The organism is Microbispora bryophytorum, assembly GCF_006874465.1.
GTDB lineage: Bacteria > Actinomycetota > Actinomycetes > Streptosporangiales > Streptosporangiaceae > Microbispora > Microbispora bryophytorum.
Genome location: NZ_VIRL01000012.1, coordinates 1 through 114,982 on the forward strand (window position 1 = coordinate 1; position 114,982 = coordinate 114,982).

The window sequence follows — 114,982 nt, forward strand, 5'->3', positions numbered from 1 at the left end:
GAGGGCCTCCGGGCGATGTGAATCTTGGTCGACTCACACCACGCCAGAAGGCCCTCACCCTTTTCAAGGTCATCGACAGCGTGTCGCCGATCCTCCACCGCTGTCACCAACGTCCATGGTCAGAACATCTAGGGGGGTCTACGGGGTCTACGGGCGCTACGGGAGGCGCGGAGGCCCGGGCCGGCGGGGCCCGGTCGTGAGGGCCGGCAAGTAGGGATTGTCGCGGCGGCGGGACTCCGCGTCGTGGAAGTGCCCGGTCGTGAGCTCCCCGGGCGCCAGGGGCCATCCGTGGCCGGAGGAGCGGCCGTGGGGGTGCGCCCCGCTCGGCTTGGGCGCGGTGCGGCTGGGCAACTCGCCGGCGGCCGTACGGCCCGGTGCCGCCGCCGGGATGCCCTGCCGCCGCAACACGTCCACGAGCACGGGCATCGCCTGCTCGACGGTGAGCCGTTCGTCCGGGTCGTGGCGCAGCAGGCCCTCGATCAGGGGTCGCAGGATCCCCGCCCGGCGCGGCGGCTCGGGCTCGCGGCCCAGCAGCGCCGCGTCCGGCAGCGACTCCGTCGCCGGATACGGAGACCGCCCCTCGACACCGCAGTACAGCGTGGCGCCGAACGACCACAGGTCGGCGGCGGGGGCCAGGCCCTTCCCACGCAGCCGCTCGGGGGCGAGGTAGGCGCCGGACCGCCCCACGGGCACGGTCGCCGACCCCCCGGAATCCCGGTCGAAGGCGGCGATGCCGAAGTCGGTCAGGACCACCCGGTCCTCGGTCAGCATGACGTTGGCGGGCCGGATGTCCCCGTGGACGACGCCCATCGCGTGCGCGTGCCGTACGCCCGACAGGAGCTGGAAGCCCACCCAGGCGGTCCAGTGGACCGGCAGCCGGCCGAGGTGGCGGACGGTGGCGCCCAGCGTGAGGCCCCGCAGGAGCTCTGTCACGATCCAGAGCCGGCCCTTGTCCTCCAGCAGGTCGTGCACGGTGATGACGGCCGGGTGACTGAGCCGGGCCGCGGAGCGGGCCTCTCCCAGCGCCTGCCTGCGGGCGGCCGGCAGGTCGGCCACGTCCACGCGGTACGGCGGCTGCACTTCCTTGATCGCGACGTCGCGCTTGAGGCGCAGATCGTGTGCCTGCCACATGATCCCGCCGCCGTCGCGACGGAAGGGCGTCAGCAGCTTGTACCGATCCGCCAGCAGTTGCCGTGCGTGCGATGCCATCGACCACCCGTGCGCTAGGTCGTGCCGTGATCCATCAATTGTCGTCCCGGACGCGGTCGCTCTGCGCCGAAAGGCGGCCACGGGGAGTGTGAGGTCGATAACGATCCGGTCTAACGACGACGGTTCCTGCGGGCCGGCATGCCCGCCGCAGGGCTGCGATCCCCGCGCGTTTGCCTTCCCGGCGCCCACCGGGTTGTGTGGCCACAGGGGTCCGGCTGAAGATCGCACGCTCTTTCGCGCGCATTGTCGGTCGGTTCGGGGAAGATATGGGGAGAGGCGTCCCCCCGAGCAGCGGAGGTGTCAGGGATGGCGACCAAGGAGACCGGCGGCCAGAAGCAGACAGGGCGCCAGGAGCACGAAGTCGAAGAGACCGAGGCGCAGGCGTCCCCGGACGTTCAGGAGCGTCAGGAGAAGCTCACCGACGACGTGGACGCAATCCTGGACGAGATCGACGAGGTCCTCGAGGAGAACGCGGAGGAGTTCGTCCGTTCCTACGTGCAGAAGGGCGGGCAGTAGCCCGGGCGGAAGGCGTCCGGGCCGATGGCGGCCACGCCGGGGGGAACTTCCCCCGGCAGGGCCGTCGTCGGGCGCGGGAACGCCGTTGAGCGCACTCGCCGCCGCACCGCGATGGCGGGCGCACAAAGCCGCCCTCGGCGACGATGCGACCGACGAGTGACAGACGAGCGGTAGACGATGACGCGCTGGGCCACGCCGGCGGGCCGTACCGGCTGCACCGGCCGGTGAAGTGGGGCTCCTTAACTGGCTCGTGAAGTGGGGCCAGTCAAGCGGGCGCGTGAAGTGGTGCCGTGAAGTGGCCTTATGACTGGCCTCGTGACCGCCTGGTCGAGGTGGGGCCGGGCGTCAGGCTCTGCCGAGATGAACGGTCGCGATCTCGAAGGGAGTCAGCGGGACGCGCACCGTCCGCCACGGCCTTGGGGACCCCGGGCAGCTCGCAGCGCTTGGGGAGTCCGGAGCGCCGGGGGAGTTCGGAGCGTTCGGGGAGTCCGGAGCGCCCGGGGAGCCTGGCGGCCCCGTGGATTCCGCGGGCCCCCGCCCGTCCGCCCCGTCGCCGGGGAACGGCGCGTCGCCGAACAGCTTGTCGCCGAACAGCTCGTCGCGGGACACCTCCAGAGGGCTCAGGGGAGAGCCCGGCACGCCGGCCGTCCAGGCTGCGGTGAAATCTCCCCGGATGACCGCCTCGGTGGCCGTGGGATGCTCGGCCACCAGGCGGATCTCCAGCCGTCCGTCCCGCTCGCGCAGAGCGGCCATCATGACGCCGTCCCCGCTGATCGAGAGGCGACCGCCTCCGTCCGGGCCGTCCCCGTTCACGTCCATGTCCCCGTCCATGTCCCCGTTCACGTCCCCCGCCGTGGCGGCACCGGTGCCCGGTATGCCCGGCAGGTCGTGGCGGAACTCCTCGGCGAGCCTCGGCAGCCCGGCCTCGTGCCACTCGCCCGCGTACGGCAGGACGGCGAAGCGCACGGTCAGCGGCCCCTGGCACTGGGCCGCCGGAGTGGGCACCTCGGGCCCGGCGGGCTCGTCCCGGTAGGGGTTGCGGTTCCTGGACAGGTAACCGACGGACCGCACGAGCGTGAGCGCCATCTCGGTCCCGTCCCCGCTGATCTCGTCCCCGCTGACTTCGTCCCTGACGATCTCGTATTCGGTGACGTGGTCGAGCAGCGCGGCCAGGCCGCCGGCGGCGGCGAAGGACTCGGCGGGGAAGGTCGGGATCGGGCGTTCGCCGCCCCCGTTCTCACCCCCGCCCCCGCCCCCGTTCTCGCTCCCGCCCTCGGCCGTCAGGCCGCGCCGCACCACGGCGAACTGCCCTTCGGAGTACGACTCGGCCGCCGCGCGTGGCAGCGGCGCGTGCCAGCGGACGCGGTGGTCGCGGCAGCGCACGTCCATGGTGATCTCACACCGCGCGAACGGCTCGCCCGCCCTGAGCTCCACCAGGGTCGTGACCGCCGTCGGCACGGTCTCGTCGCCGTCGCCGTCGCCGTCGCCTCCGAGGCCGGTCGGCCAGTCGTACACCCGTGTGATCTCGTACGCCCCGGTCAGCGGGCCCGCGCAGATCTCCTCGACGACGACCCGGGAGGGCCGGTCGAGGAGCCGGTCGTCCGGCGGGGGCGCGTGGTTGTAGGTGTCCCCGATGTCCCCGCCGTGGACGATCCGCCCGACGCCGTGGACCTCCACCCCGTCCGCGCCGCGCAGCGAGAGCGTCCCGTCGTCGGCCACGCGCACCCGCAGCAGCCCGTTGTCCAGCACCGGCTCGAATCCGTACGGGTCGGTCCGCAGGGCGTTCGCGACGGGAGCCGGCCGGGCGGGCGTCGGCGGACGGGGCGTGAGGACGGCACGGCCGAGCGGCGGCACGGTGACCAGCGCCGCCACGGTGACCACGGGCTCGGCCACCGTGCGGACGACCCACGGCCCGGGACCGGCGTCGAGGACCGCCCGGCGCAGGTCCTCGTAGGAGTACGCGCCGGAGGCGTGCCTGCTCACGGTGACGGTGAACACGCCGTCCCCGGCGTGCCAGGACACGATCTCCTGGCCGTACAGTTCCCGCTCGTGGACGCGCACGAGAAGCCGGGAGAGGTCGTCCATGACGGTCTCGTCGAGCAGGGTCGGAGCGTGTTCGAGCCGCTGCACGGGGACGGCCCGCCCGGAGGCGTCCACGAGGGACGCGCGGTCCTCCGGCAGGTCGGCGAGCACCAGGCCGGTCCGCTCGAACGGGGACGGGTTGACGACCACCAGCGCGCCCTTCGGCGCGGCCTCGGCGAGGGACGCCGCGACCAGGTCCACCACCGCCTGGGCCGTCTGCCCGGCCTCGGCGATCCTCGCGGCCACCTGCTGGGCCGTCTCGTCCGAACCGCACCCCGTGACCGAGTCGTGCCCGCTGCAGGCGATGACCGACCGCCAGGCCATGTCGATGAGGCGTTCACCGGCGGACCGGTCGGAGAGCCACAGCGCGGACAGCGGTTCGGCGTAGCGGATGAGGGTCCGCTCGGCGCGGGCCATCGCCTGCTTCAGCGGCACCCGGGCCGAGACCACGCCGGGCAGGATGCAGGCCCGCGCGTGTGAGCGCAGCTCGCCCGCCACCCGCGGCACCTCTCCCTCCGCCGGATCGGCGGTCAGGGCCTCGGCGAGGGTGGCGACGCGGAGCCCCGACGCGGTGATCTCGCGGGCCGGCGCCGATTGGTCCGCGCCGTACATCGCCAGCAGGGTGTCACCGGACGCCCAGCCCTCCGCCGTGGAGACGAAGGCCGCCACGCGGCCGGGCATGCCCTCGGCCGGGCCGGTGAACAGGCCGAAGGCGTTGCCGTAGCCGCCGGGCAGATACCGGGTCCTGATCGTGGTGCCGTCGGCGCCGGTCCAGTCGAAGGCGTCCCGGTCCACGTGCGCGGGCACGCCGCGCCACAGGCACGCCAGGCGCAGCCCCGCCAGCGCCAGCATCTGCGGCATCTGGGCGCAGTGGCCGAACTGGTCGGGCAGATAGCCGACGGGCATCGCGCCGCCCAGCGCGGCGGCGCCCCGCATGCCGTACTCCAGGTTGCGCAGCAGGGTCTCGCCCGAGCACAGGAACTCGTCGGCGAGGATCAGCCAGGGCCCGACGGCCAGCCGTCCCTCGGCGACGAAGCGGGCGACGTCGCCGCGCCGCGCGGGCCGGATCTCCAGGTAGTCCTCGATCGCCGCGAGCTGGCCGTCCATCGTGAAGCGGTAGGCGGGGTCGGCGGCCATGGCGTCCAGGACCTCGTCGAGCACCCGCACCAGCCCGACCCGGAACCGCTGGAAGGGCAGATACCACTCCCGGTCCCAGTGCGTGTGCGGGACCACCACGATCCTGTCGCTATCTGCTGAGGCTCTCCTCGGCGTGACCGCTGGCTCCACTCCCGTCCTCCTCGGCGTAGCCGCTGCCGGTCCCAGTGGCCGGCTCCCGCAGGGCGCCGTCGACCTCCTGGGCGCACTCGCCGCCGATGGGGATGCCCGCCCACCGCGCGTACCGGTGCACGATTCGCTGCGCCGTGACGATATCCTCCAGGGCCCCGCCGAGTCCGGTGAGCGGCGGTTCTTCCTGGGTGACGAAGCGGTGGAAGGCGCGCAGCTGGCGCTCGAACGCCTCGGCGACGTCCTCGTTGACGACCGTCCGCTCGGTCGTGCCGATCCGGGAGGTGACCGTCAGCCGGGTGGGCGCGTTCAGCAGATAGGGGGAGGGGAAGCGCAGCTCCAGCGAGCCGTGCTCATGGTGCAGCGTCATGACCTCGTGGTAGGCCGGGTAGCTCGGCAGGTAGTGCCAGCGGATGCCGTACCTGCCGGAGCACTCGCCTCCGAGCGTCCCGCTCACCTCCAGAGACGGCGGGAACGCCTCCACCGGCCACACCGCCACGTGGTCCACCGTGTCGGGAGACCCCGTGAACAGCCGTATCAGCGACAGTTCGTGGCACAGGCTGCTTAGCAGCACCTCGGCGTACAGCCGCCGCAGCCGCTCCGACGAGGTGCCGAGCGCGGCGGTGAGGGCCCGCTCGTCGGCCTCCGCGTAGGGGGCCACCCGCTCGGGTGCGGGATGTCCGGCCCGCGCACGGGCGAACAGCAACTGCGACTCCTCCGACGGGTGCAGCACGGTGGCGTCCAGATGGCGGACGACCTCCGGCCCGCCGGCCTCGTGCAGCGCCTCCAGCAGCCGCTGGGAGGCCGGGTCGTACTGCTTCATGTAGCCGGTCATCAGCCGTTCGCCGGAAAAGCCGCTCAGCTCGGCCCGGCTGTAGGCGAGGGGCTTTTCGCACAGCACCCACAGGCCGCGTTCGAGTGCGGCCCGCACCAGCGGCCCGTGCGACCCCGGTGTGAGCACGATCAGCGCGTCGAACCCGCCCTTGTCGAGCATCGCCGACGGGTCGTCGTACGCCGGGACGCCCGCCTCCCGGCCGACCGTCTCCGCGTGGCCGCGGTCGAGGTCGCACACGGCCGCGATCCGGAACAGGTCGCGCCGCCGCGCCAGCAGGGGCAGGTAGACGACCTGTGCGACCACGCCGAGCCCGGCGATCCCCACCTTCACCGTCTCCACGTCCTCACCCTCCTCCGCTCGGCGACCTGCCCTGCACCTCCCCATCGGTGGTGGAGCGCAACCCCCGCCACGTGCGGCCGGCTACATGGCTCTCAGCTACACGGTTTCAGCTGCACGCTTTCAACTACACAGGGCGACCACCTCGTTGGCGTGCGTCTCCAGCCGGTGCACCCCGGGATGGGCGGGCAGGAGGGCGAGGTCCCCCCTGACCATCCGCCGGGTCTGCGGGCCCCACAGCACCAGCCCGTCGGCGTCCACGGCGAGGAACTCGTCCTCCAGCCGCAGCAGCAGCGGGGCGCCGGGGGAGGCCGACACCGCCGTCCGCCCCTCCGCCACCGCCCGTACGACCGCCCCGGCCGCCTCGGGACCGCGGCCGTCGCCCTCGGCGAGCACCCACGTGGTCGGCGCGCCGGGTAGATGACCCTCCTCGGGCCGGTGGTAGTCGCCGCCTCCCACCACCACCAGATCGCCGTCCGGGTCGCCGGCGAGACCGTGCGTCCAGGCCTGCGCCCAGGCCAGCGGCGCGCCCCGGCTGCGGTCCCACCAGCTCCAGTGCCACAGCTCGACGACCCGCGGCCGGTCGGCCATCGGGTGCCGCCAGGCGCAGTCGGCCGCCACCGGATGGTTGACCGACAGCACCCCGCCCCGGTCGCGCACGGCCTTCGCCCACTCGTCGGGGGGCCGCCGGAAGTCGATCCAGCCGACGTCCCCGAGCGCGCCGGCGTGCCCGAGGTCGGTGGTCACCTCCTGCCCCGGCACGAGCACGAGACCGGCCAGAGCCGAGGCCGCCGCCAGCTCCAGGTGGTGGCTGACGGTGTTGTGGTCGGTCACCGCGAGGAAGTCCAGCCCGGCCGCGGCCGCCACACCGGCCAGTTCGTAGACGCTCAGCGTCCCGTCCGAGTGGTCGGTGTGCGCGTGCAGGTCCCCGGCGAGCCAGCGGTATCCCGGCGGCGACGGCAGCCGGCGCCGCACGGCGGCGGGCTCCGGCGGGACGGGCCCCGGCACGCGGGAGAAGCGGGCGCGGCGCCGGCGCGGCCGGGCGGGCGGCCGCACATGCCTGATCACCCGGATCTCGTACGGCAGGCCGCCGAGGGGCACCCGGTGCAGCCCGACCAGCACCCGCCACACTCCGGGCTCGATCTCGCCGGGCAGGTAGCCGGGGGTGGCCCAGGACGGGGTGATGGTGTATTCGGAGCGCGCCCCACCCGACCAGCCGCGAAACCCGGCAGGCCCGGCGCAGCCGAGGTCGAGCACGCCGGCCGACCGGTCGTAGGACAGACGCACCGTGAGGGCGGCCGTGCCGGGCCGCACCTCCACCGGCACCTCCGCCACCGGCCCGGCCAGCCGGTCGTCCAGCGTCCACGTCCCGCTGATCGCGGCCCCGGTCGTCACGCGCCACCCACCGGGGCGCCGTCGCGGTGGAGCAGTGCCCGGCCCGGGCGGGGCGCCGCCCGCAGCAGGCGGTCCGTGCACTCCAGCGTGACGAGATGGGCCGTGCCGAGGTTCTCCACCACCGCCACCTTCCCCCGGAAGGCCCCTTCTCTCCGGGCTCCGGGGGTCCGTCACCTCCGGCTCGCACCGCGGGCGCGGCCGTCCGGACCCGACGTACGGACGAACCGACCCTCGCACACGATCATCGACACGTAAAGAAGCGGTTCCGGCGAACGGGCAAGGGACGCGCGCCCGGCCTCTTGCGGGATGTCTGGTTCGCGCTGAGCTGATCGGGAAGAGTGCAAGCAGCGCTGAGACCTGAGTATGGTCGGGCGTAGTGACAACGCATGCTTGGAGGGAGTCGCGTGGCATCTCAGCCAGCCTGGGTGAACAGCCTCTTCACATATACGGGATCGTCGTCGTTCTCGGAGTTCCTAGGCGTGCACGCGCCGAACCTGCATCCCGCCCGCAACGAGTCGCTGGCGGCGCCGGTGGGTGACGAGATCCCGCACGCGACCACCATCGTCGCGGCGACCTGCGCCGGTGGCGTGGTGATGGCGGGCGACAGGCGTGCGACCTCCGGGAACATCATCTCGCAGCGGGACATCGAGAAGGTGTTCCGCACCGACGACTACTCCTGCATGGGCATCGCGGGCACCGCGAGCACCGGCCTGGAGCTGGCCCGGCTCTACCGGGTCGAGCTGGAGCACTACGAGAAGACCGAGGGTCGCTCGCTGTCGACCGAGGGCAAGGCGCACCGCCTGGCCACCATGATCCGCGGAAACCTGCCCATGGCCATGCAGGGCCTCGTCGTCGTGCCGCTCTTCGCGGCCTACGACCCGTCCCACGGCACCGGGCGGATCTTCAGCTACGACGTGGGCGGCGGGCCGTACGAGCAGAGGGAGTTCCACTCGATCGGCTCGGGTTCGATCTTCGCCCGGGGCTCGCTCAAGAAGCTCTACCGGGAGAACTCCAGCCCGCAGGACACCGTCCTGGCCTGCCTGCACGCCCTTTACGACGCCGCCGACGACGACTCGGCGACCGGCGGCCCCGACGTGATGCGGAAGATCTGGCCGGTCGTGTCCGTCATCACCGACGACGGCTTCCGTCGCCTCCCGGACGACGAGGTCGCCGAATTCGTGGAGTCCATGCTGGAGAGGCGGATGACCGCCCCCGAAGGCCCGACCGCGCCGCTGCGCTAACCCAAGAGAGGATCACCCCCGGTGTCCATCCCCTTCGGAGGATATGCCTCGCCCGAGCAGATCATGCGGGACAGGGCGGAGTATGCCCGCAAGGGCATCGCGCGCGGTCGCAGCGTGGTCGTGATGCAGTACGCCGACGGCATCCTGTTCGTGGCGCCCAACCCGTCCAAGGCGCTGCACAAGATCAGTGAGATCTACGACCGCATCGGCTTCGCCGCGGTGGGGCGCTACAACGAGTTCGAGTCGCTCCGCCTGGCCGGCATCCGCTACGCGGACATCAACGGCTACACGTTCAACCGCACCGACGTCACCGGCCGCGGCCTGGCGAACCTGTACGCCCAGCACCTCGGCATGATCTTCACCGAGTCGATCAAGTCGTTCGAGGTCGAGATCGTCGTCGCGGAGGTCGGCGAGGCGGCCGAGGACGACCAGATCTACCGGATCACTTTCGACGGCTCCGTCTTCGACGAGCAGGGCATGGCCGTGATCGGCGGCCAGGCCGAGGCCGTCGGAGGGCGCCTGAAGGAGCGTTACAGCGAGGGACTGCCGCTGCCGCAGGCCCTCGACGCCGCGCTGGCGGCTCTGACCGAGCCGGGCGGCGAGCGTCCCCCGGTGACCCAGATCGAGGTCGCCGTCCTCGACAGGGGCAGGGAGCACCGCAAGTTCCTGCGCCTGACCGGGCCCCGCCTGGAAAAGCTCCTGGAGGCCGCCAAGGAGAGCCAGGGGGGCGCGCGGCAGCCCGCCGCCGAGGAGGTCCAGGCAGAGCAGGCACAGCAGGCACAGGCGGAGCAGGCCCCCGACACCGCCCCGCCGATCGCCCCAGACGGAGACATCGACACGGGCTCCGGCGAGTAGCCCGGCCCCCCGTCCGTACGCACGGCGGCGCCGCGCCCCCGGCAGGGGCGCGGCGCCGCCGTGTCATGGGGCCGGCTCGGGCGTTTCGGTCCAGCCAATCCCCGATTTCGCTACCCTCATCCCGTTATGACGACTTCTGATCTCTTCCGGCGAGCGGGCCTTCCGGCCGCCGCCGTCGCCCTCCTGTCGCTGACCGCATGCTCCGGAGCCTCCGGCACCTCGGCCGCGCCCACGGTGACCGCCACCGTGACGGTGACGGCCCCGGCGTCGCCCGCTGAGCCGTCCGCCGACCCGGCGGCCTCCGGCACCCCGGCGGCGGACACGCCCACCGACTCGGGCACCACCGCGCCGACGCGGAAGCCGGTCAAGGCCGGGCCGCCGATCACCGACAAGACGCCGGCGCCGTTCGGCGGGACCCTCCAGTCGGACCCCGGGCACGACTTCACCAAGGGGCTCAGCCCCAGCAGCAACGGGGTCGTACGCGGCCAGTTGGTCGCCATGCACGACGAGAACGTGGCGGAGTACCGGCCCGTCAAGTTCGTCAAGGAGTACGGCGGCAGCACCAGCGGCCACTTCGAGGGGCCGCCGGAGGGCGACGTAACGGCCTTCGCCGCACCGATCGCGAAGAACGTCGTGTTCCTCAGCGCGGTCGGCTGCGACGGCAAGGACCAGACCATCGACAGCGAGTACCTCGGCACCCAGCGCTGCTCACGGGACAAGCTGGTCCTGCGGGCCGACGCGGGCGACCTTCGGGCGCTCATCACCGTTCAGGGCGGGCAGATCGTCAAGGTCGCGGAGATTTACGCGGCCTGACCTCTCCTTCTCGGCATTCCCACCGCCTGATCACTGTTCGCCCGCCGGTTTATGGGAATAGTGTGAGGTGATGGATCGACGCATATTCGGGCTGGAGAACGAGTACGGCGTCACCTGCACGTTCCGCGGGCAGCGGAGGCTGTCGCCGGACGAGGTGGCGCGGTACCTGTTCCGGCGAGTGGTGTCCTGGGGCCGATCGAGCAACGTCTTCCTGCGCAACGGCGCACGTCTCTACCTGGACGTGGGCAGCCATCCCGAGTACGCCACCCCTGAGTGCGACAACGTCGTGGAGCTGGTCACCCACGACAAGGCGGGGGAGCGAATCCTGGAGGGCCTCCTCGTGGACGCCGAAAAGCGGCTCCGCGAGGAGGGCATCGCGGGAGACATCTACCTGTTCAAGAACAACACTGATTCGGCCGGCAACTCCTACGGCTGCCACGAGAACTACCTCGTGGGCCGGCACGGGGAGTTCGGGCGGCTGGCCGACGTCCTGATCCCCTATCTGGTGACCCGCCAGATCATCTGTGGTGCGGGCAAGGTGCTGCAGACCCCGCGCGGAGCCGTCTACTGCGTCTCCCAGCGGGCCGAGCACATCTGGGAGGGCGTCTCCTCGGCGACCACGCGGTCCCGGCCGATCATCAACACCCGCGACGAGCCGCACGCGGACGCCGAGCGGTTCCGCAGGCTGCACGTCATCGTGGGCGACTCGAACATGAGCGAGACCACCATGCTGCTCAAGGTCGGCGCCACCGACCTGGTGCTGCGCATGATCGAGGCAGGTGTGGTGATGCGCGACCTGTCTCTGGAGAACCCCATCAGGGCGATCCGGGAGGTGTCCCACGACATGACGGGCAGGCGCAGGGTGCGCCTGGCCAACGGCCGCGAGGCCTCGTCGCTGGAGATCCAGCAGGAGTACCTGACCAAGGCGCAGGACTTCGTCGAGCGGCGCGGCGGGGACGCCATCGCCAAGCGGGTGCTGGAGCTGTGGGAGCGCACGCTCCGGGCGGTCGACACGGGCGACCTCGACCTCGTCTCGCGGGAGATCGACTGGGTGACCAAATACCAGATGATTGAACGTTACAGACAGAAGTACGACCTGCCGCTGTCGTCGCCGCGCGTCGCGCAGCTCGATCTGGCCTACCACGACGTCCACCGCAAGCGCGGGCTGTTCTACCTCCTGCAGAAGCGGGGGGCCGTCGAGAGGGTGGCCGACGACGTGCGCATCTTCGAGGCCAAGTCGGTTCCGCCGCAGACCACACGGGCCAAGCTGCGCGGAGAGTTCATCCGCAAGGCCCAGGAGAAGCGGCGCGACTTCACCGTCGACTGGGTCCACCTGAAGCTCAACGACCAGGCCCAGCGGACGGTCCTGTGCAAGGATCCGTTCCGCAGCGTCGACGAGAGAGTCGAGAAGCTCATCGCGGGTATGTGATCTCTTACGCCGCTCTGACAGCGGGTTCGGGTAGCCTAGCCCGGACCCGCTGTCTGTTTGAGGATTCCCATATGCGCCGTCGTACGGCACTCGTCGCCGCCCTGCCCTTGTTGCTCGCCGCCGCGTGCGGAACCGCGCAGAAGACCGCGTCCAGCGCGAGCCCCACCTCGAGTGGCCAGGCCGCCGCCTCGGCCATCAAGGTGACGGGAGAGGCCGGCAAGAAGCCCACCCTGACCTTCCCGGCGGGCAAGCCCTCGCTCACGTCCGCCTCCATCAAGGTCATCGAGGGCCAGGGCACCCCGGCCAAGGACGGCGACGTCCTCACCGCCAACGTCACCGTCTACAACTGGGACGGCAAGGAGAACAAGGCGGCAGGCTCCGACTACGACCAGGGCAAGTCGGAGTTCGTCTCGGTCAGCCCGCAGCTGCCCAAGGCGCTGCACGAGGCGCTGGTGGGCGCCAAGCCGGGCGGCCGGGTGATGGCCGTGGTCGCCAAGGACAACCTGAGCGCGGAGCAGGCCGAGCAGGCCAAGCAGCAGGGCCAGGACTTCGACGCCTCGTCCCAGGTGCTGGTCATCGACGTGGTGTCGGCCGCGATGAAGGCCGTCCAGGGCACCGCCGTCGACCCCGCCGTGAACGGTGTGAAGGTCGGGAGCGCCGGCGGAGACAAGGCCCCGGAGCTGACCACCAAGACCAGTGAGAAGGCGCCCAAGAAGCTGGTCGTCAAGACCATGATCAAGGGCGGCGGCCCGGAGGTGAAGGCCGGGCAGACGGTCCTCGCCCACTACATCGGCAAGATCTGGGGCACCGACAAGAAGTTCGACTCCAGCTGGGACCGCGGCCAGCCCGCGACGTTCGCCCTCGACCAGGTCGTCAAGGGCTGGGCGCAGGGCCTCACCGGCGTCCCGGTCGGCAGCCGCGTCCTGATCACGATCCCGCCGGACCTCGGCTACGGCAAGGAGGGCAACGCGCAGGGCGGCATCAAGGGCACCGACACGCTTGTCTTCGTCGTGGACGTCCTCGGCGCGGCCTGACGGCGACGCACGCCAAGAGCCCCTCTCACCCGGGTGGTGGGAGGGGCTCTTGCCGTAGGGGCGTTCGCGTGCGGGCGTCAGCCGAGGATCTGGTAGCTGTCGCCGTAGACCTTCCAGCGCAGCGGCGGGTCGAGGTCGAGGTCGCCGTTCTTGAGGAACACCCGCTGGGCGGTGTCGACCCGGCTGGTGTCGCCGTGCGCCTCCTCGGTCTTCATCGCGGCCTTGCGGGCGTCGAGGAACGCGTTGAGGTAGGCGACCTCGTCGCCGCCCTGCGCCGGGGTCCTCGCCTTCTTCATGGCCGCCTTCCGGATGCCGCCGAAGCTGACCGGGTCGCTGCCGGGGCCGTGCATCACCATGGCGTCGTAGTAGACGAACTGCCCGAGCGCGCGCAGGCCGTCGGCCCTGGCCTGGGCCACGGCGGGATCGAAGTACACGCGGTCGCGCTCGTCGTTCTGCGCCTGCCGGAACACGGGGTCCGCGGTGGCGGCGCGCCAGTCCTTGGGGAAGTGCGGGTCCAGCCCCCGGTGCGAGTCGGTGCCGTTCACCTTCCGCAGCGCGGGCAGGTACGTCGCCAGCACGTTGCCGGGCCTGCGCGCGGTGTAGAGCTCGACCAGGTCGAGCATGTCGCCGGTGCCCGAGCAGAAGCCGATGATCCCGGCGGTGTAGCCGCGCCCGTCGTCGATGTCCTCGATGTATTTGTACTGGGCCTTCCAGTCGAGTGAGGAGTTCTCCGCGCTGGAGACCAGCTCCATCGCGATCTCCTTCTTCTCCCGGTACGTGAGGTCGGCGGGCACCGCCTCGACCGCCACCTTCACGGTCTCCCCGGCGGCGGCCGGGCCGCCGGTGCCGGCTACCGCCGCGTTCGCGGGGAGTACGGCCGCGGCGGCCACGAGCAGCAGAGCCGCGCGCCCGGGAGTGCGCCTGGTCAGCGGGTCTTTCACGTGCGTCGCTCCGTTCTCCTCCCGGCGTCCGTGCGTCGTGGCGGGAAGGGGGCGCGGGCGGGGGTGAGCCCTCGTGAGGGGACTTAATCAGGAAGGTTTCCTGAGAAAAGCAGTGCCGCACGGCGGTGTCAACGGTCCCGGCGACGGCACGACCTAGACTCCGGCTGTGACGAGCGACGACCTGGAGTCGATGACCGTGCTCGGCGATCCCGTACGGCGGGCGCTGTATCGGTTCGTGGCCGAGCAGGGGCGGGACGTGAGCCGCAACGAGGCGGCGGAGGCGACCGGCGTCCAGCGCACGCTGGCGGCTCATCACCTGGACAAACTGGTCGAGGCGGGCCTGCTGGAGTCGAGGTTCAAGCGGCTGAGCGGCAAGGCCGGCCCCGGCGGCGGTCGCCCGGCGAAGGTCTACCGGCGGGTGCGCGAGGAGCGGACCGTGAGCCTGCCGCCCCGCGACTACCGCACGCTCGCGCTCGTGCTGGCCGAGACCGTCGACCTGCTTGGCGGAGAGGAGAAGGCCGAGCAGGCCGCCCGGCGGACCGGAGAGCGTCTGGCCGCCTCCGATGCCGCGGATCTCCCCGAGGTGTTGCGTGCGCGCGGCTACGAGCCGTACGAGGAGGACGGACGGGTGCGGTTGCGCAACTGCCCCTTCCATGTGCTGGCCGAAAGCCACCCGCTGCTCGTGTGCTCGATGAACCTCGCGCTCTGCGAGGGGATGCTGGCCGGTCTGGGCGAGACCGGGGTCGTCGCGACGCTCGATCCGAGACCGGGAGAGTGCTGTGTGGCCTTCACGTCTTCTAAAAACAACGTAGATTGACATAGAATCGCGGCATGCATCTCGCCCAGCTCAACGTCGCCCATCTCAGGGAACCCCTCGACTCGCCCGCGCTGACCGACTTCCTCGACGCCCTGGCGCCGATCTACCAGGTGTCGGACGCCGCGCCCGGCTTCGTCTGGCGCATGAAGGAGGGCGATGAGCCCACGGACCTGATCCAGCACGACTACGGACCGATGCTGGTCGTGAACCTCTCGGTCTGGGAGTCCCGCGAGACGTTGTGGAACTTCGTCTACCGCAGCGCCCACCTGGAGGTGATGCGGCGCCGCCGGGAGTGGTTCCATCGGATCGCCGAGCCGTACACGGTGATGTGGTGGGTGCCCGAGGGCCACCTGCCGCCGCTCGACGAGGCCGTGGCGCGCCTGGACCTGCTCCGGGCGCAGGGGCCGGGGCCGGAGGCGTTCACGTTCAAGGACTTCTACGACAGCAGCGACGCCGCGTGCCTCCCGGCGGCGGCGGAGGTCAGGAAGTAGGCCAGGTCCCCCTCCAGCCCGCGGCCCATCGTGGACAGCCGCACGGGTGACGCCTTCAGCGCCTCATGCAGGCCCTCCACCGGCACGGTCACGATCTCGTGGCGCGTGGCCAGGGGCGCGGCCTGCTCGCGCACCGCCGCCCCGAACGCGCCGGGCAGGTCCGGCACCACGACCCGGGCCGGGGCCAGCGCGACCCGGCCGTACGCGGTGAGCGAGTGGTGCGACACCCCGACGTGCCGCTCGCGGAGGTCGCCCTCGCTGACCCGCAGCGCGGCCACGGGCCGCCCGCCCAGCACGGCGGCGGCGTTGACCGCCTCGCCCGCGGCGACGCCGGAGAACCCCCAGCGGGTGCCGGTGCCGAGGTTGCCCGGCCCCTGCGCGACCACGGCGACGTCGGCGCCGAGCACGTGCCGGGCGGCCAGCAGGCCGGTGTGGAGCGTGACGACCTCGACGTCCCCGCCGAAGGACTGCCCGGTCGTCACCACCCCGCACAGCCAGTCGCGCTCCCGCAGCGTCGCGCACGACATCGAGAACCAGGCCGGCAGCGCCCCGCCGTCCTGCATCACGTACGCCACCCTGATCCCCGGGGAGTCCGCGTAGAGGCCGCACAGGATCGCGGGCAGGGCGGAGTGCAGGTCGGCGACCACCACGGGCATCCCGTCGACGGAGTCGGCCTCCCGCAGCGCCTCGTGGTGCGGGGACCCCTGCTCGTCCGCGCCGAGCACGGTGGCCTGCAACGGGGTGTAGCGTGCTTTCACCAAGTGGCCGGGGCCGGAAGGATCTTGCGGTAAACGGTCCGGGACGGCCACCACCATGGCGTACCCTCCCGTACCGAGACCCATGGCGAGGGCGGTCGTGTTGAGCAGCACGGTGTCGCCCACCTCAGGGCGTCCCACCAGCGGGGGATAGGCGAGCGCCCGGCACTCGCCCTCGGCGACGGCGACGTCGAGTTCCACCGCCCCCGGCCACTCGCGCCGGACCCGCACCACTTCGCCCTTGCGCCATCTGATCACGCCGAAAAGGGTAGCGTTCTCGACTGGAAGGGAGGCCCGATGTCGCGGCGGAAGACCGAGCGGCTGCTCAACCTGGTTATCTGCCTGCTCGCGACGCGGCGGCCGTTGAGCGCGGAGCAGATCCGGCAGGCCGTCCCCGGGTACGACCCGGACAACGACGAGGCCTTCCAGCGCATGTTCGAGCGCGACAAGAACGAGCTTCGCGAGATCGGCATCCCCATCGAGGTCCACAAGGACCCCTGGGAGGACGACCCCGGCTACCGGATCGTACGCGAGGCGTACGAGCTGCCCGAGATCACCCTGGAGCCCGACGAGGCCGCCGTCATCGGCCTGGCCGCGCAGGTGTGGCAGCGGGCGAGCCTCGCCGAGGCGGCCGGCGGGGCGCTGCTGAAGCTGACCGCGGGCGGCGTGCACGCCGACCTCGCCGAAAGCCCGCTGGAGCTGCGGGTGGACACCCGCGACCCCGCGTTCCCCGCGCTGTGGGAGGCCGTGCGGGACCGGCGCGCGGTCGCCTTCGACTACCGCTCGGCCGGCAGTGAGTCGGTGCTGCGGCGCACCGTCGAGCCGTGGGGGGTCGTCAGCAGGCGCGGCCGGTGGTATCTGGCCGGGCACGACCGCGACCGCGGCGCCGCCCGGGTCTTCCGGCTGAGCCGGATCACCGGGGCCGTGTCCACGCTGGGACGGCCGGGGGCGTTCACCGTGCCGGAGGGGCTGGACCTGCGGGCCATGGTGGGCTACCAGGAACTGCCGAACGAGCGGGTCGCCCTGGTGCGCGTGCGCAAGGGCAGCTGCCTCGGCCTGCGGCACGCCGCCCAGGCCGTGCGCACCGGGCCCGGCGAGTGGGACGAGGCCGAGGTGACCTTCGCCGACCCCGAACGGCTGGCGGGGTGGCTGGCCAGTCTTGGCTCCGACGCCGTCGTGGTGGACCCGCCGGACGCGCGCGAGGCCGTGATCCGCCGTCTGAAGGGGGCGTTGCAGTGAGCTCGGACCGGCTGCCGCGGCTGCTCGCGCTCGTGCCCTATCTCATGTCGCATCCGGGCGCGCAGGTGCCCGAGGTGGCACGGCTGTTCGGCCTGTCGGAAAAGCAGCTCGTCGACGACCTTCAGCTCGTGTGGATGTGCGGCCTGCCCGGGCACACGCCCGGCGACCTGATCGACGTCTCGTGGGACGGCGGCGAGATCCTCATCGACAACGCCGAGGCGATCGCCCGGCCGCTCAAGCTCGGCGTGGACGAGGCGAGCGCGCTGCTCGTCGCGTTGCGCATGCTCGACGAACTACCCGAGTTCCAGGGCCGGGACGTGCTCGGCCGGGTCATCGCCAAGCTGGAGCAGGCGGCGGGCGAGGGCGCGGCCACGGTCAGCAGCCAGGTCCAGGTGGAGATCGGCGCGGCCCCGGACGCCCACGCCGTCATCACCGACGCCGCCCGCAGGAGCCGCAGGCTGTCGCTGCGCTACTACGTGCCGGGGCGCGACGAGATCACCCCCAGGGAGGTCGACCCGCTGCGGGTCGTGCTCGTGGACGGGCGGCACTACCTGGAGGGCTGGTGCTACCGCGCCGAGGCGATGCGGATGTTCCGCGTCGACCGGATCCTGGACGTCGAGATCCTCGACGTGCCCGCGGACCCGCCGGCCGGGGCCGAGCCGATGGACGTCACCCGCGGCGTGTTCCGGCCGTCGGACAGCGACGAGCTGGTGGAGCTGGAACTGACCCCGGCGGGCCGCTGGGTGGCGGAGTACTACCCCTGCGAGGAGGTCGCCGAGCTCGGTGAGGGCCGCCTGCGCGTCTCGCTGCGGGCCCGCGACCAGTCCTGGCTGGTGCGGCTCGCGCTCCGGCTGGGCGACAGCGGCCGGGTGCTGTCGCCGGCGTCCCTCGCCGAGCGGGTCACGGCCACCGCCAAGCAGGCGCTGGCCAACTACGAGACCGCCTGACACACGGAGGAGGCCGCGATGACATGGATCTTCGCCCTGTCGGCGGTGGCGGTGGCGGGGCTCGCCGTCCTCGTGTGGCCGGCCGTCCGGGTGCTCACCGCGGCGCGGGAACTGCACGCCGAAGTCAAGCGGGCCAGGGGGCGGCTCCGCGTGCCGGAATAAGGGGCTTTGCCCACGATTGATGTGGTTTTGAAGCCCGAGGACAGGTGAACTTTGGCGTGCGGTGCGCGTACGATCGGGGGTAGTACCCACGGCCCTCGCGGTAAGGACACGACATGCCCAACCTCGGACCCATGGAATGGATTCTGATCCTCCTGGTTCTGATCCTTCTTTTCGGAGCCAAGAAGCTCCCGGACACCGCGAGGGCCCTTGGGCAGTCGCTGCGCATGTTCAAGAAGGAGACCAGCAAGATGAGCGAGGAGGACGAGGAGCGGCAGACGGTCAAGGCGCAGGCCGAGCCCGTCGCTCCGCCGGCGGCGCAGATCCCGCCGGCCACCCCGTCCGTCGAGGACCGGCTGCGTGTCCTGGAGGAGGAGAACCGGAGGCTGCGGGAAAGCCAGCAGCCGGTGAGCTCGCAGAACGAGCAGCGCTCCAACTAGGCGCCGCACCCCCACTGACCCCAGGACGAACCAGATGGCCCTGTTGAAACGGTCGACTCCCGCCGTCACGGCGGACGACGGGCGGATGACGCTCATGGAGCACATCCGCGAGCTGCGCAACCGGCTGATCAAGGCCATCCTGGCGGTGGTCGTCGGAACCGCCGTCGGGTTCATCTATTTCGAACCCATCTGGAACTTCCTGAAGCAGCCGTACTGCCGGCTGCCGCAGGCCCACCAGTTGAACGGCGACAAGTGCACGCTGGTGGTGAACGGGGTCTTCGACTCGTTCTTCGTCAACCTCAAGGTCGCCGTGATCTTCGGCGTGGTGGTCTCGGCGGTGTTCTGGATCTACCAGCTCTGGGCGTTCGTGACCCCGGGCCTGTACCGGAACGAGCGCCGCTACACCATGGCGTTCCTCGGGCTCTCGGTCCCGCTGTTCACCGCGGGCTCGGCCCTCGCCTACGTCACGATGGACAAGGGCCTGTCCCTGCTGCTCGGCTTCGCCCCCGAGGGCACGCTGACGCTGGTGAGCATCAACGAGTACCTCAGCTTCGCGCTCGCGATGCTGATCATCTTCGGCGTCTCCTTCCTGATGCCGTTGTTGCTGGTGTTCCTCAACGTCATCGGGGTGCTCCGGTTCAACACGGTGTCCAAGCACACCCGCATGGTCGTGTTCCTGATGTTCGTCTTCGCCGCCGTCGCGACGCCGAGCCAGGACCCCATCACCATGCTGGCCCTGGCGGTCCCGATGGTCGCGCTGTTCTTCGTTGCGGAGGCGTTCATGTACTTCCACGACAAGAAGCGCGACGCCGCCGACGCGGCGCACGCACGGGCGATCGAGGAGGAGCTCGACGGGTCGTCCGCCACCGCGGGTACGGCGGACTCGGTCGACGCGAGGGACTGACCGAATCTTCCTCTGGTGTCGCCCGGTGGGCGGCGGTAGGTTCCGCGTATGGCCGATGAGATCGTCGTCCTGGTGAACCCCACCGCCCGCGGCGGCCGTACGCTGCGCCTGCTCGACCCGGTGCTGCGGCGGCTGCGGACGGGCGGCCGCCCGGTCTCGGTGGTCGTCGGGACCTCGGCGGCGGACGCCCTGGGCCGGGCCCGCGACGCCGTCGCCGCCGGCCCGGCCGCGCTCGTCGCCTTCGGCGGCGACGGTCTGGTCCACCTGGCCGTGCAGGCCGTGGCCGGGACGGCCGTGCCGCTCGGGATCCTGCCGGCAGGGACCGGCAACGACATCGCCGCCGCCCTCGGCATCCCGCGCGGGGATCCGCTCGCCGCCGCGGACATCGTGACCGCGGGCGACTGCCGGGTGATCGACGCGGCCAGGCTGGGGACGGGCGAGTGGTTCGCGGGAGTGCTCGCCTGCGGGTTCGACTCCCGCGTCAACGAACGGGCCAACGCCATGACCTGGCCGCCCGGAATGGCGAAGTACCTGGTCGCGCTCGCACGGGAACTGCGGTCGTTCACCCCGATCCCGTTCCGGATCACCCTCGACGGGGAGGCCGTCGAGCGCGAGGCGATGCTGGTGGCGGTGGCCAACACCCGGTCGTACGGCGCCGGGATGCGGGTGTGCCCGCAGGCCCGGCCCGACGACGGTCTGCTCGACGTGCTCGTGGTCGGGGCGTTGTCCACGGGCGGGTTCCTGCGCATCTTCCCCCGCGTCTACCGGGGCAGCCACACCGGGCACCCCGCCGTGACCCTGCGGCGGGCCCGCCGCGTGGAGATCGAGGCCCTGGACGGGGACGTCGTCGCGTACGCCGACGGCGAGCGGGCCGGCCCCACCCCGCTGACCTGCGCCGTCGAGCCGGGAGCGGTGCGCGTCCTGGCGCCCTGACCCCCAGCGCTGCGCTACGCCATCAAGGCGGCGCGTAGAAGGATCACCGATGACGGACGCCCGGAATCCCGTTATCGGTAGGGTTGACGGTATGAGTACGCCAGCGGAACGCTACGCCGCCTTCCGTGAGGGGCAGGCCGGCGCCGGACCCGCTCTCGCCTCGTTCCGCGAGCTTTACGACTTCGAGCTCGACGAGTTCCAGATCGACGCCTGCCAGGCGCTGGAGGCCGGTGACGGTGTGCTGGTGGCCGCGCCCACCGGGTCGGGCAAGACGGTGGTGGGGGAGTTCGCCGTCCACCTGGCCCTGGAGCAGGGCCGCAAGTGCTTCTACACGACGCCGATCAAGGCGTTGTCCAACCAGAAGTACAACGACCTGGTCAGGCGGTACGGCGCGGGCAAGGTCGGCCTGCTGACCGGCGACAACAGCGTCAACGGCGAGGCCCCGATCGTGGTCATGACCACCGAGGTCCTGCGCAACATGCTGTACGCGGGCTCGAACACGCTGACCGGCCTCGCGTACGTGGTGATGGACGAGGTCCACTACCTGGCCGACCGGTTCCGCGGCGCGGTCTGGGAAGAGGTCATCATCCACCTGCCGGAGTCGGTGCGGGTGGCGGCCCTGTCGGCCACGGTCAGCAACGCCGAGGAGTTCGGCGAGTGGCTGGGCGAGGTGCGCGGCGACACCACGGTCATCGTGGACGAGCACCGGCCGGTCCCGCTGTGGCAGCACATGCTCGTCGGCAACAAGATGTTCGACCTGTTCGTCGACGAGGGCGACGGCACCCTGCGGGTCAACCCGTCCCTTATGCGGATCTCCCGCGACGAGATGCGGCTGGCCCAGGCCAGGGGCAGGCGGGGCTACTCGCGGCCCGGCCGGGGCACGACGTCGAGCCGGTCGGACGTGATCGAGAGGCTCGACGCCGAGGGCCTGCTGCCGGCGATCACCTTCATCTTCTCCAGGAACGGCTGCGACGCCGCCGTCATGCAGTGCCTCTACTCGGGGCTGCGCCTCACCACGGAGGCCGAGAGCCACGAGATCCGCCAGATCGTGGACGAGCGCACCGCGCACCTGCCCGACGAGGACCTCGCGGTGCTCGGCTACCTCGAATGGCGCGACTGCCTGGAGCGCGGCCTGGCCGCCCACCACGCGGGCATGCTCCCGGCGTTCAAGGAGGTCGTGGAGGAGCTGTTCACCAAGGGGCTGGTGAAGGCGGTCTTCGCGACCGAGACGCTGGCGCTCGGCATCAACATGCCGGCCAGGTCCGTGGTGATCGAGAAGCTCGACAAGTGGAACGGCGAGACCCACGCCGACCTGACCCCGGGGGAGTACACCCAGCTCACCGGGCGGGCCGGGCGGCGCGGCATCGACATCGAGGGCCACGCGGTGGTGGTCTGGCAGCCGGGGATGGACCCCCTCTCCGTCGCCGGTCTCGCCGGCACCCGCACCTATCCGCTGCGCTCCAGCTTCAAGCCGTCGTACAACATGGCGGTCAACCTCGTCGGGCAGGTCGGCCGGGAGCGGGCGCGGACCCTGCTTGAGGACTCCTTCGCCCAGTTCCAGGCCGACCGGGCCGTGGTCGGGCTGGCCCGCCAGCTCCGCAAGGCGGAGCAGGCCCTGGAGGGCTACGCCGAGGCCATGACCTGCCACCTCGGCGACTTCGAGGAGTACGCCGCGATGCGCAGGCGGCTGTCGGACCGCGAGGCCGAGCTGTCGCGCCAGCGGGGGGCGGCCCGCCGCGCGCAGGCCGTGCAGTCCCTGGAGGTGCTCAAGCCCGGCGACGTCATCCGGGTGCCGGGCGGCCGGCGCGCGGGCATCGCGGTCGTGCTCGACCCGGGCGTCAACGGCCGGGGGCACGAGGGCCCCTCGCCGCTGGTGCTGACGATCGGCAAGCAGGTCAAGCGCCTGTCGGCGGCCGACTTCCCGGTGCCGGTCGAACCGGTCGACAAGATCAGGATCCCGAAGGGCTTCAACCCGCGCTCACCGAAGGAGCGGGCCAACCTCGTCTCGACCGTGCACGCGAAGCTGGGCGACCGCGACCTCGGCAAGCCGCCGCGGGCGCGCGACCACGCCCAGGAGGACGAGGAGGTCACGCGCCTGCGGCGGGAGCTGCGCCAGCACCCCTGCCACGGCTGCGACGAGCGTGAGGACCACGCCCGCTGGGCCGAGCGCTACCACAAGCTGCTCAGGGAGACGGAGGGGCTGCGCCGCCGGGTCGAGGGGCGCTCCCACGTCATCGCCCGCACCTTCGACCGGGTCTGCGGCGTGCTGGACCAGCTCGGCTACCTGGAGGGCGAGTCCGTCACGGAGCAGGGCCGCAGGCTCGCCTCGCTCTACACGGAGCTCGACCTGCTCACGGCCGAGTGCCTGCGGGCGGGCGTGTGGAACCGCCTCGACCCCGCCGAGCTGGCCGCGTGCGTGTCGTCGCTGGTGTACGAGTCGCGGCAGGCCGACGACGTCCGCAGCCCCAAGATCCCGGCCGGTGCCACGCGCGACGCGCTCGGCGAGATGGTGCGGCTGTGGGGCGAGCTGGAGGGCATCGAGGAGGACCACGGGCTGTCGTTCGTGCGCGAGCCCGACGTGGGCTTCGCCTGGGCGGCCTTCCGCTGGGCCAAGGGCCACAGTCTCGACGCCGTGCTGACCGACTGCGACCTCGCCGCGGGCGACTTCGTCCGCTGGATCAAGCAGCTGCTCGACCTGCTCGGCCAGCTCAGGGACGCCGCGCCCAAGGGGAGCAAGGTCGCCGAGAACGCCCTCAAGGCCATCGACGCCATGCGCCGCGGCGTCGTCGCCTACTCGTCGGTGAGCTGAGCCTGCTCAGGCGGCGGTGAAGCGAACCTCGCGGGTGGCGGGGTCGGCGCGCGTGAGCCGTACGGGGACGCGCTCGCCGAGCGGCAGGCGGTCGCCGTCGCAGCGGGCGATGACGGCGGGCTCGGTGACCTGCACCTGCCCGCCCGGCTTTCCGTCGGTGACGTCGACGACGACCGCCTCGAAGACCTCGCCGATCCTGGGGTGCAGCACGGCCGCCTCGACCAGGTCCACGCAGGCCCGCTCCACCGCGCCGGCCCGCCTGCCGCCCGTGGCCATCTCCTCCGGCAGGCCGGGCAGCGCCGCCGCGACCTGTTCGGGGACCGGGCGGCCCGCCGCCACGGCCAGGCAGACCTCGGTGCCGAACCGGTCGACCAGCCGCCGCAGCGGCGCGGTCACGTGCGCGTACGGCGCCCCCAGGGCGGCGTGCAGCACCTGCGCGGGTGCCGCCGAACCGTCGAAGGCGAGGTAGGCCGCGCCGCGCAGCAGCACCGTCGACTCGTGCAGGAAGGCGGCATGGCCGGGGATCTTCGGGTCGAGCCCATGCACGACCTCGGCGTACGACGTGCCGTCGGGCCAGGGCACGCCGAGCGCGGCGGCGACCCTGCGGACCTTGCCGACGTCCTTCGGGCCCGCCTCGGGCAGGACCCGCAGCACGCCCACGCCCGCGTCCAGCATCATCCGGGCCGCCGCCATGCCGGTGAGCAGCGAGATCTGGGCGTTCCACGCCTCACTGGGGAGGTTGGTGCGGAACTCCACCCGGTAGCCGCCGTCTCCGTCGGGGACCACCTGCTGCTCGGGGGTCGGCAGCGACAGCCCGCCCCTGGCCCGCTCCCGTTCCAGGCGCAGCGGCCCCACCTCGGCGAGCAGCGCGATCGTCCCCTCGGCCCGGCCGGTGTCCACGGCGGTCTGGACCGTCTCGTAGTCGAGCCGTTCCCGGCTGCGCACCAGCGCGCGGCGCAGGTCCACCGCCTCGATCTCCCCGTCGGACCCGAGGTCGAGCCGCCACAGGGCCGCGGGGCGGGCCTGTCCGGGCAGCAGGCTGGCCGCACCCTCCGACAGGACCGGCGGGTGCAGCGGCACGCGTCCATCGGCCATGTAGACGGTCTCGGCGCGGACCCGCGCCTCGGCGTCGATCGCCCCGCCGGGCCGGACGAACGCCGCGACGTCGGCGATCGCGTACCAGACGCGGTAGCCCGTCCCGCGCCGCTCGATGCACAGCGCCTGGTCGAGGTCCATCGAGCCGGGCGGGTCGATGGTCACCAGCGGGAGGCCGGTCTGATCCTCGTCAGGCGCGGTGGGAGAGGCGGCGGCCCGCTCGGCCTCCTCCTGCGCGATGGCGGGGAACCGGTCCGGCAGGTCGAACTCGCTGCGGATGCGAGCGAACCCTGCTTCTACTGCAGGGCGGAGCCCGTCCGCGGTGTCGTGGAGGTGGATCGTCGTGCGCGGCACGCGATCAACCTACCCGAGTGCGGACATACCGGGCCGTATACGGCCCTACTGGGTAAGCGCGGCGAGCAGGCGGTTGAGCGGGCTGTCCAGGCCGTGCTTCTCCGACAGCGCGATCAGTCGCTCGGGGTCGCGCGGCGCGGCGGGCAGGGTGATGTCGGCATCCGGGACCGGGGCGTCGCGGGCCACCCGGACCACGGCGGGGGCGACCTCCAGGTAGTCGCGGGCGGCGGCGAGCTTGTTGCGCGCGCCCGCGGGGAAGCCGTCGGCGCCGCCGTCGTCCAGCGCGGCGACCAGCGCGGACAGCGATCCGAAGCGCGTGATGAGGGCCGCCGCCGTCTTGTCGCCGATGCCGGCGACGCCGGGCAGGCCGTCGCTCGGGTCGCCGCGCAGCGTCGCGAAGTCGGCGTACGCCCGGCCCGGGATGCCGTACTTCTCCCGGACGAACGCCTCATCGACGATCTGGAGGTTACGGATTCCCCTTACTGTGTAAAGGGCGCGGCAGGGCTTCTCGTCGTCGACGAGCTGGAACAGGTCGCGGTCGCCCGTGACGATGTCCACGGCGCCGGTCGCGGCGGTCGCGTAGGTGCCGATCACGTCGTCGGCCTCGTAGCCGGCGACGCCGACGCGGGCGATGCCGAGCGCGTCCAGGACCTCCTCGATGACCGGGACCTGCGGGGCCAGCGTGTCCGGCACCTCCTCCTCGTCGCCGGTCGCCACCCGGTGCGCCTTGTACGACGGGATCGCGGCCACCCGGAACGCCGGCCGCCAGTCGGCGTCCATGCACGCCACGATCTGGGTGGGGGAGTGCTGCCGGACCAGGGTGGCGATCATGTCGAGGAGCCCGCGCACCGCGTTGACCGGCATGCCGTCCGGGGAGGTCACCGACTCCGGGACTCCGTAAAACGCGCGGAAGTACAGCGACGGGGTGTCGAGAAGCATCAGCACCCTGCCATTGTCACGCCTGTCAGGGGCGCCGCGGACCCTTTCCGGTCACCGCCACGGCCAGCAGGCAGGTGTCGTCCTCGGGGTTGGGGCCGCCGATCGCCTCCAGCAGGCGGTCGAGGCCCGCGTCGAGGTCCGCTCCGGCTGTGCCGAGCCCGGTCGCCACGGCCGCCTCCATGATGAGGGACACCCCGGCGCCGATGTCGCGCGAGCGCCGCTCCACCAGGCCGTCGGTGAACATCAGCAGCAGGTCGCCGGGCTCGAGGCGCACGTCGGCCACCCCGTACGGCAGGCTCGACGTCGCCCCGAGCACGACTCCCCTGGGCGCCCCGAGCTGGCGCGCGCCCCCGCGACGCACCAGGATCGGGGCGAGGTGGCCCGCCTGTGCCCACGTGAAAAGGCGGGTCGCCGGGTCGAAGTGGCCGCACACGGCGGTCGCGGTGGTGTCGTCCAGCCGGGTGAGGACCATCGCGTTCAGCCACGTCAGCAGCCTGCCGGGGCAGGCCCCCGTCATGCTCAGGCCGAGCAGCGCGTGACGCAGCTGAGCCATCTCGGCGATCGCGGGCAGGCCGTGTCCGGACACGTCGCCCACCGCGAGGAACATGCGTCCGTCGGGCAGCGGCGCGGCGTCGTACCAGTCGCCGCCGAGGCTCGACGCCCGGCCCGCGGGGATGTACCGGACCGCGATCCGGGCGTAGGGCAGGTCGATCGACGCGCCGGGCTCGGGCAGGATCGCCTCCCGCAGGGCCAGGGTGACGCGGCGCTCCTCGGCGGCGCGTTCCCGGCGCTCCGCCCACCGTCCGGCGAGGTCCTGGACCGTGCCGATGTCCTGGACCATGAGGGGGACGGCGACGGGAGTCGTGTCCGGGTCGCGGTCGTCCGCGGGGGGAAGGGCGGGCCTTGTGCCGCCCACTACGCCGACCATTTGTCTCGCTCTCGATGCCGCTCTTGCAGTGCCATGCGGACGTTCTGTGCTCGTCCTGACGCGGAGCGTAGCAGCCCTGCATTCCACAGGGGTTGGTTTTCTTCTATGGCGTGGAATAAGCCAGAGCCTCTCGAAGCTCGCCCGCGTGGCGGCTGTGGTATGCGCACCTGAGTACGTCGTCAGGGCCCGCGCTCGTTAGATTAGGTCGCGTGACGACGATGTCCCCGGAGCCCTCCGGCCTGTATCCCACGACCCGTCCGGCCGCAGTCAGCGAGGCCGTCGACCGCGCCGGCCTCGACGCGCTGCTGCTGACCCCAGGACCCGACCTGCGCTACGTGACCGGCTACGACGCGCTGCCGCTGGAACGCCTGACCTGCCTGGTCGTGCCGGCGTCCGGAGAGCCGTTCCTGATGGTGCCGCGCCTGGAGCTGCCGGCCGCCGAGCATTCGCCCGCCTCCCGGCTCGGCATCGAGTTCGTCGCGTGGGACGAGACCGACGACCCGTTCGCCGAAGTGGCCAACCGCCTGGGCCCGGTCGCCCGGGTCGGGCTCGCCGACCGCATGTGGGCGATGCAGTCGCTGCGCTTCCGCGCGGCCATGCCCGGAGCCGAGCAGGTGCTGGCCGGGAGCGTCCTGCGCGAGCTGCGCATGCGCAAGTCGCCCGAGGAGAAGGCGGCGCTCGCGGAGGCGGGGGCGGCCATCGACGCCGTGCACGCCCTGGTGCCCCGGTTGCTGAAGGCCGGTCGCACCGAGCGCGAGGTCGGCAAGGACATCGCGGAGGCGATCGTCGACGCGGGTCACGCCCGGGTCGACTTCGTGATCGTGGGCTCGGGCCCGAACGGCGCCAGCCCGCACGCCGAGCTGAGCGACCGGGTGATCCGGCCCGGCGAGCCCGTCGTGGTCGACATCGGCGGCGTCATGCCGAGCGGCTACTGCTCGGACTCCACCCGGACGTACTGCGTCGGCGAGCCGCCGGCCGACTTCACGGCGTACTACGAGGTGCTCAAGCGCGCCCAGGAGGCCGCCTGCGCCCACGTCAGGCCCGGCGTGAGCTGCGAGTCGGTGGACGCCGCCGCCCGCGAGGTGATCGCGGAGGCGGGGTACGGCGAGTACTTCATCCATCGCACCGGGCACGGCATCGGCCTGGAGACGCACGAGGAGCCGTACATCGTCGCGGGCAACACCGAGGAGATGCGGCCGGGATTCGCCTTCTCCGTCGAGCCGGGCATCTACCTGCCCGGTCGGCACGGCGCCCGGATCGAGGACATCGTCGTCTGCGGCGAGACGGCCGGAGAGCGGATGAACGTCACGACCAGGGATTTGGTCGTGGTCGACTGATCCCCGAGGCCGTGCTCTCCGCCGCTCTGGCAGAGTGATGATCACGACTGCCGGATCGGAGGACGAATGACGCACGAGGGCATCGACGAGGGCATGGACGATCCCCGCGCCCAGGCCGAGGGCGAGGTCAGCATGGCGCGGCTGGCCCTGGCCGACGGGGAGACCGGGCTCGCCGCCGCGCACGTCGCGGCGGCGCTGGCCCACGATCCCGCCCTGCCCGAGGCCCACGAGATGCTGGCGCGGCTGCTGGCCGGGCCGGGCGGCGGGCCGGACCTGTTTCCCCTGGACGAGCCGGTCTTCCTCGGCACCGCGCTGGCCCGCGCCCACGCCTTGGCCGCGCGAGGCGAGCACGTGCCCGCGCTGCGCCTGCTGATCTCGGTGCAGCGGCACGAGCCGGCGGGACGCTGGGCGCACGTCCCGTGGGTGCTCGACCCCGAGCTACCCGGGCGGATCCCGCCCGACGAGCTGGGCTCGCTCGTCTCGCTGCTGGCCTCCGGGCTGCCCGGCACGGTTCCGGAGGACGGCCGCGAGGCGCTGCTGCCGTACGTCGCCCTGGTGCGGGGCGCGCTGCGCGCCCACCCGGACGACGCGGCGCTGCTGTGGCTGGCCTCGCTCCTCCTGCGCCGGGTGGGGGAGGCCGAGGAGGCGGTGGAGCTGGCCGCCCGCTCCTACGCGCTGGCGCCCTCCTTCCAGGCCGCCCTGGCCGAGGGATACGCGTGCCGCGAACTGCGGCGGTGGCCCGAGGCCGAGCGGGCGATGGTGCGGGCGCTCGAGCACGACCCAGCCAACCTCGCGTTGTACACCGACATCGGCGAGATGCTGTACAGCAGCGGCCGCCCGGAGGAGGGCCTGGAGTGGGTGGAGCGCGCGCTGCGGCGCGAGCCCCGGCACCCGAACGCCTACCCGACGGCCTGCGGGATGCGGTTCGAGCGGGACGGGGACGTCCGGCACCTGGTCGAGCTGGCCGACCACCTGCGCGACGACCCCGGCAACGAGCACGGCGACGCGGTCCTCGGCGAGCACTGCGCGCTGCGCCTCTGGCTGGGACGCGTCCCGGGCCCGACGGAGTCGGTGATCGACGTGCTCTACCAGATGGCGGAGCAGGAGGAGGTCCCGGCGAGCGTCGAGCTCGCGGTCTCCGCCCCCGAGCCGCCCAGCGCGCTGCTCGCCTTCTCCCAGGTCGTGCCCGGCTTCGCACTGACCATCGCCGGCGCGCCGGAACCCGACGCGCGGCTGACCGTCCCGGAGGTGTACGCCCACGGCCCGGTGCGGACCGTGGCACGCCGGGTGTGGCGTTACGAGGGCCTGACGGCCGTGCCCGCCGTGCCCCCGCCGTCGCGCGAGGCGCTGGAGGCCGTCGCCGCCGTCGCGACTCTGCGCTGGCCGCACCTGCCGGCCGCCTACGACCACGCCGTACGCCTGTCGGGCCTGTCCCTCGGCGACCTGCTCGGCGTGCTCGCCCACCCGCCGCTGTCGCCGTACGGCGAGCCCGCGGCCGTGCCGTTGTGGATCAGGCAGGTCCAGGCGTGGGCCTGCCTCGGCATCGCCCACCACCGGGCCGGTCAGGCGTGGGCGGAGTCCGAGCGCAGGAGCGTGCTGGCCGACCTGGCGTACGGGCCGGAGGACTGGGTGACCGAGGCCGCCCTGCTGGCGATGGTCGCCACGGCCTGGGTGGACCCGGACGCCCGCGACGACGTGGCCGAACTGGTGGCCTGGCGCTACCTGGCCGCCGTGGAGGCGTCGAAGACGAGGCCCGTGACGATCCTCGGCTCGCTGGCCGCCCTCGTGTCGGCGACCCCCGGCATGCACCCCGACGTACGGGCGCTGGCCGCGGATGCGTGATCGCGGAATTGTCGCCCGGGTCTGGTAGGACGGACCCGCCGACACCCCCCGACGAGAAAGTCCGCCCATGATTCCCTACGACCCCTACTTCGGTTACCAGCATCGCTATGAGGAGAGCTACGCCGGGCTGCCGGTGATCGAGATCGTCCCCGAGGATGAGGAAATCCCCGACCCGGCTTCGGTGGCGGTGCGGATCAGCTCGGGCTGGGGCCGGGACTACCCCATCGCCGACGCGTTCGACGTGTTGCTGAGGCGTGTCGACACGGCCAGGGTCCCGGCACTGGTGATCGGCGGGTGGGAGGACTGCTACGGCACGTCGTCGGAGCAGATCGTCGGCCTGCTCGCGGACAACGCCGCCCGGTTCCCCGGGCTACGCTCGCTCTTCGTCGGCGCGATCAGCAGCGACGAGGCGGAGATCTCCTGGATCCAGCAGTCGGACGTCACGCCGCTGCTGGAGGCGTTCCCGCGGCTGGAGCGGCTGGAGGTGCGCGGCGGCACGGGGCTGCGACTCCGGCCCGTCAGGCACGAGTCGCTGCGCATGCTGCGGTTCGAGACCGGCGGGCTGCCCGCCGTGGTGGTGCGTGCGGTCGGGGCCTGCGACCTGCCCGCCCTGGAGCACCTGGACCTGTGGTTCGGTGAGGAGAGTTACGGCGGCGACGCCGCCGTGGCCGACCTGGCGCCGATCCTGTCCGGCGAGCGGCTGCCGGCGCTGCGCCACCTCGGTCTGCAGGACAGCGAGATCCAGGACGAGCTCGCGGCGGCCGTTGCCTCCGCGCCGGTCGTCGCCCGGCTGGAGTCCCTCGCCCTGTCGATGGGCGTGCTCACCGACGCCGGGGCCGAGGCCCTGCTCGGCGGGCAGCCGCTGACTCATCTGCACACGCTCGACCTGCACCACCACTTCCTCACTGACGCGATGGTCGCCCGGGTGACCGAGGCGCTGCCGGGCGTCGAGGTCGACCTGTCGGAACAGGAGGAGGCCGAGGAGGACGAGGGCGAGATCTGGCGCTACGTGGCGGTGAGCGAGTGACGGCCGCGCCCGACCCCGGCGAGACCTTCGTCCACGAGGACCTCTACCTGTACGGCCTGGAGTGGGAGAGCGGACAGTTCTTCGCCGGCAGGCCGGTGGTGGAGCCGGGAGAGACGGTCGCCGATCCCTCGGCGGTCGCGTGGGCTCTCACCAACGGGCTGTCCGGCAACGGGGGAGAGCCGGGACTCGAGCAGGAACTCCGGCGCCTGCTCGACTCGGTGGACGGCGACTCGATCGAGTCGATCGTCCTGGTTCACTACGGGCACGACGTGGGCGAGTTCCTGGCCGCCAACGCGGCACGGCTGCCCCGTCTCCGGTCGGTCTTCCTGGGGTTCGTCAGCGTGGAGCTGTCCGAGATCTCCTGGATCGAGCAGGGGGACGTCACCCCGCTGCTGGAGGCGTTCCCGCACCTGGAGCGGCTGGATGTGCGCGGCTCGGACGGGCTGACCCTGCGGCCCGTGCGGCACGAGCGGCTGCGGGTGCTGCGGTTCGAGTGCGGCGGGCTGCCCGCCGCGGTGGTGCGTGCGGTCGGGGCCTGCGACCTGCCCGCATTGGAGCACCTGGAGATGTGGCTCGGGGTCGAGAACTACGGCGGGGACGCCACCGTGGCCGACCTGGCGCCGATCCTGTCCGGCGAGCGGCTGCCCGCGCTGCGGCGGCTCGGCCTGTGCGACAGCCCGGCGCAGGACGAGATCGCGGCGGCCGTCGCCGCCGCTCCCGTGGTGGCTCGGCTGGAGGAGCTCAGCCTGTCGATGGGCGAGCTCACCGACGCCGGGGCGGAGGCGCTGCTGGGCGGGCAGCCGCTGACCCATCTGCGCCGGCTCGACCTGCACCACCACTACATCAGCGGGGCGATGGCGGCCCGGATCGCCGCGTCACTGCCGGGCGTCGACGTGGACCTGTCCGAGCGGCAGCCGGACGACGAGCGCTACGTGGCGGTGAGCGAGTGACACCGGGCCTCGCAGTCGTCGGCGTGCCGGGTGACCGGCGGGTGACGATGTTCCGCGACGCCGCCGTGGCCAGGGGGCTGCCGGAACCGCGGGTGGTGCCCTGGCGTGACGTGCTGACCGGACGCGAGATCGGCCTGCCGCCGGGGACGCTCGTGCGGATCGACTCGCCGGGCGAGGACGCGGAGACCGACGCGCTGCTGCGCGGACCGGGGGATCCCACCCGGGTCGGCGGGGGCGCGGCCTGGTATGCCGCCTTCACGGCGGGGCTGCGGAGGATCGCCGCGCTCCCCGGCGTCCGCCTGCTGGGAGACGTCGAGGAGATCGCGGTGATGTTCGACAAACGCCGCTGCCACGCCCGGCTGTCCGCGGCCGGGGTGCCGGTGCCGCCCGCCTTTGAAGCCGGTTCGTACGGCGAGCTGCGCGAGCGGATGGCCGAGCGGGGCTGGGCCCGCGTCTTCGTCAAGCCCGCCCACGGCTCGTCGGCCTCCGGCGTGGTCGCCTTCCAGGCCCACGCGGGCCGGGTCAAGGCCGTGACGTCGGCGACCTGGATCGGCGGCACGCTGTGCAACTCGCTGCGGGTCCGCTCGTACGAGGACGAGGCCGACGTGAAGGCGCTGGTCGAGACGCTCGCACCCGACGGGCTGCACGTGGAGCGGTGGTTCCCGAAGGCGTCGGCAAGCGGCAGGACGTTCGACCTGCGTGTCGTGACCGTGGCCGGGATCCCGACCCACGCGGTGATGCGCACGAGCAGGACGCCGATCACCAACCTGCACCTCGGCGGCCTGCGGGGCGACCTCGGCGTGGTCCGGGCGCGGCCCGGCCTGTGGGAGCGGGTGCTCGACGTGGCCGCCCGGACCGCCGCGTGCTTCCCGGGGAGCCTGACCGCCGGGGTCGACCTCATGGTCGGGGCCGACCGGCGGTCCGTGGCCGTGGCGGAGGTCAACGCGTTCGGCGACCTCCTGCCGGGACTGGGCGACCTGGCGGGCACGGGCAGGGACACCTACGCCGAGCAGGCCGAGGCGATCTCGGGCCGGCGATGGACATGAACGAGGTCGTGGGGACCCACGACATCCTCCTGGTCACGCTCGACACGCTCCGCTACGACGTCGCGGCCGAGCTGGCCGACGCCGGGCGGCTGCCCGGCCTGCTGCCCGGCGGCCGCAGGTGGGAGCGGCGGCACAGCCCCGGCAGCTTCACCTACGCCACGCACGCCGCGATCTTCGCGGGGTTCCTGCCCACGCCGGTCACGCCGGGGCCGCACCCGCGCCTGTTCGCCGCCACCTTCCCCGGCAGCGAGACGACCGGGTCGGGCACCTGGGTGTTCGGCGCGCCCGACCTGCCCACCGGGCTCGCCCGCGCCGGCTACCACACGGTCTGCATCGGCGGTGTCGGGTTCTTCAACAAGCTGACCCCGCTGGGCTCGGCCCTGCCCGGGCTGTTCGCGGAGAGCCATTGGGAGCCGGAGTTCGGGGTGACCGGCCCCCACTCGCTGGAACGGCAGATCGACCGCGCCGAGGAGGTGCTGGCCCGGCGGGACCGGCCGGTCTTCCTGTTCGTCAACGTGTCGGCGCTGCACCAGCCCAACCACTTCCATCTGCCCGGCGCCACCCGGGACGGTCGGGACACCCACGCCGCGGCGCTCGAATACGTCGACCGGCACATCGCCAGGCTGTACGCGCTGATGCGCCGGCCCTGCCTCGTCATCGTCTGCTCCGACCACGGGACGGCGTACGGCGAGGACGGGCACGTCGGGCATCGCGTGGGCCACGAGGTCGTCTGGACGGTGCCCTACGCCGAGTTCATTTTGGATCAGCCGATGGAGAGCACGATTGACGCCTTATGAGGGATACGTCTACGCCTACCCGCACAAGACCGCCTACCGGCCGCTCGACCCGCGCCCGGCCCTGAGCGAGGTCTGGGCGGGGGAACGGGCGGGCGCGCTGTACGTCCACATCCCGTTCTGCGAGATGCGGTGTGGGTTCTGCAACCTGTTCACCCGCACGGGCGCTCCCGAGGGTCTCATCGGGGCCTACCTGGACGCCCTGGAACGGCAGGCGCGAGCCGTACGGGCCGCCCTTGACGGGCCGCGCTTCACGACGGCGGCCTTGGGTGGCGGCACGCCCACCTACCTCGACGCCCGGGAGCTGACCCGCCTGTTCGACCTCACCGAGCAGGCGATGGGCGTCGGCCTGCGGGAGATCCCGCTGTCGGTGGAGACCTCCCCGGCCACGGCGACGCCCGACCGCCTCGCCGTGCTGGCCGATCGGGGCGCGAGCCGGATCTCGATCGGCGTGCAGAGCTTCGTGGACGCCGAGGCGCGCGCGGCCGTACGGCCGCAGAAGCGCGCGGAGGTGGAGGCCGCGCTCGACGCGATCCGGGCGTCCGGCATCGCGACCCTCAACATCGACCTGATCTACGGCATCGACGGGCAGACGCCGGACTCGTGGCGCCACTCGCTGGAGGCCGCGCTGACGTGGCGGCCGGAGGAGCTGTACCTCTACCCGCTGTACGTCCGGCCTCTGACGGGGCTGGGCAGGCAGGACCGCGCCTGGGACGACCAGCGCATGGAGCTGTACCGCCTGGGCCGCGACCACCTGATCGACGCGGGCTACGAACAGGTGTCCATGCGGATGTTCCGGCTGCCCGGGCCGCCCGGGCTGTCCGGGCCGCCCGGCACGACGGAGTCCGCGGACTACTGCTGCCAGACCGACGGCATGGTCGGCCTCGGCTGCGGGGCCCGGTCGTACACGAGCGCCCTGCACCACTCCTTCGAGTACGCGGTCGGGGCCCGCCACGTGCGGACGATCATCGACGACTACGTGCGGCGCGACGACTTCGGCGTGGCCAACGTGGGGTTCGCCCTGGACGAGGAGGAGCGCAGGAGGCGGCACCTCATCCAGTCGCTGCTGCGGACCGAGGGGCTGTCGCGGGACCTCTACCGGTCCAGGTTCGGCACCGACGTGCTCGACGACTTCCCCCTGCTGGAGCGCTTCCCGGGCTGGCTGACGGCGGACGCGTCCGCGGTGCGCCCGACCCCCGACGGGCTCGCCCACTCCGACGCCATCGGCCCCGCGCTGTTCTCACCGCGCGTGCGGGCCCTCATGGAGGGATACGCCGCATGCTGAGCATCCTGTATCGAGGGCCGCTGGCGAGCTGCGACTACGACTGCGGCTACTGCCCGTTCGCCAAGCGCAGGGACACCCCGGAACAACTGCGCGCCGACCGGGCCGCTCTGGAGCGGTTCACGGCCTGGGTGGCGGCCCAGGACGCCGAGATCTCGGTGCTGTTCACCCCGTGGGGCGAGGGGCTGGTGCGGTCCTGGTATCGCGAGGCGCTGGTGCGGCTGTCCTGGCTCGGCAACGTGCGCCGGGTGGCCATCCAGACGAACCTGAGCTGCCGCACCGGCTGGCTCGCGCAGGCATCGGACCGGGCGGCGCTGTGGGTGACCTACCACCCCACCCAGGTGCCCTACGAGCGGTTCCTGCCCAAGGTCCGCTCGCTGCCCGTACGGCACAGCGTCGGCATCGTCGGCGACCCGGCGCATCTGGCGGACGCCCGCAGGCTCCGGGCTGACCTGCCGCCCGAGACCTACCTGTGGGTCAACGCGCAGGAGGGCCGGGTCTACAGCGACGCCGAGGCCGCGGACTGGACGGCTGTCGACCCGCTGTTCGGTCACAGCCGGCACGCCCACCGCAGCCTGGGCCTGCCGTGCCGTACGGGGGACAGCGTGATCTCGGTGGACGGCGACGGGACGGTCAGGCGCTGCCACTTCGTGCCGGAGATCCTGGGCAACCTCTACGACGGCTCCTTCCGCCCCGCCCTGCGGCCCCGCGCCTGCCCGCTGCCCGTCTGCGACTGCCACATCGGGTACGTCCACCTGGAGCCCCTCGGCCTCTACGACGTCTTCGCGGGAGGCGTGCTGGAACGCGTCCCCGCCTCCTGGAACACTGGCTGGAACACTGGCTGGAGTGCCGCCGGGGATCAGGTCTCCCGCTCGGGGCGGTAGTCCTTCTCGGGCACGCCGAAGGTCCACGCCACCCCCTCGCGGGCCCTGGTCACCCACGGCGGGACCCGCAGGAAGTAGGTGCGCCGGGCGCCGTCCGGCTCCGGCGTCGAGTTGACCACCTCGACCATCACCACCGGCTCGTCGCCCGGCAGGTCGATCCGCCACAGCACGCCGGTCTCGTCGGAGTGCCGCGGCCGGGCGCCCGACTCGGCGAGGTAGCGGTCGAGGCCGAAGTGCTCCAGCATGACCCGGCGCAGCTCCGCGTTGTCCTCCGCGCGGATGCGCTCGGGGGTGAGCGCGGCCATGGCCGCGCCGAACCCCGCGGGGACCGGCATCCCGTGCCAGGCGTGCAGCGCGAAGCCGTCGGCGTACGCCAGGGCCGGGGCCTCGGAGCCGGAGCCGGAGCCGGAGCCGGAGCCGGAGCCGGAGCCGAAAGTAGAGTGCAGCCGTCCCGCGTCGTCCAGGTGCAGCTCCACCGGCCGGTCGGTGACGATCGCGATCCGCTCGTACGGCCACCACCAGCCCGCGTGCCGCGCGGCCCGCTTGAGCCCCTCCAGCCCATCGAAGGCCGACAGCCAGGGCGCGTCGTGCTGGCCGAGCACCGCGTCGAGTGTCGCCTGGCGCAGCACGTCGCCGCCGAAGTCGCCGATCGCCCTACGGATCTCGGTGACCAGCCGGTCGACGCGGGGCCACAGCCGGCCGCCCGTGTCCTCCCACAACCGGGCCCAGCCGGCCGGCCCGGCGGCGGCGCTCGCCTCCGCCCTGGCGCTCTCCCAGGGCACGGTGCGGACCTCGTAGCGCACCGAGACCCCGGGGTCGATGCCGTCGAAGGCCCGCAGCCGCCCGAAGCCGATCTCCTCCATCGCCGCGCGGACCTCGTCGGTGCCGAGCAGCCACACCGCCGTGATCGCCCCGGCGGCGGGGGAGGCCAGCCGTACGATCACCTCGGGCTCGCGCAGGCCCGCCTCGCGGTAGGCCAGCCGCACACCCGCCGACGCCTCGTCGTGGTCCCCTTCGCCGGTGGCGAAGGCCACCTGGTCCCAGACCGCCGTCTCCACCGTCTCTGTCGTCTCCATCAGTCGGCCCATCAGTCGGCCACCGTCCGGAACGAGCCGGGCACGTACTCCCGCTGGCGGATCACCCGGAACCAGCCCTTCGGCAGCGGGATCGGGTCGTGCTCCTCGTGGACGAGGCGTCCGCCTGCGGGCAGGTGCAGGAAACCGGGGTACAGCGTTCCCGGGCCCGGGATCGCGTGACAGTGCCCGGTCGCCTCGCCCTCCGCCAGCACCAGCCGCCCGCGCGGGTCGCGCGGCACCGGGCGAAGCCCGCGCGGCACCGACTCCTCCGTCACGGGCACGATCAGGACGTCTCCCTGTCGATACATCAGTCGACCTCCGGTCTCGGCGATGATCGCAAGCTAGCCAGCCCGACCGACAGTTCCGGCAAAGCGGCAATTCGGTGGCTTCGGGACGAGACAGTCTCGGGCGGCGCTACCGTTGCTGAGATGGAGGAGATCGATCGCCGAATCGTCACCCTGCTGGCGACTGACGGCCGGATGAGCTTCACCGATCTGGCCAAGGAGACCGGGCTGTCGGTCTCCGCCGTGCACCAGCGGGTACGCAGGCTGGAAAAGCGTGGTGTCATCCGTGCGTACGCCGCTCTCGTGGACTACGACGAGATCGGTCTTCCGCTGACCGCGTTCGTCTCGATCAAGCCGATCGACCCCTCCGCGCCCGACGACGCGCCGGAACGGCTGAGGTATCTGACCGCCATCGAGGCGTGCCACAGCGTCGCGGGCGATGAAAGTTACATCCTCAAGGTCCGCGTCGCCTCTCCTCTGGCGCTGGAGGAGCTCCTCCAGCAGATCCGCGCCTCGGCCAACGTGAGCACGCGCACGACCGTCGTCCTCAGCACGCCGTACGACTACCGATCCCCGGTGATCGAGAAGGAGCCGGAGCCGGACGCCGCCGAGGGCTGAGCGCCGTCCTCCTCCCGGAGGAAGTGCGCACGCACCCGGGCGTACGCCTCGGGGGGCGCGCCGAGGCGGTCGAGGCCGAGCAGGGCGGCGCCCACGATCGGCGGAACGCCGGCGACGACGAGCCGGGCGAGCGGCGCGCGTACGGCGTAGCGCCGCTCGACCAGCGACGTCAGCAGGGGATGCCGGGCGGTCAGCACGCCGCCGCCGAGCACGACGTCGCAGGGCGCGGCGAGCAGGCCGAGCCGCCGCATGGCGACGACGCCGAGCAGCGCGATCTCCTCGGCCTGCCGCTCCACCAGCGACCCGGCGACCGCGTCCCCGTCCGCGGCGGCGGCCAGCAGGGGCGGCACCAGGGCGTGCAGCCGGTCGGCCGGCAGGTCGCCGAAGTGCAGCCCGACCACGGCCTCCTCGACCGTGGCGGCGCCGAAGCAGGCGCGCACGACGTCGGTCAGCGCGGTCGCGGGGCCGCGGCCGTCCTCGGCGCGCGCGGCGTGCCAGAGGGCCTCCTCGCCCAGATGGTGCCCGCCGCCCCAGTCGCCGCTGAGGCGGCCGAGCGCGGGGAAGCGGGCGACCCGCCCGGTAGGGGAGACGCCCACCGCGTTGATCCCGGCGCCGCAGACGACGGCCACACCCCATCCGGTGGACGACCCGGCGCGCAGCAGGGCGAAGGTGTCGTTGCCGACGACCACGCTCGCGCCGTAGCCGCGGGCCAGCAGTTCGGTTCGTAGCCGCTCCTCCTCGACCGGCAGGTCCGCCCCCGCGACGTACGCCGCGACGTGGTCGGCGTACGGCGGCGCGGCGGTCTCGTCGGCGAGGGCCCGCCGCACGGTCCGGCCGATCACGTCGACGGCGGCTTCGGCTCCGGCGCTCTGCGGCAGGAACGCGGGCCCCCGCGCGGCGGCGAGCACGGTGCCGTCCTCGCGGACGAGGGCGACGTCGGTCTTGCTGTTGCCGCCGTCCACCGCCAGGACCCTCCGGGAGGGGGTCACCGGGTCACCGCCCACGGCAGGAAGGCGCGGTTGGCCTCCACGAGGCGCGCGGCGAGGTCGTCGGCGAGGGATGCCTGACCGACCAGCGGATGGGCCAGCAGGGCGTCCCTGACGCGGTCCTCGCCACCGTGCAGGGCCGCCTCCAGGGCGAGCGACTCGTACGCCGACACGTGGGCGACCAGGCCCCGATACAGCGGCTCCAGGGGGTCGACGGGCAGCGGCACGGCCCCGGCGGCCCCGACGGTGGCGGGCACCTCGATCACCGCGTCGTCGTCCAGGAACGGCAGCGTGCCGTCGTTGCGGGTGTTGACGACCTGCACGTCCCCGCGGTCGCCCATGAGCGAGGCGACCAGGGCGACGGCGGCCTCCGAGTAGAAGGCGCCGCCGCGCCTGTTCAGCAGGTCGGGCTTGGTGTCCACGGCCGGGTCCGCGTACATCTCCAGCAGCGCCGACTCCATCGCCGCCACCTCGGCCGCCCGCGACGGCGAGGTCCGCTGCTCGGCCACCACGCGGTCGTGCTCGTAGAAGTACCGCAGGTAGTACGACGGCACGGCGCGCAGGTGGCGGACCAGCTCCACCGGCAGGCCGACGGACTCGGCGATGCCCTCGCCGTGCTCGTCCAGCAGGCGGGGCAGCACGTCCACGCCGTCGAGCAGCACGGACCGCTCCCAGGTGAGGTGGTTGAGCCCGGCGTGGCCGAGCGCGATCCGCTCGGGGGTCACGCCGAGGAGGGCGGCGAAGCGACGCTGGAACCCGATGGCCACGTTGCACAGCCCGATGGCCGGGTGCCCGGCGTCGAGCAGCGCCCGGGTGACGATGCCGACGGGGTTGGTGAAGTCGACGATCCACGCGCCGGGCGCGTGCGCGCGCACCTTCTCCGCGATGTCGAGCACCACCGGCACGGTCCGCAGGGCCTTGGCGAGGCCCCCGGCGCCCGTGGTCTCCTGCCCGACGCAGCCGCACTCCAGCGGCAGGGTCTCGTCGACGTTCCTGGCGGCCTGGCCGCCGACGCGCAACTGCAGCAGCACCGCCGCGGCCCCGGCCACGCCGTCCTCCACGCGGGTGGCGGTGGTCAGCGCGGCCGGGTGCCCGGCGCGGGCGAGCATCCGCCGGGCCATCCCGGCGACCGTCGCGAGCCGTCCCTCGTCGGGGTCGACGAGCGCGATCTCCGACAGCGGCAGTTCGCCGCGCAGGCGGGCGAAACCGTCGATCAGCTCCGGCGTGTACGTGGAACCGCCCCCGACAACGGCCAGCTTCATTTGACTCCCGTCAGCTTGACGCCCTCGATGAAGACCTTCTGGGCGAAGAAGAACACGATGATCACCGGGGCCATGGCCAGCAGCGTGGCGGCCATCGTCAGGTTCCACTGCACGCGGTGCACCGACCGGAACGCCGCCAGGCCCAGCGACAGCGTCCAGTTGTCCAGGTCGGTCCCCGCGTACAGCAGGGGCCCGTAGTAGTCGTTCCAGCAGTAGAAGAACTGGAAGAGCGCGACGGCGGCGATGGCCGGGCGGGCCATCGGCAGGATCACCCGCACGAGCGTGCGGAACTCGCCGCACCCGTCGACCTTCGCCGCGTCGGAGTACTCACGCGGGATCGTGACGAGGAACTGGCGCAGCAGGAAGATCGAGAACGCGTCGCCGAGCAGCATCGGCAGGATCAGCGGCCACAGCGTGCCGGTCAGGTGGAAGCGGGCCCAGATCAGGTAGATCGGCACCGCCACGACCTGCGGCGGCAGCATCATCGTGGTGATCACCAGCAGGAACGCCAGCCGGCGTCCGCGGAAGCGGAACCGCGCCAGCGCGTACGCCACGGGGATCGACGACACCAGCATGAACGCGGTGGCGAGCACCGAGTAGAGCAGCGTGTTGCGGATCCAGGTCAGCAGCGGCGCCTTTTCGAAGATCTCGGCGAAGTTGCCCCAGTTCCAGGTGTGCGGCCACAGGTCGGAGGTGAGCGCCTGCCGGTCGCTCATCAGGGCCGTGAGCGCGATGAACACCAGCGGGCCGAGGAACATCAGCGCGAGCGCGATGGACAGCGCGTGCCGGGCCACCCACAGCAGCGCGGTCCGGGTCGCGGTCCGTCTCGCTGTCGGGGTCACGACTCCTCCTCGGCGAAACGGAACTGCCGCAGCAGGACGAGCGTGAACGCCATCGCGACCGCGAACAGCACCAGCGCGAGCACGCAGGCGTAGCCCATCGCGTAGTCGCGGAAGCCCTGCTGGAACAGCCACTGCGGGAACGTCAGCGTCGACTGGTCGGGGTAGCCCGGGGTGAAGACCGACCCGGCCGAGTCGGTCGCCCCGGACGCGACCCGCGCGGCCACCTCGGCCTGGGTGAAGTACTGCAGCGTCTGGATCACCCCGGTGACGAGGGCGAACATCAGCACCGGCCGGATCACCGGCAGCGTGATCGAGGTGAACTGCCGCCAGCCGTCCGCGCCGTCGATGGCGGCGGCCTCGTAGAGCTGTTTCGGCACGTCGAGCAGGGCCGCCATGAAGATGACCATCACATCGCCGATCGACCACAGGCCCAGCAGCGTCAGCCCCCACTTCGACCACGCCGGGTCGCCGAACCAGTCGGGGGCGGGCAGCCCGACCGCCGACAGGATCGCGTCCACCGGCCCGGTGCCGGGGTTGAGCAGGAACACGAACCCCAGCGTCCCGGCCACCAGCGGCACCAGGGCCGGCAGGTAGAAGATCGTGCGGTAGACCCCGGCGCCGGCCTTCAGCCGGGTCACCAACTGGGCGACGCCGAGGCCGAACAGCACCCGCAGGGGGACCATCACCACGACGAGCCACAGCGTGTTGCGGATCGCCGTCCAGGCCGCCTGGTCCTTGAAGAAGTACTCCCAGTTGAGCAGCCCGACGGGCTCCAGGGTGAACAGGTCGTACCGCTGGAAGGAGAAGTAGGCCGTGGACACCAGCGGGTAGACGAAGAAGATCACGAACCCGGCGAGCCAGGGGGACAGGTAGAGCAGGGCACGCAGGTTTCCACGCATCGGCTCAGCCCGCCGTCAGCCTGAGCTTCTCGTCGATCTTCTTGTCGACCTCGGCGAGCAGGGCGTCCAGGTCGGACGCGCGGCCCGACTCCCACTTGATCTGCGCCTCCTGCAGCGTCTGCTGGTTGAAGACGGAGTTGACGTGTGCCGGCAGCGTCGTGCTGTTCGGATTCGCGAACACGTCGAGGAAGGTCTGGAAGTTCGGGTCCTTCTTGAGGTCCGGCGACTGCAGCGCGGGCAGCGTGCTCGGCACGTTCCCGATCGCGTTCGACAGCGTCACCAGCGTGCCGGTGTCGGTGGTGAGGTATTTCACCAGCTCCCAGGCGGCCTCCGGGTGCTCGGCGCCGCGCGGGATGCCGATGACGGTGCCGGTGATGAAGCCCGCGCCGTACCGCTGGGGCTGGTCGTCGGCTACCGGCAGCGGCGCGGTGCCGTAGCCGAGGTCCGGAGCGTCGGAGGCGAGCATCGCCGTGCGCCACTCGCCGTCGATGGCCATGGCGACCTTGCCCGCGGTGAACGGGTTCTCGGCCGACCACTCGTCGCCGAAGCTCTTGCGGAACTTCTCGATCCTGTCGTAGCCGTACCAGCCGGTGAGCTCCTTCTGCCAGGTCATCAGCTTCTTCCACTGCGGGTCGGAGCCGATGGCCGAGGTGCCGTCGGGGTTGGTCCACTTCGCGCCGACCATCACGCCGGTGTGGATGGGGGCGTTCTCGTACATCTGGCTCGTCGGGACGAACCCGGCGACCTTGATGTCGCCCTTGTCGTCCTTGACGGTCAGCTTCTTGGCGAGGTCGGCCAGCTCGCTCATCGTCTTCGGGGGCTGGTGGCCCTTCATGAGCGCCTTGTTGTAGTAGAGGCCGTACGCGTCGGCCAGCATCGGCATCACGCAGCGCTTGCCCTGATACTGCGTGTATTCGGCGATCACCTTCGGGAACAGCGCCGCCGGGTCGATGCCGCTCGCCTCCAGGTAGGGGTTGAGGTCCTGGAAGATGCCGGCCTTGCAGAACTCGGCGACGCTGTCGGTGGTGAACGACAGGGCCACGTCGGGCGGATTGCCGCCGCGCACGGACTGGAGGATCTGGCTGTCCTGGACGGCCTTGGTCGCCTTGACCGTGATCCAGGGGAACTTCGTCCGGAATCCCGCGAGGGTCTCGTCGAAGGCCTTGAGCTCGTTGTCGGCGCTGAAGCCGTGCCAGAACTCGATGGTGACCGGGGCGTGACTCGCCCCGCTCTGGGCCACCTTGGGCGGCCCGCTCTCGGTGCCGGCCGTGCAGGCGGTGAGCGCGGCCAGCCCGGCCGCGGCGGAGACGAGGAGAAGGCGTTTCATGGGGGTGCCTCTCTAGCGCATAGAGGGGGATGTGTTCACCGCGCCGAACAGCTCCTCGCGTACGGCGCCGAGCGCGAGGTCGAGGGCCCCGGCGAGGACCGGGTTGCCCTCCAGGGCGGACAGCAGCACGCGGGGCCGGGGGATGGTCAGCGTGTGCAGCTCCCGCTCGACCGTCTCCCGCAGGACCTTGCCGCCCGCGAGCAGCACGCCGCCGGACAGCACGACGATCTCGGGATCGACCACGGCCGTGATCGCGGCCAGCCCCAGCGCGAGGCGGCCGGCGAGGTCGCGGAGCGCCTCGCGCGCGCTCTCGCCGTCCGGGCCGCCGCGTCCGGCCAGGGCGACCGCGTTGCGGACGGCGCGGCTCGGCGTGGAGCCGCGCACGCCGTGCGCCCGCAGGAGGGCCAGCACGGCCGGGCCGCCCGACAGCGCCTGGAACCCGTGGTTGGCCCGCCTGCCGACGTCCCGCGCGGTGGGGGCGCCCGCCACGGGCATGTAACCGACCTCGCCCGCGCCGCCGGTCGCCCCGCGATGGAGGCGGCCGCCGATGACGAGGGCCGCGCCGATGCCCTCGTCGGCCCACAGCAGCACGTAGTCCTGGTGGCCCCGGGCGCTGCCCCTGGACCGTTCGGCCTGGGCGACGAGGTTGACGTCGTTCTCCACGTCGATCGGCACGCCGATCCCGTCGCGGAGTGTCCCGATCAGGTCGGGGATGTGCCAGCCCGGGATGTGCGCGGCGTAGCCGAGCCTGCCCGTCGAGGGGTCGACGGCCCCGCCGATGCCGACGACCACCCGGCTCAGCTCCGTCGGGTCGAGCCCGGCCGGGCCGCACGCCCCTGTGAGCGCGGCCCGGACCCGCTCCACCACGTCGCCTCCGGTACGCCCGGGGGTGGTCAGGCGGTGCTCGGCGACGACCGCCCCGGTGACGTCCGCGACCGCCGCGTTGATGCGCGCCGGCGTGACGTCCAGCGCCGCCACGTGCGCCGCGCGGGGGTTGATCCGGTACAGCTCGGCCGTACGGCCCGGCAGGCCCTCGCGGATGCCGTCCAGGACGACCAGGCCGGCCTCCTGGAGCCGGGCCAGCAGCTGGGAGGCGGTCGGCTTGGACAGGCCGGTGAGCACCCCCAGCTCGGGCCGGGTCAGCGGGCCGCGTTCGAGCAGGACCATCAGCGCGGCACGGTCGTTGATCGCGCGCAACAGGCTCGGCGTCCCCGCGATGGGGCGGGTCATGCGTTCTCCCACACAGCCGGTTACCACAGCCGGTTAGGAAAGTTTCCTAACTTTTGATGCGACCGTACGAACGGGCCCCGGCGCCGTCAAGACCGTCGTCCGCGCCGAGATCCACCTGTGACCGCACCCGTGACCGCACCCGTGATTGCGCCGTGCCCGATGCGGGAGAAGAGCGGGACGGCACGTAGAATCTGGCGGCCTATGCCAGAGTCTTCGACGGGCGAGCTGGCCCGGGAGCAGAAGTACGTCGCCGCGCTGTACGAGCGCCTCGACGTGCTGCGGGAGCGCACGCGCGGGCAGCTCGACGCCGTGCTGGCCCAGGGGGCCTTCGGCACCCATCAAAACCGCTCGGAGCGCGACAATTTCGCCGTCATGTACACGCAGCGGCTGGCCCGATTGTGGGCGGTGGAGAACGGCCTGTGCTTCGGCAGGCTCGACCACTCGGAGGGTGAGCGGCTGTACATCGGCCGCATCGGCCTGTCGGACGACGACCAGCACCGGCTGCTGATCGACTGGCGGGCCCCGGTGGCACAGCCGTTCTACCGGGCCACCCCGGCCGCCCCGATGGGCGTCACCCGGCGGCGTCACCTGCACACCCGGGGCCGCAGGGTCACCGCGATCGACGACGACCTGCTCGACCTCGACAGCCTCACCGACGCCGACCGGGCGTCGCTGAACGGCGAGGCGGCGCTGCTGGCCGCGCTCGGCGAGAAGCGCACCGGCCGCATGCGCGACATCGTCGCCACCATCCAGGCCGAGCAGGACAAGATCATTCGGAGCGACCTGAACGGCGTGCTCGTCGTCCAGGGCGGCCCGGGCACCGGCAAGACCGTGGTGGCCCTGCACCGCGCGGCCTACCTCCTCTACACCTACCGTGAGCGGCTGGAACGCCGGGGCGTGCTGATCCTCGGGCCCAACCCGACCTTCATGCGCTACATCGAGCAGGTGCTGCCGTCCCTCGGCGAGACCGACGTGATGCTGTCCACCGTGGGCGAGCTGTACCCCGGCCTGACCGCGACCCGGGAGGATCCGCCCGAGGCCGCCGCGGTCAAGGGCCGGATCGCGATGGCCGACGTGATCGCCCGGGCCGTACGGGGGCGCCAGCGGATGCCGCGCACGCCCGTGGAGATCAAGCTCGACAAGTTCACGCTGAAGCTCGACCGGCAGACGCTGGAGGCGGCCCGGTCGAAGGCCCACCGCTCGCGCCGGCCGCACAACCAGGCCAGGGCTGTGTTCGTACGGCACCTGCTGACCGTGCTCACCCGGCAGGCGGCCAGGCACCTGGGGCGTGGCGCGCTCGACGAGGCCGACTTCGCCGACCTGCGCGAGGACCTGCGCACCGAGGAACCGGTGCGGGTGGCGCTCAACCGGCTGTGGCCCTACATCACGCCGCAGCAACTGCTCATCGGCCTGTTCACCGACCGCGACCGGATGGCGGCGGCCGGGCTGGGCGCGCCCGAGCGCGACCTGCTGCTGCGCGAGCCGCCCAGAGCGAGGGAGAACTGGTGGAGCGCGGCCGACGTGCCGCTGCTCGACGAGGCCGCCGAGCTGCTGGGAGACATCGACGAGGGGGTGCTGCGGGCGGCGCGCAGGGCCGAGCAGGAGCGCGAGGAGCGCATCGCCTACGCCCGCGAGGTGCTCGAGCTGACCGGCCTGGCCGACATCATGGACGCCGAGCGCTTCGCCGAACGGCAGCAGGCCGAGGAGACCTATCTCACCACGGCCGAGCGGGCCGCCAGGGACCGCACGTGGGCCTTCGGCCACGTGATCGTGGACGAGGCCCAGGAGCTGTCCGAGATGGCGTGGCGGATGGTCATGCGGCGCATCCCCGGCCGGTCGATGACGATCGTCGGCGACATCGCGCAGACCGGGTCGGCCGCGGGTGCGGCGAGCTGGGCCCGGGTCCTCGATCCGTACGTCGCGGGCCGCTGGCGCGAGGAGCATCTCAGCGTCAACTACCGCACCCCCGCCGAGCTGATGGAGGTCGCCGCCCGCGTGCTCCAGTTGGTCGGCGCCGACCTCAAGGCGCCGGAGTCGGTGCGGGAGACGGGTGAGCGGCCGTGGTCCCTGCGGGTCGCCACCCTAGCGGAGGCCGGTCCGGTGGTCGCGGCCGAGGTCGTCGGAGAGGGCCGCCTCGTGGTCATCGCCCCGGCCGGGATGATCGAGGAGGTCGGGGCGATCGTCCGGGCCGCCGTGCCCGGCGCGGCCACCGGGCCCGGCCCGGCCGCGCTGGACGCGCCCGTGGCGGTGCTGTCGGTGACCGAGGCCAAGGGGCTGGAGTTCGACTCGGTGATCGTGGTCGAACCCGGCCGCATCCTGCGTGAGTCGCCGCGCGGCCCGAGCGATCTCTACGTCGCCCTCACCCGGGCCACGAGCCGCCTCGGCGTCGTCCACACGGAGGAGCTGCCCGAGGTCCTGAACGGCCTGGAACGACGTTGACTGGAACCAGGCCGAACGGGCACCGCTCCTACCTGCGGAAATGCGGTATTTCCGCTGATCGGGACGCGGTTGACATCTGCGCTGAGGTCGGTAGTTTGCTGCGCAGTCCAGCACGGGACTGACCGGTTGGCCGCTCTATGGCGCCGCTGACCTCTGCGTCGATGACGGAGCGTGACTCCGTCAGCACACCAGGCGCAGGGTGGCGTTCCGCCGAGGCGGGGCACCCCATCCGGCCGGGGGGTTGGACCCAGGAGGGGCCCGGGCACCCAGTAGACAACGGAGCTCCGCGCCCGCCGCCGACGGGACGGAACCGGTCCGAAGGGCCGCCCGGGCCTTCTTCCCTTTCTCTGTTCTCCTCCACCTGCTCCTCGCCGCCGTACAGTGGCTGAAGCCGGTTTGGCGGCCTGCGCCGCCGTCTGCGACTCTGACCTGGAAAGATTTTTGGCGTCAGGAGCATCGACATGCGAGGAGAGACTGCCCTGTGGCACTGAAGACGGCACAGGACGCGGCTTCGCCCGCTGCCGCGGCGCCGACGCCACGAGTGCCGGGCGTCCTGATCCGCCTCACCGCCTCCGTCGTGGGCGGCCTGGTGCTCTATCTCGCCTTCCCGCCCATCGGCTGGTGGTTCTGCGCGCCGGTGGGCGTGGCGCTGCTCGCCCTCGCGCTGTACGGCCTGCGCCTGCGCCGGGCGGCGTGGATCGGGTACGCCGGGGCGCTGGCGTTCCTCCTGCCGACGCTGGCGTGGGTCCGCCCGATCGGGGATGACGCCTGGCTGGCCCTGTCGGGCATCGAGAGCCTGTTCTGGGCGGCGCTGGCCTGTATGGCCGTCCTCGTCATGCGGCTGCGCCTGTGGCCGTTGTGGGTGGCCTGCCTGTGGGTCGTGCAGGAGTGGGCCCGTGGCCTGTTCCCCGTCGGGGGCTTCCCCTGGGCGCGGCTGGCCTTCAGCCAGGGCGAGTCGCCGTACACCGGCTTCGCCGCGCTGGGCGGCGCTCCGCTTGTAAGTTTCACGGTCGCCCTCACCGGGGCCCTGCTCGCCGCGCTGGTCACACGGCGTCCGCTGAGGTGGCGGGGCGACCGGGTGCTTGCCGGGACGCTGCTCGCCGCGATAGCCGTACCAGTACTGGGGCTGGTCGTGCCCCGGCCCGGCGGCGAGGACAAAACAGTGCGGATCGGTGTCATCCAGGGCAACGTCCCTGGGCGGGGGATGGACTTCCTCGGCGACGAGCCGGCCGTCGTGCTGCGCAACCACGCCGACGAGACGCACCGGATGGCCGAGGCCGTGCGCGCGGGGAGACTCCAGCGGCCCGACATCGTGGTGTGGCCGGAGAACTCCACCGACATCGACCCCTACACCAGCACGTACGCCCGGCAGGTGATCGACTCCGCCGCCAAGGACATCGGTGTGCCGATCCTCGTCGGCGCGGTGGCCAAGATCGGCACCGAGAACCGGGCCACGCGTGGCGTGGTCTGGGACCCGGTCACCGGTCCCGGCGCGTACTACGACAAGCGGCGGCTGGTGCCGTTCGGCGAGTACACGCCGATGAAGGACCTGTTCCTGGCGCTGTCGTCGCGGGCCCAGCTCGTCGGCAGGCAGTCGGTCGCCGGAGACAAGCCGGGGGCGCTGCGGATGGGGCCGGTGACGATCGGCACCGTGGAGTGCTACGAGGTGGCGTTCGACAGCACGGTGCGCGACGCGGTGCTGGCCGGCGGCACGCCGCTGGTGGTGCAGACCAACAACGCCAGTTACGCGCTCACCAATCTGCCGCCCCAGCAGCTTGCGATGTCGCAGCTGCGCGCGGTGGAGTTCAACCGGGCCGTGGTCACCGCGGCGACGACGGGCATCTCCGCGTACGTCGGTCCCGACGGCCGGGTCGGATGGCATACCGGCGAGCTGGTCGCAGCGATGAACGTCCTGGATGTCCCCGTCAGGACGAAGAACACGGTGGCGGCGGAGCTGGGCGCATCGCCGGAGTGGATCATGGTACTCATGGGAGCCGGAGCGACGGTGGCAGCCATCTGTGGGCGGAGGAGAGGCTGATGGAGCGGACCCCGGGACGGGTGCTCGTGATCGTCCCCACGTACAACGAGCGGGAGAATCTCCCGATGATCACGCGGCGGCTGCGTGAGGCGCTGCCCGACGCGTACCTGCTCGTGGCGGACGACAACAGCCCCGACGGCACCGGCCGGATCGCCGACGAACTGGCCGAGGCGGACGACCACATTCACGTCCTGCACAGGACGAGCAAGCAGGGGCTGGGCGCCGCCTACATCGCCGGATTCCACTGGGGCCTGGCCGAGGGCTACGACGTGCTGGTGGAGATGGACGCCGACGGCTCCCACCAGCCCGAGGAGCTGCACAAGCTGCTCGACGCGCTGACCGACGGCGCCGACCTGGCGATCGGCTCCCGGTGGATGCCCGGCGGCAAGACCGTCAACTGGCCGTTCTCGCGCGAGCTGCTGTCCCGGGGAGCCAACACCTACGTCCGGCTGGTGCTCGGCATCCCGGTGCGCGACGCCACGGCGGGCTTCCGGGCCTACCGCGCGGCCACCCTGCAGAAGATCGGGCTGGACGACGTGGAGTCGCAGGGCTACTGCTTCCAGGTGGACCTCACGCTCCGCACCGTACGGCAGGGCCTGCGGGTGGCCGAGAAGCCGATCACGTTCGTCGAGCGCACCGTGGGAAGCAGCAAGATGAGCCGCAAGATCATCCTTGAGGCCTTCTGGCGCGTGGCCGTCTGGGGGGTCGCCGGTCTCGGCGAGCGGTTTCGCCCGCGGCGATAGCCACGATCCACAGGAACCCCCGGGGCCGCGGGAACGTTGACGCAGACGTACGAGTGCCGGGGTGAGTGGGGCGTGACATGGTGCGGATCGGGCTGTTCCTCGGGTTCCTCCTGGTTCCCGTCCTGGAGATCTGGATTCTGATCCGGGTGGGGTCCGTGATCGGCGGGTGGGAGACGGTCGCCCTGCTCTTCGCCGACAGCATCCTCGGGGCCTGGCTGGTGCGCCGTGAAGGGCGGCGGGCGTGGGCGGGGCTGCGCACGGCCGTCGAGTCGGGGCGCATGCCCGAGCGTGAACTCGCCGACGGGGCGATGATCGTCGCCGGCGGCACCCTCCTGCTCGCCCCGGGCTTCCTGACCGACGTGTTCGGGTTCTTCCTGATCCTGCCGTTCACCCGGCCGATCGCCCGGCGGTGGCTCTCGTGGTTCTTCGGCCGCCGCGTGCGCTCGCTCGCCGCCCGCTCGCCGTACGCGCCGCTCTTCGACCGGACCGCGGGGTTCGGCGAGGGCGAGGGGGCGGGCTTCGGTGGCGCGGGCGGCTTCGGCGGGCCCGCCGGAGCGGGCCGGGGCCCCGTGGTGCACGGCGAGGTCATCAACGACGACTGAAAGACGCTTGAAAGCGGCCAGGTAAGCGGCCGGACGAGTGGCCGGATGAGTGGCCGGGCATGCCGTTGCCCCGGCGGCGGAGGCGCGCCGGGGCAACGGGGCTGGGGACGAGCGGCTTCCCAGGTTGGTCGGGGTTTTCCGTGCCTGTCCTGGGTCCGCCTGGATCCGCCTGTGTCCGTATCGGGTTACTGGATCCGCTTCGGGTTACAGGCGCGGCTCGTCCTCGTCGGGGATGTCCCGGCGACGGATGTCCCGATCACGGGTGTCCTCGTCGGTGACGAACCGGTCGCCGGCGTTGGTCACCGGATCGCCGGTGCCGAACCGTTCCTGTGACCGGGCCGCCGGGTCCTCGGTGCCGTACCACTCGCTCGACGTGCGCGAGGGATCGCCGCCGCCGAACAGCTCCTCGGACCGCGTCTCGGGATCCCGCCGCGCGAGCGGCTCACCCGGTCGCGTGCCGGGGATCTCGGCGTCCAGCCGGTCCCTGGACCCGAGCGCCGGATCGTCGGTGCCGTATCGCTCCCCGCCGCGGGTCACCGCGTAGTCCGGGTAGTCGGTGCGGTCCGGGTAGTCGGTGCGGTCCGTGTGGCCCGTGTGGTCCTTGCGGCCCACGTCGTCCGTGTAGCCGCCGGGCTCGTCGGCGCCGAGCCCGAGCCGTTCGCGTTCGCGCCGCCCGGCGCTGTCGGCCCAGCCGGTGAGGCTGTCGGCTCGGTTGGCGCGTTCCCAGGCGCCGTCCCAGTCCATGTCGTAGTGACGATAGAGCTCACGCTCCTGCTCGGCGGAAAGGTGTCCGTCGGAGCCCAGGTCCACGTCGGGCGCGTTCTTGACGTGCTCCTTGTCGTACGGGACCTCGACATGGCCGGCCGTCAGGCTCGCGTTGTGCAGCGGGACGAAGGTCTCCTTGGTGCGGAGAAGTCCCGTCTTGACGCAGAGCCACTTCGGCCGCCCGGTCGCGTCGTCGAGGAAGACCTGCGCGACCTCACCGATCTTGTCGCCGTTGGGGTCGTGGACCGGGTTGTCGAGCATCATGGGGATCTGCTCGTGAGTGATCACGTGCTTCTCCTTGTCTCTCGCTTGGTCGGTCCCTTACTGGGCTACCGCCGATGGGAGGACGGAAACCACCTTTTCCGGAATTCGCCTCTGTCGTGCCCAGTGAGGCGCGTCGGTGCGTCCGGCGTCATCGCAGGTGAAAGCCCGCGTCGCGGCATCCTCAGCCGGCGTGAAAATCGCCGCCATGATCGCCCGGGTGGCGGCATGGGACCGTCGTCTCGCGCTGCCCGAGCCGAGGGGCCGCCGCAGAGAGGCCAGAGATCGGCACCGCGGCCCTCCTCGCCGGCGAGTGGCACGCGCGGTTCGGCGCGGGCACCGGCGAAGGTGTTTGTCGTCGGTGTCGGTGTCGGTGTCGGTGTCGGTGGCGGGGTGGGCGGCGGGGGCTTGGCCGCCCTGGGGAGAGAAGTTCGCGAGCGATTTCCGGGCCCAGGAATCGGAGGCCACTGAGCGAGTCGGATTATGGAGGCTATGTACTTTGAGGAGGCTATGCACTCAATTGCACCTCTGCCTGTGACCCCATTTAATTCGCTTTCGCGCTTGAGCAGGGCAAGCAGCGCGTGAAAGGATCCATACATAGATTCGAAAGAACGCGAGGAGGTGTCATGGAGTCGCCGCATATCGACCCTGAGCGCCTCGACCGTTCGAACGCTCCAGATGAGAACTGGTGGGAGCGGCTGACTTCCCAGTCGACCCTTTTGTTCTCCAAAAGTGCGACCTACGCCGACGATCACATTAGGGGAATTTTCGGTGAGTCGAGCCGGGATCCACGTGTAACACAAAGGTGGCAGTGCCTCGTTGGGCAAATGCCACCGCATTTGCACGCCACTGCCGGAAACCGCGCATCTGCGACCCCGCCTGCCGGCGCCTGTACGGGTGCGTCCACCAGAGTCTCCACGGGTGTCTCCACGAGTGCGACCACCGGTGCGTCCCCCGGCGCTGACGGAGCTGGTGGCGCACATGGCACCGCTTGGAGCTCTGACGGTGGCGCCGGTAGTGCCCATGGTTCGAGCGCCGACAGCGCCGACAGCGCTGGTGGTGCCGATGCTGAGAGCGCCGGTGGTGCTGGTTCCGGTGCTGGGAGCACCGGTGGTGCCGGTGGTTGTGGTGCCGGTGCCCGCGATGCTGCTACTGGTGCTGCTCGGGGTCGGTCGTCGTGGGTGTTGGTGGGTTCGTTGCGTGAGTCGGCGCAGGCGTTGGCGCTGGCGGCGTTGCCGGGCGATGCGGGCATCTGTGTGGCTGAGGCTGAGGATTTGCTGTTCGCGCGGGATCGGATCACGTGCGCGTTGGCGGATCGGGTGGGGCAGGTGCATCGGGCGGGGCAGGCCAAGCAGCATGGGCATGCCTCCACCCGCAGCTGGCTACGCACCGCCGCCGGGATGAGCGTGGCCGGAGCAGGTCGCCTGCTGACCCTGGCGGTGGAGTTGGCGCGTCTGCCGAGGGTGCGGGAGAAGTTCGCCGCCGGGGTGTTGTCGGCGGGGGTGGTGGAGGCGATCTGCATGGCCACCGCGCGGTTGAGTGATGAGCACGCGGCGCTGGCCGAGCCGATTTTGCTGGAGTTGGCGGGTAAGGCGGGGCCGGCGGAGGTGGCCAAGGCGGGGCGGTATCTGCGGGCGGTGTTGGACCCTGATGGTGAGGAGCGGGACGAGCGGGCCGATTACGGGCGGCGGTTTTTGCGGGTCCGCCCCACTGCGGGTGGGGGGTTGGAGGGGGAGTTCTATCTGCCGCGTGAGGCGGCGGCGCGGTTGCGGGCGCTGCTGGATGCTTATGCCAAGCCGCGTGCGGAGGGCGATGATCGGCCGCTGCGGGTCCGCCAGGCGGATGCGTTCATCGCGTTGATGGAGCAGAAGATCGTCGCTGAGCTCCTGGTCCTGGTCAACGCCGAATCCCTGCCCACCGACCCCCAACCCGACCACCCCGAAGACCCCGCCCCCGGCAATGACCACCCCGAAGCCACCGAGGACGCCCAGGATGCCGAGGACGCCGAGGACGTCCAGGGTCCGGACAGCGCCGAGGACACCGAGAGCGGCGAGAACGCCGAAGAGGCCGAGGCCGCTGACGCGCAGGGTGCCGAGGACACCGAGGACGGCCGGGACAGCGAGAATGCCGAGAACGCGCAGGGTGCTGAGGACCGCCAGGATGCCCAGGGTGCGGCCAGCGCCGATGATAGCTGGGACAGCGAGAACGCCGAGGACGGCGATGGCGCCGAGGGTGCGCAGGGCGGCGAGGGTGCCGGGGACGTCCAGGACGCTCAGGATGCCGAGGGCGCGCCCAGTGCCGGGGATGGCTGGAGCAGCGAGGACACCAGTGCCTTCGGCGACACCGGAAGCGTTGACGGGCCGCGCCATGTGGAAGATGGCGACGTCGAAGACGCCATCCCCAGCGACGCCATCCCCAGCGACGACGACCCCGGCAACGTGGACGACGCGGGCATAACCGACGATGCCGCTCCTACTCAGGGTGAGGGCCCCTACCGGCCACATGACCCCGACACCGCCGAAGCCGAGACAGCAGCCGCCCCGGCAGCCGATGCTGATGCCGAGACAGCGGCCGGTCCGACGGCCGATACCGATGCAGTCGCGGACGCCGCTGCCGGGAACACCGACCTTGATCTTGCGTCTGCCAAGGGCGACGACACCGCACTGCGCAGGGGCGCAGACCGCGACCATGCGGCGGCCCAAGCTGAAACAGACCCCGAGCCCGCAGCGGCACGGCCCGCCTGCGGCGGAAGCACGCCCCCACACACAGCGCCACCAGACGCGGTGCCACCACATGTGGCGCGTCCCCGCGCGGCGCACTCCCGCGCGGCGGAATGGCCGGATCCTCCTCCCGAGGACGCCGCCACGCATCACACTCACGCCGGGCATCAGCCTGCGGGGGACTGCCGGCATGGGCAGGGCACGCCGGAAGGCCGCAACGACGTGCACCATGAGCAGTCGGGAGCAGGGACGGCGCGAGGCGCGGCACCGGGAGCGCCGAGACCGGAGCCGGGGAGGCCATCGGAGCCAGAGCCCGGGACACCGTCGAGCGAGCCTGGGCCGGGGACACCGCCGGGTAAGCCACTGGATGCAGCGCCGGGGAGGCCGCCGGGGAGGCCATCGGGAACAGCGTCAGGGACGCTGCCGGGGGCAGCGCCGGGCGAGCCGGGGCTGGGGGCGGTGCCGGGGGCGCTGCTGGGGACCGCGCCGGGGTTGTTGCTGGCGACCGGGCAGATGCTGCCGGTCTCCAGCGTGCATCGCCTGGCCCGCACAAGCGCTCTGGTGCGGTTGGTGATGGATGCCGAGGGGCAGGTGCTGGACATGGGCCGCAAGGTCCGCCTGGCCACCCCCGCCCAGCGACGGGCCGTCTACGCCCGCTACGCCACCTGCTGGATCGACGGCTGTCCGCTGCCCGCCACCATGTGCCAGATCGACCACGCCGACAACTGGGGCACCGGCGGCCTGACCGACCTGAAGCTGCTCGGGCCGGCCTGCCAGTTCCACAACCGCGATCGCTACCAGCACCCCGACCGCTACACCCGCCACAAGACCGGCACCGACCGCTGGGCCTTCACTTACCACCCGGTCCACATCAGAGTCCGGAAGACGTGAACCGGGAACATGAGGCCAGGCTCCAGGATCAGGCTCCTTCCCATGGGCCGACGTCGTCCTCCTTCCACTCCAGGCGGTCGACGACCTCGATCACGCCGTTGGTCCGTTCGACCATCCGTGTGAGCACCCTCGCCTGCGAGCGGCGGTCCAGGGCACCGGTGAGCGTCACGACGCCGTCCGACACCGCGACCTCGACGCCCGACAGGTCGGCCCACAGGCAGTTCTCGACGATGTCCTGCCGGACTTCGCGGGCGATGTCGGCGTCCGCGCGGGCGAGAACCTTGAGCAGGTCGTGACGGCTGATGATGCCCATGAGCACGCCCTCGTCGTCCACGACAGGCAGGCGCTTGACGCCGTGCTGGGTCATCTGCCGCGCCGCGCTGACCACACTGGTGTACGGCCGGGTGATAACGGCAGGGGCGGACATGAGTTCGGCGGCGGTCACCCCACGGGCCCGCTCCTGGCTCCTGGCGGCCCCGTGCCCCACGGCCTCACGCAGGCGGGCGCGTAGCGGCGGCCGGTAGCCCTCCCGGTAGAACTGCTCGCGGAACTCCTCCTTGCGCAGCAGGTCGGCCTCGGAGACCACGCCGACGACGTGGCCCTCACCGTCGACGACGGGCACCGCGCTGACCTCGTGCGCGATGAGCACCTCGGCCACGTCCCTGAACGGCGTGCTGCCGTTGACGGAGGCGACCTCGCTCGTCATGACGTCTCGCACCTTCATGTGCATGATCGGCTCCTCCCGGGCCGTCTGCCGTTCCCACTCCCATCTCACCGCCGTACGGGCCGGATGCGAAGGGCCGGACGGCCCTACCGGTGGGGCCCTTCGCCATGCCCTGCCCCGGACGGCGCGATGGGTGGCCGAAAGTCCCAGGCGGTCAGGACCTTCACCGCTGACCTCGGAAGACGCGGCGAGGCACGCTGGGCACTGAGAGATGGGAGGCGTCGTCATGACGGCGAAAGTGAAGGATGTCATGGGCAAGGTCGCCATCGCGGTGCCGATGGACGCGTCGTTCGCAGACCTTGTCGCCACCATGCAGCGGTTCAAGGTGGGGGCCGTCACGGTGATCGACGCCGACCGGCGTCCGGTCGGGGTGGTGTCGGAGGACGACATCCTGCTGAAGGAGATCGATCCGGGCGAGAGCGTGCTCGACGGTCCCCGCAGGCGGGAGGAGCACCGGAAGGCGGCGGGCACGAAGGCCGGCCAGATCATGACCCGCCCCGCGATCACGGTCACCGGCGGCACGTCGGTGCGGGACGCGGCCAGGCTGATGCACCGCAACCGCATCAAGCAGCTGCCCGTGATCGACGCGATGACCGGCCGCATCGTGGGGACGGTTCACCAGGGCGACCTGCTGCGGGTGTTCGTGCGGCCGGCGGAGGACATCCTGGCCGACATCGAGGAGATCGCCGCCCGGCTGAACCTCGGTCCCGACGACCTCCGGATCACCGTCTCCGGCGGTGTGGTCGCGATCAGCGGACAGGTGCCCCGCAGGTCGGACACCAAGCCGCTGCTGCACGCCGTACGCCGGGTCGAGGGCGTCGTCGAGGTGGACGCCGACCTCGTCTTCCTCGTGGACGACCTGCTCATCGCCCCACCGTTGCTGTGACCGACCACAGGGGGAGACCGTGAACACTCGGACCGCTGAAGGGATCGCGCCGGCCGCCAGGGCCGCGGTGGAGGCGGCCCTGTGGGCGCCCTCGATCCACAACACCCAGCCCTGGTCGTTCGGCGTCTCGGGCGACGAGATCTGCCTGCGCGCCGACCCCGACAGGAAGCTGCGGGTCTCCGACCCCACCGGCCGGCAGATGACGATCAGTTGCGGCGCCGCGCTGTTCAACGTGCGGATCATGCTGGAGGCGCTCGGCTACGAGCCCCAGGTGCGGCGCTTCCCCGATCCGGAGCGTCCGCTGCTGCTGGCCACCGTACGCGTGCGGCCGGGGCGAGAGCCGGGCGAGCACACCCGCCTGTTGCATGCGGAGATCGAGCGCCGCCGCACCCACCGGTCCGGGTTCACCGCTCTGCCGGTGCCCGACCGCCTCGTCGACTCGCTCGTGGCCGAGGCGGCGGAGGAGGACGGCCATCTGAGACCGATCGGGTCGGAGTCCTCCGCGCGGGTGCTCGCCGCGCTCACCGGCGCGGCCCAGGACGTGCAGTCGCAGAACCGGCTGTTCGTCCTCGAACTCATGCGCTGGGCCCGGCCGCCCGGCAGTTCACGCCGCGACGGGGTGCCCGCGGCGGGCTATCCGACCGATCCGCGGCGTACGCATCCCCAGCACTTCGCACCGCGCGACTACGCCCGGGGCCACGAGTGGGGAATGGCGCCGGACGAGCGGGTGTCGGTGTCGACGGGCCTCGTGGCGTTGCTCACCACCGCGGGCGACGGCCGGGAGGACTGGCTGCGCGCGGGTGAGGCGCTGCAACGGACGCTGCTGCACGCCTCCGCGTACGGCGTGAGCGTGGCCTTCCACACGCAGGCACTGGAGATGCCTGAGTTGCGGGAGTTCATCCGCAGGCACCTGTGCTCGGGAGAGGCGCCGCAGATGGTCATGCGGCTGGGGTTCGTCATCGACGAGAGCGAGAGCGTCCGCCGCGCGGCCTCCGACGTGGTGGACTGATTCGGCGGGCGTGGACGGCCCCGTCCGGGGAAGTGGGATCTCCTGTGACCCCGACAGGAGGTGCGCGATGAGGGCGATCGTCGGCTGGGTCGTGTCACGGTTACGCCGCTACCGGCCCGATCGCAACCCGTTGCGCCGCCGTTCCGACCGGATCGAGGCGGCGCTCGCGGCGGCGGCGCTGGCCGCCGTCCTGTTCGCCGTGTTGCCCGCGGCGCTGGCCGCTCGCGCGGTGTACGACGACGGCATCGCGGCCGAGCGGGCCGGGTCCGGGACGCGGCAGCTGGTCGAGGTCACCCTGGTCGAGACCGCGTCGATCGGGGCCGCGTCGATCGGGGCCGCGTCGATCGAGGCCGCGCCGGCCGTGCAAGCCAACGGCCGTGGTCTGCCCGCGGTGAGCCCGGCGCGGTGGACGCTGCCGTCCGGCGAGGTCCGGGAGGGCGTGGTTCCGGCGGCGCTCCTCCTGCGGGACGGCCCGGCGAACGCGCGGCTGTGGGTGGACGCGGCGGGCAGGCCGGTCGCGCCGCCGCCGCAGCGGGCCGAGACGATGACGAGGGCGGGACTGGCCGCCGCCGGCGCCGTCGCGAGCGTCGCCGTCCTGGCCTGGGCCTGCTTCGCGCTGGCACGTGGCTGGCTGGACCGCAGGCGCTACCGCGAGTGGGAGGCCGCCTGGGCGGCGGCCGACCAGAGGTGGCGCCGTCACCACATCTGAAGGACGCACCGGACCCCCGTGCCCACCGGACCCCCGTGCTGCCAGACTTCTGCACCATGAGGGAGAACGAGCCGCGGTCGCTGATTCCCAGCATGCGGCTGGACGATCTGCTGGCGGAGTTGCAGTCGCGTCTGGAGGCGGTGCTGGCCACCCGGGATCGGGTGCACGCGCTGCTGGAGGCGGTCGTGTCGATCGGCAGCGATCTCGACCTGGAGGTGGTTCTGCGGCGCATCGTGGCCACCGCCGCGACGCTGGTGGACGCGACGTACGGCGCGATGGGCGTGATCGGGGAGGAGAACACGCTCGTCCAGTTCGTGCCGGTGGGGCTGAGTGAGGAGGAGATCGCCAGGATCGAGCACTGGCCGCACGGGCTGGGCCTGCTCGGCCTGCTGATCAAGGAGCCGCGGACGCTGCGGCTGGCCGACATCTCCCGGCATCCCGAGTCCTACGGCTTCCCGCCCGGCCACCCGCCGATGGGCAGCTTCCTGGGGGTGCCGGTCCGGGTCCGCGAGGAGGTGTTCGGCAACCTCTATCTCACCGAGAAACGCGGCGGCGGGAACTTCGACGAGGACGACGAGGCGATCGTGGTCGCCCTGGCCACCGCCGCGGGCGTGGCGATCGAGAACGCCCGCCTGTATGAGGAGAGCCGCCGCCGGGAGACCTGGTTGCGGGCGTCCTCGGACATCACCACCCGGCTGCTGTCGGGTGGTGAGCCGCAGGAGGTCCTCACGCTCATCGCCCGGCGCGCCCGCGAGATGGCCGACGCCGACGCCGTGGCGATCCTGCTGCCGCGCAAGGGCGGCGACGCCCTGCAGGTGGCACTGGAGGACGGCGTCCTGCAGGACGCCGTCCTGCCGATCGAGGGCTCCCTGTCCGGTCGGGCGTTCCTGAGCGGCGAGCCTCTCATGCTGGACGACCCCGCCGGCGGTGACGTCCAGCTCGCCGGTGACCTGGACCCGGGCCCGGTGGCGGCGGTGCCGCTGGGCGCGGCCGGTGCCGTACGCGGGGTGCTGGCCCTGGTGAAACGTTCAGGACGGATGCCGTTCAGCCAGTCGGAGCTACGCACGCTGCACGCCTTCGCCGGACAGGCCGCCGTCGCACTGGAACTGGCCGAGACCCGCCGCGACGCCGAGCGGCTCGGCCTGCTGGAAGACCGCGACCGCATCGCCAAGGACCTGCACGACGTGGTCATCCAGCGGCTGTTCGCCGTCGCCATGACCCTGATGAGCGCCGTACGCCTGGTCGAACGCCCGGAGGCCTCCACCCGCCTGCAAAGCGCCATCGACGAACTGGACACCACCATCCGGCAGATCCGCTCGACCATCTTCGCCCTGCAGACCCCCCGCGAGGACGCCTCGCCCAGCCTGCGCGCCCAGGTCGTCGACCTGGTCGAGGGCGCCCGCGGGCACCTGGGCTTCATGCCCGGCCTGAGCCTGGAGGGCCGGCTCGACAACGACGTGCCCGCCGAGATCGCCGAACACCTGCTCGCCGTCCTGCGCGAGGCCCTGTCCAACCTCGTCCGCCACGCCAGAGCCACCCAAGCCGACGTCACCGTCCACGCCGCGGACGGCCGGCTGACCCTCGTGGTGGAGGACAACGGCGTCGGCATCCCCGCCGAGGGCCGCCGCAGCGGCCTGCGCAACCTCGCCGACCGCGCCGAACGACTCGGCGGCGCCCTCACCCTCACCTCCCCCGGCACCGGAGGCGCCCGCCTGGAATGGAGCGTCCCGCTGAGCTGATCACCTCATGTTCTGCGAGACGTCGCAGGACCCGCCGCCGGGGGCGCAGTAGGCGCCCTGGCTGCTGATCTTCCCGGCGGAGGTGACGGAGGTCGACTGCGGGCCGCTCAGGAGCGAGGGCGTGTAGACGCCGTTGAGGTTCTGGATGTTCCGGCCACGGCCCGACTTGTACTGCCTGGCGCTGGTCCGCCCGCCTCGGGCCACCTGGTAACCGCGCGGGCCGGGCCTGGGCCTGGCCTTCGCCTTCGCATGGGCCGGCGCCTTCGCATCGGCCGCGGCCGCTTGCGGCTTGCGGCGCAGCGGAGCGGAGGCCGCGTCCGCCGATTCCGGAACGGCGAGACCGGCCAGCGAGACGACGAGCGCGGCGACCGCAAGCCGCCGCACCGCCGAGACGAGATCGGTTCGGAAGACGTCCGCGCAGTGACGAGACACCTGGCCACCACCTGCCCATGCGCCAGTGGATATAAGCGACATGGGGCATATGCCCCTATCGCCGGAGTCTCGTCGGCGTCCTGGGGAACTCCGGCACGGATGATTACTCCGTCCCGGCGCGGTCGCCTACCCGGCCCCGTCCGGCCGATACCATGCGTTATCCCGACGAGCTGAGCCTTGGAGCGCGAATGTCCCGACCCGGTCTGGTGATCGGCGGATACACCTCCGACACGGAGGGCTCGGGCCCCGGCCTGACGGTGGCCCGGTCGCACGCGGACGGGCGGCTGGAGGCGGTGGGCGAGACGACCGTCTCCGGTCCGTCGTTCGTCGTCGCGCACCCCCGGCTGCCGCTGCTGTACGCGGTGCTCGAACGCGCCGCGGACGGCGGGCTCGCGGTCTTCGCCGACGACGATCCCGCCCCCCGGCTCCTGGCCGAGCACCCCAGCGGGGGCTCGCTGCCGTGCCACCTGGCGCTCGACCCCGAGGGCCGGTGGCTGGCGATCGCCAACTACGGCGACGGGACCGTCACGGCCTACCGGCTGGGTGAGGACGGGATGCCCGAGCCCGGCCCGCTGACGTTCCCGCACGAGGGCCGCGGCCCCCGTCCGGACCGGCAGGAGGGCCCGCACGCGCACCAGGCGGTCTTCGGGCCCGGCGGAGTGCTGTACGTGACCGACCTCGGCACCGACCAGATGCGCCGCTTCCTGCCGGGCATGCGCCCGCATCCGGACGGCCCCGTACGGCTGGCCCCCGGCAGCGGCCCGCGGCACTTCCTGCACCACGAGGGGCACTGGTACGTCACCGGCGAGCTCGACGGCACCGTGCGCGTCTACGACGACGAGTGGCGCGAGGCGGGCGCGGTGCGGGCGAGCGGCGGCGACAACCTCCCCGCTCACATCGCGCTGTCCGCCGACGGCCGCCATCTGTACGTCGCCAACCGCGGGCCGGACACCATCAGCGTCTTCGAGGTGGACGGGCCCCGTCTCACGATGACGGCCGAAGTGCCGTCGGGGGGAAGCTGGCCACGCCACTTCGCGATCGACGGCGACCGCCTCTACGTCGCCAACCAGCGGTCCGACTCCGTCGCCGTGCTGGCGCTCAGGGACGGGCTGCCCGAGCCGACCGGTCAGGCGCTGACGGTGGGCACCCCTTCGTGCGTGCTCATCCGGTAGGTCGTCAGAGCACCTGGCCGACGCCGCCGACGATCCACACCCGCTGTGCCTGCCCGGTGCTCTGGGGGATCCGCGGCCGCCACTGGCGGATGTAGACGAGGCCGGGATCGACGAGTTCCGTGCCGTCGAAGAAGCGCAGCACCTTCTCCCGGTCCCGCGTCGCGTCGTCGGCCTGCGGCACGATCTGCCGGAACAGGTCGACGATCGGCGCGGCCAGCTCGGGACGGCTGTCGAAGACGGCGTGACCGATGGCCAGGTAGCTGCCCGGGGCGAGGTGGTCGCGCAGGTGGGCCACGCACTTGTACGGCTCGACGGCGTCGGGGAGGTACTGCAGCCGGGCCGGGATCAGCACCCCGACCGGCTGCGTGAAGTCGATGAGCCGGAGCATCTCGGGGTCGGCGAGCATCTCCGCCGGGCGCAGGATGGAGCCGTCGACCACCCCGGTGCAGGTGTCGCGGGCGAGCACGGCCCGCGCGTGGTTGAGCACCACCGGGTCGTCGTCGACGTACACCACGCGGGCGCCGGGCGCGAGCTCCTGGGCGACTTCGTGGGTGTTGCGCCGGGTCGGCAGCCCGGACGCCACGTTGAGGAACTGCCGCACGCCCTGCTCGATGAGGAAGCGCACCACCCGCTCCAGGAACTCCCGGGTGTCCACCGCCATCGTCTTGACCTCGGGCGCGATGGCCGTCAGCTGCTCGGCGAACCTCCGGTCCGCGGCGAAGTTGTCCTTGCCTCCGAGCAGGTAGTCGCTCATCCGGGCGATGTTCGCGGTGCCGGTGCTGAGACCCGCCACCTTGACGGGCCGTTCGCCCCCGCCCGGCTCCGTGCCGCCCAAACCGCCTCCCTCGCTCGTCATCAGTCCGCCGGTAATTATCGCCTCAATCCCACCAGAACGACCAGGCGTTCTGGCCCACGATCTGTTCGGCGTAGTCGGCCAGTGTGCCCGGGCCCTGAAGGACGCTGTCGGGGCAGAACGTCCAGTGCTCGGCCGCCACGTGCAGCGCGTGCGCGGGGGTGGCGGGCGGCGCGGCGACGCTAAGGTCCAGCGTGTTGAACCCCATGCCGACCACCCGCGCCCCGAACCGCTCCTCCCAGCTGCGCACGACGGCCGCCAGGGGCACGGTCCACTCGTTGTGGTGCAGCGCCCCCTGCCAGCCCATGGCGACCATCGCGTCGGCGCCGCGGTCCACCGCGGCGAGCCCGAGCGGCGTCATCCGCTCGGCCACCACGTCGGCGTACCAGTCGGCGACCACGTCGGGGTCGGCCACGAGCGCGGCGGGCGGTGCGATCCCGGGGCACTCGGCTCCGAACGGCGCGAGGTAGGCCTCGTGGCCCAGCAGCAGGTCCTGCCACGCCTCGGCCATGAACCCGGCCGCGCTGTAGTAGCCGACCTGGTCGGGCGAGTCCGGCGCGATCTGCCCGGCCGACCAGGGCTGCACGCCGTCCTCCAGCAGCATCGGCCACAGGCCCGACCGGGGGTGCTCGGCGCGCAGCCGGGCCCACAGCCCGGCGGGCACCGGCTCGTCGCTCAGCCAGAACGAGGGGCGGTGATGGGCGCGCAGCCGGTCGTAGTCGGGGTCCGGCCACACGAGGGAACCGGACGGCAGGTCGACGGACAGCACCCGCCCGTCGCCGCCGTCGCCGAACAGCAGCTCCAGGCCCGTGGGGAGCCGCCGACGCTCGTGAACCGACATGCGCCAATAATGTCGGACCCGGCCTTGGCGCGTCCCGTGAGGGCGATCATTACGGGGATCACGGGACGTCGAGCCGGCACAGCCCCTCGGCGAGAACCTTCATGGTCAGGCGCGTACGGCTGTCGCAACCCAGCTTGGCGAAGATGTGCTCCAGATGGGTGGTCACGGTGCGCACGCTCAGGACGAGCGCGGCGGCGATCTGGGGGTTGGAGTCGCCCTGCGCGACCCGGGTGAGCACCTCGATCTCGCGCGAGGTCAGGTCGTACGGCAGGGCGCACGGGCGCTCGGCGATGACCGCGCCCTGGATGGAGCCGTGGAAGCCCACGCCGGCCCGGTGGAGGCGCAGCTCGCGCCACTGGCCGGTGCCGTCCGGCCACAGCCCCCGGCGCGACAGCTCGCGGGAGTCGATGAACGCCCTGGCCAGCTCCGCCATCGCCGGCTCGGCCGCGAGCGCCTCCGACGCGGGCCATCCGGCCACGTCCCTGCGCCGCCCGCCCCGTTCGTACGCCACGGCGTGGAAGCCGGGCGGCAGGCCCATCGGGTCGATGACGCAGCGGGTCACGTCGGTGAGGTGGGCCAGGGCGGGGGAGACCGCGCTGATCACGGCGGGCGCCTCGGGCGGCAGGTCCGCGCGGGAGCCGACGTGCAGCAGCCCGGTGTAGCGCCCGCCGGTCAGGAACAGCGGCGTCGTGATCCCCGCGCGCCAGCCGTACGGCTCCAGGTGGCGGCGGAAGTAGCGCTCGGTGCCGGGGGAACCCATGACGACGGACGTGCGCAGCGACATGGCCCGGCGGTAGGCGTCGAGCCGGGCGTACTCCTCCGCGGCGTCGTCGTCCACCCGCGTGTACCCCGCCGACACCAGCGAACGGTGCCGGCCGGTCGCCGGGTCGAACGCGACGAACTCGTACGCCTCCACGGGGATGACCTCTCCCAGCGCGGTCATCGCCCCGTGTGCCCCCTGCCGGGCCACCTGGAAGCCCAGTTCGGCGACGGCGTGCAGGCTCCGCGCGCTGAGGCTGATTGCGTCCATGGATCCTCCATGCTCAGCCTGCCGGGTAAAGGTTCCGCATGGAATACGTAAAGTCTCCGATGCAGAGGGCGGCCCCGTTTCCTACCCTCACCCGCAACACGACGATGAGGCGGAGGACCAGTGAGGGTCACGAGAAGCCGGGCGGCCGCCCTCGCTGTGGCGGCCATCATGCTGAGCGGCGGGTGCGGGGGAGGCGGGGGAGGATCGTCGCCGGCGGGCGGCGGCAAGGAGGCGAACGCGTTCTCCGTCGCGCTGACGGAGCCTGACCATCTCACCCCGGGCAACACCTCCAGCGACTACTCGATCACGGTGCTGGACACGCTCTTCGAGACTCCGGTCTCCATCGACGCCGCCAGTGGCAAGCCCGTGATGCGGGCGGCCGAGTCGGTGAGCAGCACCGACCAGAAGGTCTGGACGATCAAGATCAAGCCGGGGCAGAAGTTCAGCAACGGCGAGCCGGTCACGGCGCAGAGCTTCGCCGACTCCTGGAACGCCACGGCCTACGGCCCCAACGGCTGGACCAACAACTACTACTTCGCCAACATCGAGGGCTACGACAAGCTCAACCCCGAGAAGGGCGACCCGTCCACGGACAAGATGAGCGGCCTCAAGGTGGTGGACGACACCACGCTCGAGGTGACGCTCACCGCGCCGTTCAGCCAGTTCCCGATCACGCTCGCCTACATCGCGTTCGCGCCGATGCCGAAGGCGGCGTTCACCGACCTCAAGGCGTTCGACCAGGCGCCGGTCGGCAACGGGCCGTTCGTGCTCGACGGCGCGTGGGAGCACAACAAGCAGATCGCGATCAAGCGGTCTCCCTCGTACGCGGGCGAGCGCACGCCCAAGGCGGACGGCGTCACCTTCAAGATCTACGCCAGCCGTGACACGGCGTGGACCGACCTGCGGGCCGGCCGGGTGGACCTGATGACGACGGTCCCGCCGGCCAGCACGGGCGAGGCGAAGAAGCTGCTCGGCGACCGCTTCGTGCAGACCCCCGACGGCACGATGGACTACCTGGGCTTCCCGACCTTCGACAAGCGGTTCGCCGACGCCGACCTGCGCAAGGCGTTCTCCATGGCCATCGACCGGCAGGCCATCGTGGACGCGGTCTACGACGGCGCGTTCAAGCCGATGGCGTCGCTGCTGGCGCCGCTGGTGCCCGGCTACCGGGAGAACGCCTGCGGCGAGGCGTGCACGTACGACCCGGCCAAGGCCAAGGCGCTGTTCGACCAGGCCGGCGGCTTCAGCGGCACGCTGAACCTGTGGTTCTCCAACGCCGACCCGAGCTACGAGCAGTGGATGACCGCCGTCGCCAACCAGCTCAAGCAGAACCTCGGCATCTCGGAAATCAAGTTCCGCAAGATCCCGGCCGCCGACTACCTGTCGACCTTGCGCCAGCGCAAGGAGGACGGTCCCTACCGCAACAACTGGGTCATGGACTACCCGAGCCCCCAGGACTACCTCGAGTACATGTGGGGCGCGGGCAACCGGATGGGCTGGGAGAACAAGGAGTTCGACGACCTGATCAAGCAGGCGAACTCCGCGCCCAGCCTGGACGCGAGCCTGCCGCTCTACCAGAAGGCCGAGGACGTCGCGCTGGCCGACATGCCGATGATCCCGCTGTGGAACTGGCAGAACCAGATCGGCTTCACCAGCCGGCTCAGCGGCGTCGACGTGACCCCGTACAGCAAGAACCTGTACACGATCACCGTGAAACAGGGGTGACACGAGGGTGAGGTACGCCGCGCAGCGCCTGGCCCAGGCGATCCCGGCGTTCTTCGCGACCACCTTCCTGATCTACGCGATGGTGTTCGTGCTGCCGGGCGACCCGATCCTGGCGCTCGCGGGCGACAAGCCGGTGCCCGAGCAGGTGCTCGCCGTGATGCGGGCGCGCTACCACCTCGACGAGCCGCTGCTCGTGCAGTACGGCCGCTACATGCTCGGGGTGTTCCAGGGCGACCTGGGGGAGACCTTCACCGGCCAGCCGGTGAGCGAGCTCCTCCAGGACCGGTGGGCGGTCACCGCGCAGCTCGCGCTGACCGCCTGGGTCTTCGAACTCGTCGTCGGCATCGGCCTCGGCGTCCTGGCCGGGCTGCGCCGCGGCGGGGCCGCCGACACGGCGGTCCTCGCCGGCACCACGTTCGTCATCGCGGTCCCGGTGTTCGTCGTCGGGTACACGGCCCAGATCCTGCTGGGCCTCAACCTGGGGCTGTTCCCGACGGCGGGGACCGAGGAAGGCTGGCCGGTCAGTTACCTGCTGCCCGGCATGGTCCTCGGCTCGTTCGGCCTGGCGTACGTGGCCCGGCTCACCCGCACCTCCCTCGTGGAGAACCTGCGCGCCGACTACGTCCGTACGGCGACCGCGAAGGGGCTGGCCCGGCGGCGGGTGGTGGGGCTGCACGCGTTGCGCAACTCGCTCATCCCGGTCGTGACCTACCTCGGCGTCGACTTCGGCAACCTCATGGCCGGGGCGGTCGTCACCGAGGGCATCTTCAACCTGCCCGGCATCGGCCAGCAGGTGTTCCAGTCCATCCAGCTTCAGGAGGGTCCTGTCGTCGTCGGCGTCGTCACCCTGCTCGTCATGATCTTCATTCTCGCCAACCTGGCCGTCGACCTGTTGTACGGCGTGCTCGACCCGAGGATCCGCCGTGCTCGCGCGTGACGCCTGGCTGGAACTGCGCGGCCGGGTGGTGTTCTGGTTCTCCGCGGCCGTCCTGCTGGTGGCCGTGGCGATGGCGGCCTTCCCCGGGCTGTTCGCCCACCTCGGCCCCAACGAGGCCTGCGACCTGCGCATGTCGAAGCGCGGCCCGGCGGGCGGAGCGCTGTTCGGGTACGACCTGCAGGGCTGCGACTACTGGTCCCAGGTCGTGCACGGCACCCGGGCGTCCATCGTGGTCGGCGTCTCGGTCACCGTCTTCGCCATGCTGATCTCCATCCTGCTGGGGCTGGTGGGCGGCTACTACGGGGGCGTCGCCGACGCGGTCATCTCCCGGCTCACCGACGTGTTCTTCGGCATCCCGTTCGTGCTGGGCGCGACCGTCGTGCTGGTCGCCTTCCCCGACCACGGGATATGGGCGATGACGCTGGTCCTCGTGCTGCTCGGCTGGACGACCATGACCCGGCTGATGCGCGGGCAGGTCATCGCCGTCAAGGACATGGACTTCGTCGCCGCCGCCCGCATGCTGGGCGCGAGCGACCGCAGGCTCATGATGCGCCACATCCTGCCCAACTCCGTCGCGCCGGTCATCGTCGTGGCCATGCTCAACGTCGGGAACGTCATCGCGGGGGAGGCGACCCTCGACTACCTCGGCGTCGGCCTGCAGTATCCCGACGTGTCGTGGGGCCTGCAGCTGAACATCGCCCAGACGTTCTTCGCCGAGCACCCCCACCTGCTGGTCTTCCCCGCGTTGTTCCTCACCGCGACCGTGCTGAGCTTCCTCATGCTCGGCGACGTCGTCCGCGACGCCCTCGACCCCCGCCTGCGCTGACATCCCCGGGCACCGGAAAAGCCTGCCGGCAGGGCTTGATCGGCTGGATGATGGTGTCGCTATGGGCGCTATATGGCTGCGGGTGGCCGAGTCCCGATGGATGCGGATGGGGGTCGTGCTGCTCACGTCCGCGGGCGCGCTGCTTGTTTTCACGCCCGTCGTCCGGGCGATGGCGTCCTCGTCGGACGGCGAGTTCAACCGGTGGGTGGGCTGGGCCAACATCCTGGCCCTTCCGATCGGCTTCGCCGGTGTGGCCCTCACGGCCCTGGGCTGGCTGCTGCGTCCACGACGGCTTTCCGCGGACGACCTGGACGGTGTCGCCGATGTGCTGGCCGAAGGCATGCTCCACGCGTACTTGGACGGCCTCAAACAGATGATCGGCGGAGACGTCGGGGACGCCATCCGCCTGTCGCTGCTCAGCGACGAGCCCGCCCCGCGGTGGCGGAGTTCCCCCCTGATCGTCTTCGGCGACGACCGGAGCCGGAACGCCGGCGATCTTTCGACGATCCACACGTACTTCCGGGCGCTCGACCGGCCTCGCCTGGCCGTTCTCGGACCGGCGGGATCCGGCAAGACCGTTCTTCTCACGGTTCTGGCGATCCACCTGCTGAAGAGCCGCGTGACGCCCTCCGCGGACGGCGACAGGACCCATCCGAGAGACGGGCACATTCCCTATCGGCTCCCGATCGCCTCCTATGATCCGGAGGCGGGAGACATCTCCGCGTGGATCGCGGGGAGACTGGCGGAGGAGTTCCGGCTTTCGACGCCGGTGGCAAGGGAACTCGTACGCACCGGGCGTATCCTCCCGATGCTCGACGGCCTCGACGAACTGGATTCGCCCGCGACCGATCGCCGGGTCAGCCGCACGATCGAGCGGGTCAACGACTACGTGGCGGACGAACTGCGCGGTGTCGTGCTGGCGTCGCAACCGGCCGCATACGAGAACACGGCCCGGCGTCTCGACGGGGAGCGGTCGATACGGATCATGGCGCTGGACGCCGGTGCCATCCACGAGTACCTCCGGGTTCGCTTCGGCGGCCGTGACGCTCTGCAGAACGAGTGGTCCCGGGTCATCGACGGACTGGACCACGAGCGCAGGACCATGCTGCGGACCCCGCTGTGGCTGTCCATCGCGGTTCGCGCGTTCGCGGAGGTCCCCAGGACGCTCGGGGACTCCGGAACCGCCGCCGGCCTCCGGTCCCTTCTCGTGGACGGCTTCGTCCGACTGGCCTGCCAGGGATCTCGCTACAGCGAGGCGGACGTCGGGCGGTGGCTCCGCACGCTTGCCGAGCAGACGGTCCTTCAGCGAAGGCAGGGGGGCCGTGGTCCGGAAATCTCGCCGGCCCGGATATGGACGATCGCCGGCGCATGGCTTCCCAGACTCCTTCACGGCGTGCTGGCGTTGATGATCGTCGTCCCTCTCGTGTGGATTTCCGTCCTGCCCCTCATGGCGGCCCCGGCCGGTGTGGTCGTCGTCTCCGCGGGCCTCTCGGTCGGCGCGCTGGTCGTCGCCGGAACGCTCAGGGCGGAAACGCCGGTCCGTTACCTGCGCGATCCTCTGTCGATTCTCCGCCGTGTCCCGATTCGGGTCACCGCGTCCGTGCTGATCCTCGTCACGGGTGCCGTCGCTCTGCTGTGGCTTCTCGGATGGCCGTCCTTGAGCTTCGCGGTCGTGACGCTGCTGTGCCTGACCGCTCTCACCGCCCTCTTCGCGGACGTGGACGAGACGGCTCCCGTCTCGATTCGTACGGCCATGCGAAACGAGGTGATCGTGGGCGTGCTGGTGACCCTTCTCCCGATCCTGGTGATGGGCTTCGGCGGATCGTTCGTCCTGCGGTGGGCCCTGGGATTCGGTGCGGAGTACCGGGAAGTGAAGGCGGTCGTGGCCGTCGGGTTCCTTATCGGGATCACGTCCGGCATCTGGTTCACGCGTACAACCGTTCGCTACGCCGTCGCCCTGGCGATTCAGGCTTTTCAGCGGCGATTGCCGATGCGGCTCGGCGCGTTCCTCGACTGGGCCGTGCTGGCTGGGATCATGCGCACCACGGCCGGCTCGGCGTATCAGTTCCGGCACGGGGAGTTGCGTCAGTACTTCTTGACCGCGGCGCCCGGAGAGCCGACGGCCACCGTCCCCCGGGCCGCTGTCCGCGCGTCCGCTCGCCTCGTGTTGAGTGCCTCGGCGCTTGTTTCCGCGCTTGTTTCCGCGCTCGTCGTCTCTGCCGTCCTGAACTCCCTGCTCTCTGTGGGCGAGCCCAGCCGCGCCGCCAATCCGTTGGCCTTCGTCACGACGAAGGCCGCCGAGTGTGACGGTCTGCAGTGGAAGGTGCCGGGCCGACCCGAATGGGAGGCGGCCGGCTCGGGCCGCGAAGTGCGCGCGTGGCTGGACCGCAACGGGGCTGTCGACAAGGGGACCACGGAGATCACCGTTGTCGTGCAGGGGCTCATCCCACAGGCCGCGGTGCTGGAGGACATAAGGCCGCTGATCGTCTCCCGCAGACCGCCGATGCGAGGGAGCACCGTCGACTGCGAAGGCTTCGTCGAGGCCGCCGCGATGGGTGAGGCGCCCGTGTACGACCTCGTGGCCGATCTCGACGGCGGCACGCCGCGTTTCCTCCCGTCCACCGAGGTCTTCTCGGTGCGGAACTCGGAGACGCTGACCATGCGGCTGCGCGTGCGAACGACGACGTGTGACTGTTCCTGGCGCATCGAGGTGCGCTGGGTGAGTGCCGGCAAGCAGGGTGTGACCGTCCTGGACGACAACGGCCGCCCGTTCCGCACGACCGCCTGAAATCCGGGCGACCTTCTGTCAGGGCTGAGCGTTCAGGGCTGAGCGTTCAGGGCTGAGCGTTTCTACGAGGGCGCGACGAGCAGCCGGTCGAGGACGCGGACGCCGAACTCCAGGCCCTCGGCCGGAACGCGCTCGTCGAGACCGTGGAACATGCCGAAGTAGTCGAGGTCCGGCGGCAGCAGCAGCGGCGCGAAGCCGTACCCCCTGATGCCGATCCTGGCGAACCACTTGGCGTCGGTGCCGCCGGTCATGACGTACGGCACCGGCCTGCCGGCGGGGTCCTCGGCGAGCAGGGCGGCGGTGAGCTCGTCGAACAGGCCCTCGGCGGGGGAGGAGACGGCCTCCTCGAAGCTGACGAACTCACGGGTGATCTTCGGCCCGAGCAGCCGGTCGACGGTCTCCAGGAACTCCTCGCGCTGCCCCGGCAGGAACCGGCCGTCCACGTGGGCCTCGGCGGTGCCGGGGATGACGTTGACCTTGTATCCCGCGTCGAGCATCGTCGGGTTGGCCGAGTTGCGCAGCACGCCCTTGAACAGCGCCGCCGCCCGGGGGATCCGCTCGATCTCCGTCTCCAGCCGGTCGACGTCGATCGGCCGGCCGAGCGCCCGCGACAGCTCGTCGATCAGCCGGGCCACCTCGGGCGTCAGCCGTACGGGCCAGGGGTGGTCGGCGAGGCGGGCGAGGGCACGGGCGAGCTCGGCCACGGGGTTGTCGACGGCGGGCTTGGACCCGTGGCCGGGGACGCCGTGGGCCGTCAGGCGCATCCACGCGGTGCCGCGCTCCCCGACGGCCACCGGGTAGACGCGGACGTCGCCCTCATACCAGGAGAAGCCGCCGGACTCGCTGATCGCCTCCGTGCAGCCCTCGAACAGGTCGCGGTGCCGCTCGATCGCGTGGCCCGCGCCGTACTCGCCGGTGGACTCCTCGTCGGCGAGGAAGGCCAGCACGAGGTCGCGCCTGGGGCGCACGCCCCTGCGCGCGTTCTCGCGGGCCCAGGCGAGGGTCATGGCGAGCGTGCCCTTCATGTCGACCGCGCCCCGGCCGTGCACGCAGCCGTCGGCGATCTCCCCGGAGAACGGGTGCGTACGCCACTCGGCCGGGTCGGCGGGCACCACGTCGAGGTGACCGTGCAGCAGCAGCGCGTCGGGGCTGTCGCCGGGGATGCGCGCCACCACGCTGGTGCGGCGCGGCGCCGACTCGAACACCACCGGCTCGATGCCTACCTCGGCGAGCAGGGACGCCACGTATTCGGCGGCTCGCCGCTCGCCCGGCCCGTCGCCGGACCCGTCATTGGTGGTGTCGATCCGCAGCAGTTCCGAGCAGATCGTCGCGACCTCGCTCACGACACTCCACCTTCCAGCTTCAGGGGCGGGACCTCAGGAGTCGGAAAGCCGAAGACGATCCCGTAGAAGGCCAGCTCGGCTTCCAGCGCCCGGACGATGGTCTCCTCACGCCGCCAGCCGTGCTGTTCGCCCTCGAAGGTGAGGTATGCCCACCGGTGCCCGTGGCGGGCCAGTGCGGCGGCGAAACGCTCCGACTGCGCGGGATCGACCACCTTGTCTTCCAGGCCGTGCAGGAGCAGGGCCGGGCCGGACGCCCGTTCCGCGTGCAGTTCGGGGGACCTGTCCACGTAGCGCTGCCGGGTCTCGGGCAGCGGGCCGATCAGCCCGTCGAGGTAGCGCGACTCGAAGTCGTGCGTCTCGGCCGCCCAGTGCTCGGGGTCGGAGATGCCGTAGTGGGACACCGCGCCGCAGAAGACGTCGCTGTGGACGAGCGCGGCCATCGACGTCCAGCCGCCGGCGCTGCCGCCTCTGATCGCCACCTTCCCGGCCCGCCCGGTGTCCAGCAGCCACCGCGCCACCGTTTCGCAGTCGCGCACGTCCACCACGCCCCAGCTGTGGCGCAGCCGCTCGCGGTAGGCCCGGCCGTAGCCGGTGGAGCCGCCGTAGTTGACCTCGGCGACGCCGATGCCCCTGCTGGTGAAGTAGGCGATCTCCAGGTCGAACACCGGCGGGGCCGAACTCGTCGGACCGCCGTGCACGAACACCACGTACGGCGCGGGCCCGCCGCCGGACGACGGGGCGTACAGGTGCGCGTGGACTCCCCCGACCGTCACCGCCTCGGGTGTGGGCAGCTCGGCGTCCCCCGGCACCGGCTTGCCGGAGGACAGCACCTCGCGCGCCCCGGTGTCCAGGTCGACCCGCACCACCTCGTACGGCCGGAGGGGCGAGGCCGCGACGCCCACGACGTGGGAGCCCCGGCCCGACAGGGCGGGCGCCCAGTGGGTGTAATCGCCGCCGACGTCCCTGAGGGAGCCTGCCGTCGCGGGGGCGTCGAGGATTCCCAGCCGCCGCTCGTCGGCCGTGCCGTACACGGAGGCGATCCGCCCGCCGGCGACGGCGAAGAACGTCGCGCCGATCTTCCAGGTGGCGTCGCCGAACTCCAGCGGCACCGGGGTCAGGTCGCGCGCCGTGCCGTCCACCCCGACGAGGTGGATGTTCCACCAGCCGGTGGGGTCGGTGACGGCGTACAGGCTCCCGTCGTCGCGCCACTCGGCCTGGCAGGTGGACGCGCCGGACAGCAGGACGCGGTGGGGGCCGCCGTCCACGGATCCGACGCAGAGCTCGGTGGCGTCCCAGGGCATGTCCGGGTGGTTCCAGCCGATCCAGGCGAGCGACCGTCCGTCCGGCGAGACGCGCGGGTTCATCAGGAAATGATGGGTCTTCACCACGCTGCGCAGGGGGGAGCCGTCGAGTGGCACCGCGACGATGTCGCGCTCGCCGCTGCGCGCGTCGCCCCGCTCGCGCACGCACCACACCGTGTCGCCGTGGACGACGAGGTCGGCGTAGCGGGCGGGCTCCTCGGGGGTGAGCGGGACCGGCTCCTCGCCGGGGGAGCACAGGTGGATCCGGCCGTCCGCCCAGTCGGTGAACACCAGACGGCCCTCGTGCGCCCGCCAGGACCGCCCGCCGTACTCCATGACCCGGTTCCTGGCGTTCCAGCCCGGCGGGAGCACGTCCTCGATCACGCCGTCGGCCCTGCGCCGCACCACGCAGCGCCGGCCGCCCTCGCGCGGGCGCGGCTCGTCCCACCAGACCTCGTCTCCCGAGATCTCCACCCACAGCGGGCGGTCGTCCACCCGTGCGACGTCGACGGCCCGAATGGTCACCAGTTCCCCCCGGAGTCTGGAAGCGGAGTGCCGGGGGGATGCACGATGTGCGCGATCCCCCCGCTGCTCGTGGCGCGCAGCCAGACGCTCTCGAACGCCGCGCGGGGATACACCCGCCGCACGCCGCCGTCGTCCGGCGCGGCCGGATCGTTCGCGATCACGTCGCCCTCGGCCGTGAATCCCGTGACGACCATGATGTGCCCGCCGGTGGAGTATCCGGCGCCCGGCAGCTCGTGATCGCGGAAGGCCTGTGAGGTGATCACCGGGATCCCGGCGGCGATGAACCGCTCCAGCTCGGCCAGCGAGCGCAGCCGCGTGACGAAGCCGTCCAGCCCGTACCGCCCGGCGTACGCGACGCCGAAGGGCCAGTTGCCGGTGCCCTGGTAGCTGTGGTCGTACATGTCGCGCGCGGCGTGGTCGACCGCCGGGCACGCGTCGCCGGGGGTCACCCAGGCGAGGTCGGCCGGGGCGGGCCCCAGCCCCCAGTAGCCCAGCACCATCGTGAACGCCGCGGGGCTGCACCACGACTCACCGCCGCCGTCCCACTGCGGATAGTGCCCCGTGTGGACCTTCTGCGAACGGCGCGGCACGTCGAGCTCGACGGCCCGCGACCCCGGCGGGCCGCCTCTGCCCGCCTGCCCCACGGCCGAGGCCATCACGGCGAGCGAGCGCACGCCGCCGCCGCTGCCGTACAGGGTGGCGCGCACGCGGTACGACGTCACGGAGCGGGCGGCCACGAAGGTGTCGACGGCGACGTCCCCGTCGGCGTCCCCCTGGCCGGGCAGCGACGTGCGGTGGATGTCGGCGCCGGTCTCGGCCCAACGGCCCATGACGTACCACTTGGTCAGGCCGCCGGTGACCGCCCGCGCCTGGATCTCGATCTCCAGCCAGGCGCCGGGCGGCGCGGCGGCCGTCCACGACGGCACCAGTTCGGTGGCCGCGAAGCCGATCTCCCGCTCCGGGGACGTCCAGCGGATGTAGGGCCACTCCCGCTCGCCGCCGGGGGCGAACGGATCCAGATATTTCGTTGTCCCCGTCTCCCGAGCCTCGACGGACCACCGGTGGAGGACGACGGGGCTCACCTGGGGGCTCGGTCCGGCCGACAGCAGGGTGACCACCTCGCCGATTGTTGTTACCGCCCCGACCTGGCACATCGGATGGTTTACGTATCCGACACACGGGACGCTACGCCCGTCAGAGGTAGAGCCCCGTGGCGGGGGCGGGTTCGGCGGCGGCCGGGCGGCCGTCCCGCAGGGCGAACAGCTCGGCCAGGGTCGTCCCGCTCGCGCTCCCGCCCGTGCCCGCGCCCCCGGCGCCCAGCCACTGGGCCGCCTGGTCCGCCTCGAACCGGCCGACCTCGATCTGCGCCAGGCACCGCCCGGGCCGTACGACGGCCGGGTGGAGCCGGCTGAGGTCCTCGTTGGTCGTGATGGCCACGAGCACGTCCCTGCCCTGGCCGAGCAGCCCGTCGGTCAGGTTGAGCAGGCGTGACAGGCCCTGACCCGTCGACTGCTTGGCCTCGGCGCGGATCAGCTCGTCGCAGTCCTCCAGGACGAGCAGCCGCCAGCGCGGCTCGTCGTCCTCGCCCGGACCGTCCCAGCCGACGGCGACGTCCATGAGATAGCCGGGGTCGTTGAACAGCAGCTCGGGGTCGAGCACGCAGTCGACCTGGCACCAGGGCGCCCACTCGCGGGCGAGCGTGCGCAGCAGCGTCGTCTTGCCGGTCCCGGGCGGGCCGTGCAGGAGGACCAGCCGGCCCGTCACGCCGGCCGCGGTGGTCGCCATGAGGGCGTCCAGGCGGCGGGCCGCGGCCCGGGGGTAGTTCCGCCTGATCTCCTGCCAGGACGAGGTCGTGATGGGCTTGGCGGAGCGGTGGGGGCCGTGGCTCGACCGCCACCAGAAGCCCATCCGCACGTGGTCGGCGTCGGGGGCCGCCTCCTCCGCGTCCCTGGTCGCCTGCTCCAGGACCGAGCCGGCCAGTTCCTCGCTGACCGCCGTGGCGGTGAGCGTCGCCGACCGGTTCGCGCCGCGGACCACCCGCAGCGTCCACCCCTCGCCCGCGACCAGCCGGGTCTCGTACCCGTCGGTGTGCTGGGCGACGCGCAGCAGCCGGCCGCCCTCGGCGGTCAGCGGGGCGTCGGCGCGGACCCGGCCGAGGCTGGTGGTGCGGGACCAGGGCTGCTCGCCGGTGGCGAACGGCGACAGCGCCATGGCGTCGATCACGTCGGCCGGGCTGTCGGCGTCGTCGAGCCAGATCCGCATCGGCACCGGGGGTGGGGGCGTGGAGTGAGGAGAGAAGTCGACCTCCTTGAGAACGGACATACAGCGATGATCTCGACGAACGTCTCACTCTGTCGATTGGATTTATTTGGGTTATTCGATTTTCCTGCTGTTTAAGCCGTTTCATCTGGGCAAAAGTCAGTACCTATTGGGGCGTTACCGCTACGCTCGGCGTCCAGTCGTACGGTTTGCAACGGAGAGCACTGTGGCCATCGATCTCGTGTCTCGCGCTGCATGGGGCGCGCGTTCCCCCAGGGGCTCGTACTCGTCGCTGGCCTCCACGCGCGGCGTGAAGGTCCACTACACCGGTGGCCGCGTGGATCCCGGCATCGTCGGCGACCACGCCAAGTGCGTGGCCATGGTGAAGTCGATTCAGGACTTCCATATCGACGGCAACGGCTGGATCGACATCGGATACTCCATGGTGGCGTGTCCCCACCGGAAGGTCTTCGTCGGTCGCGGGCCGGGACACCTGCCGGCCGCCAACGGACCCGGCCTGAACTCCGGCCACTACGCCGTGCTCGGACTCGTCGGCAACGCCGGCCTGGTCCAGCCGACCGACGGCATCCTGCACGCGATCCTCGACGCGGTGGAGTATCTGCGCGCCAAGGGCGGCGCGGGCAAGGAGATCAAGGGCCACCGCGACGGCTACTCGACCGACTGCCCCGGCGACCCGCTGTACGCCTGGGTCAAGAAGGGCGCGCCGCGTCCCGGCACCACCCAGCCGCAGCCCGACCCCGAACCGGAGCCGGAACCACAGCCCACGCAGAAGTGGCCCGGCCGCCTGCTCAAATATCCGCCCGTGATGCGCGGCGACGACGTGCGCGCCTGGCAGGCCCGGATGAAGGAGCTCGGCTACGACATCGTCGTCGACGGCGCGTACGGGCCGGACTCGAAGGACGTGTGCCGCAGGTTCCAGAAGGACCGCCACCTCGACGTGGACGGCATCGTCGGCCCCGACACCTGGAACGCCGCATTCGCCAAGTCATGAGGCACCCGGAGTTGTCCACAGACCGGCACCCCGTTGCCCCGAGACCGGGCCGGTGCATTTAGCATCCGGTTCATGACGGTGCCGCCTGTTGAACTCGACGATCTCGCCGATCCCGCAGCGGGGTTCCCGCAGGCCACGCGGGAGCAGTGGCGGACGCTCGCGGCCGAGGTGCTGCGCAGATCGGGCTGGGACGGGTCGCCGGGCGAGGCCGAGGCCGCCCTGACCACCACGACCTACGACGGGGTGGCGGTGGCCCCGCTGTACGACGCCGCGGACCTGCCGGCCGCGCCGCGGCCGACGCGCGCACCGGGCCCGTGGGACGTGCGCCAGCGGCACGCCGACCCCGATCCGGCCGTGACCCGGGAGGCGATCCACGCCGACCTGGAGAACGGCGTCACGTCCCTGTGGCTCGATCTGAACGCGATCGATCCCGCCGCGCTGCCGGCCGTGCTCGACGGCGTCCTGCTCGACCTCGCCCCGGTCGTCCTCGACGCCGGCCCGCGTACGGCCGAGGCGGCGGAGGCGTTCCTGCGCCTGGCCGTGGAGGGGGCTGCGGGCAATCTGGGCGCCGACCCGCTCGGGCTGGCGGCCCGCACCGGCGCGACCGTGGACACCGGCGCCGCCGTGGCGCTCGCCCGCCGCTGCGCCGTGGATCATCCGGGCCTGCGGGCGATCACCGTCGACGCGCTGCCGTACCACGACGCGGGCGGCGCCGACGCCGAGGAGCTCGGCTGCTCGGTCGCGACCGGCGTCGCCTACCTGCGGGCGCTGACCGGCGCCGGCCTGACGGTCGAGCAGGCGTTCGGGCAGCTCGAGTTCCGCTACGCCGCGACCGCCGACCAGTTCCTGACCATCGCCAAGCTCCGGGCCGCCCGGCGGCTGTGGGCGCGGGTCGCCGAGGTGGTCGGTGGGCTGGGAGCCCAGCTCCAGCACGCGGTCACCTCCTCGGCGATGATGACCGTCAGGGACCCCTGGGTGAACATGCTGCGCACGACGGTGGCCTGCTTCGCGGCCGGGGTGGGCGGGGCCGACGCGGTCACCGTCCAGCCGTTCGACGCCTGCCTCGGGCTGCCCGACGCGTTCGCCCGCCGCATCGCCCGCAACACCCAGGCGCTGCTGGTGGAGGAGGCGAACGTCGCCCGCGTGGCCGACCCGGCCGGCGGCTCCTGGTATGTGGAACGGCTCAGCGACGACCTCGCCGCCCGGGCCTGGGAGTGGTTCCAGGAGATCGAGCGGGCCGGCGGCATGGCGGCCGCGCTGGAGCGGCTGGTCCCCGAGCGGCTGGCGGCGACCCGGGCCGGGCGCGCGGACAACCTCGCCCACCGCCGCGACCCGATCACCGGGGTCAGCGAGTTCCCCGATCTGAAGGAGCGGCCGGTGTCCCGGCGGCCCGGCCCCGGGCTCGCCGCGACGTCCGGCGGCGCGTCCGGCGGCGCACCGGGCGGGGGACTGCCGGTGACGCGCTACGCCGAGGAGTTCGAGGCGCTGCGCGACCTCGCCGACGCCCAGCCGAGCCGGCCCGCGGTGTTCCTCGCCACGATCGGGCCGGTCGCCGCGCACACCGCGAGGGCGGCGTTCGCCGCCAACCTGTTCGCGGCGGGCGGTGTCGCGACCGTCACCAGCGGCCCGGGAACCGACCCGGCCGCGATCGCCGCGGCCTTCCGCGACTGCGGCACCCCCGTGGCCTGCCTGTGCTCCAGCGATCGGCTGTACGGCGAGCACGCCCCGGCGGTCGCCGCGGCGCTGCGGGAGGCCGGGGCACGCACGATCTGGCTGGCCGGAAAGGGGGAGTATGAGGGGGTGGACGCCACCCTGTACGCCGGCTGCGACGCGCTGGGAGTGCTCCGCGCGACGTTCGACGAGCTGGGAGTGGACCGATGATTCCGGATTTCTCGGAGATTGACCTGGGGTCGAGCGCCACGGCGCCGGACGTCCGTCCCGGTGACATGGTGTGGGAGACCCCGGAGGGCATCGCGGTCAAGCCGTTCTACACGGCGGCCGACCTGGAGGACGGCCCGTCCCTCGCGACCTACCCGGGCGTCGCGCCCTTCCTGCGCGGGCCGTACCCGACGATGTACGTCACCCAGCCGTGGACCGTCCGGCAGTACGCGGGGTTCTCCACCGCCGAGGAGTCCAACGCGTTCTACCGGCGCAACCTGGCCGCCGGGCAGAAGGGCCTGTCGGTCGCCTTCGACCTCGCGACCCACCGGGGCTACGATTCCGACCACCCGCGCGTCGCCGGCGACGTCGGCATGGCGGGCGTGGCGATCGACTCGATCTACGACATGCGGCAGCTGTTCGACGGGATCCCGCTCGACCGGATGAGCGTGTCGATGACCATGAACGGCGCGGTGCTGCCGATCCTGGCGCTCTACATCGTCGCGGCCGAGGAGCAGGGCGTCACGCCCGACAAGCTGGCGGGGACCATCCAGAACGACATCCTCAAGGAGTTCATGGTCCGCAACACCTACATCTACCCGCCGGACCCGTCGATGCGGATCATCTCCGACATCTTCGAGTACACCTCCGAGAAGATGCCGAAGTTCAACTCCATCTCGATCTCCGGCTACCACATCCAGGAGGCCGGGGCCACCTGCGACCTGGAGCTCGCCTACACGCTGGCCGACGGGCTGGAGTACCTGCGCGCCGGGGTCGCGGCGGGGCTGGACGTCGACGCGTTCGCGCCACGCCTGTCGTTCTTCTGGTGCATCGGCATGAACTTCTTCATGGAGGTCGCCAAGCTCCGCGCCGCCCGGCTGCTGTGGGCCCGCCTGGTGAAGGGATTCGGCCCGCGCAACCCCAAGTCGCTGTCGCTGCGCACGCACAGCCAGACCTCCGGATGGTCGCTGACCGCGCAGGACGTGTTCAACAACGTCGTACGGACCTGCGTCGAGGCGATGGCGGCCACCCAGGGCCACACCCAGTCGCTGCACACCAACGCCCTGGACGAGGCGCTCGCGCTGCCGACCGACTTCTCGGCGCGGATCGCCCGCAACACCCAGCTGCTGCTCCAGCAGGAGTCGGGCACCTGCCGGGTGATCGACCCGTGGGGCGGCTCCTACTACGTCGAGCGGCTGACCCGGGAGCTGGCGCGGGCGGCATGGGGTCACATCCAGGAGGTCGAGCGGGCCGGCGGCATGGCCAGGGCCATCGACCAGGGGCTGCCCAAGATGCGCATCGAGGAGGCGGCGGCCCGCACCCAGGCCCGCATCGACTCCGGCAGGCAGCCGGTGATCGGCGTCAACAAGTACCGCCCCGAGTCCGACGAGCCGATCGAGGTGCTCAAGGTCGACAACACGGCCGTGCGCAACCAGCAGATCGACAAGCTCCGCAGGCTGCGCGAGGAGCGCTCGGCCGACGCCGTCGACGCCGCGCTGGAGGCGCTGACGAAGGGCGCGGCCGGCGGGGAGAACCTGCTGGAGCTCGCGGTGAGGGCCGCCAGGGCCAAGGCCACGGTCGGGGAGATCTCCGACGCGCTGGAGAAGGTCTTCGGACGGCACGCCGCGCAGATCCGTACGATATCGGGCGTGTACCGCGCGGAGGTGGGCGGCGGCGCGGACCGGGTCCGGGAGGCGTGCGCGCAGTTCGAGAAGGCGGAGGGCCGCCGGCCCCGGATCCTCGTCGCGAAGATGGGCCAGGACGGTCACGACCGGGGCCAGAAGGTGATCGCGAGCGCCTTCGCCGACCTCGGCTTCGACGTCGACGTCGGCCCGCTGTTCCAGACGCCGGAGGAGGTCGCCCGGCAGGCCGTCGAGGCCGACGTGCACGTGGTCGGGGTCTCCTCGCTGGCGGCCGGACATATGACGCTGGTGCCCGCGCTGCGGCAGGCGCTCGCCGGCCTCGGCGCGGAGGACGTCATGATCGTGGTCGGCGGGGTGATCCCCCCGGGCGACGTCGAGGAGCTGCGCACCGCGGGCGCCTCGGCGATCTTCCTGCCCGGCACGGTGATCGCCGACGCCGCCCTGGAACTGCTGCGCGAGCTGTCCGCCCGGCTGGGTCACCGGTGACCGCACCGGTGATCGACGACTACGTCAAGGGCGTGCTGTCGGGCGACCGGCGGTGGACCGCCCGGGCCATCACGCTGGTGGAGTCGACCAGGGCCGATCACCGGGAGATGGCGCAGCGGCTGCTGGTCGAGCTCACCCCGCATTCCGGCAAGGCCCGCAGGGTGGGCGTGTCCGGGGTGCCCGGGGTCGGCAAGTCGACCTTCATCGAGGCCCTCGGCACCCATCTCACCGGGCAGGGGCACCGGGTCGCCGTGCTGGCCGTGGACCCCTCGTCGCGGCGCTCGGGCGGCAGCATCCTGGGGGACAAGACCCGGATGGCCAGGCTGTCGGCCGATCCGAACGCCTTCATCCGGCCGTCCCCCACTGCTGGGACGCTCGGCGGCGTGGCGACGGCCACCCGCGAGGCCATCGTCGTCGTGGAGGCGGCGGGCTACGACATCGTGCTCGTCGAGACGGTCGGGGTCGGCCAGTCGGAGACCGCGGTCGCCGACATGGTCGACACCTTCCTCCTGCTCACCCTCGCCCGCACGGGGGACCAGCTCCAGGGGATCAAGAAGGGCGTGCTGGAGCTGGCCGACGTCGTCGCGGTCAACAAGGCCGACGGGGAGCACGAGACGGCCGCGCGCAAGGCGGCGCGCGAGCTGTCCGGGGCGCTGCGGCTGCTGCGCTCGGCCACGCCCGTGCTGACCTGCAGCGGCCTCACCGGCGCCGGGCTGGAGGAGTTGTGGGCGCAGGTCGTGCGCCACCAGGAGGACGCCGACCTCGCCGCCAGGCGCAGCCGCCAGCAGGTCGAGTGGACGTGGGCGCTGGTCAGGGAGCGGCTGCTGGCCATGCTCCGCGACGCCACCTGTCAGATCGCGCCGGAGATCGAACGACAGGTCCTCGACGGCACCCTCACCCCGGCGCTGGCCGCCGACCGGATCCTGGCGGCCTTCCTGGCCACCGAAGACCAGGCGGACGCCTCTCATGACACCCGGGGGATCACCTTTCCTCCCGGGTGAGACAGATCGCTACCCCTGTGACCGGGAATGCACTGTTGCACGTTTTCCCAGGCCGAAACCGTGCCACCATGTGGCCGCTTTCGATTACGGGGAGGTGCGATGAACCACGATCCGATGATGCCGCCGCAGGTGGAACGCGCTCTGCGGGAGTACCGGGCGTTACTGTCCGCACATGGGATCACCTGGGGAGAGCCGCCGCTGGGCTACGTCCGGATGATGCCGTTCCTGCGGTTTCCCGAGGCGGCCGACCGGATGACCGTCAGGCCCGACCTCGACGCGGAGTTCCGCGACACGCTGGCCGGCGAGGTCCCCCGGGGCCTGGTGGCGCTGCGGCTGACCGCGGACGGCCGGCGCATGAAGCAGCGCCTGGAGCACCGCCTGGAGCACGGCCCGGCCCGGCCGCTGCTGTCGCCGGGGCCGGCGCCCGTCATCCTGCTGGTCGACTCCGCGCTGCCGCACCCGGTGGAGGTGACGGCCGACGGCGTCCCGTACGAAATCGCGGCGGGCGGAGCCCGGCTCATCGACGTGACGACCGCGACCATGCTCACGGTGGACGGCGAGGAGGTGGACCTGTCGGGGCTGACCCGGCCCGCCCCGGCCGCGCGGCTGTGGTTGCGCGCGGGCTTCCCGTGCCGGTGGAGCGTCACGTCGGCCGACGGCCATGGGTGGTATCCGGAGGGAGTGCCGGAACGGCGCGACAACGACGACAGGCCGTTCTTCCACGGCGACGACATCGTGCTCGCCGTGCCCTGCGAGCCGGTCACGATCCGGGTCACGCGCGGCATGGAGTACGGCGTCGCCGAGACGACGGTGGTCCCGAGGACGGGGGAGGAGACGCTGGTCGGGCTCGCGCCGCAGCGGCTGTACGACGCCGCCGCCCGCGGCTGGTACGGCGCCGACCTGCACGTCCACATGAACTGGGCGGGCGACCTGGTCGCCGTTCCCGCGGAGGCGGCCGCCGCGCAGCTCGGCGAGGACCTGCACGTGCTCAACCTCGTCGCCGGCAACGTCGCGGGGGACCGGGTCTACGACCGGGAGGCGCTCCAGCACTGGGCCGGGCGCGACCTGCCGTGGTCGGACGCCGGGCACCTCGCCCGCATGGGCGTGGAGTATCGCAACGACCTGTTCGGGCACGTCCACGTCTTCGGGGTGGCCGCGCCGCCCGCCGTCTACCACACGGGCTTCGGCGCCGACGCCGACTGGCCGCCCAACGCGGCGGTCTGCGGCGACCTGCGGGAGCCGCGCGCGGTCCTGGGGTACGCCCACCCCTTCCACGGCCCGGTCTCCTCCCCGGAGGACGTGGCCGCGAACGGGACCAGGAACTGCACCGGCCGCGCCCTGGTGGTCGACGCCGCCCTCGGCATGGTCGACGGGGTGGAGGTGCTGCACTTCAGCGACCTGTCGCCCGCGCCGGGGACGGCCGAGGTCTACCGGAGGCTGGTCGGCGCGGGCAACCGGCTCGCCGCGCTCGCCGGGACCGACACCATGCTGTCGTTCACCCGCCAGGACACGGTCTCCAGCCCGCCCGGCTGGGAGCGCGTCTACGCCCGGGTGGACGGGCCGCTCAGCGCCGAGACGTTCGCCGAGGCCGTACGGCGGGGGCGCACGTTCGCCACCACCGGCCCCTGGCTGGAGCTCACGGTGGACGACCTTGGGCCGGGGGAGACGCTCAGTCTGGAGGGCGGCGAGACGGTCGCGATCCGGGCCAGGGCCGTCGGGCCGGAGGTGGAGCACATGGAGATCAGGACCGCGGCCGGCGTGCTCGCCGAGGGGCCGGGCCACGAGATCACCGCGTCGCTGCCGGTGACGGACGCCACCTACGTGGTCGCCGTGGTCCGCGGCGGCCCCCATCCGCGCTCCCCGCGCGGGCGCGCCTACGCCCACACCAGCCCGGTCTACCTCGACGTGCGGGGACGGCACGTGGCCAGGCAGGAGGACGTGCGCTGGTGCCTGCGATGGCTCGACCTGCTCGACGAACTGGTCAGGGCCGGAGCCCGGCTGCGGACCCGGGCCCAGCTGCGCGACCACCTCGACCTGATCGAGAAGGCCAGGGCGGTGTACGAGTCGCGCCTGTGATCGCGGCGGCGGAGGGCGTCAGGCGAACAGCGTGCGGCCCCAGTAGTCGCCGCCGTCGGCCACTCCGGGCGGGCATGCGAACACGCCACTGGAGACGTGCTTGATGTACTCGTTCAGCGCGTCCTTCTGGGACAGCATCCGCTGGATGGGAACGAACTGCGTGCGGGGGTCGCGCTGGTAGGCCATGAAGAACAGACCGGCGTCGAGCCGCCCCAGGCCGTCGGATCCGTCCACGAAGTTGTAGCCGCGCCGCAGCAGCCGCGCGCCGCCGTGGGCGTCGGGGTGCGCGAGCCGTACGTGCGCGTTGCCGGCGATCACGGGCGCGCCGTCCGGGCCCTTCCTGGCGAAGTCCGGCGCGTCGAACTCCCCGTGCCCGGTGAGCGGCGCGCCCTTGCCCTTGTCGCGGCCGAAGATGGCCTCCTGCTCGGCCAGCGGGGCGCGGTCCCAGGTCTCGATGTGCATCCGGATCTTGCGGGTGACCAGGTAGGCGCCGCCGTCCATCCAGGCCGGGCCGTCGCCGGGCGCGGCCCACAGGTGGTCGCGCAGCATGGCGGTGTCTTCGAGCTTGAGGTTGTTGGTGCCGTCCTTGAAGCCCATGAGGTTGCGCGGCGTCGTCTGCGCCCGCGAGGTGGACGAGGTGCGCCCGAAGCCGAGTTGCGAGTAGCGCACGGAGACCTTGCCGAAGCCGATCCTCGCGAGATTGCGAATGGCGTGCACCGCCACCTGCGGGTCGTGCGCGCACGCCTGCACGCAGATGTCCCCGCCGGAGATCTCGGGCTGCAGGTCCTCGCCGGGGAAGGCGGGCAGGTCGGCGAGCGCGGGCGGCCTGCGGTCGCCGAGGCCGAACCGGTCGTCGAACAGCGACGGGCCGAAGCCGACGGTCAGCGTCAGGCCGGAGGCGGGCAGGCCGAGCGCCTCGCCGGTGTCGTCCGGGGGCGCTTCGGGCGCCCCGCCCACGGCGCCGAACGTGCCGGCGTCCTTGCCCTGGGTCATCCGGGCCGCGGCGGCGGTCCACTCCTGGAGCAGCTCCACCAGCTCGGCCCTGTTCTTCGTGATCACGTCGAACGCCACGAAGTGCAGCCGGTCCTGGGCGGGGGTGGTGACGCCCGCCTGGTGCGGGCCGTAGAAGGGCACGGGGTCGGAGGCCGAGGCCGCGTGGGCCACCGGCTCCTCGATGAAGGACCGGCCGGCGACCGCCCCGGCCCCGACGGCGGCCACACCGGCCACACCGGCCGCGCCGAGGCCGAACAGCCGCCTGCGGCTGATCCCCGCGCCGCTCATCCGGCCACCACCGACGCCACCTTGCTGATCGGCTCGGCCAGGGCGTTGATCGCGTCGGACAGCGCCCTGAGGTCGTCCTTGGACAGGTCCGTGTGCAGCTTCCAGCCGTCGCCGCTGCGGTGGGCGGCGAGCGCGTTCTCGGCGTCGGCGAACTTCGCGTCGAGTGTCTTCACCAGCTCGGCGTCGCGCTCCTCGAGCACCGGGCGCAGCGCCTGGACCGCGGCCTTCGAGCCCTGCAGGTTGGCGTCGAAGTCCCACAGGTCCGTGTGCGAGTAGCGGTCCTCCTCGCCGGTGATCTTGCCGGTGGCGACCTCGTCGAGCAGTCCCTTGGCGCCGTTGGCGAGCTGCACGGGAGACAGGTCCACCGTCGCGGACTTCGTCACGATCGTGTTCACGTCGGTCATCAGCTTGTCGGCGATCGGGCCGTCGCCGCCGACGTCCTTCTTGACCCACAGGTCCTTCTCGATGCGGTGGAAGCCGGTCCACTCCGCGCCGTCGGCCACGTCGTTCTCCCGCGCGTCGATGGCCGGGTCGAGGTCGCCGAAGACCTCGGCGACCGGCTCGATCCGCTCCCAGTAGGTGCGGGCGACCGGGTAGAGCTCCTTGGCCTTGGCCACGTCGCCGGCCTTGACGGCCTCGGTGAACTCCTTGGTCTTGTCGAGCAGCGTGTCGGACTGGCTCTCGATGTAGCGCTTGTAGCCGGCCACGGCCTCGGCGAGCTTGGCGTCGCCGGTCAGCGGCTTGTGCTCGCCGCTGACCTTGAGGGGGCCGCGGATGCCCTTGCCGGTCATCCCGGGCTTGCAGGCGGTCTCGTACACGCCCGCGGGAAGCTCCACCACGATGTCGCGGGTCAGGCCGGGCACGATGTTCTCGACCTCGCCCATGACCCGGTCGCCCGTCGCGTACACGTAGAACTCGGTGACCTTCGAGCCGTTGTTGGTGATCGAGAAGGTCGAGGTGCCGGCGGCCAGGTCGGACTTCGCCACCTTGCACTCGGTGTCGGTGGCGGCCACGGTGATCTTCCCGTCGCCGGCCGCGGTCGCCTCGGTCGTGGTGCCGGAGCCCGTGGACGAGCATGCGGTGAGACCGGCGAGGGTCAGCACGGCGGCGGCCAGGACGGTGGGGGTGCGCATTTCGGTGGACTCCGGTCAGGAAGCGGGTTGGGGAGACTTGGGGGCGGGGCGCGCCGGCGTCTTGGCCGCGGGCCGCAGGAACAGGATGAGGACGGGAATCAGATAGGCGGCCCAGGCGACGGCCTCCAGCACGCTGGGCTGCGGGGTGATGTTGAACATCCCGCTCAGCAGCGTCGAGTACCAGGCGCTGGGGTCGAGCACGCCGCTGATGTCGAAGGCGTAGGTGTTCAGGCCGGGCACCAGTCCCGACTCCTGCAGGTCGTGCACGCCGTACTTGAAGATCCCGGCGGCCACCAGGACCAGCAGCAGGCCCGTCCAGGTGAAGAACTTCGTGAGGTTGATCCGCAGGGCACTGCGGTAGAGCCCCCAGCCCAGCGCGACGGCGGTGAGCAGCCCGAGCGTGATGCCGATCAGCGGGCTCGCGCTGCTGGTCGCGCCCTGGACGGCGGCGAACCACAGCAGGGCGGTCTCCAGCCCCTCGCGGGCGACCGACAGGAACGCCACCACGACCACGGCGGTGCCGCCGAGCTCCAGGGCCGTGCCCATCTTCTCCCGCAACTCGCCCGACATCTTGCGGGCCGCCGTGCGCATCCAGAAGACCATGAAGGTGACGAAGACGGTCGCCGCCAGGGATGTCACGGCGTCGAACATCTCCTGCTGCTGCGTGGCGAGGTGGGCCGCGGTGAAGGTCAGCAGCGCGCCGAATCCGATGGACAGGAGGACGGCGACGCCGACGCCGGCCCAGACCATGGGCAGCCGCTCGCGGCGGTCGCTCTTGACGAGGAAGGCCACCAGGATGGAGACCACGAGTGTGGCCTCCAGGCCCTCGCGAAGGCCGATGAGGTAACTCGCTAACACATCGTCCTCCGGACGGTCGGTAAGCCTAACCTAACTTAGGGCAGGTTCACCTTACCGACAAGGTCCCGAACCTGTGGAGCGGGGTAGGTCTTTTGTCACCCCCAGGGACGGGTGGGACTACGGCCGATCAATTCGATGGCGTCCCTTCCCCGTCCCGCGTTATGGTGACCGACATCCTGCCGCCGCACCCTGGAGGGTCACTTGAAGCTCTGAGGTCTCGACACCGCGCCCACGGCCGCCATCGGTGGTCCGGCGCAGCGACCTCAGGCAGACCCTCGCCTCGCGGCCCGTGCCCGCGGTGTCTCCACGGTTAGTTCGCCGTTTCGCCCTTGGGGATACCTGGAGCCGCCTTATGTCTCATTCCATTGTCTGTACGGATCTGTCGTTCTCCTGGCCCGACGGGACGTCCGTCTTCGAGCGGCTCGATTTCGCGTTCGGCGCCGGCCGGACCGGGCTCATCGGCGTCAACGGCAGCGGCAAGTCCACCCTGCTCAAGATGATCGCCGGAGAGCTGACCCCGGTGAGCGGCTCGGTGTCGGTCACCGGGCGGCTGGGCTACCTGCCGCAGAACCTTCCGCTCGGCGCGAGCCGTACGGTGTCCGACCTGCTGGGGATCACACCCGCGAGACAGGCGCTGCACGCGATCGAGCGGGGCGACCCGAGCGAGGCGAACTTCGACGCGGTGGTCTGGGACGTCGAGGAGCGCGCCCGCGCCGAGCTCGACCGTCTCGGGCTCGCGGGGGTGGACCTCGACCGGACGGTCGCGACGCTCTCCGGCGGTGAGACCGTCATGGTCGGGCTCGCCGCGCGCTTCCTCGCCGAGCCCGACGTGCTGCTGCTCGACGAGCCGACCAACAACCTCGACCTCGACGCGCGGCGGCGGCTGTACGACGCCGTCTCGTCGTGGACCAGGACGCTGGTCGTGGTCAGCCACGACCGCACGCTGCTCGACCTGGTGGACCAGATCGCCGACCTGCCCGCCCGCCGCACCTTCGGCGGCACGCTCAGCGAGTACGAGGAGGTGCTCGCGGTCGAGCGGGAGGCCGCCGAGCGGATGGTCCGCGCGGCCGAGGGCGACCTGCGCCGCCAGCGGCGCGAGCTGGCCGAGGCGCAGACCAAGCTGGCGCGGCGGGTGCGCTACGGCAACAAGATGTACGAGCAGAAGCGCGAGCCGAAGATCATCATGCAGGAGCGCAAGCGCCAGGCGCAGGTCTCGGCGGGCAAGCACCGCGCGATGCACGAGGAGAAGGTGGCGGCCGCCCGTGAGCGGCTGGCCGAGGCGGAGGAGGCGGTGCGCGACGACGCCGAGATCCGGGTGGAGCTGCCCGCCACCGAGGTGCCGGCCGGGCGCACCGTGCTCGAACTGGAGGGCCTGCGCACGGCCGCCGGGCCGATCGGCGACCTGGTCGTCCGCGGCCCGGAGCGGATCGCCCTGCTGGGGCCGAACGGCTCGGGCAAGACGACCCTGCTGCGCACGATCCTGGGGGAGATCCCGCCGGGTGAGGGCTCGGTCCGGCGAGGCGTGCCTGTGCGCTACCTGCCGCAGCGGCTCGACGTGCTCGACGACGCGCTCAGCCTGGTCGACAACGTCCGGGCGGTCGCGCCCACGGCGTCGGTCAACGCCGTCAGGGCCGGGCTCGCCCGGTTCCTGTTCCGGGGCGCGCGGGCCGAACGGCCGGCCGGCACGCTCTCGGGAGGTGAGAGGTTCCGCGCCGTGCTGGCCTCGCTGCTGCTGGCCGAGCCCGCGCCGCGGCTCCTGCTGCTGGACGAGCCGACCAACAACCTCGACCTGGCCAGCGTGCGCCGGCTCGCGCAGGCGCTGTCGGCCTACCGGGGAGCGCTCGTGGTGGCCTCCCACGACCTGCCGTTCCTGGAGTCGATCGGCATCACCCGGTGGCTCGCCCTGGGCCCGGAGGGGGCGGCGTCGTCGGCGTGAACCCGTGTTGACAGCGTGCGCTTACCGGCTGACAGTGTTTCGCGTGATCACCCCCCGGACCTTCTCACGCACCGTCCCCGTCGGCGCCGTCGCCCTGCTGGCCGCCTCCGTCACCCTCTCGGCCTGCACGGCGACGCCCGGCGGATCGGGAAAGGCCGCCTCCGGCGAGGAGTCGGCGCCGTCCGCCTCCGGTACCACCGCCGCCTCCGGCCCGCCGGCGTTGACGCCGGAGGCGTACCGCGGCGCCCTCGCCGCCGCCGGCCGCCCGGCCCGTACGGCGCTCGCCGCCATCGCCAAGGCACGGACCTTCCGGTCGCTCCACCAGCGCATCGACCGGGCGCAAAGCGCTCTGGAGTCCGCGCTGGCGCGGCTCGGCGGCCTGCGGCCTCCCGCGGACGTCGCCCCCGAGCACGCCGACTACGTCGCGGCGCTGCGCGGCCTGAACGGCAGGCTCGGCGCGCTCGACGAGGACGTCAGTTCCCATGTCCTGTGCAACGGGACGGCCGTGCTGGCGGGGCTCGGCAGGTCGGGCGAGTTCAAGGACTTCAGGGCGTCGGCGGGCGACCTCGTGAAGGCCGGAGACTACCCGGTGGTCCAGATCAGGCCGCCGGTCCAGGCCAGTCGCCGCCTCGGCAACGGCGCGACGGTGCTGTCGGCGATCCGCGGCGGCCGGGGCAGCCTGAGCGTGAAGAACGGCGGCACGCAGGACGGCGTCGTGACCCTCGTGCGCGCAGGGCGCAAGGCGGTCAGCTTCTACGTGCGCAAGCGGTCGACCGCGAAGATCTCCGACATCAAGGACGGCACCTACCGCGTCTACTTCACCACCGGTGTGGACTACGACAGGGGCACCCGTGCCTTCACCAGGAACTGCGGCTTCTCCAAGTTCGACGACGCGCTGAAATTCCAGACCGTCTACTCCGGGTACAGCGTCAGGTGGAGCGACTGGACGCTCACCCTCGACGCCGTCTTCGGCGGGAACGCCACCACGAGCGAGGTGGACCCGGACGCCTTCCCGGGGTGACCGGACACCCGCACGCCGCAGGCCGCGACCCGGGTCCGGGCCGCGGCCTGCGGCGAAGCCTTCACAAAGGGATCAGCTGGAAAACAGCATGCCGACCCAGCTGTTGCGCCGGTGGCCGTGGTGACCTCCGTGGTGGCCGCCCCAGACGGGGCCTCCGTGCGCCGGCGGCGGCGGCGGAGCGTAGTGCTGCTGGGCCCACTGCGACTCCATCCGGGCCAGCGTCTCCAGCTCGCCGTAGTCCAGGAAGATCCCGCGGCAGTTGTCGCACTGCTCGATGTGAACCCCGTTGCGGTCCAACGTCCGCATCCGGCCACGGCACTTGGGGCACTCCATGTGACGAACTCTCCCTCGGTCAGGTCTCGGCCTCCGTGGCCGCGACGATCCTCCTACAGGCGGACACCAGGGCCTCGGCGGCGTCGTCGGGAGGTTCTCCCGCCCGCGCCGCCGTGGCCACCGCCGTCGCGGCCAGTTGGACGGTCAACGCCCGGGCCGGCGCGTCGAGTTCCCGCCACGGGTCGTCCGTGGAGACGGCGGTCCCGCCCGCCGAGAGGTAGGCGGTCAGGAAGCGCTCCCAGTCCCGCGGGTCGAGCAGGCCGGCGGCATACCAGGCGGCCGGGCGGGCCAGGTCCCACGCGGGGTCGCCCGCGCCCAGGTCGTCGGGGTCGATCAGCAGCCACGCGCCGTCGTGCCGGACGATCTGGCCGAGGTGCCAGTCGCCGTGCGTGAGCGTGCCGCCCGCACGGTCCGGGGGCAGCGTCGCGTACGCCGCCCGGATGGGCGCGGCGACCGGGCCGGGGACACCGGCCGCGGCCAGGTCGGCCATCGCCCTGGGTAGCCGTGACGGGCCCCCCGCGGGCGGCAGCTCCGGGGGTGCAGTCCGGGAGTGCAGCAGGGCGAGCAGCCGGCCGCCCTCCTCCCACGGGGTGGTCCCGGCGTCGACGTCGTCGATGGTCAGGGCGTCGCCGGCGGGCCAGATCGTGACGAGCCTGCCGTCCAGCCGTTCGAGGCCGAGGGGAGGCAGCATGACGCCGGGCAGGTTCGCGGCGGCGTCGAGGCGGGCACGCAGGGCGCGTTCGTCGGTGTCCGGGGGGTGGGCCTTGACGACGACGTCGCCGGCCCGGACCACGAGCACGCGGGTCTGCTTGAGCACCGTCACCGGTCCGTCGCGGCGCGCCAGCCGTGCCAGTTCCTCGATCACGGGGACACCTTAGGGTGCGGTTATGAGGATTGGGTTTTCCGTGCCGGTGTCGGGTTCGTGGGCGACGCCGGAGAACATGAGACGCGTCGCGCGCCGCGCGGACGAACTCGGCTACCACGGGCTGTGGACGTTCCAGCGCCTGCTCTATCCCGTCGGCAACCCGATGGGACCGGTCTACCGGAGCGTGCACGACCCCGTCGTCGCGCTCGCGTACCTGGCGGGCGTCACGGAGCGGGTACGGCTCGGAGTGGCCGTGCTCAACCTGCCCTTCGTCTCCCCGGTCCTGATGGCCAAGCAGCTCGCCTCCCTGCAGCAGGTGTCCGGCGGCAGGCTCGACGTGGGCCTGGGGCTCGGCTGGCTGCCCGAGGAGTTCGCGGCGTCCGGCGTGCCGATGGAGCGACGCGGCAGGCGCGGCGAGGAGTACGTCGGCCTGCTGCGGCGGCTGTGGACCGAGGACGTCGTCGAGCACCGGGGCGAGTTCTACGAGGTGCCGCGCTCGCACCAGGACCCGAAACCGGCCGTGCCGCCGCCGGTGATGCTCGGCGGCACGGCCCGGGTGGCGCTGGAGCGGGCCGGGCGGATCGCCGACGGCTGGATCAGCTCCAGCCGGGCCGATCTGGACACGATCGACCAGCAGATCGCCATCGTGAAGGAGGCGGCACGGCAGGCGGGCCGCGACCCCGGCGCGCTGCGCTTCGTGGTCCGCGGCGTCACCCGCGCCCTCGCGTCGGAGGAGGGCCCGCTGACCGGGTCGTACGACAAGATCCGGCGGGACGTCGAGGCGCTCGAGGCCAAGGGCGTGACCGAGGTCTTCCACGACCTCAACTTCGATCCGGAGATCGGCAACCCCGAGGCCGACCCCCGCGAATCCATGCGCCGCGCCCAGGAGGCACTCGAAGCCCTCGCTCCCCGGTGAGCTCCACGGTCGCCAGGGCCACGACGAGGACGGCCCCAACGGCGAGCAGCCCGGCGACGGCCAGGTGAGCGGTCAACGCGTCGACGAGGTCGGGGACGAACCGGCTGAGGGTCACGAGGGTCGTCGCCCACGCCGCCGCCGTGGGCACGCTGACGCGGGCGAAGGCCGCGTACGGCACGCCCGTCCAGCCCGTGAGCCTCGGGACCAGGGTGCGGGCGGCGCCGAGCCACTGACCGCCCGCGACGGCCCAGGCGCCTCTCCTCGCCACCATGCGGCCGGCCCGCGCCCACGCGGCGGGCGCGAACCGGCCGACCAGAGGGTGGATGGCGGTGGCGCCCTCGCGCCTGCGGCCCTGGACGTAGGACAGCTGCGCGCCGGCGACGGCGGCCGCCACGGCGACGGCGAGTGTCCCGGCGAACGGCAGCGCGCCGAGGCGGGTGAGGCAGCCGAGGGCCACCAGCACGCTCGTCCCCGGCAGCGCCACGCCGGCGAGCGTGCCGGCCTCGGCGACGATCAGCATCGCCGCGACCGCGAGCACGAGGGGGGCGGGAAGCCGGCCGAGCAGCTCAACCACGGCTGACCGGCCTCCGGCAGACGAACGCCAGGCCGGGCGGCACGTTGCGCCAGACCGGCCCGGTCGTGAGCACCTCGTCGAAGGCGGCGCGCAGGCGCCGCCGGAAACGCCGCGCACGGGCCAGCGGCACCGCGGGCAGGTAGGTCACCGTGGTGAACGCCCCCGTCGGGAGCAGCACCCGCCCGACCTCACCGAGGATCGACTCCTGCACGTCCTCGGGGAAGAGCGTCCACGGCAGCGTGCTGACCACGGCGTCGACCCGGGAGACTCCCCGTTCGTCCAGCAGCGCGCCGAGGCGGGCCGCGTCGCCCTGGAGCACGTCCAGCCAGGGCCGGGCGCGTCGCAGGTGCGCCACCATCCCCGGGTCGATCTCGACGGCGAGCTGGCGGGAGCCGGGGGCGAGCCGTTCCCGGATGGCCTCGCTGATCGCGCCGGTGCCCGGGCCGAGCTCCACGACCACGGCGGGGCCGGTCGTCGGGACGACGGCGGTGAGCGCCTGCGCGAGCGAGCGCGAGCTCGGGGCCACGGCTCCCACGACGCCCTGCCGGCGCAGCGCCACGCCCGCGAACGCTCGCAGATCGGAGACCTGCTGGACTGTCTCGTTCATGCGGCTCATCAGACCGGTGCGGGACCCGCACCCGCCAGCCGCCCCGGCCTACTGGCGGAGGTATGGCCGGCCCTACCTCCACAGGTGGGCCTGGCCGTCTTCGACCAGGCCCGGACGGCCTCTAGGGTGGGTCGGGTGCGCCTCAACGGCTCGTGGCAGGCCGTCGCCCGAAAGGACCTGCTGGCGACCTCGCTGCCCTGGCGCGCCCTCGCCTATCTGGTGACGGGCGCGGTCGTCGGTGTGGTCGTGCTGGCGTCGCTGGTCGTCTCGCTGACCGCCGGGGCGTTGCTCACCGTCTTCCTGGTGGGCGTGCCGCTGCTGGCGGTCCCGGTGGTCGCCGCCGTGCCGCTGGGCGCGCTCGAACGCCGGCGGCTGCGGATCATGGGCGCGGAGCCCGCGCCGAGCCCCCACCGCCCCGCGGGGCGGGGTCCGCGCGGCTGGCTCGGGACGCGCCTGCGGGAGCAGGCGACGTGGCGGGCCCTCGCCTACACGGGCCTGCTGGCCGTCGTGCTCGGCCCGGTCGAGCTGATCGCCGTCACGTACGGCCTCGTGGTGCCGCTCGTGATGATCTGCGCCCCGATCAGCGTGGCGGAGGCGGGGCACATCGTGCTGCTGAAGTTCTGGCCGCTCGACTCGCTCACCGAGGCGTTCGCCGCCGCGCTCCTGGGGGTCGCGGTGCTCGTGGCGGCGGCCTACCCGATCACCGCCCTCGCGACCGCGCACGCCCTGCTGGCCCGGTTGCTGCTCACGCCCGGGAAAGCGGAGCCGGGCGAGCGGCTCGCCGAGCTGACCCGCTCCCGGAGCCGCCTGGTCGAGGCGTTCGAGGTCGAGCGGCGGCGCATCGAGCGCGATCTGCACGACGGCGCGCAGCAGCGGCTGGTCGCGCTGACCATGACGCTCGGCCTGGCCAAGGTCTCCCCGCCGGCGGAGGCGGCCGAGCTCGTGGCCAGGGCGCACCAGGAGGCGAAGCTCGCCCTCGCGGAGATCCGCGACCTGATCCGCGGCATCCATCCCCGCATCCTCGCCGACCGCGGACTGCCCGCCGCGGTCGCGGAGCTGGCCGACCGGTCGCCCGTCCCGGTCGAGGTCGACGTGGCCGTCCCCCGGCTGCCGGAAGCGGTGGAGTCGGTCGCCTACTTCGTCGTCAGCGAGGGCCTGGCCAACGTGGCCAAGCACAGCGGAGCCGAGCAGGCCCGGGTGCGGGGACGGCTCGACGGCCGGCTGCTCACCGTCGAGATCCGGGACGACGGAGTGGGCGGCGCGGACGTCACCGCCGGCACCGGGCTCGCCGGGCTCGCCGACCGCGTCTCCGCGGTCGAGGGCAGGCTGATGCTGTCGAGCCCGCCGGGCGGCCCCACCCTGCTGCGCGCGGAGATCGAATGCCTGCCGGCCCTTCCCTGACCGTCGTCATCGCCGAGGACGGCGTGCTGCTCCGCGAGGGACTGGCCACGCTGCTGGCCCGGTTCGGCCACCGGGTGGCCGCCACCGCCGGCGACGCCGAGGCGCTGGTGAAGGCGGTGGAGGAGCACGCCCCCGACATCGTCGTCACCGACGTGCGGATGCCGCCCGGCTTCTCCGACGAGGGGCTGCGGGCCGCCGTGGCGTTGCGCGCCGCCCACCCCGGGCTCGCCGTCCTGGTGCTGAGCCAGTACGTCGAGCAGACATACGCGACCGAACTGCTGGACTCCGGGGACGGCACCGGCGTGGGCTACCTCCTCAAGGACCGGATCGGGGAGGTCGAGGAGTTCGTGGACGCCCTGACCACCGTCGCCGGCGGGGGGACGGTGGTGGACCCGGAGGTCGTGCGTCAGCTCCTGCGCCGCCGCCGCGACCCGCTGCGGCGGCTCACCCCACGGGAGAGGGAGGTGCTCGCCCTGATGGCGGAGGGCAGGTCGAACGCCGCGATCGCCCGCGCGCTGGTGGTGTCGGAGGCCGTCGTCGGCAAGCACATCGGGAACATCCTCGCCAAGCTCGACCTGCCTCCCGACGAGGACGCCCATCGCCGCGTGCTCGCCGTCGTCGCCTTCCTGCGCGGCTAGTGCCCCTCGCGGCACTAGATCATCCCGTACGCCCGGGCGATCAGCTCGTAGGAGCGCAGGCGCGCCGCGCCGCCGTGGACCTGCGTGGTGATCATCAACTCGTCGGCCCCGGTGCGCTTGCGCAGCTCCTCCAGCCCGTCCCGCACGGTCTGCGGGTCGCCGTGCACCACCGTCGACAGCCGTTCGCGGACGAACTCCCGCTCCATCGGGGTGTACGGGTAGGCCTGCGCCTCCTCGGGAGTGGGCGTGCGGCCGGGCCGCCCGTGCCGCAGGCGCAGCCACGACAGCGCGCCCGGCATGACCTGGCGCAGCGCCTCCTCGTCGGTGTCGGCCGCGACGGCCGCCACCCCGATCAGCGCGTACGGCCGGTCGAGGACCTCCGAGGGCCGGAACGAGGAGCGGTAGAGGTCGAGCGCGGGCTCGGTGTTGCCGGCGCTGAAGTGGTGGGCGAAGGCGAACGGCAGCCCGAGCAGCCCGGCCAGCCTGGCGCTGAACCCGCTGGAGCCGAGCAGCCAGATCGGCGGCCGGTCGTCACCCCGCGGCACCGCCTGGATCTTCGCGTACGGGTGGCCGGGCGGGAACGAGCCGTCGAGGAAGCCGGTCAGCTCGGCCACCTGCTGGGGGAACTCGTCGGGGTCCACCTCGGCCGAGCGGCGCAGGGCGTTCGCCGTGGCCATGTCGGTGCCCGGGGCGCGACCGAGGCCGAGGTCGATGCGGCCGGGGTGCAGCGCGTGCAGCGTGCCGAACTGCTCGGCGATCACCAGCGGGGCGTGGTTGGGCAGCATCACGCCGCCCGAGCCGATCCGGATCGAGCTGGTCGCCGCCGCGAGGTGCGCGATGAGCACGGCCGGAGAGGAACTGGCGACTCCGGGCATGCCGTGGTGCTCGGCGACCCAGATGCGGTGGTAGCCCCACTCCTCGGCCCGGCGGGCCAGCTCGGTGGCGTCGCGCAGCGCCTCGGAGGGCGTGGAGCCCTCGCCGACGGTCGCGAGCTCCAGGATCGACAGTGGTGCCTCGGCCGCCCCACGCGGCACCCCGCGGATGTTGTCCTCGCTCATGTCACCCCTAACCTGAGGTCGCATCCGGATATTTCCGGACACAACAAGAGATGTGCTTCGTCACACCGTCACCTGCCATGCTTGGACACATGAGCGAGCGAAAGCCCATCGAGTCGTGGCTGTCCGACATGGACGGGGTGCTGGTCCACGAGGGGCAGCCGGTGCCGGGTGCCGACGAGTTCATCAGGCGGCTGAAGGAGTCGGGGAAGCGGTTCCTCGTCCTGACGAACAACTCGATCTACACCCCCCGAGACCTGTCCGTACGGTTGCGCGCGGCCGGGCTGGAGGTGCCGCCGGAGGCGATCTGGACCTCCGCGCTGGCCACCGCCAAGTTCCTCGCCGACCAGAGGCCCGAGGGCTCGGCGTACGTGATCGGCGAGGCGGGGCTGACCACGGCCCTGCACGAGGCCGGCTACGTGCTGACCGACCTCGACCCCGACTACGTGGTGCTGGGCGAGACCCGCACCTACAGCTTCACGTCGATTACGCGGGCGATCCGGCTGATCGACAACGGCGCCCGCTTCATCGCGACCAACCCCGACCCCGTCGGCCCCTCGACCGAGGGCTCGCTGCCGGCCTGCGGCGCGGTGGCCGCGATGATCACCAAGGCGACCGGAGTGGAGCCGTACTTCGTCGGCAAGCCCAACCCGATGATGATGCGCAGCGCGCTCAACCAGATCGACGCGCACAGCGAGACCACCGCGATGATCGGCGACCGGATGGACACCGACGTCGTCTGCGGCATCGAGGCCGGCCTCCACACGATCCTGGTGCTCACCGGCGTCACGCAGAAGGACCAGATCGACCGGTATCCGTTCCGGCCCACGCAGGTGGTCAACTCCGTGGCCGACCTCATCGACCTGGTCTGAACCTGACGCGTTCCGTCAGGTACGGGTGCAATGCTGACCGGCATGAACCATCGCGTCTACCTGGAAATCGGCCCGAAGAAGGTCTTCGCCTGCTCGATCGACTGGCCGGGCTGGTGCCGCATCGGCAGGACGGAGGAGGCGGCGCTCGACACGCTCGTGGACTACACGCCGCGCTTCCGGACGATCGCCGAGCGGGCGGGGCTGGAGTTCGCGCCGGGAGACCCGGCGGTCGTCGAGCGGGTCAGGGGCGACAGGACGACGGACTTCGGCGCGATCTCCGCCATCCCGGACTTCGACCGGGAGCCGGTGGAGGCGCCGGAGGCCGCGCGTGCCGTCGCCCTCGCCCGGGCGGCCTGGGCGGTGCTCGCCGAGGTGGCCGCGGCCTCCCCCGAGGAGCTGCGCAAGGGCCCCAGGGGCGGCGGCAGGGACAGGGACAAGATGGTCGCCCACGTCGTGGAGGCCGAGCGCGCGTACGCCCGCAAGATCGGCGTGCGGCACAAGCCCTTCAAGGACGAGGCCGGCCTGACCGCCATGCGCGACGACATCGCGGGAGCGCTCGCGCGGCCCGCGCCGGCCTTTCCTCCCGGCGGTGCGGGCTGGCCCGTCCGGTACGCCGCCCGCCGCATCGTCTGGCACGTGGTCGACCACATCTGGGAGATGGAGGACCGCCGGACCTAGGCGAGGGCGTCGGCGGCGGCGTCCTCGGGGACGCGCACGCCCCGGCCGGGTGAGCTCCCGGAAGCGAACCAGGCCCTGCGCTGGTCCTCCCGCTGCCGTCCCATCTCCAGCACCGCCCAAAGTGGTACGTTGTTACCATGGTAACAGTGCAACGGACGCAGACCGGCCTTCGCGTCGAGCGCAACACCTTGAAGGTGCTCAAGGGCCTGGCCGAATACTTGGACATGTCCCTCGGCGACCTCGTGGAGGGAATCGTCCTGCACGCCTTCGAGGGCAAGTCGCCGTTCGGGCCGGAGACCCTCGCGAAGATCGGGCAGCTCAAGGAGGTCTACGGCCTGACGCTGACGGCCGCCGACGCCCACCGGCTGGAGGAGAGGTGAGTGCCGGGCCGCGGCGTCGCCGCCTCACCGGCAGGCTCCGGGTCGCGCTCGCGCCCGCCGAGGCCTTCCGGCTGTTCACCCCGTACGGCGAGCGGGACTGGGTGGAGGGATGGGAGCCGCGGTTCCCGGAACCGGTCGCGGACGACACGGCGCCCGGCACGGTCTTCCAGACCCATGGGCACGGGACGACCACCACGTGGATCGTCCTGCACCGCGAGCCCGGCCGGTCGGTCTCCTACGCGCGCGTGTGCGAGGGGGTCCACGCCGGCACCGTCGGCGTGACGCTCGCCCAGGCGGAGCGCGGCCACAGTGACGTGACGGTCACCTACGACCTCACCCCGCTCACCGCCGTGGCCGAGGCCGACCTGGCCGCCTTCGCCGCCGGCTACCCGGCGTTCCTCCGCTCCTGGGAGGACGCCATCGCCGCCCATCTCGGATAGCCGGGCATCGGGCACCTGCGCGACAGCGCGGCGCGGCTCAGTCCTCCGTACGGCGCAGGCGCTTGAGGCCGGAGCGGTGTTTCTTGGCCGCCAGGCGGCGCTCGACGGCGCCCTTGGACGGCTTGGTGGGACGGCGCCGCTTGGGCGGCGGCGCGACCGCGTCGCGGAGAAGGGCGGCCAGCCGTTCCCGCGCCGCCTCCCGGTTGCGCAGCTGCGAGCGCTGCTCGGAGGCCACAATCGTGATCACGCCGTCCACGAGGCGGGCGGCGAGCCGTTCGAGCGCGCGGGCCCTGAGCGCCGGGCCGAGGGCGGTGGTGCGCGCGAGGTCGAAGCTCAGCTCGACCCGGCTGTCGGTGGTGTTGACGCCCTGGCCGCCCGGGCCGGACGAGCGGGAGAAGCGCCAGGCGAGCTCCGCCTCGGGCACGACGATCGAGCCGCGCACGTGCAACGGGCCTGACATCGGTTCACTCCTTTGGCATACGGATTCGGTGTGCGGACGGGACGACCAACTTATCGGGGTAGATATCACCGCCGCTCTCCATTTATCACCGTAAACGCGGACGGTGGGTTGTCGCGGTCCATGGCGTCGTGCACAGTGGCCCCCGTATTCCAGGCGACCGTATTCCAAGCGACAGGGACGGGCGGGAGCATGACCTCGATCGTGGGCGTCCACGGCATCGGCAAGTACCACTACTACGAGGACGCCGGCGGGTCGGCGGGCGGCGCGGCCGAGGCGATGCGGGCCAAGTGGAACGTCTACCTGCATCAGGGACTCACCGGCCGGGCGGACGGCGCCGGCGACTACTTCGCCGAGATCGCCTACTACGCCCACCACCTGCACAGCGGGCCGCCGGCGCCGCCGCGCCAGATGGCGGTGCCGGCCAAGCTGGTCCTCGCCGACTGGGCGGTCCAGCTCGGCGGTCCGTTCCGCGACGCGGCGGGGGAGTCGCTCACCGGTCTCGCGCACCGGCTGGCCGGGTGGCTGCTCGCGAGGATGGGCCCGCAGGCGGTGCGCTTCGCCCAGGACTTCTGCCCGGAGGTGGCCGCCTATCTCGGCGGCGGCGACCCGCGCGTGCGGGCCCGCGAGGCGGTGGCCGACGTCGTCCGCAGGCGCCGTCCCCGGGTGGTCGTCGCCCACTCCCTCGGCAGCGTCGTGGCCTACGAGGCGCTGTGGGCGCACCCCGATCTCCCGGTCGAGTTACTGGTGACGCTGGGCAGCCCGCTCGGCATGCGCGACGTCGTCTTCGAGCGGCTCGCGCCGGTCCCGGTGCGGGGCCGGGGAGCGCGCCCGCCGGGGGTGCGCCGCTGGATCAACATCGCCGACAAGGACGACATCGCGGCGATCCCGGCCATGCTGGCGTCGTGCTTCGACGGCGTCGAGCGGGACGTCTCCTGCGACATCGACTGGCTCGATTTCCACACCGTGCGCAACTACCTGCGCTGCGGGAGCGCCAACGAGTTCCTCAGGGCCTACGTGACCTGAGTTCCGCACACCGGTTATGATCGTACGACCATGAAGACTGTGCTTTTCGACTACGGCAACGTCGTGTCGCTTCCCCAGGCCCCCGAAGACGTCGCGCGCATGGCGGGAGGTGATCGGGGGTTCGAGGACCGCTACTGGCAGGTGCGGCTCGACTTCGACCGGGGCTCGCTCGACCCGGCCGCCTACTGGTCGCACGTGTACGGCAGGCCGATGGCCGGTGCGGATCTGGACGCGGTCGTCGCCCTCGACGTGGCGAGCTGGTCGCGGCCCAACGAGGAGACCGTGGGGATCGTCGACGAGCTGGCCGGGGCCGGGGTGCCCATGGCGCTGCTGTCCAACATGCCGGTCTGCGTCGCCGAGGGCATCGACGGGCTGCCGTTCATGCGGCCGATCGGCCCGCGGTTCTACAGCGGCCGGATGGGGCTGGTGAAGCCGGAGCCGGAGATCTTCCACGAGACCGTGGCCTGGCTCGGGGTCGCCCCCGGAGACCTCGTCTTCGTGGACGACCGGCCGGAGAACGTCGCGGCGGCCGAGCGGGCCGGGCTCGCCGCCGTCCACTTCCGCGACGCGGCCGCCCTGCGTGAGGATCTCAAGGAGCTTCTGGTTTGAGCTTCAGCGGGGGAGCGTCGACCGGGCAGCCGGGGGCGGGCGGTTCGGGCGCGGTCGCGAGGACGTTCGTCCTGATCGTGACGAACGTGACGACCGCCGCGACGGCCATCATGGCCGCGCCGACCAGCATCGCCGTGTGGAACCCCTGGGTGAACGCCGCCGGCGAGTCGTAGGCGTCCCCCGTCAGCCCCACCAACGGCGGGACGGCGGCGACGGCCAGGAGACCGCCCGTCCTGGCCAGGGCGTTGTTGATCCCGCTCGCGACGCCCGCGTACCGCTCCTCCGCAGTGGACAGCACGGTCGCGGTGAGCGGGGCGACGGCGGCGGACAGGCCGAGCCCGAACACGACCGCCGAGGGCAGCACGTCGGCGAAATAGGACGAGTCCGGACCGATACGGCTCATCAGCAGCAGTCCGGCCGCGCACAGGAAGATCCCTGCCGTCATGGGGAGGCGGGGACCCACCCGCTTCGCCAGTTCGCCGGCCCGGGGCGACAGCAGCAGCATGAGGATCGTGACCGGGAGCATCGCCGACCCGGCGGCGATGGGAGACAGGCCGGCCGACACCTGGAGCTGGACGACCAGCAGGAAGAACACCAGGCCCATCGCCGCGTACATGACCAGCGTGACGACGTTGACCGCGGTGAACTCGCGCGAGGCGAACACGCCCACGGGAACGAGGGACCGGGGGGAGCGCCGGATCTCCACCACCACGAAGCAGGCGGCCAGGACGAGCCCGGCGGCCAGCGGCAGCAGCCCGTCGCCCGCGAGGATCAGGCCGTACGTCAGGCCGGCCAGCGCGGGGGCGGCGAGGACGGTCCCGAGCACGTCGAAGCGGCCGTGCGGCCCGGCGGCCCGGGTCTCGGGCACGTGCCGGGCGGCGACGCCGACCACGACGGCCGCGAGCGGAAGGTTGAGCAGGAAGACCCACCGCCAGCCGGCCGTCTCGACGAGCCAGCCGCCGAGCAGCGGCCCGAGGGCGGCGGCCACGCCGCCCAGCCCCGACCAGGCGCCGACGGCGCGCGGGCGGTCGTCCGGCGCGTAGCTCGCCTGGATGATCGCCAGCGACCCGGGGATGAGCAGGGCCCCGCCGATTCCCTGGAGCGCGCGGGCGAGCACGAGCACGGACGTGTTCGGCGCGGCCCCGCACAGGGCGGAGGCCAGGGCGAACCAGACCACCCCGGCGACGAAGATCTTCCGCCTGCCGAGCCGGTCGCCCAGCGACCCGCCCAGCAGGATCAGGGCGGCCATGGTGAGCGTGTACGCGTTCACGGTCCACTGGAGGCCGGACATCCCGGCGTGGAGGTCGCGCCCGAGGGCCGGAAGGGCCACGTTGACCACGGTGCCGTCGAGCGTGGCCATGCCCGACCCGAGGACCGTGGTGAGCAGCACCCACCGGCCCGGAGCCGAGCGAAGCCGGATGTTTCCGGATGTCATGGACGCCATCATGCGTTACCCGGAGGAGTGATTGCGTCGTCGCGATCTGGTGGATTACATGATTACGATCGCTCACAGCGAACTGACGCAGAACAGGGAACAGGATTGGACTCCTGTTAGTTGAGCCGACATAACTCAACCTAGTGGAGTGCTGATGTCCCAGATCCTTCCCGTCCTCCCGCTCGACGACGAGGTCGTCCTGCCCGGCATGGTCGTGCCCCTCGATCTGTCGGCCTCCGAGGTCCGCGCCGCCATCGACGCCGCCCGCGCCAACGGCGAGAGCACGGTCCTGCTGGTGCCCCGCATAGACGGCCGCTACGGCCCGGTGGGCGTGAGCGCCGTCGTGGAACAGGTCGGCCGCCTGCCGGGCGGGGAGCCCGCGGCCGTGGTCCGCGGCGTCGACCGCATGCGCGTCGGCACCGGCACCACCGGCCCGGGTGCGGCGCTGTGGGTCGAGGCGACCGTGCTGGAGCCGGTCACGGCCGGGCCGAGGGCCGAGGAGCTGGTCAAGGAGTACAAGGCCCTCACCACCACGATCCTGCAGAAGCGGGGCGCGTGGCAGGTGGTCGACGCGGTCAACCAGATCGCGGACCCCGCCGTCCTCGCCGACAGCGCGGGATACGCCCCCTGGCTGCAGACGCCGCAGAAGCTGCTGCTGCTGGAGACCGCCGACCCGGCCGAGCGGCTGGACAAGCTGGTCGGCTGGGCCCGCGACCACCTCGCCGAGCTGGACGTCGCGGAGACCATCCGCAAGGACGTCCAGGAGGGCATGGAGAAGCAGCAGCGCGAGTTCCTGCTCCGCCAGCAGCTCGCGGCCGTGCGCAAGGAGCTCGCCGACCTCAACGGGGACCCCTCCGACGAGGAGGAGGACTACCGCGCCCGCATCGAGGCCGCCGACCTGCCCGGGAAGGTCAGGGAGGCCGCGCTCAAGGAGGTCGACAAGCTGGAGCGGGCCTCCGACCAGTCGCCCGAGAGCGGCTGGATCCGCACCTGGCTCGACACCGTGCTCGACATCCCGTGGAACGTCCACACGACCGACGAGTACGACATCGCCGGGGCCCGCGCCGTGCTCGACGCCGACCACACGGGTCTGGACGACGTGAAGGACCGCATCGTGGAATACCTCGCGGTGCGCAAGCGCCGGGCCGACCAGGGCCTCGGCGTGGTCGGCGGCCGCCGTAGCGGCGCCGTCCTCGCGCTGGCCGGCCCTCCCGGAGTCGGCAAGACCTCGCTCGGCGAGTCGGTCGCCCGCGCCATGGGCCGCAGGTTCGTCCGCGTCTCCCTCGGCGGCGTCCGCGACGAGGCGGAGATCCGCGGTCACCGGCGCACGTACGTGGGGGCGCTGCCCGGCCGGATCGTGCGCGCCATCCGCGAGGCGGGCTCGATGAACCCGGTCGTGCTGCTCGACGAGATCGACAAGGTCGGCGCCGACTACCGGGGCGACCCGACGGCCGCGCTGCTCGAGGTGCTCGACCCGGCGCAGAACCACACGTTCCGCGACCACTACCTGGAGGTCGAGCTCGACCTGAGCGACGTGCTGTTCCTCGCCACGGCCAACGTGCTGGAGCAGGTGCCCGGCCCGCTGCTCGACCGCATGGAGATCGTCACGCTCGACGGCTACACCGAGGACGAGAAGGTCGCCATCGCCCGCGACCACCTGCTCCCGCGCAACCTGGACAAGGCCGGCCTCACCGCCGACGACGTGACGGTGGAGGAGGGGGCGCTGCGCCGCCTGGCCGGCGAGTACACCCGCGAGGCCGGCGTCCGCTCTCTGGAGCGCTCGGTCGCCCGGGTCCTGCGCAAGGTGACGGCGAAGGTCGCCCTCGGCGAGGCGGCTCTCCCGGTGACGGTCACGGCCGACGGCCTGGTCTCCTATCTGGGCCGGCCGCGCCACGTGCCCGAGTCGTCCCTGCCGGAGGCCCGGCAGCGTACGGGGGTGCCGGGCGTCGCGACCGGCCTCGCGGTGACCGGCGCGGGCGGCGACGTCCTCTACGTCGAGGCGTCGCTGGCCGACCCGGAGACCGGGGCGACCGGTGTGACCCTGACCGGTCAGCTGGGCGACGTGATGAAGGAGTCGGCGCAGATCGCGCTGTCCTTCCTGCGGTCGCGCGGCGCCGAGCTGGAGTTGCCGGTCGGGTCGCTCAAGGACAGGTCGGTGCACATCCACGTGCCCGCGGGCGCGGTGCCGAAGGACGGCCCGTCTGCCGGTGTCACGATGACCACCGCCCTGGCCTCGCTGCTGTCGGGCCGCCCGGTCCGCGCCGACGTGGCGATGACCGGCGAGGTGTCCCTCACCGGGCGGGTGCTGCCCATCGGCGGGGTCAAGCAGAAGCTGCTGGCCGCCCACCGGGCGGGCATCACCACCGTGCTCATCCCGGCGCGCAACGAGCCCGACCTGGACGACGTCCCGGCCGAGGTGCTGGCCGACCTCACCGTCCACGCGGTGAGCGACGTCCGCGAGGTCCTCGACCTGGCCCTCACTCCGGCGACGGTCGCCCAGCAGCGGGCGGTCGCCTGACCCTTCCGCGCACACGGCCCGCGTCTCCGCATCGGAGACGCGGGCCATATGTGGACGAATCATTCAGTCACTTGACCAGATGATTCGTCCATGCTGTCATGGCCTCATGTTGTACGCCACACCGGCACTGGACGCCGTGGACGAGAAGGTGCTCGCCGAGATCGAGGAGATGCGGCGCGACCTGAAATACCGGCTGGCCGAGGCCCACCGCTGGGACGGCCTGCTGCGGCGGCAACTGCAGGCGCGGGCGATCCAGGGGTCCAACTCCATCGAGGGCTACCACGCCAGCGTCGAGGACATCGAGTCGATCATGTCCGGCGAGGACCCGCTGGAGACGTCGGCGGCCGTGGCACGGGAGATCGCCGGCTACCGGCAGGCGCTCACCTACATCGGCACCCTCTCGCAGGCGTGCGCCTTCCACTACGACGCGGGCCTGCTCCACGCGCTCAACTTCATGATGATCGGTCACCACGCGGACAAGACGCCGGGCACGGCGCGCCCCGGCGGGATCTATGTGCGGAACTCCGCGACGGGCGAGGTGGTCTACGAGGGTCCGGACCATGAGCAGGTCCCCGGCCTGCTGGCGGAGCTGGTCGAGTGGCTCAACGAGGGCGACCTCGACGCGCCCAGCTACGTCCGCGCCGCCATGGCGCACTTCAACCTGGTGGCCATCCACCCGTGGCGGGACGGCAACGGCCGCATGTCGCGGGCGCTGCAGACGCTCGTGCTGGGCCGCGACCAGATCACCACACCGGAGTTCTCGTCCATTGAGGAGTGGCTAGGAACCGGCGAGACCACTCTTGAGTACTACCAGGCGCTTCGGATGGTGCAGAACGGCCAGTGGAGCCCGCACCGGGACACCCTCTCGTGGGTGCGGTTCGTGCTGCGCTGCCACCACATGCAGGCGCAGCGGGTGGGGCGCCGGCTCGCCGAGGCGGGCGAGGTGTGGCTGCTGCTGGAGGAGCGGACCGGGGCGCAGGGCCTGCATCCGCGCACGGTCTCGGCGCTCTACCAGGTGTTCGTCTCCAGGCGGCTGCGCCGGGGCATGTACCAGGCCGACGAGGGGCTGAGCCAGGGCCAGGCCGCCCGCGACCTGCGCGAGCTGGCGGCCGCCGGATGGCTCCAGCCGTACGGCGAGACGAAGGGCCGCTTCTACGCGCCGGGGCCGAACATGACGGAGATCAAGGCCGCGTTCGCCGAGCGGGCCAGGCCGCTGCGTGACCCCTACCGGGCGCTGGAGAGCTGACTGGAGGCGTCGGGAGCTCGCGCCTACCGCGCCGAAAGCAAACCGAGTAACGTTCGGTTATGCACCCTGGGGCGATCGCGGCGGTGACACCGGACAAGCCTGCGGTGATCATGGCGGGCTCCGGCCGCGTGATCACCTTTCGCGAACTCGACGAGGAATCCAACCGGCTGGCCCATCTGCTGCGGGCCGCGGGCCTGAAGCCCGGCGACCACATCGCCTTCATGCTGGAGAACCATCCGCTCTTCCTCGTGATCGCGTGGGCCGCGCACCGCTCGGGCCTGTACTACACCGCGATCAGCTCCCGGCTCCAGGCCGACGAGCTGACGTACATCGTGGACAACTGCGAGGCGCGGGTCTTCATCTCGTCGGCGAAGCTCGCCGGCGTCGCGAGCGCCGTCACCGAGGCCACGCCCGGAGTCGAGCTGCGGCTCATGGTCGACGGCCTCGCCCCGGGCTTCGCCTCCTACGAGGAGGCCGTGGCGGGGCGGCCCGTCACGCCGCTCGACGACGAGTGCCAGGGCGCCGACATGCTCTACTCGTCGGGCACCACGGGACGCCCCAAGGGGGTCAAGCCGCCGCTCAGCCGGGCGCCGCTGGAGGCCCCGGGGGCCTTGGTGCAGCTCATCCAGTTCCTGTTCGCGCCCTCTGCCGACAGCGTCTACCTGTCGCCCGCGCCGCTCTACCACGCCGCTCCGCTGCGTTTCAGCATGTCCTTCCAGCGCCTCGGCGCGACCGTGGTGGTGATGGAGAGGTTCGACCCCGAGGAGGCGCTGGCGCTCGTCGAGCGGCACCGGGTCACCCACGCGCAGTGGGTGCCGACGATGTTCGTCAAGATGCTCAAGCTGCCCGAGGAGGTGCGCCGGCGCTACGACCTGTCGTCGCTGGGCTGCGCCGTCCACGCCGCCGCGCCCTGCCCCGTCGAGGTCAAGGAGCGGATGATGGAGTGGTGGGGGCCGATCGTCCACGAGTACTACGCGGGCACGGAGGGCAACTGCTTCCTGTACGCGGGCCCGGAGGACTGGCTCGCCCACAAGGGCACGGTGGGCCGGCCGCTGCTCGGGGTCACCCACGTCCTCGACGACGACGGCGCCGAGCTGCCGCCCGGCGAGCACGGCACGGTCTACTTCTCCGACGGACCGAAGTTCGAGTATCACGGCGATCCCGGGAAGACCGCGTCGGTCCGGGACCCCGGGGGCCGCGGCTGGACCACGCTGGGGGACATCGGCTACCTGGACGAGGACGGGTTCCTCTACCTCACCGACCGGCGCTCGTACATGATCATCTCGGGTGGGGTGAACATCTACCCGCAGGAGGCCGAGAACGTGCTGGCGATGCATCCCAAGGTGGCCGACGTGGCCGTCTTCGGGGTGCCGGACCCCGAGATGGGCGAGCAGGTCAAGGCCGTCGTGCAGCCGGCGGACCCGGCGGGCGCCGGTCCCGCCCTGGAGGCCGAGCTGATCGCCTACTGCCGGGAACGCCTGGCCCACTACAAGTGCCCGAAGTCGGTCGACTTCCGGGACGAGCTGCCCCGCCACCCCACGGGCAAGCTGTACAAGCGCCTGCTCAGGGACGAGTACTGGCCTCGGACGAGCTGACATAAAGTACGCGTAGGGCGCTCGGGGATCCCTACTGCTGATCGCTTAGCGTGACCTTATCGCCGATGCGTCATCGTATTACGTGTACCGGCGGATCGCCGGGATCACCGGCGAATCCATTGAGGGGGATGGCGATGAGCTCACACGAGCACGTTCCCGGCAACGAGAACACCGAGATACTCCCCGGTCACGGCTGGAGCCAGTTCGGCAGCACCCCGCCGCAGCACGGGCAGTACACCGGGGCGTACCAGTCGTACGGCGCCTACGGGAGCGGCTCCTATGACACGGGGCAGTTTCCGCCGCCGGCGGCGCGCAAGGGCACGCTGACCACCCGTCAGAAGGCGGGCGCGGGCCTCGCGCTCGTGGCCGTGGCACTGGGCGGCGGGGTCACCGGGGCCCTCGTCGCGAACAGCGTGAACGGCGGGCAGACGGTGATCGCGAGCCCGGTGGTCAAGGGAGTGGCCAACGCCTCGACCAACACGATCGCCGCGGTGGCCAAGGCGATCATGCCGTCGGTGGTGTCCATCGAGGTGAAGACCGCCACGGCCGGCGGCGAGGGGTCCGGTGTCATCCTGTCGGCCGACGGGCTGATCCTGACGAACAACCACGTGGTGGGCATCGGTGGCGCGGGCGGGGGCGGCGGCACGGTCACCGTGAAGTTCAGCGACGGCAAGACCGCCAGCGCCATCGTCAAGGGCACCGACCCCACCACGGACCTCGCGGTCATCCAGGCGCAGGGCGTGTCCGGCCTGACCCCCGCCTCCCTCGGCGACAGCGACAAGCTTCAGGTCGGCGACGCGGTCCTCGCGATCGGCAGCCCGCTCGGCCTGGAGGGATCGGTCACCTCCGGCATCGTGAGCGCCCTCGACCGCACGCTGACCGAGGCCCCCGAAGAGCAGCAGCAGCCGCAGTTCCCCTGGGGCATGGAACAGCAGCAGCCGCAGAGCCAGGGAACCACGATCGGCGGCATGATCCAGACCGACGCCGCGATCAACCCCGGCAACTCGGGCGGCGCGCTGGTCAACGCCTCCGGGCAGGTCGTCGGTGTCAACACGGCGATCGCCACGTCGGGCTCCAGCTCGGGCAACATCGGCGTCGGCTTCGCGATCCCCATCAACACCGCGAAGCTCGTCTCCGACCAGCTCATCAAGACGGGCAAGGCGACGCACGCCTTCCTCGGCGTGAGCGTGGCCGACGCGGTCGGCGGCGCCTCCGGCGCGGTGGTCAGCTCGATCACGGCCGGCAGCCCGGCGGAGAAGGCCGGTCTCAAAGAGGGCGACCTGATCACCAGGATCAACGAGAAGGTGGTGGACAGCGCGGAGGCGCTGGTCGGCACCATCCGCGGCTCCCGCCCCGGCGACAAGGTGACCATCACCTTCACCCGTGACGGCAAGGAGAGCACCATCACCGCCGCGCTCGCGGAGCAGTCGGCGGGCTGACGGTTCGCGATCGTCGCCGGCGGGCCCCCGGGGGGACGGCCCGCCGGCGATCTACTTGCTCATCCCGGCGGTCATCCCGGCGATGATCTGCCTGGTCGCCAGGACGAACAGCACGAAGAGGGGCGCCGTGGCGAGGACCAGCCCGGCGAACAGCGCCGACCAGTCGGTCGTGTACTCGCCGAAGAACTGCGACAGCCCGCGCGGGATGGTGAACCTCTCGTCGGAGCGCAGCAGTACCAGCGGGTAGAGGAACTCATGCCACAGCGGCACGAACTGGAACAGCATCACCGACGCCAGCGCGGGCCGCACCAGCGGCAGCATGATCTGCCCGAAGATCCGGAACTCACCGGCCCCGTCGAGCCGGGCCGCCTCGTCCAGCTCGCCGGGCAGGGAACGGTAGAACGCCGACAGCACGAACACGCAGAACGGCACTCCGGACGCGGCGTACAGCAGCGTGAGCCCGAGCAGCGAGTCGATCAGGCCCATGGAGTCCATGAGATAGAAGATCGGCACGAGGCCCAGGCGGATCGGCAGCATCAGCCCCGCCAGGAAGTACGCCCCGAGCACCCGGTTGCCGGCGAAGTCGTAGCGGGCCAGCGGATAGGCCGCCAGCGCGGAGACCGCCGTGCCGAGCAGCACCGCGCCACAGGTGACGACCAGCGAGTTCAGCAGGTAGGCGCCGAACGACGCCTCCGTCCACACCCGGCCGTAACTACGCAGCGTGGGGGACGCCGGCAGCCCCAGCGGCGCGGTGAAGATCTCGCTCGTGGGCCGCAGCGAGTTGAGCACCATGACGACCAGCGGCAGCAGCGCGACGACCGCGTAGCCCCACAGCAGCAGGTGGACGGCCACGCGCCCGGGAGCCCGGTGCCGGGCCGTCACAGGAGCCGCCTCTCCCGGCGGCGGAAGTACGAGCCGGCCAGCAGCGACACTCCGAAGATGAACACGAACATCAGCACGGCGAGCGCCGACGACCGCCCGATGGCCTCCGTGCCGCCCTCCACGAACGCGACCCGGTAGAACAGCAGGCCCAGCACGTCGGTCGAGCCCGCCGGGGAGCCGGTCGACCCGGCCATCGCGTAGACCAGCCCGAAGGCGTTGAAGTTGCCGATGAACGTCAGCACGCTCACCACACCGATCGCCGGGGTGAGCAGCGGCAGCGTCACGCGCCGGAACGCCTGCCGGGCCGATGCGCCGTCGACCCGGGCCGCCTCGTGGTATTCGGCCGGGATTCCGGCGAGGGCGGCGGAGAACAGCAGCATGGGGAAACCCACCCACTGCCACGCGTTGACCACGATGACGATCGGCAGCGCCGTCCGCGTGTCACCCAGCCAGGGCAGGGCCCACGAGTCCAGCCCGGCCGCGTCGAGCAGCGAGTTGACCGGGCCGAACGTCGGGTTGAGCAGCAGGCTCCACAGGTAGCCGACGACCAGCGGATCCACCAGGTAGGGCGTGGTGAACGCGGCCTGCAGGAATCGCTTGCCGCGCCCGTACCGGTGGAGCAGCAGGGCGAACAGCAGCCCGAACGTGTTCTGGATCAGCATCGTCCCGGCGAAGAACAGCGCGTTGTGCCCGAACGCCCGCCACAGCTGCTGGTCGTAGGGGTAGACGCCGAACAGGTCCCGGTAGTTGCCGAGCCCGGCGAAGCCCGCCTGCCGGATCCCGCGCCACTCGAAGAAGCTGTAGTCGAGCGCGGTGACCAGCGGATAGACGATGAAGACCGAGTAGAGCAGGAGCGCCGGCAGCAGGAAGACGGCCAGCACCCGCCACCGCGGCACGTACCTGCGGCCGGCGCCGGTGCGTGCCGCGCGGCGCGCGCTCAGTCTCCCGGTTTGAACCACTGCTCGACGCCCTTCTGCAGGCTCTCGGCGACCGCCTTCGGCTCGGTCTGGCCGATCAGCATCTTCTGCACCTCGTCCCGGAAGACCGCGTCGCCGTTCGGCTGGCCGTACCGGAAGTCGACGAGCAGTGTGTACGGCGCGCCGTTGGCGGCGTAGTTCTTCGCCATCTCGGCCAGCAGCGGGTCCGACGGCGTGACCCCGGGGACCGCGGACAGCTGCTTGAGCTCACTGGCGTAGAGCTGCCCGAACTCCGGCGTCGCCATCCACCTGACCAGTTCGAGCGCCTCGGCCTGGTGGGCCGACCCGGCGTTGACGCCGAACGAGCCGTCGGCCCAGCCCGGGGTGACCGGCGTGGTCACCGGGGAGCCGGGCGGCGGCGGCACCTGGAAGGCGCCGACCTCCAGGCTCGGGTTGGCCGCGAGCACGGGCGCCAGGTCGAAGCTGCCCGTGGGGTACATCGCGGCCTTCCCGGTGGCGAACAGCGCCTGGACGTCGGGGATCTTGACGGCCACCACGTTCTTGGGGAAGTACGGCTCCAGGTCCTTGAGCAGCGTGATCGAGGCCGTGAAGTCGGGGTCGGTGAACTTCTTGGCGCCGCTCAGCAGCGCGTCCCGGAATCTGGCGCTGCCGTAGCGGGCGTTGCCGAAGATCTCGTGGACGATCGGCAGCGTCCAGGTGGCGTCGGGCCCGGCCGCGACGGCGAACGGCGTGATCCCGGCCGCCTTCAGCCTCCCGGCCGCCGCGATCATGTCGTCCCAGGTGGCGGGGGGCCGGATGCCGTTGTCGCCGAACAGCTTCTTGTTGTAGAGCACCTGGAGCGTCTGGTAGGCGAACGGCACGCCGTAGATCTTGCCGTCCTTGTGGCCCTTCGCGCCTTCCAGCAGCTTGGCGTCGAAGCCGGACAGGGCCTCGACCCTGCCGTCCAGCGGCACCAGCCGGCCCGCCTCGACCAGCGGCTGGAGCCCGCCGTAGGCCCGCAACTGGGCGACGTCGGGCCCGGCGGAGCCGGACAGGCCGGTGGCCAGGATGGTGTTGTACTCGGTGGCCTGGAACGGCTTGAACTCGACGTGGATCTTGGGGTGCGACTTCTCGAACGTGGCGAGGATCTTCTCGTACGCCTTGACGTCCTCCACCCGCCACGACCACAGGCTCAGCGTGACCTTGTCGCCGTCCGCCTCGCCGCCCCCGGGAGCGCATGCCGCCAGCGCCACCGCGAGCACGCCGATCGCTCCCGCGATCCACCTCTTGATCATCGGAAACCTCCGAGGAACCCCCGCCTCCGGGCGGATTCGCACTGTGTAGGTAAATGCCATGCAGGGCCATCGTGTTGCCTGAAAATTACTTACATCTGACAAGATCCGCAATGCCTTCTTCACAGAAGGTTGACGCGAACAGGCGGCGGGGCGAGAGCGTTCAGCCGCGGGGGCGGGTGAGGGCCTCGGACTCCCACAGGTCGCGGTAGTAACCCGGCGCGGCGACGAGGTCGGCGTGCGCGCCGCGCTGGGTGACCCTGCCGCCCTCCAGCACGACGATCTCGTCGACCTGTTCCAGGCCGCGCAGCCGGTGGGTGACCAGCAGCATGGTGCGGCCCCGGGTGGCGTCCAGCAGGTCGGCCATCAGCAGGTCGGCCGTCTCCTCGTCAAGGGCCTCGGCCGGCTCGTCCAGCAGCAGCACCGGCGGGTCGTACAGCAGGGCCCGGGCCAGCGCGAGCCGCTGGAGCTGGCCGCCGGAGACGGTGCGGCCGTCCTCGCCGAGCACCGTGTCCCAGCCGGTGCGCTCGGTCCAGGCGTCCAGGCGGGCCCGCCGTACGGCCGCCTCGATGTCCTCGGTGGACGCCTGCGGCCCGGCCAGGCGCAGGTTGTCGCCGACAGTGGCCTGAAAGACGTACGGGTCCTGGGTGAGGCCCGTGACGAGCGCCCGCACGTCGTCGGAGGACAGGCGCCGCACGTCGACCCCGTCGAGCCGGATCGCGCCCGACTCGATCTCCACGGTCCGCATCAGCGCCGACAGCAGAGTGCTCTTGCCCGCGCCGCTCGGGCCGACCACCGCGACGCGGCGGCCCGGCGTCAGCGTCAGGCTCACGCCGTTCAGCGCGGGCTCACGCCCGCCGTGGCGCACCACGAGGTCGTCGACCTCGACCGTCAGCGGCGGCTCGGGCGCGGGCGCCGGGTCGGCGGGCTCGCGCACCGCCGGGGGAGTGGCGGCGGTCTCCCCGAGCCTGCGCAGCGCCGCGACCACCCCCGCGAACCGCTCCCCCGCCGCCGCCAGCGGCAGCGCGGGCTCGAAGGCGACCAGCGAGGTCAGGGCGGCCACGGCGGTCGCGACCCGATCGAGACCGGCGGCCTGGGCCGTCAGGACCACGGCGACGACGGTCAGCCCCTGCGTGAGCATGCCGACGCCGAGCGCGGCGGCGTTGATCCAGGCCTGCCCCCGCTCCAGCCGGGACAGCCGCCCGTCGGCGTCCATCGCCGCCGACAGGGCCCGGTCACGCGCGCCGTACGCCGCGAGGTCGGCCGCGCCGTGGACGAGGTCGGCCACCCGGGCGGCCAGGTCGGCGCGGGCCGGGGCGATCCGGGCCGACCAGCGCCGCGCGGCGGCGGCCGTGCCCGCGGGCAGCAGCACCCCGGCGACGAGCAGTCCGGCGGCGAGCGCGAACGCGGCGGCGGGCAGCAGGAAGCCCGCGACGACGACGGCGGCGACGCCGGTGATCAGCGCGGCGACGGCCGGCAGCAGGCAGCGGACGAGCAGGTCCTGCACGGCGTCGGTGTCGTCCACCATGCGGCTGAGCAGGTCGGCCCCGCGCTGCGGCAGCGGCCCGGCCGGGATCAGCGCCCGGTAGAGACGCTCGCGGGTGCCCGCCTGGGCCCGCAGCGCGACGTCGTGCCCGGCCAGGCGCTCGCCGTACCGGAACACGCCGCGGGTGGTCGCGAACGCACGCACGGCCACGATCGCGACCGACAGCGCGGCCAGGGGCGGCTGCTCGGCGGCCCGCGTGATCAGCCAGGCGGCCGACGCGATGAGCGCGACCCCCGCGAGGTCGGCCGCCGCCGCGGCGAGCGCGGCGAGCACGAGCCGCCGGCCCATGCCGGTGCCGGTGACCACCGCCAGCGGTGAAGCCGCCGTGGTCGTCTGCGCGCGGCTCATCGGGCCTCCCCGCCCTGCGCGGGAACCTGGGGGACGAGGGCGCCGCCGTCGAGGCGGACGACCCGGTCGGCCAGGTCGATCATCGCCGGGCGGTGCGCGACGATGATCGCCGTGCGCCCCTCGGCCAGCCTGCGCGTGGCCGCCACGATCGCCGCCTCGCTCCTGCCGTCGAGCCGCGCCGTGGGCTCGTCCAGCAGCAGCACCTGGGCGGCGGGGCGGCAGAAGGCCCTGGCCAGGGCGACCCGCTGGCGCTGGCCCGCCGACAGGTTGGCGCCGCGCTCGCCGAGCGGGGTGTCGTACCCCTGCGGCAGGGCGCCGGCGAACTCGGCCACCTGCGCCGCCTCGGCGGCGGCCCTGATCACCGCCGCGTCCGTGTTCAGCGGACCGTCGGCCGAACCGAGCGCGATGTTGTCGGCCACCGACGTCGCGAACAGGTGCGGGCGCTGCGGCACGAAGGCGAGCCGCCGCCGCCACTCGTCGAGGTCGAGGCCGGCCAGATCCGTCCCGTCCGCGAGCACCCGCCCCTCCGAGGGGGTCACGAACCCGAGCAGCAGGTGCAGCAGC

General features: G+C 72.2%; 101 protein-coding genes (1 of these 101 cut by a window edge). 58 read left to right on the forward strand and 43 right to left on the reverse strand.

Annotated features, from left to right (window positions below; all coding sequences use genetic code 11):
* Positions 1-156: 156 nt before the first annotated feature.
* Positions 157-1,209 carry a serine/threonine-protein kinase gene (locus tag FLX07_RS21045; RefSeq protein WP_142572550.1) on the reverse strand — a complete coding sequence of 351 codons (1,053 nt, stop codon included), beginning with the start codon at positions 1,207-1,209 and terminating at the stop codon, positions 157-159.
* Between the two features lie 306 nt (positions 1,210-1,515).
* On the opposite strand from FLX07_RS21045, the gene FLX07_RS21050 reads away from it, so the two are divergent.
* On the forward strand, positions 1,516-1,725 hold the full coding sequence (locus tag FLX07_RS21050; RefSeq protein WP_142572552.1) for a ubiquitin-like protein Pup: 210 nt from the start codon (positions 1,516-1,518) through the stop codon (positions 1,723-1,725).
* A 345-nt stretch (positions 1,726-2,070) separates the two neighbouring features.
* On the opposite strand, the gene FLX07_RS21055 is transcribed toward FLX07_RS21050, so the two are convergent.
* The 4 genes from FLX07_RS21055 to FLX07_RS38485 all read right to left on the reverse strand — a co-directional run bounded on the left by FLX07_RS21055 (position 2,071) and on the right by FLX07_RS38485 (position 7,779).
* Positions 2,071-5,043 (reverse strand): glycoside hydrolase family 38 N-terminal domain-containing protein, encoded by a 2,973-nt coding sequence (locus FLX07_RS21055; RefSeq protein ID WP_229689878.1) that lies wholly within the window; start codon positions 5,041-5,043, stop codon positions 2,071-2,073.
* A gap of 10 nt (positions 5,044-5,053) precedes the next feature.
* Positions 5,054-6,265, reverse strand: a complete 1,212-nt coding sequence (locus FLX07_RS21060) for a Gfo/Idh/MocA family protein (protein ID WP_229689877.1) — start codon at positions 6,263-6,265, stop codon at positions 5,054-5,056.
* A gap of 120 nt (positions 6,266-6,385) precedes the next feature.
* Entirely contained in the window at positions 6,386-7,657 is a 1,272-nt protein-coding gene (locus FLX07_RS21065) for a CehA/McbA family metallohydrolase (protein ID WP_229689876.1), read from the reverse strand.
* The gene (locus FLX07_RS38485; RefSeq protein ID WP_263407723.1) at positions 7,654-7,779 is read right to left on the reverse strand and encodes a hypothetical protein; all 126 of its coding nucleotides are present in this window, start codon (positions 7,777-7,779) and stop codon (positions 7,654-7,656) included. Before FLX07_RS38485 ends, FLX07_RS21065 begins: the two co-directional genes overlap by 4 nt.
* A 282-nt stretch (positions 7,780-8,061) precedes the next feature.
* Between FLX07_RS38485 and prcB the strand changes: the two genes are divergently transcribed.
* The 5 genes from prcB to FLX07_RS21090 all read left to right on the forward strand — a co-directional run bounded on the left by prcB (position 8,062) and on the right by FLX07_RS21090 (position 13,029).
* Complete coding sequence (prcB, locus tag FLX07_RS21070; RefSeq protein WP_229689875.1) at positions 8,062-8,898, forward strand: proteasome subunit beta; 837 nt, start codon at positions 8,062-8,064, stop codon at positions 8,896-8,898.
* 21 nt (positions 8,899-8,919) lie between these two features.
* Positions 8,920-9,753, forward strand: coding sequence for a proteasome subunit alpha (gene prcA, locus FLX07_RS21075; protein WP_189105040.1), 834 nt, complete (start codon positions 8,920-8,922; stop codon positions 9,751-9,753).
* Between the two features lie 126 nt (positions 9,754-9,879).
* Positions 9,880-10,566, forward strand: a complete 687-nt coding sequence (locus FLX07_RS21080; RefSeq protein ID WP_142572556.1) for a hypothetical protein — start codon at positions 9,880-9,882, stop codon at positions 10,564-10,566.
* 70 nt (positions 10,567-10,636) lie between these two features.
* Positions 10,637-11,995: a Pup--protein ligase gene (gene pafA / locus FLX07_RS21085; RefSeq protein WP_142572558.1), complete on the forward strand. Its 1,359-nt coding sequence runs from the start codon at positions 10,637-10,639 to the stop codon at positions 11,993-11,995.
* Positions 11,996-12,066: 71 nt separating this feature from the next.
* Positions 12,067-13,029 (forward strand): FKBP-type peptidyl-prolyl cis-trans isomerase, encoded by a 963-nt coding sequence (locus FLX07_RS21090; protein ID WP_167748338.1) that lies wholly within the window; start codon positions 12,067-12,069, stop codon positions 13,027-13,029.
* A gap of 77 nt (positions 13,030-13,106) precedes the next feature.
* Here FLX07_RS21090 and FLX07_RS21095 read toward each other — a convergent pair whose 3' ends face one another.
* A complete protein-coding gene (locus FLX07_RS21095) occupies positions 13,107-13,970 on the reverse strand; it encodes a chitosanase (RefSeq protein ID WP_142572562.1) in 864 nt (287 codons plus the stop codon).
* Positions 13,971-14,136: 166 nt separating this feature from the next.
* Between FLX07_RS21095 and FLX07_RS21100 the strand changes: the two genes are divergently transcribed.
* Both FLX07_RS21100 and FLX07_RS21105 read left to right on the forward strand, forming a co-directional pair.
* Positions 14,137-14,787 (forward strand): helix-turn-helix transcriptional regulator, encoded by a 651-nt coding sequence (locus FLX07_RS21100; RefSeq protein WP_229689874.1) that lies wholly within the window; start codon positions 14,137-14,139, stop codon positions 14,785-14,787.
* A gap of 14 nt (positions 14,788-14,801) precedes the next feature.
* Positions 14,802-15,278, forward strand: coding sequence for a DUF3291 domain-containing protein (locus tag FLX07_RS21105; RefSeq protein ID WP_142572564.1), 477 nt, complete (start codon positions 14,802-14,804; stop codon positions 15,276-15,278).
* Here the strand turns inward: FLX07_RS21105 and FLX07_RS21110 are convergent.
* Positions 15,224-16,291 carry a DUF3866 family protein gene (locus FLX07_RS21110; protein ID WP_142572566.1) on the reverse strand — a complete coding sequence of 356 codons (1,068 nt, stop codon included), beginning with the start codon at positions 16,289-16,291 and terminating at the stop codon, positions 15,224-15,226. The two genes, FLX07_RS21105 and FLX07_RS21110, sit on opposite strands and share 55 nt — an antisense overlap.
* A 39-nt stretch (positions 16,292-16,330) precedes the next feature.
* Here FLX07_RS21110 and FLX07_RS21115 point away from each other — a divergent pair, with 39 nt between their 5' ends.
* From FLX07_RS21115 to FLX07_RS21140, 7 genes are all read left to right on the forward strand, one after another.
* Positions 16,331-17,272, forward strand: coding sequence for a helix-turn-helix transcriptional regulator (locus FLX07_RS21115; RefSeq protein WP_142572568.1), 942 nt, complete (start codon positions 16,331-16,333; stop codon positions 17,270-17,272).
* A complete protein-coding gene (locus FLX07_RS21120) occupies positions 17,269-18,219 on the forward strand; it encodes a helix-turn-helix transcriptional regulator (protein WP_229689873.1) in 951 nt (316 codons plus the stop codon). Before FLX07_RS21115 ends, FLX07_RS21120 begins: the two co-directional genes overlap by 4 nt.
* A gap of 18 nt (positions 18,220-18,237) precedes the next feature.
* Complete coding sequence (locus tag FLX07_RS36570) at positions 18,238-18,381, forward strand: hypothetical protein (RefSeq protein WP_167748339.1); 144 nt, start codon at positions 18,238-18,240, stop codon at positions 18,379-18,381.
* Positions 18,382-18,494: 113 nt separating this feature from the next.
* On the forward strand, positions 18,495-18,818 hold the full coding sequence (tatA, locus tag FLX07_RS21125; protein ID WP_142572569.1) for a Sec-independent protein translocase subunit TatA: 324 nt from the start codon (positions 18,495-18,497) through the stop codon (positions 18,816-18,818).
* Positions 18,819-18,852: 34 nt separating this feature from the next.
* Positions 18,853-19,722 carry a twin-arginine translocase subunit TatC gene (tatC, locus tag FLX07_RS21130; protein ID WP_142572571.1) on the forward strand — a complete coding sequence of 290 codons (870 nt, stop codon included), beginning with the start codon at positions 18,853-18,855 and terminating at the stop codon, positions 19,720-19,722.
* 48 nt (positions 19,723-19,770) lie between these two features.
* Entirely contained in the window at positions 19,771-20,655 is an 885-nt protein-coding gene (locus tag FLX07_RS21135) for a diacylglycerol/lipid kinase family protein (RefSeq protein ID WP_142572573.1), read from the forward strand.
* Positions 20,656-20,746: 91 nt separating this feature from the next.
* Positions 20,747-23,464 (forward strand): DEAD/DEAH box helicase, encoded by a 2,718-nt coding sequence (locus tag FLX07_RS21140; RefSeq protein ID WP_142572575.1) that lies wholly within the window; start codon positions 20,747-20,749, stop codon positions 23,462-23,464.
* 6 nt (positions 23,465-23,470) lie between these two features.
* Here the strand turns inward: FLX07_RS21140 and FLX07_RS21145 are convergent, their stop codons facing one another.
* The 3 genes from FLX07_RS21145 to FLX07_RS21155 are packed head-to-tail and all read right to left on the reverse strand — an operon-like array spanning position 23,471 to position 26,768.
* Positions 23,471-24,913 carry an RNB domain-containing ribonuclease gene (locus tag FLX07_RS21145; RefSeq protein WP_229689871.1) on the reverse strand — a complete coding sequence of 481 codons (1,443 nt, stop codon included), beginning with the start codon at positions 24,911-24,913 and terminating at the stop codon, positions 23,471-23,473.
* Positions 24,914-24,958: 45 nt separating this feature from the next.
* Positions 24,959-25,852, reverse strand: a complete 894-nt coding sequence (locus tag FLX07_RS21150) for a 5'-3' exonuclease (protein WP_142572878.1) — start codon at positions 25,850-25,852, stop codon at positions 24,959-24,961.
* 25 nt (positions 25,853-25,877) lie between these two features.
* The gene (locus FLX07_RS21155) at positions 25,878-26,768 is read right to left on the reverse strand and encodes a PP2C family protein-serine/threonine phosphatase (protein ID WP_229689870.1); all 891 of its coding nucleotides are present in this window, start codon (positions 26,766-26,768) and stop codon (positions 25,878-25,880) included.
* Between the two features lie 230 nt (positions 26,769-26,998).
* Between FLX07_RS21155 and FLX07_RS21160 the strand changes: the two genes are divergently transcribed.
* The 8 genes from FLX07_RS21160 to FLX07_RS21195 all read left to right on the forward strand — a co-directional run bounded on the left by FLX07_RS21160 (position 26,999) and on the right by FLX07_RS21195 (position 35,942).
* Positions 26,999-28,117: a M24 family metallopeptidase gene (locus FLX07_RS21160; RefSeq protein ID WP_142572880.1), complete on the forward strand. Its 1,119-nt coding sequence runs from the start codon at positions 26,999-27,001 to the stop codon at positions 28,115-28,117.
* Between the two features lie 66 nt (positions 28,118-28,183).
* The gene (locus tag FLX07_RS21165; protein ID WP_142572579.1) at positions 28,184-29,959 is read left to right on the forward strand and encodes a tetratricopeptide repeat protein; all 1,776 of its coding nucleotides are present in this window, start codon (positions 28,184-28,186) and stop codon (positions 29,957-29,959) included.
* A 67-nt stretch (positions 29,960-30,026) separates the two neighbouring features.
* Entirely contained in the window at positions 30,027-30,986 is a 960-nt protein-coding gene (locus tag FLX07_RS21170) for an STM4015 family protein (protein ID WP_142572581.1), read from the forward strand.
* Positions 30,983-31,936 (forward strand): STM4015 family protein, encoded by a 954-nt coding sequence (locus tag FLX07_RS21175; RefSeq protein ID WP_229689869.1) that lies wholly within the window; start codon positions 30,983-30,985, stop codon positions 31,934-31,936. The genes FLX07_RS21170 and FLX07_RS21175 overlap by 4 nt, the downstream gene beginning before the upstream one ends.
* Entirely contained in the window at positions 31,933-32,982 is a 1,050-nt protein-coding gene (locus FLX07_RS21180; protein ID WP_208762314.1) for an STM4014 family protein, read from the forward strand. The genes FLX07_RS21175 and FLX07_RS21180 overlap by 4 nt, the downstream gene beginning before the upstream one ends.
* A complete protein-coding gene (locus tag FLX07_RS21185; protein ID WP_142572583.1) occupies positions 32,979-33,779 on the forward strand; it encodes an STM4013/SEN3800 family hydrolase in 801 nt (266 codons plus the stop codon). The genes FLX07_RS21180 and FLX07_RS21185 overlap by 4 nt, the downstream gene beginning before the upstream one ends.
* Entirely contained in the window at positions 33,766-35,061 is a 1,296-nt protein-coding gene (locus tag FLX07_RS21190; RefSeq protein WP_223853657.1) for an STM4012 family radical SAM protein, read from the forward strand. Before FLX07_RS21185 ends, FLX07_RS21190 begins: the two co-directional genes overlap by 14 nt.
* On the forward strand, positions 35,055-35,942 hold the full coding sequence (locus tag FLX07_RS21195) for an STM4011 family radical SAM protein (protein WP_142572587.1): 888 nt from the start codon (positions 35,055-35,057) through the stop codon (positions 35,940-35,942). The genes FLX07_RS21190 and FLX07_RS21195 overlap by 7 nt, the downstream gene beginning before the upstream one ends.
* Here FLX07_RS21195 and FLX07_RS21200 read toward each other — a convergent pair.
* Positions 35,918-37,018, reverse strand: coding sequence for a DUF6745 domain-containing protein (locus FLX07_RS21200; protein ID WP_142572589.1), 1,101 nt, complete (start codon positions 37,016-37,018; stop codon positions 35,918-35,920). The two genes, FLX07_RS21195 and FLX07_RS21200, sit on opposite strands and share 25 nt — an antisense overlap.
* Positions 37,019-37,029: 11 nt before the next feature.
* The gene (locus FLX07_RS21205; RefSeq protein WP_142572591.1) at positions 37,030-37,326 is read right to left on the reverse strand and encodes a hypothetical protein; all 297 of its coding nucleotides are present in this window, start codon (positions 37,324-37,326) and stop codon (positions 37,030-37,032) included.
* A 120-nt stretch (positions 37,327-37,446) separates the two neighbouring features.
* On the opposite strand from FLX07_RS21205, the gene FLX07_RS21210 reads away from it, so the two are divergent.
* On the forward strand, positions 37,447-37,920 hold the full coding sequence (locus FLX07_RS21210; RefSeq protein WP_142572593.1) for an Lrp/AsnC family transcriptional regulator: 474 nt from the start codon (positions 37,447-37,449) through the stop codon (positions 37,918-37,920).
* On the opposite strand, the gene FLX07_RS21215 is transcribed toward FLX07_RS21210, so the two are convergent.
* From FLX07_RS21215 to FLX07_RS21240, 6 genes are read right to left on the reverse strand one after another with little or no spacing between them, the layout of a single operon-like run.
* The gene (locus FLX07_RS21215) at positions 37,866-38,909 is read right to left on the reverse strand and encodes an N-acetylglucosamine kinase (protein ID WP_208762315.1); all 1,044 of its coding nucleotides are present in this window, start codon (positions 38,907-38,909) and stop codon (positions 37,866-37,868) included. The two genes, FLX07_RS21210 and FLX07_RS21215, sit on opposite strands and share 55 nt — an antisense overlap.
* On the reverse strand, positions 38,906-40,168 hold the full coding sequence (locus FLX07_RS21220; protein WP_142572596.1) for a 6-phospho-beta-glucosidase: 1,263 nt from the start codon (positions 40,166-40,168) through the stop codon (positions 38,906-38,908). Before FLX07_RS21220 ends, FLX07_RS21215 begins: the two co-directional genes overlap by 4 nt.
* Positions 40,165-41,010, reverse strand: coding sequence for a carbohydrate ABC transporter permease (locus FLX07_RS21225; RefSeq protein ID WP_189105039.1), 846 nt, complete (start codon positions 41,008-41,010; stop codon positions 40,165-40,167). The genes FLX07_RS21220 and FLX07_RS21225 overlap by 4 nt, the downstream gene beginning before the upstream one ends.
* Positions 41,007-41,909, reverse strand: a complete 903-nt coding sequence (locus FLX07_RS21230; RefSeq protein ID WP_142572598.1) for a carbohydrate ABC transporter permease — start codon at positions 41,907-41,909, stop codon at positions 41,007-41,009. The genes FLX07_RS21225 and FLX07_RS21230 overlap by 4 nt, the downstream gene beginning before the upstream one ends.
* Positions 41,910-41,913: 4 nt before the next feature.
* Positions 41,914-43,236 (reverse strand): ABC transporter substrate-binding protein, encoded by a 1,323-nt coding sequence (locus tag FLX07_RS21235; RefSeq protein WP_142572600.1) that lies wholly within the window; start codon positions 43,234-43,236, stop codon positions 41,914-41,916.
* Positions 43,237-43,248: 12 nt separating this feature from the next.
* On the reverse strand, positions 43,249-44,466 hold the full coding sequence (locus FLX07_RS21240; protein ID WP_142572602.1) for an ROK family transcriptional regulator: 1,218 nt from the start codon (positions 44,464-44,466) through the stop codon (positions 43,249-43,251).
* 201 nt (positions 44,467-44,667) lie between these two features.
* On the opposite strand from FLX07_RS21240, the gene FLX07_RS21245 reads away from it, so the two are divergent.
* The 4 genes from FLX07_RS21245 to FLX07_RS21260 all read left to right on the forward strand — a co-directional run bounded on the left by FLX07_RS21245 (position 44,668) and on the right by FLX07_RS21260 (position 50,288).
* On the forward strand, positions 44,668-46,905 hold the full coding sequence (locus FLX07_RS21245; RefSeq protein ID WP_142572604.1) for a HelD family protein: 2,238 nt from the start codon (positions 44,668-44,670) through the stop codon (positions 46,903-46,905).
* 481 nt (positions 46,906-47,386) lie between these two features.
* On the forward strand, positions 47,387-48,943 hold the full coding sequence (gene lnt, locus FLX07_RS21250; RefSeq protein WP_229689868.1) for an apolipoprotein N-acyltransferase: 1,557 nt from the start codon (positions 47,387-47,389) through the stop codon (positions 48,941-48,943).
* The gene (locus tag FLX07_RS21255; protein ID WP_142572606.1) at positions 48,943-49,686 is read left to right on the forward strand and encodes a polyprenol monophosphomannose synthase; all 744 of its coding nucleotides are present in this window, start codon (positions 48,943-48,945) and stop codon (positions 49,684-49,686) included. The genes lnt and FLX07_RS21255 overlap by 1 nt, the downstream gene beginning before the upstream one ends.
* 77 nt (positions 49,687-49,763) lie before the next feature.
* On the forward strand, positions 49,764-50,288 hold the full coding sequence (locus FLX07_RS21260; protein WP_142572608.1) for an FxsA family protein: 525 nt from the start codon (positions 49,764-49,766) through the stop codon (positions 50,286-50,288).
* Positions 50,289-50,492: 204 nt separating this feature from the next.
* Here FLX07_RS21260 and FLX07_RS21265 read toward each other — a convergent pair whose 3' ends face one another.
* Positions 50,493-51,341, reverse strand: a complete 849-nt coding sequence (locus tag FLX07_RS21265) for a PRC-barrel domain-containing protein (RefSeq protein ID WP_142572610.1) — start codon at positions 51,339-51,341, stop codon at positions 50,493-50,495.
* 1,169 nt (positions 51,342-52,510) lie between these two features.
* On the opposite strand from FLX07_RS21265, the gene FLX07_RS21270 reads away from it, so the two are divergent.
* Entirely contained in the window at positions 52,511-54,925 is a 2,415-nt protein-coding gene (locus FLX07_RS21270; protein ID WP_167748340.1) for a DUF222 domain-containing protein, read from the forward strand.
* Positions 54,926-54,953: 28 nt separating this feature from the next.
* Here the strand turns inward: FLX07_RS21270 and FLX07_RS21275 are convergent, their stop codons facing one another.
* Complete coding sequence (locus FLX07_RS21275) at positions 54,954-55,655, reverse strand: CBS domain-containing protein (RefSeq protein ID WP_142572613.1); 702 nt, start codon at positions 55,653-55,655, stop codon at positions 54,954-54,956.
* Positions 55,656-55,875: 220 nt separating this feature from the next.
* Here FLX07_RS21275 and FLX07_RS21280 point away from each other — a divergent pair, with 220 nt between their 5' ends.
* The 4 genes from FLX07_RS21280 to FLX07_RS21295 all read left to right on the forward strand — a co-directional run bounded on the left by FLX07_RS21280 (position 55,876) and on the right by FLX07_RS21295 (position 59,992).
* Positions 55,876-56,535, forward strand: coding sequence for a CBS domain-containing protein (locus FLX07_RS21280; RefSeq protein WP_142572615.1), 660 nt, complete (start codon positions 55,876-55,878; stop codon positions 56,533-56,535).
* Positions 56,536-56,554: 19 nt separating this feature from the next.
* Positions 56,555-57,544: an Acg family FMN-binding oxidoreductase gene (locus FLX07_RS21285; protein WP_142572617.1), complete on the forward strand. Its 990-nt coding sequence runs from the start codon at positions 56,555-56,557 to the stop codon at positions 57,542-57,544.
* A gap of 67 nt (positions 57,545-57,611) precedes the next feature.
* A complete protein-coding gene (locus tag FLX07_RS21290) occupies positions 57,612-58,253 on the forward strand; it encodes an Rv1733c family protein (protein WP_142572619.1) in 642 nt (213 codons plus the stop codon).
* A gap of 56 nt (positions 58,254-58,309) precedes the next feature.
* The gene (locus FLX07_RS21295) at positions 58,310-59,992 is read left to right on the forward strand and encodes a sensor histidine kinase (RefSeq protein ID WP_142572621.1); all 1,683 of its coding nucleotides are present in this window, start codon (positions 58,310-58,312) and stop codon (positions 59,990-59,992) included.
* Here the strand turns inward: FLX07_RS21295 and FLX07_RS21300 are convergent, their stop codons facing one another.
* A complete protein-coding gene (locus FLX07_RS21300) occupies positions 59,993-60,424 on the reverse strand; it encodes a hypothetical protein (protein WP_189105038.1) in 432 nt (143 codons plus the stop codon).
* Positions 60,425-60,612: 188 nt separating this feature from the next.
* On the opposite strand from FLX07_RS21300, the gene FLX07_RS21305 reads away from it, so the two are divergent.
* Positions 60,613-61,596 (forward strand): lactonase family protein, encoded by a 984-nt coding sequence (locus tag FLX07_RS21305; RefSeq protein ID WP_167748341.1) that lies wholly within the window; start codon positions 60,613-60,615, stop codon positions 61,594-61,596.
* A gap of 4 nt (positions 61,597-61,600) precedes the next feature.
* Here FLX07_RS21305 and FLX07_RS21310 read toward each other — a convergent pair whose 3' ends face one another.
* The 3 genes from FLX07_RS21310 to FLX07_RS21320 are packed head-to-tail and all read right to left on the reverse strand — an operon-like array spanning position 61,601 to position 64,320.
* The gene (locus tag FLX07_RS21310) at positions 61,601-62,452 is read right to left on the reverse strand and encodes an SAM-dependent methyltransferase (protein WP_142572627.1); all 852 of its coding nucleotides are present in this window, start codon (positions 62,450-62,452) and stop codon (positions 61,601-61,603) included.
* Positions 62,453-62,474: 22 nt separating this feature from the next.
* Positions 62,475-63,290 carry a DUF4253 domain-containing protein gene (locus FLX07_RS21315; protein ID WP_142572629.1) on the reverse strand — a complete coding sequence of 272 codons (816 nt, stop codon included), beginning with the start codon at positions 63,288-63,290 and terminating at the stop codon, positions 62,475-62,477.
* Between the two features lie 58 nt (positions 63,291-63,348).
* Positions 63,349-64,320: a helix-turn-helix transcriptional regulator gene (locus FLX07_RS21320; RefSeq protein ID WP_142572631.1), complete on the reverse strand. Its 972-nt coding sequence runs from the start codon at positions 64,318-64,320 to the stop codon at positions 63,349-63,351.
* A gap of 120 nt (positions 64,321-64,440) precedes the next feature.
* Here FLX07_RS21320 and FLX07_RS21325 point away from each other — a divergent pair, with 120 nt between their 5' ends.
* The 4 genes from FLX07_RS21325 to FLX07_RS21340 all read left to right on the forward strand — a co-directional run bounded on the left by FLX07_RS21325 (position 64,441) and on the right by FLX07_RS21340 (position 70,596).
* Entirely contained in the window at positions 64,441-66,045 is a 1,605-nt protein-coding gene (locus FLX07_RS21325; protein WP_142572633.1) for a peptide ABC transporter substrate-binding protein, read from the forward strand.
* 7 nt (positions 66,046-66,052) lie between these two features.
* Complete coding sequence (locus tag FLX07_RS21330; RefSeq protein WP_142572635.1) at positions 66,053-66,982, forward strand: ABC transporter permease; 930 nt, start codon at positions 66,053-66,055, stop codon at positions 66,980-66,982.
* On the forward strand, positions 66,969-67,808 hold the full coding sequence (locus FLX07_RS21335) for an ABC transporter permease (protein ID WP_142572637.1): 840 nt from the start codon (positions 66,969-66,971) through the stop codon (positions 67,806-67,808). The genes FLX07_RS21330 and FLX07_RS21335 overlap by 14 nt, the downstream gene beginning before the upstream one ends.
* A 61-nt stretch (positions 67,809-67,869) precedes the next feature.
* Positions 67,870-70,596 carry an NACHT domain-containing protein gene (locus FLX07_RS21340; protein ID WP_142572639.1) on the forward strand — a complete coding sequence of 909 codons (2,727 nt, stop codon included), beginning with the start codon at positions 67,870-67,872 and terminating at the stop codon, positions 70,594-70,596.
* A 62-nt stretch (positions 70,597-70,658) separates the two neighbouring features.
* Here the strand turns inward: FLX07_RS21340 and FLX07_RS21345 are convergent, their stop codons facing one another.
* The 4 genes from FLX07_RS21345 to FLX07_RS21360 all read right to left on the reverse strand — a co-directional run bounded on the left by FLX07_RS21345 (position 70,659) and on the right by FLX07_RS21360 (position 76,087).
* Entirely contained in the window at positions 70,659-71,939 is a 1,281-nt protein-coding gene (locus FLX07_RS21345) for a M20/M25/M40 family metallo-hydrolase (RefSeq protein WP_142572641.1), read from the reverse strand.
* On the reverse strand, positions 71,936-73,765 hold the full coding sequence (locus FLX07_RS21350) for a S9 family peptidase (RefSeq protein WP_229689867.1): 1,830 nt from the start codon (positions 73,763-73,765) through the stop codon (positions 71,936-71,938). The genes FLX07_RS21345 and FLX07_RS21350 overlap by 4 nt, the downstream gene beginning before the upstream one ends.
* Positions 73,762-74,883, reverse strand: coding sequence for a C39 family peptidase (locus FLX07_RS21355; RefSeq protein WP_229689866.1), 1,122 nt, complete (start codon positions 74,881-74,883; stop codon positions 73,762-73,764). Before FLX07_RS21355 ends, FLX07_RS21350 begins: the two co-directional genes overlap by 4 nt.
* Positions 74,884-74,959: 76 nt before the next feature.
* Entirely contained in the window at positions 74,960-76,087 is a 1,128-nt protein-coding gene (locus tag FLX07_RS21360) for a DUF5925 domain-containing protein (protein WP_142572644.1), read from the reverse strand.
* Positions 76,088-76,250: 163 nt separating this feature from the next.
* On the opposite strand from FLX07_RS21360, the gene FLX07_RS21365 reads away from it, so the two are divergent.
* From FLX07_RS21365 to FLX07_RS21385, 5 genes are all read left to right on the forward strand, one after another.
* Positions 76,251-77,036 (forward strand): peptidoglycan recognition protein family protein, encoded by a 786-nt coding sequence (locus tag FLX07_RS21365; RefSeq protein ID WP_142572646.1) that lies wholly within the window; start codon positions 76,251-76,253, stop codon positions 77,034-77,036.
* A 72-nt stretch (positions 77,037-77,108) separates the two neighbouring features.
* Positions 77,109-78,917 (forward strand): methylmalonyl-CoA mutase subunit beta, encoded by a 1,809-nt coding sequence (locus FLX07_RS21370; protein WP_142572648.1) that lies wholly within the window; start codon positions 77,109-77,111, stop codon positions 78,915-78,917.
* Positions 78,914-81,043, forward strand: a complete 2,130-nt coding sequence (scpA, locus tag FLX07_RS21375) for a methylmalonyl-CoA mutase (protein ID WP_142572650.1) — start codon at positions 78,914-78,916, stop codon at positions 81,041-81,043. The genes FLX07_RS21370 and scpA overlap by 4 nt, the downstream gene beginning before the upstream one ends.
* The gene (gene meaB / locus FLX07_RS21380) at positions 81,040-82,044 is read left to right on the forward strand and encodes a methylmalonyl Co-A mutase-associated GTPase MeaB (RefSeq protein ID WP_142572652.1); all 1,005 of its coding nucleotides are present in this window, start codon (positions 81,040-81,042) and stop codon (positions 82,042-82,044) included. Before scpA ends, meaB begins: the two co-directional genes overlap by 4 nt.
* Positions 82,045-82,143: 99 nt before the next feature.
* Positions 82,144-84,120 carry a CehA/McbA family metallohydrolase gene (locus tag FLX07_RS21385; RefSeq protein ID WP_142572654.1) on the forward strand — a complete coding sequence of 659 codons (1,977 nt, stop codon included), beginning with the start codon at positions 82,144-82,146 and terminating at the stop codon, positions 84,118-84,120.
* 18 nt (positions 84,121-84,138) lie between these two features.
* On the opposite strand, the gene efeB is transcribed toward FLX07_RS21385, so the two are convergent.
* Genes efeB through efeU form a run of 3 tightly spaced genes read right to left on the reverse strand, consistent with a single transcriptional unit; the run spans position 84,139 to position 87,392 of the window.
* Positions 84,139-85,401, reverse strand: a complete 1,263-nt coding sequence (gene efeB / locus FLX07_RS21390; protein WP_142572656.1) for an iron uptake transporter deferrochelatase/peroxidase subunit — start codon at positions 85,399-85,401, stop codon at positions 84,139-84,141.
* Positions 85,398-86,534, reverse strand: coding sequence for an iron uptake system protein EfeO (gene efeO / locus FLX07_RS21395; RefSeq protein ID WP_142572658.1), 1,137 nt, complete (start codon positions 86,532-86,534; stop codon positions 85,398-85,400). The genes efeB and efeO overlap by 4 nt, the downstream gene beginning before the upstream one ends.
* Before the next feature lie 15 nt (positions 86,535-86,549).
* Positions 86,550-87,392, reverse strand: coding sequence for an iron uptake transporter permease EfeU (gene efeU / locus FLX07_RS21400; protein WP_142572660.1), 843 nt, complete (start codon positions 87,390-87,392; stop codon positions 86,550-86,552).
* 352 nt (positions 87,393-87,744) lie between these two features.
* On the opposite strand from efeU, the gene FLX07_RS21405 reads away from it, so the two are divergent.
* On the forward strand, positions 87,745-89,328 hold the full coding sequence (locus FLX07_RS21405) for an ABC-F family ATP-binding cassette domain-containing protein (protein WP_142572662.1): 1,584 nt from the start codon (positions 87,745-87,747) through the stop codon (positions 89,326-89,328).
* A gap of 43 nt (positions 89,329-89,371) precedes the next feature.
* Positions 89,372-90,349, forward strand: coding sequence for a hypothetical protein (locus FLX07_RS21410; protein ID WP_142572664.1), 978 nt, complete (start codon positions 89,372-89,374; stop codon positions 90,347-90,349).
* 72 nt (positions 90,350-90,421) lie between these two features.
* Here FLX07_RS21410 and FLX07_RS21415 read toward each other — a convergent pair whose 3' ends face one another.
* Positions 90,422-90,682, reverse strand: a complete 261-nt coding sequence (locus FLX07_RS21415; protein ID WP_142572666.1) for a TFIIB-type zinc ribbon-containing protein — start codon at positions 90,680-90,682, stop codon at positions 90,422-90,424.
* A 19-nt stretch (positions 90,683-90,701) separates the two neighbouring features.
* On the reverse strand, positions 90,702-91,547 hold the full coding sequence (locus tag FLX07_RS21420; RefSeq protein WP_142572668.1) for a phosphotransferase: 846 nt from the start codon (positions 91,545-91,547) through the stop codon (positions 90,702-90,704).
* Between the two features lie 22 nt (positions 91,548-91,569).
* Between FLX07_RS21420 and FLX07_RS21425 the strand changes: the two genes are divergently transcribed.
* Positions 91,570-92,463: a TIGR03619 family F420-dependent LLM class oxidoreductase gene (locus tag FLX07_RS21425; RefSeq protein ID WP_142572670.1), complete on the forward strand. Its 894-nt coding sequence runs from the start codon at positions 91,570-91,572 to the stop codon at positions 92,461-92,463.
* On the opposite strand, the gene FLX07_RS21430 is transcribed toward FLX07_RS21425, so the two are convergent.
* Positions 92,369-93,037 (reverse strand): DedA family protein, encoded by a 669-nt coding sequence (locus FLX07_RS21430; protein ID WP_142572672.1) that lies wholly within the window; start codon positions 93,035-93,037, stop codon positions 92,369-92,371. The genes FLX07_RS21425 and FLX07_RS21430 overlap by 95 nt on opposite strands.
* Positions 93,030-93,644, reverse strand: coding sequence for a class I SAM-dependent methyltransferase (locus tag FLX07_RS21435; protein ID WP_208762316.1), 615 nt, complete (start codon positions 93,642-93,644; stop codon positions 93,030-93,032). Before FLX07_RS21435 ends, FLX07_RS21430 begins: the two co-directional genes overlap by 8 nt.
* Positions 93,645-93,779: 135 nt before the next feature.
* Here FLX07_RS21435 and FLX07_RS21440 point away from each other — a divergent pair, with 135 nt between their 5' ends.
* The gene (locus FLX07_RS21440; RefSeq protein ID WP_142572677.1) at positions 93,780-95,045 is read left to right on the forward strand and encodes a sensor histidine kinase; all 1,266 of its coding nucleotides are present in this window, start codon (positions 93,780-93,782) and stop codon (positions 95,043-95,045) included.
* Complete coding sequence (locus tag FLX07_RS21445; RefSeq protein ID WP_142572679.1) at positions 95,024-95,683, forward strand: response regulator transcription factor; 660 nt, start codon at positions 95,024-95,026, stop codon at positions 95,681-95,683. Before FLX07_RS21440 ends, FLX07_RS21445 begins: the two co-directional genes overlap by 22 nt.
* 14 nt (positions 95,684-95,697) lie before the next feature.
* On the opposite strand, the gene FLX07_RS21450 is transcribed toward FLX07_RS21445, so the two are convergent.
* Entirely contained in the window at positions 95,698-96,741 is a 1,044-nt protein-coding gene (locus tag FLX07_RS21450) for an LLM class flavin-dependent oxidoreductase (protein WP_142572681.1), read from the reverse strand.
* A gap of 89 nt (positions 96,742-96,830) precedes the next feature.
* Between FLX07_RS21450 and FLX07_RS21455 the strand changes: the two genes are divergently transcribed.
* The 4 genes from FLX07_RS21455 to FLX07_RS21470 all read left to right on the forward strand — a co-directional run bounded on the left by FLX07_RS21455 (position 96,831) and on the right by FLX07_RS21470 (position 99,108).
* Positions 96,831-97,610 carry an HAD-IIA family hydrolase gene (locus tag FLX07_RS21455; protein WP_142572683.1) on the forward strand — a complete coding sequence of 260 codons (780 nt, stop codon included), beginning with the start codon at positions 96,831-96,833 and terminating at the stop codon, positions 97,608-97,610.
* Positions 97,611-97,652: 42 nt separating this feature from the next.
* The gene (locus tag FLX07_RS21460; protein WP_142572684.1) at positions 97,653-98,288 is read left to right on the forward strand and encodes a hypothetical protein; all 636 of its coding nucleotides are present in this window, start codon (positions 97,653-97,655) and stop codon (positions 98,286-98,288) included.
* A gap of 146 nt (positions 98,289-98,434) precedes the next feature.
* Positions 98,435-98,668, forward strand: coding sequence for a hypothetical protein (locus tag FLX07_RS21465; RefSeq protein WP_197042529.1), 234 nt, complete (start codon positions 98,435-98,437; stop codon positions 98,666-98,668).
* Entirely contained in the window at positions 98,665-99,108 is a 444-nt protein-coding gene (locus FLX07_RS21470) for an SRPBCC family protein (RefSeq protein WP_142572686.1), read from the forward strand. Before FLX07_RS21465 ends, FLX07_RS21470 begins: the two co-directional genes overlap by 4 nt.
* Before the next feature lie 37 nt (positions 99,109-99,145).
* Here FLX07_RS21470 and arfB read toward each other — a convergent pair whose 3' ends face one another.
* Positions 99,146-99,568 carry an alternative ribosome rescue aminoacyl-tRNA hydrolase ArfB gene (gene arfB, locus FLX07_RS38875; RefSeq protein WP_142572688.1) on the reverse strand — a complete coding sequence of 141 codons (423 nt, stop codon included), beginning with the start codon at positions 99,566-99,568 and terminating at the stop codon, positions 99,146-99,148.
* Between the two features lie 189 nt (positions 99,569-99,757).
* Here arfB and FLX07_RS21480 point away from each other — a divergent pair, with 189 nt between their 5' ends.
* Positions 99,758-100,591 (forward strand): hypothetical protein, encoded by an 834-nt coding sequence (locus FLX07_RS21480; protein WP_142572690.1) that lies wholly within the window; start codon positions 99,758-99,760, stop codon positions 100,589-100,591.
* Positions 100,592-100,621: 30 nt separating this feature from the next.
* Positions 100,622-101,200, forward strand: a complete 579-nt coding sequence (locus FLX07_RS21485; RefSeq protein ID WP_142572692.1) for an HAD-IA family hydrolase — start codon at positions 100,622-100,624, stop codon at positions 101,198-101,200.
* Here FLX07_RS21485 and FLX07_RS21490 read toward each other — a convergent pair.
* On the reverse strand, positions 101,181-102,635 hold the full coding sequence (locus FLX07_RS21490; protein WP_223853658.1) for an MFS transporter: 1,455 nt from the start codon (positions 102,633-102,635) through the stop codon (positions 101,181-101,183). The genes FLX07_RS21485 and FLX07_RS21490 overlap by 20 nt on opposite strands.
* A gap of 154 nt (positions 102,636-102,789) precedes the next feature.
* Here FLX07_RS21490 and lon point away from each other — a divergent pair, with 154 nt between their 5' ends.
* The 4 genes from lon to FLX07_RS21510 all read left to right on the forward strand — a co-directional run bounded on the left by lon (position 102,790) and on the right by FLX07_RS21510 (position 109,433).
* Positions 102,790-105,153, forward strand: coding sequence for an endopeptidase La (gene lon / locus FLX07_RS21495; protein ID WP_142572695.1), 2,364 nt, complete (start codon positions 102,790-102,792; stop codon positions 105,151-105,153).
* Between the two features lie 106 nt (positions 105,154-105,259).
* Positions 105,260-106,399, forward strand: coding sequence for a Fic family protein (locus FLX07_RS21500; RefSeq protein ID WP_142572697.1), 1,140 nt, complete (start codon positions 105,260-105,262; stop codon positions 106,397-106,399).
* A gap of 59 nt (positions 106,400-106,458) precedes the next feature.
* Positions 106,459-107,994: an acyl-CoA synthetase gene (locus FLX07_RS21505; RefSeq protein ID WP_142572699.1), complete on the forward strand. Its 1,536-nt coding sequence runs from the start codon at positions 106,459-106,461 to the stop codon at positions 107,992-107,994.
* A gap of 134 nt (positions 107,995-108,128) precedes the next feature.
* Positions 108,129-109,433, forward strand: coding sequence for a S1C family serine protease (locus tag FLX07_RS21510; protein ID WP_142572700.1), 1,305 nt, complete (start codon positions 108,129-108,131; stop codon positions 109,431-109,433).
* A gap of 51 nt (positions 109,434-109,484) precedes the next feature.
* Here FLX07_RS21510 and FLX07_RS21515 read toward each other — a convergent pair whose 3' ends face one another.
* The 5 genes from FLX07_RS21515 to cydD form a co-directional block, all read right to left on the reverse strand.
* Positions 109,485-110,315, reverse strand: coding sequence for a carbohydrate ABC transporter permease (locus FLX07_RS21515; RefSeq protein ID WP_229689864.1), 831 nt, complete (start codon positions 110,313-110,315; stop codon positions 109,485-109,487).
* The gene (locus FLX07_RS21520; protein ID WP_229689863.1) at positions 110,312-111,274 is read right to left on the reverse strand and encodes a carbohydrate ABC transporter permease; all 963 of its coding nucleotides are present in this window, start codon (positions 111,272-111,274) and stop codon (positions 110,312-110,314) included. Before FLX07_RS21520 ends, FLX07_RS21515 begins: the two co-directional genes overlap by 4 nt.
* Positions 111,253-112,527: an extracellular solute-binding protein gene (locus tag FLX07_RS21525; RefSeq protein ID WP_167748342.1), complete on the reverse strand. Its 1,275-nt coding sequence runs from the start codon at positions 112,525-112,527 to the stop codon at positions 111,253-111,255. The genes FLX07_RS21520 and FLX07_RS21525 overlap by 22 nt, the downstream gene beginning before the upstream one ends.
* Positions 112,528-112,687: 160 nt before the next feature.
* Positions 112,688-114,418, reverse strand: a complete 1,731-nt coding sequence (gene cydC, locus FLX07_RS21530; RefSeq protein ID WP_223853659.1) for a thiol reductant ABC exporter subunit CydC — start codon at positions 114,416-114,418, stop codon at positions 112,688-112,690.
* Positions 114,415-114,982 carry the 3' end of a thiol reductant ABC exporter subunit CydD gene (gene cydD / locus FLX07_RS21535; RefSeq protein ID WP_142572704.1) on the reverse strand. 1,139 nt of this gene lie beyond the right edge of the window, so 568 of the gene's 1,707 nt are visible here — the last part of the coding sequence; its start codon lies off the right edge, out of view; its stop codon occupies positions 114,415-114,417. Before cydD ends, cydC begins: the two co-directional genes overlap by 4 nt.

Bases quoted from the DNA above. Each gene is read 5' to 3' on its own strand.
- FLX07_RS21045 (WP_142572550.1), bottom strand. From the start codon at position 1,209: ATGGCATCGCACGCACGGCAACTGCTGGCGGATCGGTACAAGCTGCTG.
- FLX07_RS21050 (WP_142572552.1), top strand. From the start codon at position 1,516: ATGGCGACCAAGGAGACCGGCGGCCAGAAGCAGACAGGGCGCCAGGAG.
- FLX07_RS21080 (WP_142572556.1), top strand. From the start codon at position 9,880: ATGACGACTTCTGATCTCTTCCGGCGAGCGGGCCTTCCGGCCGCCGCC.
- pafA (WP_142572558.1), top strand. From the start codon at position 10,637: ATGGATCGACGCATATTCGGGCTGGAGAACGAGTACGGCGTCACCTGC.
- FLX07_RS21090 (WP_167748338.1), top strand. From the start codon at position 12,067: ATGCGCCGTCGTACGGCACTCGTCGCCGCCCTGCCCTTGTTGCTCGCC.
- FLX07_RS21105 (WP_142572564.1), top strand. From the start codon at position 14,802: ATGCATCTCGCCCAGCTCAACGTCGCCCATCTCAGGGAACCCCTCGAC.
- FLX07_RS21115 (WP_142572568.1), top strand. From the start codon at position 16,331: ATGTCGCGGCGGAAGACCGAGCGGCTGCTCAACCTGGTTATCTGCCTG.
- FLX07_RS36570 (WP_167748339.1), top strand. From the start codon at position 18,238: ATGACATGGATCTTCGCCCTGTCGGCGGTGGCGGTGGCGGGGCTCGCC.
- tatA (WP_142572569.1), top strand. From the start codon at position 18,495: ATGCCCAACCTCGGACCCATGGAATGGATTCTGATCCTCCTGGTTCTG.
- tatC (WP_142572571.1), top strand. From the start codon at position 18,853: ATGGCCCTGTTGAAACGGTCGACTCCCGCCGTCACGGCGGACGACGGG.
- FLX07_RS21135 (WP_142572573.1), top strand. From the start codon at position 19,771: ATGGCCGATGAGATCGTCGTCCTGGTGAACCCCACCGCCCGCGGCGGC.
- FLX07_RS21140 (WP_142572575.1), top strand. From the start codon at position 20,747: ATGAGTACGCCAGCGGAACGCTACGCCGCCTTCCGTGAGGGGCAGGCC.
- FLX07_RS21150 (WP_142572878.1), bottom strand. From the start codon at position 25,852: ATGCTTCTCGACACCCCGTCGCTGTACTTCCGCGCGTTTTACGGAGTC.
- FLX07_RS21160 (WP_142572880.1), top strand. From the start codon at position 26,999: ATGTCCCCGGAGCCCTCCGGCCTGTATCCCACGACCCGTCCGGCCGCA.
- FLX07_RS21165 (WP_142572579.1), top strand. From the start codon at position 28,184: ATGACGCACGAGGGCATCGACGAGGGCATGGACGATCCCCGCGCCCAG.
- FLX07_RS21170 (WP_142572581.1), top strand. From the start codon at position 30,027: ATGATTCCCTACGACCCCTACTTCGGTTACCAGCATCGCTATGAGGAG.
- FLX07_RS21185 (WP_142572583.1), top strand. From the start codon at position 32,979: ATGAACGAGGTCGTGGGGACCCACGACATCCTCCTGGTCACGCTCGAC.
- FLX07_RS21195 (WP_142572587.1), top strand. From the start codon at position 35,055: ATGCTGAGCATCCTGTATCGAGGGCCGCTGGCGAGCTGCGACTACGAC.
- FLX07_RS21200 (WP_142572589.1), bottom strand. From the start codon at position 37,018: ATGGAGACGACAGAGACGGTGGAGACGGCGGTCTGGGACCAGGTGGCC.
- FLX07_RS21205 (WP_142572591.1), bottom strand. From the start codon at position 37,326: ATGTATCGACAGGGAGACGTCCTGATCGTGCCCGTGACGGAGGAGTCG.
- FLX07_RS21210 (WP_142572593.1), top strand. From the start codon at position 37,447: ATGGAGGAGATCGATCGCCGAATCGTCACCCTGCTGGCGACTGACGGC.
- FLX07_RS21220 (WP_142572596.1), bottom strand. From the start codon at position 40,168: ATGAAGCTGGCCGTTGTCGGGGGCGGTTCCACGTACACGCCGGAGCTG.
- FLX07_RS21230 (WP_142572598.1), bottom strand. From the start codon at position 41,909: ATGCGTGGAAACCTGCGTGCCCTGCTCTACCTGTCCCCCTGGCTCGCC.
- FLX07_RS21235 (WP_142572600.1), bottom strand. From the start codon at position 43,236: ATGAAACGCCTTCTCCTCGTCTCCGCCGCGGCCGGGCTGGCCGCGCTC.
- FLX07_RS21240 (WP_142572602.1), bottom strand. From the start codon at position 44,466: ATGACCCGCCCCATCGCGGGGACGCCGAGCCTGTTGCGCGCGATCAAC.
- FLX07_RS21245 (WP_142572604.1), top strand. From the start codon at position 44,668: ATGCCAGAGTCTTCGACGGGCGAGCTGGCCCGGGAGCAGAAGTACGTC.
- FLX07_RS21255 (WP_142572606.1), top strand. From the start codon at position 48,943: ATGGAGCGGACCCCGGGACGGGTGCTCGTGATCGTCCCCACGTACAAC.
- FLX07_RS21260 (WP_142572608.1), top strand. From the start codon at position 49,764: ATGGTGCGGATCGGGCTGTTCCTCGGGTTCCTCCTGGTTCCCGTCCTG.
- FLX07_RS21275 (WP_142572613.1), bottom strand. From the start codon at position 55,655: ATGCACATGAAGGTGCGAGACGTCATGACGAGCGAGGTCGCCTCCGTC.
- FLX07_RS21280 (WP_142572615.1), top strand. From the start codon at position 55,876: ATGACGGCGAAAGTGAAGGATGTCATGGGCAAGGTCGCCATCGCGGTG.
- FLX07_RS21290 (WP_142572619.1), top strand. From the start codon at position 57,612: ATGAGGGCGATCGTCGGCTGGGTCGTGTCACGGTTACGCCGCTACCGG.
- FLX07_RS21295 (WP_142572621.1), top strand. From the start codon at position 58,310: ATGAGGGAGAACGAGCCGCGGTCGCTGATTCCCAGCATGCGGCTGGAC.
- FLX07_RS21305 (WP_167748341.1), top strand. From the start codon at position 60,613: ATGTCCCGACCCGGTCTGGTGATCGGCGGATACACCTCCGACACGGAG.
- FLX07_RS21310 (WP_142572627.1), bottom strand. From the start codon at position 62,452: ATGACGAGCGAGGGAGGCGGTTTGGGCGGCACGGAGCCGGGCGGGGGC.
- FLX07_RS21315 (WP_142572629.1), bottom strand. From the start codon at position 63,290: ATGTCGGTTCACGAGCGTCGGCGGCTCCCCACGGGCCTGGAGCTGCTG.
- FLX07_RS21320 (WP_142572631.1), bottom strand. From the start codon at position 64,320: ATGGACGCAATCAGCCTCAGCGCGCGGAGCCTGCACGCCGTCGCCGAA.
- FLX07_RS21340 (WP_142572639.1), top strand. From the start codon at position 67,870: ATGGGCGCTATATGGCTGCGGGTGGCCGAGTCCCGATGGATGCGGATG.
- FLX07_RS21360 (WP_142572644.1), bottom strand. From the start codon at position 76,087: ATGTCCGTTCTCAAGGAGGTCGACTTCTCTCCTCACTCCACGCCCCCA.
- FLX07_RS21370 (WP_142572648.1), top strand. From the start codon at position 77,109: ATGACGGTGCCGCCTGTTGAACTCGACGATCTCGCCGATCCCGCAGCG.
- scpA (WP_142572650.1), top strand. From the start codon at position 78,914: ATGATTCCGGATTTCTCGGAGATTGACCTGGGGTCGAGCGCCACGGCG.
- FLX07_RS21385 (WP_142572654.1), top strand. From the start codon at position 82,144: ATGAACCACGATCCGATGATGCCGCCGCAGGTGGAACGCGCTCTGCGG.
- efeB (WP_142572656.1), bottom strand. From the start codon at position 85,401: ATGAGCGGCGCGGGGATCAGCCGCAGGCGGCTGTTCGGCCTCGGCGCG.
- efeO (WP_142572658.1), bottom strand. From the start codon at position 86,534: ATGCGCACCCCCACCGTCCTGGCCGCCGCCGTGCTGACCCTCGCCGGT.
- FLX07_RS21405 (WP_142572662.1), top strand. From the start codon at position 87,745: ATGTCTCATTCCATTGTCTGTACGGATCTGTCGTTCTCCTGGCCCGAC.
- FLX07_RS21415 (WP_142572666.1), bottom strand. From the start codon at position 90,682: ATGGAGTGCCCCAAGTGCCGTGGCCGGATGCGGACGTTGGACCGCAAC.
- FLX07_RS21425 (WP_142572670.1), top strand. From the start codon at position 91,570: ATGAGGATTGGGTTTTCCGTGCCGGTGTCGGGTTCGTGGGCGACGCCG.
- FLX07_RS21435 (WP_208762316.1), bottom strand. From the start codon at position 93,644: ATGAACGAGACAGTCCAGCAGGTCTCCGATCTGCGAGCGTTCGCGGGC.
- FLX07_RS21445 (WP_142572679.1), top strand. From the start codon at position 95,024: ATGCCTGCCGGCCCTTCCCTGACCGTCGTCATCGCCGAGGACGGCGTG.
- FLX07_RS21450 (WP_142572681.1), bottom strand. From the start codon at position 96,741: ATGAGCGAGGACAACATCCGCGGGGTGCCGCGTGGGGCGGCCGAGGCA.
- FLX07_RS21455 (WP_142572683.1), top strand. From the start codon at position 96,831: ATGAGCGAGCGAAAGCCCATCGAGTCGTGGCTGTCCGACATGGACGGG.
- FLX07_RS21460 (WP_142572684.1), top strand. From the start codon at position 97,653: ATGAACCATCGCGTCTACCTGGAAATCGGCCCGAAGAAGGTCTTCGCC.
- arfB (WP_142572688.1), bottom strand. From the start codon at position 99,568: ATGTCAGGCCCGTTGCACGTGCGCGGCTCGATCGTCGTGCCCGAGGCG.
- FLX07_RS21480 (WP_142572690.1), top strand. From the start codon at position 99,758: ATGACCTCGATCGTGGGCGTCCACGGCATCGGCAAGTACCACTACTAC.
- FLX07_RS21485 (WP_142572692.1), top strand. From the start codon at position 100,622: ATGAAGACTGTGCTTTTCGACTACGGCAACGTCGTGTCGCTTCCCCAG.
- FLX07_RS21490 (WP_223853658.1), bottom strand. From the start codon at position 102,635: ATGACATCCGGAAACATCCGGCTTCGCTCGGCTCCGGGCCGGTGGGTG.
- lon (WP_142572695.1), top strand. From the start codon at position 102,790: ATGTCCCAGATCCTTCCCGTCCTCCCGCTCGACGACGAGGTCGTCCTG.
- FLX07_RS21500 (WP_142572697.1), top strand. From the start codon at position 105,260: ATGTTGTACGCCACACCGGCACTGGACGCCGTGGACGAGAAGGTGCTC.
- FLX07_RS21505 (WP_142572699.1), top strand. From the start codon at position 106,459: ATGCACCCTGGGGCGATCGCGGCGGTGACACCGGACAAGCCTGCGGTG.
- FLX07_RS21510 (WP_142572700.1), top strand. From the start codon at position 108,129: ATGAGCTCACACGAGCACGTTCCCGGCAACGAGAACACCGAGATACTC.
- FLX07_RS21525 (WP_167748342.1), bottom strand. From the start codon at position 112,527: ATGATCAAGAGGTGGATCGCGGGAGCGATCGGCGTGCTCGCGGTGGCG.
- cydC (WP_223853659.1), bottom strand. From the start codon at position 114,418: ATGAGCCGCGCGCAGACGACCACGGCGGCTTCACCGCTGGCGGTGGTC.